General features: G+C 63.3%; 107 protein-coding genes (1 of these 107 only partly in view). 52 read left to right on the forward strand and 55 right to left on the reverse strand.

From position 1 onward, the window contains the following. Positions 1–564 (forward strand): SDR family NAD(P)-dependent oxidoreductase (locus tag K9B33_RS11860; protein ID WP_224548994.1); only part of this gene is annotated, 564 nt, incomplete at its 5' end. Positions 565–643: 79 nt separating this feature from the next. Here K9B33_RS11860 and K9B33_RS11865 read toward each other — a convergent pair. Next, positions 644–1,324: a TetR/AcrR family transcriptional regulator gene (locus K9B33_RS11865; RefSeq protein WP_224548995.1), complete on the reverse strand. Its 681-nt coding sequence runs from the start codon at positions 1,322–1,324 to the stop codon at positions 644–646. 308 nt (positions 1,325–1,632) lie between these two features. Here K9B33_RS11865 and K9B33_RS11870 point away from each other — a divergent pair, with 308 nt between their 5' ends. After that, a complete protein-coding gene (locus tag K9B33_RS11870; protein WP_224548996.1) occupies positions 1,633–2,778 on the forward strand; it encodes an LLM class flavin-dependent oxidoreductase in 1,146 nt (381 codons plus the stop codon). 56 nt (positions 2,779–2,834) lie between these two features. On the opposite strand, the gene K9B33_RS11875 is transcribed toward K9B33_RS11870, so the two are convergent. Genes K9B33_RS11875 through K9B33_RS11890 form a run of 4 tightly spaced genes read right to left on the reverse strand, consistent with a single transcriptional unit; the run spans position 2,835 to position 6,468 of the window. Beyond that, positions 2,835–3,437 carry a TetR/AcrR family transcriptional regulator gene (locus K9B33_RS11875; RefSeq protein WP_224548997.1) on the reverse strand — a complete coding sequence of 201 codons (603 nt, stop codon included), beginning with the start codon at positions 3,435–3,437 and terminating at the stop codon, positions 2,835–2,837. Between the two features lie 56 nt (positions 3,438–3,493). After that, a complete protein-coding gene (locus tag K9B33_RS11880) occupies positions 3,494–4,429 on the reverse strand; it encodes an SMP-30/gluconolactonase/LRE family protein (RefSeq protein WP_224548998.1) in 936 nt (311 codons plus the stop codon). Positions 4,430–4,448: 19 nt separating this feature from the next. After that, positions 4,449–5,306, reverse strand: coding sequence for a crotonase/enoyl-CoA hydratase family protein (locus tag K9B33_RS11885; RefSeq protein WP_224548999.1), 858 nt, complete (start codon positions 5,304–5,306; stop codon positions 4,449–4,451). A 52-nt stretch (positions 5,307–5,358) separates the two neighbouring features. Then, positions 5,359–6,468: an LLM class flavin-dependent oxidoreductase gene (locus K9B33_RS11890; RefSeq protein WP_224549000.1), complete on the reverse strand. Its 1,110-nt coding sequence runs from the start codon at positions 6,466–6,468 to the stop codon at positions 5,359–5,361. A gap of 289 nt (positions 6,469–6,757) precedes the next feature. Between K9B33_RS11890 and K9B33_RS11895 the strand changes: the two genes are divergently transcribed. Continuing rightward, positions 6,758–8,443 carry a class I adenylate-forming enzyme family protein gene (locus K9B33_RS11895; RefSeq protein ID WP_224549001.1) on the forward strand — a complete coding sequence of 562 codons (1,686 nt, stop codon included), beginning with the start codon at positions 6,758–6,760 and terminating at the stop codon, positions 8,441–8,443. Between the two features lie 31 nt (positions 8,444–8,474). Continuing rightward, positions 8,475–9,611 (forward strand): 3,4-dihydroxy-2-butanone-4-phosphate synthase, encoded by a 1,137-nt coding sequence (gene ribB, locus K9B33_RS11900; protein WP_224549002.1) that lies wholly within the window; start codon positions 8,475–8,477, stop codon positions 9,609–9,611. A 36-nt stretch (positions 9,612–9,647) separates the two neighbouring features. Here the strand turns inward: ribB and K9B33_RS11905 are convergent, their stop codons facing one another. The 3 genes from K9B33_RS11905 to K9B33_RS11915 are packed head-to-tail and all read right to left on the reverse strand — an operon-like array spanning position 9,648 to position 12,496. Further along, entirely contained in the window at positions 9,648–10,139 is a 492-nt protein-coding gene (locus K9B33_RS11905) for a flavin reductase family protein (protein WP_224549003.1), read from the reverse strand. 8 nt (positions 10,140–10,147) lie between these two features. Next, on the reverse strand, positions 10,148–11,401 hold the full coding sequence (locus K9B33_RS11910; protein WP_224549004.1) for a cytochrome P450: 1,254 nt from the start codon (positions 11,399–11,401) through the stop codon (positions 10,148–10,150). 12 nt (positions 11,402–11,413) lie between these two features. Then, the gene (locus tag K9B33_RS11915; RefSeq protein WP_224549006.1) at positions 11,414–12,496 is read right to left on the reverse strand and encodes a zinc-binding dehydrogenase; all 1,083 of its coding nucleotides are present in this window, start codon (positions 12,494–12,496) and stop codon (positions 11,414–11,416) included. A 341-nt stretch (positions 12,497–12,837) separates the two neighbouring features. Here K9B33_RS11915 and K9B33_RS11920 point away from each other — a divergent pair, with 341 nt between their 5' ends. From K9B33_RS11920 to K9B33_RS11930, 3 genes are all read left to right on the forward strand, one after another. Further along, entirely contained in the window at positions 12,838–13,584 is a 747-nt protein-coding gene (locus K9B33_RS11920) for an SDR family NAD(P)-dependent oxidoreductase (protein WP_224549008.1), read from the forward strand. Between the two features lie 22 nt (positions 13,585–13,606). Continuing rightward, positions 13,607–14,377: an enoyl-CoA hydratase-related protein gene (locus tag K9B33_RS11925; RefSeq protein ID WP_224549009.1), complete on the forward strand. Its 771-nt coding sequence runs from the start codon at positions 13,607–13,609 to the stop codon at positions 14,375–14,377. Between the two features lie 100 nt (positions 14,378–14,477). Then, the gene (locus K9B33_RS11930) at positions 14,478–15,248 is read left to right on the forward strand and encodes an SDR family NAD(P)-dependent oxidoreductase (RefSeq protein WP_224549011.1); all 771 of its coding nucleotides are present in this window, start codon (positions 14,478–14,480) and stop codon (positions 15,246–15,248) included. Between the two features lie 25 nt (positions 15,249–15,273). On the opposite strand, the gene bktB is transcribed toward K9B33_RS11930, so the two are convergent. From bktB to K9B33_RS11950, 4 genes are all read right to left on the reverse strand, one after another. Then, on the reverse strand, positions 15,274–16,455 hold the full coding sequence (gene bktB / locus K9B33_RS11935; protein WP_224549012.1) for a beta-ketothiolase BktB: 1,182 nt from the start codon (positions 16,453–16,455) through the stop codon (positions 15,274–15,276). A gap of 121 nt (positions 16,456–16,576) precedes the next feature. Continuing rightward, complete coding sequence (locus K9B33_RS11940) at positions 16,577–18,064, reverse strand: TonB-dependent receptor (protein WP_318011121.1); 1,488 nt, start codon at positions 18,062–18,064, stop codon at positions 16,577–16,579. Positions 18,065–18,873: 809 nt separating this feature from the next. Continuing rightward, positions 18,874–19,737 (reverse strand): SDR family NAD(P)-dependent oxidoreductase, encoded by an 864-nt coding sequence (locus K9B33_RS11945; protein WP_411974011.1) that lies wholly within the window; start codon positions 19,735–19,737, stop codon positions 18,874–18,876. An 11-nt stretch (positions 19,738–19,748) separates the two neighbouring features. After that, a complete protein-coding gene (locus tag K9B33_RS11950; RefSeq protein ID WP_224549015.1) occupies positions 19,749–20,828 on the reverse strand; it encodes a Rieske 2Fe-2S domain-containing protein in 1,080 nt (359 codons plus the stop codon). Positions 20,829–21,067: 239 nt separating this feature from the next. On the opposite strand from K9B33_RS11950, the gene K9B33_RS11955 reads away from it, so the two are divergent. Genes K9B33_RS11955 through K9B33_RS11965 form a run of 3 tightly spaced genes read left to right on the forward strand, consistent with a single transcriptional unit; the run spans position 21,068 to position 23,809 of the window. Then, entirely contained in the window at positions 21,068–21,856 is a 789-nt protein-coding gene (locus K9B33_RS11955; protein ID WP_224549016.1) for an SDR family oxidoreductase, read from the forward strand. Further along, on the forward strand, positions 21,853–22,605 hold the full coding sequence (locus K9B33_RS11960; RefSeq protein WP_224549017.1) for an SDR family NAD(P)-dependent oxidoreductase: 753 nt from the start codon (positions 21,853–21,855) through the stop codon (positions 22,603–22,605). The genes K9B33_RS11955 and K9B33_RS11960 overlap by 4 nt, the downstream gene beginning before the upstream one ends. 28 nt (positions 22,606–22,633) lie before the next feature. Then, positions 22,634–23,809, forward strand: a complete 1,176-nt coding sequence (locus tag K9B33_RS11965; RefSeq protein ID WP_224549018.1) for a sulfotransferase family protein — start codon at positions 22,634–22,636, stop codon at positions 23,807–23,809. Here K9B33_RS11965 and K9B33_RS11970 read toward each other — a convergent pair. The 14 genes from K9B33_RS11970 to K9B33_RS12035 all read right to left on the reverse strand — a co-directional run bounded on the left by K9B33_RS11970 (position 23,797) and on the right by K9B33_RS12035 (position 37,077). Beyond that, the gene (locus tag K9B33_RS11970) at positions 23,797–24,630 is read right to left on the reverse strand and encodes an SDR family NAD(P)-dependent oxidoreductase (protein WP_224549019.1); all 834 of its coding nucleotides are present in this window, start codon (positions 24,628–24,630) and stop codon (positions 23,797–23,799) included. The genes K9B33_RS11965 and K9B33_RS11970 overlap by 13 nt on opposite strands. Then, positions 24,627–25,019 (reverse strand): PaaI family thioesterase, encoded by a 393-nt coding sequence (locus tag K9B33_RS11975; protein ID WP_224549020.1) that lies wholly within the window; start codon positions 25,017–25,019, stop codon positions 24,627–24,629. Before K9B33_RS11975 ends, K9B33_RS11970 begins: the two co-directional genes overlap by 4 nt. Next, the gene (locus K9B33_RS11980) at positions 25,016–25,441 is read right to left on the reverse strand and encodes a PaaI family thioesterase (protein WP_224549021.1); all 426 of its coding nucleotides are present in this window, start codon (positions 25,439–25,441) and stop codon (positions 25,016–25,018) included. Before K9B33_RS11980 ends, K9B33_RS11975 begins: the two co-directional genes overlap by 4 nt. 3 nt (positions 25,442–25,444) lie before the next feature. Then, positions 25,445–26,623 (reverse strand): acyl-CoA dehydrogenase family protein, encoded by a 1,179-nt coding sequence (locus K9B33_RS11985; protein ID WP_224549022.1) that lies wholly within the window; start codon positions 26,621–26,623, stop codon positions 25,445–25,447. Continuing rightward, positions 26,620–27,678 (reverse strand): acyl-CoA dehydrogenase family protein, encoded by a 1,059-nt coding sequence (locus tag K9B33_RS11990; RefSeq protein WP_224549023.1) that lies wholly within the window; start codon positions 27,676–27,678, stop codon positions 26,620–26,622. The genes K9B33_RS11985 and K9B33_RS11990 overlap by 4 nt, the downstream gene beginning before the upstream one ends. Positions 27,679–27,925: 247 nt before the next feature. Then, entirely contained in the window at positions 27,926–28,411 is a 486-nt protein-coding gene (locus tag K9B33_RS11995) for an Lrp/AsnC family transcriptional regulator (protein WP_224549024.1), read from the reverse strand. Continuing rightward, positions 28,408–28,887, reverse strand: a complete 480-nt coding sequence (locus K9B33_RS12000; protein WP_224549026.1) for an Lrp/AsnC family transcriptional regulator — start codon at positions 28,885–28,887, stop codon at positions 28,408–28,410. Before K9B33_RS12000 ends, K9B33_RS11995 begins: the two co-directional genes overlap by 4 nt. Before the next feature lie 9 nt (positions 28,888–28,896). Beyond that, positions 28,897–30,219 carry a spinster family MFS transporter gene (locus K9B33_RS12005; protein ID WP_224549028.1) on the reverse strand — a complete coding sequence of 441 codons (1,323 nt, stop codon included), beginning with the start codon at positions 30,217–30,219 and terminating at the stop codon, positions 28,897–28,899. Then, complete coding sequence (locus K9B33_RS12010; RefSeq protein ID WP_224549030.1) at positions 30,212–30,973, reverse strand: SDR family NAD(P)-dependent oxidoreductase; 762 nt, start codon at positions 30,971–30,973, stop codon at positions 30,212–30,214. Before K9B33_RS12010 ends, K9B33_RS12005 begins: the two co-directional genes overlap by 8 nt. A 14-nt stretch (positions 30,974–30,987) precedes the next feature. Beyond that, positions 30,988–32,493: an amidase gene (locus K9B33_RS12015; RefSeq protein WP_224549032.1), complete on the reverse strand. Its 1,506-nt coding sequence runs from the start codon at positions 32,491–32,493 to the stop codon at positions 30,988–30,990. Between the two features lie 44 nt (positions 32,494–32,537). After that, positions 32,538–33,644, reverse strand: a complete 1,107-nt coding sequence (locus tag K9B33_RS12020; protein WP_224549034.1) for a Rieske 2Fe-2S domain-containing protein — start codon at positions 33,642–33,644, stop codon at positions 32,538–32,540. A gap of 14 nt (positions 33,645–33,658) precedes the next feature. After that, the gene (locus K9B33_RS12025; RefSeq protein ID WP_224549036.1) at positions 33,659–34,528 is read right to left on the reverse strand and encodes an amidohydrolase family protein; all 870 of its coding nucleotides are present in this window, start codon (positions 34,526–34,528) and stop codon (positions 33,659–33,661) included. A 14-nt stretch (positions 34,529–34,542) separates the two neighbouring features. After that, entirely contained in the window at positions 34,543–36,192 is a 1,650-nt protein-coding gene (locus K9B33_RS12030) for a class I adenylate-forming enzyme family protein (RefSeq protein WP_224549039.1), read from the reverse strand. Positions 36,193–36,204: 12 nt separating this feature from the next. Then, positions 36,205–37,077, reverse strand: a complete 873-nt coding sequence (locus tag K9B33_RS12035) for an SDR family NAD(P)-dependent oxidoreductase (protein WP_224549041.1) — start codon at positions 37,075–37,077, stop codon at positions 36,205–36,207. A 300-nt stretch (positions 37,078–37,377) separates the two neighbouring features. Here K9B33_RS12035 and K9B33_RS12040 point away from each other — a divergent pair, with 300 nt between their 5' ends. Next, positions 37,378–38,151: an SDR family NAD(P)-dependent oxidoreductase gene (locus K9B33_RS12040; protein WP_224549043.1), complete on the forward strand. Its 774-nt coding sequence runs from the start codon at positions 37,378–37,380 to the stop codon at positions 38,149–38,151. Positions 38,152–38,311: 160 nt separating this feature from the next. Next, positions 38,312–40,855 carry a TonB-dependent receptor gene (locus tag K9B33_RS12045; RefSeq protein ID WP_224549045.1) on the forward strand — a complete coding sequence of 848 codons (2,544 nt, stop codon included), beginning with the start codon at positions 38,312–38,314 and terminating at the stop codon, positions 40,853–40,855. A 117-nt stretch (positions 40,856–40,972) separates the two neighbouring features. Here the strand turns inward: K9B33_RS12045 and K9B33_RS12050 are convergent, their stop codons facing one another. Beyond that, positions 40,973–42,661, reverse strand: coding sequence for an FAD-binding protein (locus tag K9B33_RS12050; protein WP_224549047.1), 1,689 nt, complete (start codon positions 42,659–42,661; stop codon positions 40,973–40,975). Positions 42,662–42,833: 172 nt separating this feature from the next. Here K9B33_RS12050 and K9B33_RS12055 point away from each other — a divergent pair, with 172 nt between their 5' ends. After that, positions 42,834–43,589: an SDR family NAD(P)-dependent oxidoreductase gene (locus K9B33_RS12055; protein ID WP_224549050.1), complete on the forward strand. Its 756-nt coding sequence runs from the start codon at positions 42,834–42,836 to the stop codon at positions 43,587–43,589. 11 nt (positions 43,590–43,600) lie between these two features. After that, on the forward strand, positions 43,601–44,314 hold the full coding sequence (locus K9B33_RS12060; protein WP_224549052.1) for an EthD domain-containing protein: 714 nt from the start codon (positions 43,601–43,603) through the stop codon (positions 44,312–44,314). Between the two features lie 36 nt (positions 44,315–44,350). On the opposite strand, the gene K9B33_RS12065 is transcribed toward K9B33_RS12060, so the two are convergent. From K9B33_RS12065 to K9B33_RS12075, 3 genes are read right to left on the reverse strand one after another with little or no spacing between them, the layout of a single operon-like run. Then, positions 44,351–45,106 (reverse strand): glucose 1-dehydrogenase, encoded by a 756-nt coding sequence (locus K9B33_RS12065; RefSeq protein ID WP_224549054.1) that lies wholly within the window; start codon positions 45,104–45,106, stop codon positions 44,351–44,353. A gap of 23 nt (positions 45,107–45,129) precedes the next feature. After that, positions 45,130–45,651, reverse strand: coding sequence for a nuclear transport factor 2 family protein (locus tag K9B33_RS12070; protein ID WP_224549056.1), 522 nt, complete (start codon positions 45,649–45,651; stop codon positions 45,130–45,132). 17 nt (positions 45,652–45,668) lie between these two features. Beyond that, complete coding sequence (locus K9B33_RS12075; RefSeq protein WP_224549058.1) at positions 45,669–46,433, reverse strand: SDR family oxidoreductase; 765 nt, start codon at positions 46,431–46,433, stop codon at positions 45,669–45,671. 132 nt (positions 46,434–46,565) lie between these two features. On the opposite strand from K9B33_RS12075, the gene K9B33_RS12080 reads away from it, so the two are divergent. The 3 genes from K9B33_RS12080 (at position 46,566) to K9B33_RS12090 (ending at position 50,579) form a co-directional block, all read left to right on the forward strand. Next, positions 46,566–47,099 carry a nuclear transport factor 2 family protein gene (locus tag K9B33_RS12080; protein WP_224549060.1) on the forward strand — a complete coding sequence of 178 codons (534 nt, stop codon included), beginning with the start codon at positions 46,566–46,568 and terminating at the stop codon, positions 47,097–47,099. A gap of 83 nt (positions 47,100–47,182) precedes the next feature. After that, positions 47,183–49,438, forward strand: a complete 2,256-nt coding sequence (locus K9B33_RS12085) for a TonB-dependent receptor (RefSeq protein WP_224549062.1) — start codon at positions 47,183–47,185, stop codon at positions 49,436–49,438. A 67-nt stretch (positions 49,439–49,505) separates the two neighbouring features. Continuing rightward, on the forward strand, positions 49,506–50,579 hold the full coding sequence (locus tag K9B33_RS12090) for a helix-turn-helix transcriptional regulator (RefSeq protein WP_224549063.1): 1,074 nt from the start codon (positions 49,506–49,508) through the stop codon (positions 50,577–50,579). 5 nt (positions 50,580–50,584) lie between these two features. Here the strand turns inward: K9B33_RS12090 and K9B33_RS12095 are convergent, their stop codons facing one another. From K9B33_RS12095 to K9B33_RS12140, 10 genes are all read right to left on the reverse strand, one after another. After that, the gene (locus K9B33_RS12095; protein ID WP_224549064.1) at positions 50,585–51,076 is read right to left on the reverse strand and encodes an Lrp/AsnC family transcriptional regulator; all 492 of its coding nucleotides are present in this window, start codon (positions 51,074–51,076) and stop codon (positions 50,585–50,587) included. After that, entirely contained in the window at positions 51,073–51,555 is a 483-nt protein-coding gene (locus K9B33_RS12100) for an Lrp/AsnC family transcriptional regulator (protein ID WP_224549065.1), read from the reverse strand. Before K9B33_RS12100 ends, K9B33_RS12095 begins: the two co-directional genes overlap by 4 nt. A 355-nt stretch (positions 51,556–51,910) precedes the next feature. Then, positions 51,911–52,852, reverse strand: coding sequence for an alpha/beta hydrolase (locus tag K9B33_RS12105; RefSeq protein ID WP_224549066.1), 942 nt, complete (start codon positions 52,850–52,852; stop codon positions 51,911–51,913). A 3-nt stretch (positions 52,853–52,855) separates the two neighbouring features. Next, positions 52,856–53,674, reverse strand: coding sequence for a sugar phosphate isomerase/epimerase family protein (locus K9B33_RS12110; RefSeq protein ID WP_224549067.1), 819 nt, complete (start codon positions 53,672–53,674; stop codon positions 52,856–52,858). Between the two features lie 10 nt (positions 53,675–53,684). Beyond that, a complete protein-coding gene (gene dmpG, locus K9B33_RS12115) occupies positions 53,685–54,734 on the reverse strand; it encodes a 4-hydroxy-2-oxovalerate aldolase (RefSeq protein WP_224549068.1) in 1,050 nt (349 codons plus the stop codon). Next, on the reverse strand, positions 54,731–55,678 hold the full coding sequence (locus tag K9B33_RS12120) for an acetaldehyde dehydrogenase (acetylating) (RefSeq protein WP_224549069.1): 948 nt from the start codon (positions 55,676–55,678) through the stop codon (positions 54,731–54,733). Before K9B33_RS12120 ends, dmpG begins: the two co-directional genes overlap by 4 nt. A 12-nt stretch (positions 55,679–55,690) precedes the next feature. Beyond that, complete coding sequence (locus K9B33_RS12125) at positions 55,691–56,395, reverse strand: fumarylacetoacetate hydrolase family protein (protein ID WP_224549169.1); 705 nt, start codon at positions 56,393–56,395, stop codon at positions 55,691–55,693. 77 nt (positions 56,396–56,472) lie between these two features. Further along, a complete protein-coding gene (locus tag K9B33_RS12130; RefSeq protein WP_224549070.1) occupies positions 56,473–56,958 on the reverse strand; it encodes a flavin reductase family protein in 486 nt (161 codons plus the stop codon). Positions 56,959–56,965: 7 nt separating this feature from the next. Further along, on the reverse strand, positions 56,966–57,781 hold the full coding sequence (locus K9B33_RS12135) for an alpha/beta fold hydrolase (protein WP_224549071.1): 816 nt from the start codon (positions 57,779–57,781) through the stop codon (positions 56,966–56,968). 10 nt (positions 57,782–57,791) lie between these two features. Further along, positions 57,792–59,012 (reverse strand): acyl-CoA dehydrogenase family protein, encoded by a 1,221-nt coding sequence (locus K9B33_RS12140; protein WP_224549073.1) that lies wholly within the window; start codon positions 59,010–59,012, stop codon positions 57,792–57,794. A gap of 275 nt (positions 59,013–59,287) precedes the next feature. Between K9B33_RS12140 and K9B33_RS12145 the strand changes: the two genes are divergently transcribed. The 19 genes from K9B33_RS12145 to K9B33_RS12235 are packed head-to-tail and all read left to right on the forward strand — an operon-like array spanning position 59,288 to position 76,586. Further along, positions 59,288–60,205: a VOC family protein gene (locus K9B33_RS12145; RefSeq protein WP_224549074.1), complete on the forward strand. Its 918-nt coding sequence runs from the start codon at positions 59,288–59,290 to the stop codon at positions 60,203–60,205. A 2-nt stretch (positions 60,206–60,207) separates the two neighbouring features. Further along, positions 60,208–61,086, forward strand: a complete 879-nt coding sequence (locus K9B33_RS12150) for a CoA transferase subunit A (RefSeq protein ID WP_224549075.1) — start codon at positions 60,208–60,210, stop codon at positions 61,084–61,086. Between the two features lie 14 nt (positions 61,087–61,100). After that, entirely contained in the window at positions 61,101–61,889 is a 789-nt protein-coding gene (locus K9B33_RS12155) for a CoA-transferase subunit beta (protein ID WP_224549076.1), read from the forward strand. Continuing rightward, on the forward strand, positions 61,889–62,794 hold the full coding sequence (locus tag K9B33_RS12160) for an enoyl-CoA hydratase (protein ID WP_224549077.1): 906 nt from the start codon (positions 61,889–61,891) through the stop codon (positions 62,792–62,794). The genes K9B33_RS12155 and K9B33_RS12160 overlap by 1 nt, the downstream gene beginning before the upstream one ends. Then, on the forward strand, positions 62,794–63,882 hold the full coding sequence (locus tag K9B33_RS12165) for an NAD(P)H-dependent flavin oxidoreductase (RefSeq protein WP_224549078.1): 1,089 nt from the start codon (positions 62,794–62,796) through the stop codon (positions 63,880–63,882). Before K9B33_RS12160 ends, K9B33_RS12165 begins: the two co-directional genes overlap by 1 nt. Before the next feature lie 11 nt (positions 63,883–63,893). After that, positions 63,894–64,643 (forward strand): enoyl-CoA hydratase family protein, encoded by a 750-nt coding sequence (locus K9B33_RS12170; RefSeq protein WP_224549079.1) that lies wholly within the window; start codon positions 63,894–63,896, stop codon positions 64,641–64,643. Next, positions 64,643–65,797 carry an acyl-CoA dehydrogenase gene (locus K9B33_RS12175; RefSeq protein ID WP_224549080.1) on the forward strand — a complete coding sequence of 385 codons (1,155 nt, stop codon included), beginning with the start codon at positions 64,643–64,645 and terminating at the stop codon, positions 65,795–65,797. The genes K9B33_RS12170 and K9B33_RS12175 overlap by 1 nt, the downstream gene beginning before the upstream one ends. 11 nt (positions 65,798–65,808) lie before the next feature. Then, entirely contained in the window at positions 65,809–66,840 is a 1,032-nt protein-coding gene (locus K9B33_RS12180) for an acyl-CoA dehydrogenase family protein (RefSeq protein WP_224549081.1), read from the forward strand. Further along, a complete protein-coding gene (locus K9B33_RS12185) occupies positions 66,833–67,984 on the forward strand; it encodes an acetyl-CoA C-acetyltransferase (protein WP_224549082.1) in 1,152 nt (383 codons plus the stop codon). Before K9B33_RS12180 ends, K9B33_RS12185 begins: the two co-directional genes overlap by 8 nt. Before the next feature lies 1 nt (position 67,985). Further along, a complete protein-coding gene (locus K9B33_RS12190) occupies positions 67,986–68,609 on the forward strand; it encodes a phenylacetic acid degradation protein PaaY (RefSeq protein WP_224549083.1) in 624 nt (207 codons plus the stop codon). Then, positions 68,606–69,049, forward strand: a complete 444-nt coding sequence (locus tag K9B33_RS12195; protein ID WP_224549084.1) for a nuclear transport factor 2 family protein — start codon at positions 68,606–68,608, stop codon at positions 69,047–69,049. The genes K9B33_RS12190 and K9B33_RS12195 overlap by 4 nt, the downstream gene beginning before the upstream one ends. Positions 69,050–69,051: 2 nt before the next feature. Then, positions 69,052–69,957, forward strand: a complete 906-nt coding sequence (locus tag K9B33_RS12200) for an SDR family oxidoreductase (protein ID WP_224549085.1) — start codon at positions 69,052–69,054, stop codon at positions 69,955–69,957. After that, positions 69,957–71,081, forward strand: a complete 1,125-nt coding sequence (locus K9B33_RS12205; protein WP_224549086.1) for an acyl-CoA dehydrogenase family protein — start codon at positions 69,957–69,959, stop codon at positions 71,079–71,081. The genes K9B33_RS12200 and K9B33_RS12205 overlap by 1 nt, the downstream gene beginning before the upstream one ends. Beyond that, positions 71,030–71,821, forward strand: a complete 792-nt coding sequence (locus K9B33_RS12210) for an SDR family oxidoreductase (protein WP_224549087.1) — start codon at positions 71,030–71,032, stop codon at positions 71,819–71,821. Before K9B33_RS12205 ends, K9B33_RS12210 begins: the two co-directional genes overlap by 52 nt. Before the next feature lie 3 nt (positions 71,822–71,824). After that, positions 71,825–72,283, forward strand: coding sequence for a MaoC family dehydratase (locus tag K9B33_RS12215; protein ID WP_224549088.1), 459 nt, complete (start codon positions 71,825–71,827; stop codon positions 72,281–72,283). Between the two features lie 3 nt (positions 72,284–72,286). Continuing rightward, positions 72,287–72,661, forward strand: coding sequence for a steroid Delta-isomerase (locus K9B33_RS12220; RefSeq protein ID WP_224549089.1), 375 nt, complete (start codon positions 72,287–72,289; stop codon positions 72,659–72,661). 3 nt (positions 72,662–72,664) lie between these two features. Further along, positions 72,665–73,867, forward strand: coding sequence for an acetyl-CoA C-acyltransferase (locus K9B33_RS12225; RefSeq protein ID WP_224549090.1), 1,203 nt, complete (start codon positions 72,665–72,667; stop codon positions 73,865–73,867). After that, positions 73,867–75,033 (forward strand): acyl-CoA dehydrogenase family protein, encoded by a 1,167-nt coding sequence (locus tag K9B33_RS12230; protein WP_224549091.1) that lies wholly within the window; start codon positions 73,867–73,869, stop codon positions 75,031–75,033. Before K9B33_RS12225 ends, K9B33_RS12230 begins: the two co-directional genes overlap by 1 nt. Next, positions 75,030–76,586: a FadD3 family acyl-CoA ligase gene (locus tag K9B33_RS12235; protein ID WP_224549092.1), complete on the forward strand. Its 1,557-nt coding sequence runs from the start codon at positions 75,030–75,032 to the stop codon at positions 76,584–76,586. The genes K9B33_RS12230 and K9B33_RS12235 overlap by 4 nt, the downstream gene beginning before the upstream one ends. A 33-nt stretch (positions 76,587–76,619) precedes the next feature. On the opposite strand, the gene K9B33_RS12240 is transcribed toward K9B33_RS12235, so the two are convergent. From K9B33_RS12240 to K9B33_RS12255, 4 genes are all read right to left on the reverse strand, one after another. After that, positions 76,620–77,693 carry a DUF1214 domain-containing protein gene (locus tag K9B33_RS12240; protein WP_224549093.1) on the reverse strand — a complete coding sequence of 358 codons (1,074 nt, stop codon included), beginning with the start codon at positions 77,691–77,693 and terminating at the stop codon, positions 76,620–76,622. A 10-nt stretch (positions 77,694–77,703) separates the two neighbouring features. Beyond that, entirely contained in the window at positions 77,704–80,022 is a 2,319-nt protein-coding gene (locus K9B33_RS12245; RefSeq protein WP_224549094.1) for a TonB-dependent receptor, read from the reverse strand. Positions 80,023–80,184: 162 nt separating this feature from the next. Beyond that, on the reverse strand, positions 80,185–81,258 hold the full coding sequence (locus K9B33_RS12250; protein ID WP_224549095.1) for an alcohol dehydrogenase catalytic domain-containing protein: 1,074 nt from the start codon (positions 81,256–81,258) through the stop codon (positions 80,185–80,187). Next, positions 81,255–81,770, reverse strand: coding sequence for a nuclear transport factor 2 family protein (locus K9B33_RS12255; RefSeq protein ID WP_224549096.1), 516 nt, complete (start codon positions 81,768–81,770; stop codon positions 81,255–81,257). The genes K9B33_RS12250 and K9B33_RS12255 overlap by 4 nt, the downstream gene beginning before the upstream one ends. Positions 81,771–81,895: 125 nt before the next feature. On the opposite strand from K9B33_RS12255, the gene K9B33_RS12260 reads away from it, so the two are divergent. Continuing rightward, on the forward strand, positions 81,896–84,031 hold the full coding sequence (locus K9B33_RS12260) for an FAD-dependent oxidoreductase (protein ID WP_224549097.1): 2,136 nt from the start codon (positions 81,896–81,898) through the stop codon (positions 84,029–84,031). Positions 84,032–84,063: 32 nt separating this feature from the next. Beyond that, a complete protein-coding gene (locus K9B33_RS12265) occupies positions 84,064–84,834 on the forward strand; it encodes an SDR family NAD(P)-dependent oxidoreductase (RefSeq protein ID WP_224549098.1) in 771 nt (256 codons plus the stop codon). Between the two features lie 37 nt (positions 84,835–84,871). Here K9B33_RS12265 and K9B33_RS12270 read toward each other — a convergent pair whose 3' ends face one another. The 6 genes from K9B33_RS12270 to K9B33_RS12295 form a co-directional block, all read right to left on the reverse strand. After that, positions 84,872–86,365, reverse strand: a complete 1,494-nt coding sequence (locus tag K9B33_RS12270) for a flavin-containing monooxygenase (RefSeq protein ID WP_224549099.1) — start codon at positions 86,363–86,365, stop codon at positions 84,872–84,874. Between the two features lie 74 nt (positions 86,366–86,439). After that, a complete protein-coding gene (locus K9B33_RS12275) occupies positions 86,440–87,906 on the reverse strand; it encodes an FAD-dependent oxidoreductase (RefSeq protein WP_224549100.1) in 1,467 nt (488 codons plus the stop codon). Next, on the reverse strand, positions 87,903–88,718 hold the full coding sequence (locus K9B33_RS12280; RefSeq protein WP_224549101.1) for an SDR family NAD(P)-dependent oxidoreductase: 816 nt from the start codon (positions 88,716–88,718) through the stop codon (positions 87,903–87,905). The genes K9B33_RS12275 and K9B33_RS12280 overlap by 4 nt, the downstream gene beginning before the upstream one ends. A 5-nt stretch (positions 88,719–88,723) precedes the next feature. Continuing rightward, positions 88,724–89,515, reverse strand: a complete 792-nt coding sequence (locus K9B33_RS12285) for an SDR family NAD(P)-dependent oxidoreductase (RefSeq protein ID WP_224549102.1) — start codon at positions 89,513–89,515, stop codon at positions 88,724–88,726. Position 89,516: 1 nt separating this feature from the next. Then, the gene (locus tag K9B33_RS12290; protein ID WP_224549103.1) at positions 89,517–90,590 is read right to left on the reverse strand and encodes an alkene reductase; all 1,074 of its coding nucleotides are present in this window, start codon (positions 90,588–90,590) and stop codon (positions 89,517–89,519) included. 5 nt (positions 90,591–90,595) lie between these two features. Next, a complete protein-coding gene (locus tag K9B33_RS12295; protein WP_224549104.1) occupies positions 90,596–91,228 on the reverse strand; it encodes a nuclear transport factor 2 family protein in 633 nt (210 codons plus the stop codon). Positions 91,229–91,309: 81 nt separating this feature from the next. On the opposite strand from K9B33_RS12295, the gene K9B33_RS12300 reads away from it, so the two are divergent. Then, the gene (locus K9B33_RS12300; protein WP_224549105.1) at positions 91,310–92,407 is read left to right on the forward strand and encodes an AraC family transcriptional regulator; all 1,098 of its coding nucleotides are present in this window, start codon (positions 91,310–91,312) and stop codon (positions 92,405–92,407) included. Here the strand turns inward: K9B33_RS12300 and K9B33_RS12305 are convergent. Continuing rightward, entirely contained in the window at positions 92,393–93,025 is a 633-nt protein-coding gene (locus K9B33_RS12305; RefSeq protein ID WP_224549106.1) for a TetR/AcrR family transcriptional regulator, read from the reverse strand. The genes K9B33_RS12300 and K9B33_RS12305 overlap by 15 nt on opposite strands. 172 nt (positions 93,026–93,197) lie before the next feature. Here K9B33_RS12305 and K9B33_RS12310 point away from each other — a divergent pair, with 172 nt between their 5' ends. The 9 genes from K9B33_RS12310 (at position 93,198) to K9B33_RS12350 (ending at position 103,956) form a co-directional block, all read left to right on the forward strand. Then, positions 93,198–95,354 (forward strand): TonB-dependent receptor, encoded by a 2,157-nt coding sequence (locus K9B33_RS12310; RefSeq protein WP_224549107.1) that lies wholly within the window; start codon positions 93,198–93,200, stop codon positions 95,352–95,354. 56 nt (positions 95,355–95,410) lie between these two features. Further along, positions 95,411–96,178 carry an SDR family NAD(P)-dependent oxidoreductase gene (locus tag K9B33_RS12315; RefSeq protein ID WP_224549108.1) on the forward strand — a complete coding sequence of 256 codons (768 nt, stop codon included), beginning with the start codon at positions 95,411–95,413 and terminating at the stop codon, positions 96,176–96,178. A gap of 7 nt (positions 96,179–96,185) precedes the next feature. After that, positions 96,186–97,307: a tyrosine-protein phosphatase gene (locus tag K9B33_RS12320; protein WP_224549109.1), complete on the forward strand. Its 1,122-nt coding sequence runs from the start codon at positions 96,186–96,188 to the stop codon at positions 97,305–97,307. A gap of 128 nt (positions 97,308–97,435) precedes the next feature. Beyond that, complete coding sequence (locus K9B33_RS12325) at positions 97,436–98,269, forward strand: SDR family NAD(P)-dependent oxidoreductase (protein WP_224549111.1); 834 nt, start codon at positions 97,436–97,438, stop codon at positions 98,267–98,269. Positions 98,270–98,294: 25 nt separating this feature from the next. Next, a complete protein-coding gene (locus K9B33_RS12330) occupies positions 98,295–99,440 on the forward strand; it encodes an LLM class flavin-dependent oxidoreductase (protein ID WP_224549113.1) in 1,146 nt (381 codons plus the stop codon). Then, positions 99,437–100,216, forward strand: coding sequence for an SDR family NAD(P)-dependent oxidoreductase (locus K9B33_RS12335; RefSeq protein WP_224549115.1), 780 nt, complete (start codon positions 99,437–99,439; stop codon positions 100,214–100,216). Before K9B33_RS12330 ends, K9B33_RS12335 begins: the two co-directional genes overlap by 4 nt. A 3-nt stretch (positions 100,217–100,219) precedes the next feature. After that, complete coding sequence (locus tag K9B33_RS12340; protein WP_224549116.1) at positions 100,220–100,681, forward strand: nuclear transport factor 2 family protein; 462 nt, start codon at positions 100,220–100,222, stop codon at positions 100,679–100,681. After that, positions 100,678–101,589: an NAD-dependent epimerase/dehydratase family protein gene (locus K9B33_RS12345; protein WP_224549118.1), complete on the forward strand. Its 912-nt coding sequence runs from the start codon at positions 100,678–100,680 to the stop codon at positions 101,587–101,589. The genes K9B33_RS12340 and K9B33_RS12345 overlap by 4 nt, the downstream gene beginning before the upstream one ends. Before the next feature lie 51 nt (positions 101,590–101,640). After that, on the forward strand, positions 101,641–103,956 hold the full coding sequence (locus K9B33_RS12350) for a TonB-dependent receptor (RefSeq protein ID WP_224549171.1): 2,316 nt from the start codon (positions 101,641–101,643) through the stop codon (positions 103,954–103,956). Positions 103,957–104,059: 103 nt separating this feature from the next. Here K9B33_RS12350 and K9B33_RS12355 read toward each other — a convergent pair whose 3' ends face one another. The 3 genes from K9B33_RS12355 to K9B33_RS12365 form a co-directional block, all read right to left on the reverse strand. Then, positions 104,060–105,793 carry an acyl-CoA dehydrogenase family protein gene (locus tag K9B33_RS12355; protein WP_224549119.1) on the reverse strand — a complete coding sequence of 578 codons (1,734 nt, stop codon included), beginning with the start codon at positions 105,791–105,793 and terminating at the stop codon, positions 104,060–104,062. A 98-nt stretch (positions 105,794–105,891) separates the two neighbouring features. After that, on the reverse strand, positions 105,892–106,476 hold the full coding sequence (locus K9B33_RS12360) for a TetR/AcrR family transcriptional regulator (RefSeq protein WP_224549120.1): 585 nt from the start codon (positions 106,474–106,476) through the stop codon (positions 105,892–105,894). 60 nt (positions 106,477–106,536) lie between these two features. Next, positions 106,537–106,776, reverse strand: a complete 240-nt coding sequence (locus K9B33_RS12365; protein ID WP_224549122.1) for a hypothetical protein — start codon at positions 106,774–106,776, stop codon at positions 106,537–106,539. A 530-nt stretch (positions 106,777–107,306) separates the two neighbouring features. On the opposite strand from K9B33_RS12365, the gene K9B33_RS12370 reads away from it, so the two are divergent. The 4 genes from K9B33_RS12370 (at position 107,307) to K9B33_RS12385 (ending at position 112,863) form a co-directional block, all read left to right on the forward strand. Then, on the forward strand, positions 107,307–109,751 hold the full coding sequence (locus K9B33_RS12370) for a TonB-dependent receptor (protein WP_224549124.1): 2,445 nt from the start codon (positions 107,307–107,309) through the stop codon (positions 109,749–109,751). A gap of 40 nt (positions 109,752–109,791) precedes the next feature. Further along, positions 109,792–110,127 (forward strand): hypothetical protein, encoded by a 336-nt coding sequence (locus K9B33_RS12375; RefSeq protein WP_224549126.1) that lies wholly within the window; start codon positions 109,792–109,794, stop codon positions 110,125–110,127. Between the two features lie 157 nt (positions 110,128–110,284). After that, a complete protein-coding gene (locus K9B33_RS12380) occupies positions 110,285–112,126 on the forward strand; it encodes a hypothetical protein (RefSeq protein WP_224549128.1) in 1,842 nt (613 codons plus the stop codon). A 23-nt stretch (positions 112,127–112,149) separates the two neighbouring features. Continuing rightward, a complete protein-coding gene (locus K9B33_RS12385; protein ID WP_224549129.1) occupies positions 112,150–112,863 on the forward strand; it encodes a DUF3142 domain-containing protein in 714 nt (237 codons plus the stop codon). A 99-nt stretch (positions 112,864–112,962) separates the two neighbouring features. Here K9B33_RS12385 and K9B33_RS12390 read toward each other — a convergent pair whose 3' ends face one another. Next, positions 112,963–114,036, reverse strand: partial view of an FAD-dependent oxidoreductase gene (locus K9B33_RS12390; protein WP_224549130.1) — the 3' portion only. It continues 540 nt past the right edge of the window; the window shows 1,074 of its 1,614 coding nt (coding positions 541–1,614); its start codon lies off the right edge, out of view; the stop codon is at positions 112,963–112,965.

The raw sequence follows: 114,036 nt of genomic DNA on the forward strand, positions 1-114,036 counted from the left end.
GCGCGCCATGGCCGGGTCGATGCGCTGGTCAACAATGCCGGGGTCGCCGCCTTCGCGCCGCTGGAAGCGCTGGAGGTCGCGGATATCGACCGGGTGCTGGCGGTCAATGTGAAGGGACCAATGCTGGGCCTGAAACATGTCGGTCGGGCGATGCGGGAGGCCGGGCGCGGCGCGATCGTCAACATCGCATCGGTGGACGGCTTTCGCGGGGTCAATTCGCTGGGCCTCTACAGCAGCTCAAAATGGGCGGTGCGCGGCCTTACCAAGACGGCGGCGCTGGAATTCGGCCCGCATGGCGTGCGCGTCAATTCGGTCCATCCCGGCGGCGTGGATACGGTCATGGGGAATCCGCAGGGCCAGCAGGGCGCCGAACGCAACGAAAGCTATGGCCGCGTACCGTTGCAGCGTATCGGCGAACCGGAAGAAATCGCCGCAGCCAGCCTGTTCCTCTGTTCCGACGAGGCCAGCTATATCAGCGGGGCGGAACTGGCGGTCGATGGCGGCTGGGCCGCTGGCTATTATCACCATTTCCTGCCCGGCGCGCCGGCCGGCCTTTCGGCCTGACCCACCGCGCCCGACCATATCCTTGAGCGGCAGCTTTTCAACGCGGCCATTTGGAAGCCAGGTCAGATGGCGCTTTGGCTCATGCCGATGCGGTGCCCACCGAAGCCAATCGAAGCGGCATACACATGCTGCCGACGATCTGCTCCATCGTATCCTCCAATGCATCCGGGAAGGATTCGCCGAACGCGGCCTCATCGGTGCCATGATGGCGCATGAGAATGTTGAGGAACATGAGACTGACGCTGATCAATCGCCGTTGCGCCACATAGGGCGGCAGATAATCGACCCGCTGCCGCATCAGCCGCAATGCCGCCGTCAGATTGGGCGGCTCCGACCCGCCAAAGTCGCCAAAGTCCGGCGATCGGCTCTGCAGCAGATATTGGCTCAGAAAACTCGCATAAGAATGGTTGCCGTCCGCATCCTGCAGGTCGAGCTGGGGCAGGAGAATGATTTCGAGGATGGTCCGTGCGTCCTTCAGCGCACCCGTCATCCGGGCCCGGTCGAGCATCGCACCGCGCTCCGGCTCCATCTGCTCCATGCGATAGTCGAAGATGGCGCGAACCAGCCCCTCGCGCGAACCGAAATGATATTGCACGGCCGCATGATTGCCCTGCCCCGCCTTGGTTGCAATCTCCCGCATCGAGGCGCCGTTGATGCCATTTTGTGCAAAAAGCTGCTCTCCCGCCAGGATTAGCCGCGTTTTGCCGTCAATCGCTTCGCTCACCGGCAGGACTTGCATTTCAATTTCCCGCTTCGCCACTGCAATATCCTAAAACAAGTGTAATATTTCTGCATCGCGATGGATCGGCGCAACGCGCCACGAATCTGCCGGACAATTGGCATGAGAGCCAGAAAATATCAAGATCATCGCGGTTTTCGAGGAAAGACGGATTTAACACGCCGTTATTACCCGGCCGAAAATCGCGCTGCCCGTTCCGTCAATTTACACTTGACTTAAATCTGCCTTAGCGACTATTCCCTAATCGTCATTAGACAGCCTGTGCCGGACCCGCGCCAAGACGGTCGAAAAATCGGCACGAAGCAATAGACGCTCAAGGAGAGACTCGCATGGCGATGGAAACCGGCCTCATCTTTCACCCCTATATGCGCCCCGGACGCACGGCCAGGCAGACGTTCGAATGGGGGGTGCAAAATAGCGTAGCTTGCGACAAGGCAGGCTTCACCTCGATGATGATCTCCGAACATGCGTCGCAGATCTGGGAAAATATTCCCAATCCGGAACTGATCATGGCCGCAGCCGCGCTGCAGACCAGCCAGATCCGGTTCGCGCCGATGGCGCACATCCTGCCTCACCAGCATCCCACCAAGCTCGCCGTGATGATCGGCTGGCTGTCGCAAATCCTGGAGGGACGCTATTTTCTGGGAATCGGCGCAGGCGCCTACCCGCAGGCGTCCTACATGCACGGCATCAAGGATGCGGAACCGCAGATGCTCAACGAGATGGTCCGCGAGTCCTTGACCATCATGGAGAAGATCTGGAAGCGCGAGCCCTTCTTCTATGAGGGCAAATTCTGGGACGCGGGTTTCCCCGAGGAAGCGCCGGCCGAAACCGAAGATGACGAGCAGCATATGCTTGCGAATTTCGCGCCCTATAACGGCGCATTGCCGGAAATCGCGGTGACCGGATTCAGCGCCAACTCCCCGTCGATGAAGCTGGCCGGCGAGCGCAATTTCAAGCCCGTCTCGATCTTTTCGGGCCTGGACGCCCTCAAACGTCACTGGGAAATCTATTCCGAAGCCAATATCAAGGCCGGATTTACCCCCGATCGCCAGCGCCACGCGGTATCGCAGACCGTGTTCTGCGCCGATACGGACGCGGAAGCCAAGCGGCTCGTCATGGAAGGCCCGATCGGCTACTGCTTCAACAAATATCTGATCCCGATCTGGCATCGCTTCGGCATGATGGATGGTTTCGCCAAGGATGCGGGGATTGATCCGGCCGATGCCGACCTCGAATTCCTGGTCGACAATGTGTTCGTCGTCGGTTCACCCGATACCGTGGTCGACAAGTTGAACACATTGTTCGAAGGATGCGGCGGCTGGGGCACGCTGCAGGTCGAATCCCATGATTATTATGATGACCCAGCCCCATGGTGGAACTCGCTGGAACTGATCTCCAAGGAAGTCGCGCCGCGGGTCAAGCTGCCCGGCGCCGCAGCCGCAGCCGCAGCCGAGCGCACGGTAGCGGCCTGAAAGGCGGTAGTCATGGGGGCTGGGGGAGTGGAATACCCCCAGCCCCCATGCGCAGCTTACAAGGCGCCGGGCCGGCTGCCGGCAAACCCGTGCAGCAACAGGTCCGCCGCCTGTTCCGCGATCTGGGCCGGTGCCAATTTCCCCGGCCGATACCAGGACGAGCAGGAATCCAGCATGGCGATCAGGAATTTCCTGACGACGGTGGCATCCAGCGCTGCGCTGGCGCTGCCGTCCGCCTGCGCGGCGACGATGAGATCGCGCCAATAATTGTCGAAGCTGGAATAGGCCGCCAGCACGCGCCGCCGCATCTCGTCCGGCAGATCTTCGAACACGCGGGCGACGGCGGAGGAATAATCGTCGCCTGACAACAGAAAGTCGATATGCGCCACGATGGCGGCCCTGAGCCGGACCATCGGCGCGGCATCCGGCCCCAATACCTCGACCCTGGCCACGATATGGCGGCTATTGCGGTAAATACCTTCCATCATCACCTGTTCGACCAGATGATCCTTGGAGGGGAAATGATGATAGATACTGGGCGCCAACATGCCGGCGCCCTTCGCTATTTCACTGAGCTTCGCGCCTGCCAGTCCCTTTTGCCGGAGCGCTGTCGCGGCGGAATCGAGAATGCGCGTTCGGCCATTATCTACGTGTGCCATAATCTCCCTTAGCAAAAATATAAGGGAATGACAGCCTTATGGGGAGCGGCCGCCCCCTAGCCGGCATAAGGCACGTTAGGGACGCCCGGTGCGGGCGGGGCCATTATCTCGAACAGCCCGCCTGCAAGCGGTTGCCGGGCGAAAGTCTCCGCGGAAAACCCTTGCGACCCGGTGATAAGAAACAGGCGGCCATGGTCGCTGCCGCCAAAGGCCGGACGCAGGCCGCGGCGCACCGGCAGACGGCGCTCCTCAAGCAATGTCGCGTCCGGGGCGAAGCGCCGCAGCATCCAGCTTTCATAGAAGGCCATCCAGATACAGCCTTCGACATCCACCGCCATGCCGTCTGGATAGCCGTCTTCCGGCTTGAAGTTCAGGAAGTCGCGGCGGTTCGACAGGGTACCGTCGTCCGACACGTCATAGGCCCAACTGACCAGCGGCATGGAATCGTTCACATAGGCGGTCCGTCCGTCCGGGCTGAAGGCGGGACCGTTAGCCGTCACGATATTGCGTTCCTGCGTGCTGACGGCGCCATCGGCGTCCAGCCGATAGAGCTCGCCAGTATTGCGGACATCGAGCTTGCCGAGCGTGCTTTCCTTGTCGTCCACGGTCGTGCTTTCATCCCATTGGCTGGAATCGCACGAGCCTGACCAGTAGCGTCCCATGCGATCGGTGACGCCGTCGTTCAGCCGGGCAATCGCGGGATTGGGAATCGGATGGATGAACGGCGCGTAGATCTGCCTGTGGGGATCGACATGGGCAAAGCCGTCGGCGCAGGAGGCGACGAAGCCTCCACTGGCCCGAGGCGCGATCGCACTGATCCAGGCCGGCGCATCCCAACGCCCCGTCCGGCCGCTGTCGAGATGAAACCAGTTGATGCTGGGCGCTTCGATATCGACCCAGTAGATGCAGCCGTCCCGATCGTCCCAGACCGTGCTTTCGCCTAATATCGCCTTGGCGTCCCACAGGCACCGCCAGCCTTCGCCTTCCATCATCGCCCGTTCCTATCCGTTGTCACAGTTTGATTATCGGATCGCCAAAGGGTTCGTCGCGCTGGCGCACTGCTTCCTTCAGTCCTTCGCTGCGTACCGTCTCGTTGAACCGCGTGCGGCTGGCGGCCAGATGCCCGCGCGCGTCCATCTCGGCCGACATGCGCTGCAATGTCCGGGCGCCCATCAATTCCAGGCCGATGTTGACGATCCGCTTGTTGGCGCTCAGCAGGTCGGCGTCGATCAGGGCGAGGCGGGCTGCGAGCGCCGCCACCTCCGCGTCGAGCTGGTCGGCAGGGACTGCTTTCAGCACCAGCCCGATTTGCGCCGCATCCACGCCCCGGATCGAATCTCCGGTCAGCAGCAGCCGCTTGGCCCATTGCGGACCCACCAGATACAGCCACATATGGCTGGGAAGGGAGCCCTGGGAGCGGGCCGGCGGAAAGCCGAACAAGGCGTCATCGGCACAAATCACCATGTCGCATAACAGCGCAAGATCGGTCCCGCCCGCCAGGCAACGGCCATGGATTTGCGCGATGACCGGCTTGTGCATGTCGAAAAGCGCCATCCGCAGCCGCTGCGCCTTTTCCTGGTGCCAGCTATCATCGTCGAATTTCGCACGCCCGCGCCTGTGATCGACCTGTCCCGGTATCGGCTGATCATATTTCTGAAGGTCGTAGCCGGAACAGAAATCCGGCCCCGCCGCCTTCAGGACGACGGCGTGCACGCGATTATCTTCGTCGGCCTCCCACAACAGAGCGCTGAGCCGCTCCTGCAACGGCTCGCTCAGGGCATTGCGCTTTTCCGGCCGATTGAGCGTGATCCACGCCGTTCCATCCCGGATTTCGTAAAGCAGTTGCTGCGCTACATCTTCCATGTGCATCCTCTCTCATTCCCGCAGCGGCGTCTTGCGCGCCGTGGCGGACAGTAGCAGTTCAGGCCACCGTTTGCAGCGGGGTGGGCGACACGGCCGGGGCGGAAACATCTATGTCCTTGAGGTGCGGCAGCACTTTACGGGCGAAAAGCTCGTAATTGTCCCGGCCGACGTCGAACGGCATGTCCCCGAACTGGGTGTAGATGATGAAGCTGCCGACATCGAAGCGCTCGACCATAGCCTTCAGTTTTTCCACGACTTCTTCTGGGCGCCCCCATATCTGGAGATCAGCCAGAAAGTTGTTGAACTTGTCGATGCCATGTTTCTCGACGCTGTTGGCCAGGGCGCCGTAATATTCATAGCCTTCGATCTTCTCGAACTCCTTGTTCCCGAACTGATAGAAGGACGACGTCGATCGGGCGTATTCGACCAGATATTTGTCGCGCATTTCCTGCGCCTTGGCGGCATCCTCGTTCACCGCGACGAACGCCACGACCACGGGCTTGGGCGCCGGACGCCCCTGCATGGCGAAGAAGCGATCGCGATAGCTGGTCACATCTTCGGCGACGCGGTCCCAGGGCTTCTGGGCAATGATCATCAGACCGACATCCAGATTGGCCATCAGCTTGACCGATTCCGGCGACACCGCCGATGCGAATACCCGGCCGCGATAGCTGGCATAAGGACGCGGCCGCAGTTCGACGCGCGGCTGTTGCAGATATTTGCCGTCATATTCCATGATCCCGGTTTCCAGCGCGTCCAGCAGCGCCTCGGCATATTCGCGGAACCGGTGGCGCGCTTCGCCCATCGGCACCTGGAACCCGTCAAACTCGCCCTTGCCCAGCCCCCGGCCGATCCCCAGGATGGCGCGACCTTCGGATAACTGGTCCAGCAGAAGGAAGCTTTCGGCGATGCGGACCGGATTCTGCCAGGGCAGCACGGTCACCGTCGTGCCCAGCTTGATCCGACTGGTCTTGGCGGCCACCCAGGACAGGAACTGGGGCACGTTGGGCGTCATCATATAGCCGGTGAAATGATGCTCCGGCGTCCAAACGGAGTCAAAGCCGCGGTCTTCGGCTCCGGCGGCAAGCGCAAGCTCGTGCCTGAACACCTCGATATCGCTGACCTGATCCTTCAGATTTTGGAACGTCAGCCCCAGACCCACATCCATATATGCCTCCAAAATATTCCATCGAAGTTAAACTAATCAAAATTAGGTTGCTTTGGCAAGCCCTCGATCGAAACTTTAGCCTGGAACCGACCATACGGTCCGACATCAGGCCCTATGATCAAATTCTTTCAAAAGATTTATATCATTTGATATCAGTTATTTATAATAATTAACGCCGATTTTCGACGGATGGATTCCTGCGCGCGTGCGCAATTGAAATGGGAACCATGCTTGACGCAAACCGACGCAGACGGCATATTAATTGATATTAGGTAGAGGAGATGCCCCGGTGATCGAGGCCATAGCAGAACGGCGACGGGCGATGTCCGATCGGCACCCCGTGTGGGAAGAGACGACGCTGGACGCCTATCTGGCGCACGCGCAGCGCCATTTCGCTGCGAAGCCCCTCGTCATCACCGATGCCGAAACGCTCGATTATGCCACGGTCCACATGCAGGCGGAACGGTTCGCCGCAGCACTGTCCGCGCTTGGCATCTGCCGGGGCGACCGGGTCGGGCTGCTGCTGGCCAATTATCCGATTACGGTATCGCTGATGTTCGCGATCTGGCGGACAGGCGGAGTCGCTGTGGCGATCAATACCCTCTATGCCCCCAGGGATCTGGAATATGCCGTTCGGGAAGCCGGCTGCAATTTCCTCATCAGCATGGCGCGCTTCGGGTCGCGCCGCTACGATCTGGAGCTCGACGCCCAGGCGCCGGGCTGGCGGAGTGGCGCGTGCGCCGCCTTACCGGAATTGCGCGGCGGGCTGGTCTATGACGCAGAAGCCCCACAGGAGTTTCTCGCCGCCCTGCCCGTTGGCGCTTTGCCGGCAAAGGGCGCCGAACCACATGATCCGGCCGTCATCATGTTCACGTCAGGCACCACCGGATCACCGAAAGGGGTCATGCAGACCCATGACAATCTGTTGCGGGCGGCCTATGCCGGCGCTTATCATCAGGCCTTCGAAGAGGGGCGGCGCGCCGTATTCTCGCTGCCGCTCTATCATGGCTTCGGCCTGGTCGTCGGCCTGCTGTCGGGCATGATCGTCGGGGGATCGATCGTCCCCCTGCTCCGTTTCGATGCCGATGCGCTGCTGACGGCGACGGAACGCCATCGCGCCACCTATCTGATGGGCGTGCCCACCATGACGATCGCGATGATGGAGCAGGCGAAAGTCAAATCCTACGACCTCGGCTCGCTCACCGCCGTCCACAGCGCGGCGGCGCCGACCCCAAGCTGGGTGTGGCGGGACATACAGGAGACATTGGGATGCCGCGAAATTTTCACCAGCTACGGCCAGACCGAAGCGACGGCGACGATCGTCTGCACCCAGCCGGGTGATCCGATCGACATCGTTGCCGAGACGCAGGGCTGCATCGTGCAGGCGGGCGTCGCCGGTATCGCGGAGCAGGACGGCCGTATCTGCGAGTTCAAGACCATCGATCCCGTCACCGGAGCCGATCTGCCACCGGGCGTCGCGGGCGAGCTCTGCACGCGCGGTCCGATGAACAGCCTGGGCTATTTTCGCCGACCGGAAGACACGGCAAAGCTGTTTCTGCCCGGCGGCTGGCTGCGCACGGGCGATCTGGGACAGTTCCGGCCGGACGGCAACCTGTTCCTGACCGGACGATCGAAGGAATTGTACAAGAGCCGCGGCGAGCTGGTGTCGCCAAAGGAACTGGAGCAGCTCGTCACCACCCATCCCGCGATCGGCCAGGCCTTCTTCATCGGGATGCCGGACGATCGCTGGGGCGAGTGTGGCTGCGCGTGGATCGTCCGCATCGAAGGCCAGGCCGTGTCAAAGGACGACATCCTGGCCTGGCTGAAGCCGCAGGTCGCCGGATACAAGCTACCGCGCGACATCTGGTTCATCGCGGAGGGGGACTTGCCAAAAACCGGCACGGGCAAGGTCCAGAAGAATGTTTTGAAAGAGATGGCGCTGGCCCATCTCGCCGCACAACGGGGCGCGGCCTGAACGCGCCGCCAGAATATGGAAAGACGGATCGATGAGTAGCGAAGGCATTTCGTCCATAGAGGACATCATTCAGGACGCGATAAACGGGCTGCCCTATATTCTGGTCGATGCCGACGATCGCGAGAATGAAGGCGACGTCATCATCCCCGCCCAGTTCGCGACACCGCGCCAGATCAACTTCATGGCCAAACATGCGCGTGGCCTGATCTGCCTGGCGATGACCAAATCACGGGCCGACCAGCTCAAATTGCCGCCCATGGCCGTCAACAACCAGTCCGGGCACGGCACCGCCTTCACCATATCGATCGAGGCGCGCGAAGGCGTCACCACCGGCATTTCCGCGCAGGACCGCGCGCACACCATCGCCGTGGCGGTCGATCCGACCAAAACCTCGTCGGACATCGTGTCGCCGGGGCATGTCTTCCCGCTGACCGCGCGCGACGGCGGCGTGCTGGTGCGGGCCGGCCATACCGAGGCAGCCGTGGACATCTCCCGCCTTGCCGGGCTGACCCCGGCCGGGGTCATCTGCGAAGTCATGAATGACGATGGCAGCATGGCGCGCCTGCCCGAACTGCTCGTCTTCGCCCAGGAACATGGGTTGAAGGTGGGCACGATCGCCGACCTGATCGCCTACCGGCGACGGTTCGAAAAGCTGGTCGAACGGGTCGCGAGCGCGCCTTTCCACAGTTTTTACGGTGGCGACCTGACCATCCATGTCTATCGCAATCTGGTGGATGGCGGCGAGCATGTCGCCTTGGTCAAGGGCGAGGTCCGGCCTGACCGCGATACGCTGGTCCGCGTGCATCAGGTCGATATCGCGACGGACATGCTCGGATGGTCCCAGGCCCATCCCGACTATGTGCCGCAAGCGCTCAAGGCGATTGCCGCGCACGAGGGTCAGGCAGTCGCGGTGTTCGTGCGCGATCCCAGCCCGGACTCCATCTCGAAGCGGATCGAGGGCGGGCGCAAAAGCTATCATGAGACCCATGCCACGCGCGATTATGGCATAGGCGCGCAGATATTGCTGGACCTGGGCGTACGGCAGATGACCTTGCTGACATCGAGCAAGGCGAAGCTGGCTGCGCTCGAAGGGTTTGGCCTGACGGTGGTCGATCGAATGCCTTTGCGCGATACCGACGACGCGACCGCGCACATAGTGGCCGATTGATATGGAGGGCGGCTTTCGTCGCCCTCGCCCGCAGCGTCACAACAGAGGCGAAACTTTCCCATATCGGCCCTTGTGGAACAACAAGGGCGCGCCGGGATGGTGGATATCGAGGGCATGGACTTCGCCGACGGCGATATAATGATCGCCGGCCTCGTGGATCGCATGGAAGGAACAGTCTATCCAGGCCAGAGCGCCGTCCAATATCGGTGCGCCACGCGCCGACAGATGATGCGGCACCCCGTCAAATTTGGCCGGGTCTTTGGACGCCAGCGTCCGGCAAAGGCCCTCCTGATCGTCGGCCAGCACATTCACGCAAAATCCGCCGCAGGCTTCTATCTTGGGCCAACTGGATGACGCCTTGTCCGGGAAGAAGGCGACCAAAGGCGGATCGAGCGACACGGACGTGAACGACCCGACGATCATCGCGGCAGGCGTCCCGTCCCGCTGCGTCGCGGTAATGGCGCACACGCCAGTCGGATAATGGCCCAATATCTGCCGGAAAGTGGCGGCGTCGGCGACTATGGACATGCTCTTCTTCAAACCTTCCAGACCAGCGGGATATTTTCGACGGCCGATACGATCCCGGCATGATAGACGGGCGCCGCGCCTTCCTCCAGAGCAAAATGGGGAATGCGGGCCAGCCATTCCTGCAACATGACCAGCACTTCCATGCGCGCCAGATGCATACCCGCACAACGATGCGGCCCCTGCGCGAACGTCGAATGCGCGACGTTGCGGCGGGACAGATCGACCTTCATGGGGTCGTCATGCTGGCTATCGTCCAGGCCGTGCAACGCCGTGGGCAGCAGGATCAGATCGCCCGCCCTGAGCTGCGTACCGTAATATTCCATATCCTCCACCACATAGCGCGCATCGGATACGACGGCGAAGCGACGGAACATCTCTTCCACGCCGCGCTGAAGTTTCATCGGATCGGCGATCATCTCCTCGACCGTCTCGGGATGGCGGGCGAGGTAGATCATCATGAAGCTGAGGAAGTTGACGACGGTATCGAGCCCGCCCAGCAACAGCAGCGAGACGAGGCCGAGCATCTTGTCCTCGGGCATCGGCGCACCGTTGATTTCGCTGTTCACCATCTGCGTGATGAGGTCGGTGCCCGTGCCGCCGCGCCGCTGCGCGATGATGGGCGCCACATAGGCGAAGAAGCCCGCATTCGCCTCTCGCAAGGATCGCCCCTGTTCTTCGGGCGTATTCCCGGACGGACGGGTCATTTCCTTGGCCAGCGCATTAAGACCTGCGGCATCCTCCATCGGCAGGCCAGCAAGCGCCAGGAAGACCTTGACCGGGAAGATGTTGGCGAAATCCCTGGCGAAGTCGCAATGGCCCTGTGCTGCAAACCCCTCGATCAGGTCGATCGCGACGGCCCGCACATCGCTTTCGACCTTGCGAATCTGGGCCAGGTTCAGCCCCTTGTCGATCGCCTTGCGATAGGGCGTATGTTCGGGCGGGTCCATCTTGGTGGGCACCATGTCATAGGCCTCGCCGGCTTCGCGCGGCACCCAGATGACCCGGCTCGAAAAACGGTCGGGACTGCGATAGATTTCATCGATCAGCGTGCCGCGCGTCGCGATCCAGTGACCACCGGTAAAAGGCGTCCAGACCAGCGGTGGGGTGTCGGGCTGCTGCACCTTCTTCCAGGCTTCATGCACGCCCTCCTCGATGCCATCCAGATCGTAGATGTCGATATCGCGCACCAGTGGCGCGGGCACATAATCGGGAATTGGCATCCGGTGCTTGGCGGATGGCGGGGCGATCGTATCGACGGTCATGCCGGCGTCCTTTCAGCTGATGGTGGGATCGATGACGGCCTTGGTGGCGACGCCATTTTTTGTGACGGTAAGGGCCTCAGCCGCCTGGCCGATGCCGAAGCGATGGCTGACCAGTGCGGCGAGCGGCACCTGGTTCTGCACCCGCGCCGCAAACTGCATCCCTTGATAATAGTTTTTGGGGGCCGGGAAGGAGGCGCCGCCGATGGTCAGGTTTTTCAGCGTCAGGTCGCGCGGGGAGATGGGTTGCGTGCCGATCGCACCCCACAGGCCCAATATGATGTAGCGGCTATGGATGCCGCTGATGTCCACGCCCTCCGGGAAGGCGGGCAGCGCACCCGCCGCCTCTATGACGATGTCCGGCCCCTGTTTGCCGATCCGGTCGTAGATCATGCGCTTGCGCTCGTCGGGCGCCAGGCTGAGCGATACGGTCGCAGTCGCGCCCAATGTCATGGCCGCGTCCAGACGGGCTTGTGCGCCGTCGATGACGATGATCTCGCGCGCGCCGGCCTGCGCCGCGACGAGGACGGCGGACAGGCCGACCGGCCCCGCGCCCTGGACGACCACCGAATCGCCGAAGCGAACCGGGCCGCAACGGTCGAACCCCCGCAGGACGGTTGGCAGCGCACAGCCGAGCGCCGCGATCGCTTCAGGCTGCGCGCCGTCGGGCAGGCGATAGAAGGGCATGTTGTTGGGCAGCCATGCATAGTCGGCATAGCTGCCCCAGTTGGGCTTGGCGGCATCCTCGAAATATTGGCTGTTCTCGCATGGCGTCTGCTCCAGCACGGTGCAGGAATAGCAGCGATGGCACAGCGCGATCGGCGACCAGATGACCAGATCGCCGGCCTTGACGGGGACGCCCGCATAATCGGTGGAGACGCCGGCGCCCAACTGGGTGATCTCACCGACGCCTTCATGTCCCAGAATGATCGGGAAGGGCATCTCGCCAGCTTCGCCGGTCAGGATATGAACGTCGCTGCCGCATACGCCACCCAATATCGTACGAACGAGCGCGCCGCCCGGTTCGGGCGCATGGACTTCGACATCCCATGTTTCGAGTCGGTTCTTTTCAACGAGCACTGCGGCTTTGCCGTACATGGCCTATCCTCTCGATAACGACCCGATTTTGTCCCCGCCATCTCGCTATGACGGCGTCCGCCCGGCTTGCTCAAGCCTGCGATATATAAAACTAATCAAAATTAGATAAACTATGCAACAGCAAATTCTTTCGACACATCCCGGCTTGGGCATATCCAGAATGTAGTGGCAGGCATAATAAATTTATGTCTCTGTTTTTATTGATTTAAATATATGATCTTGTCCAGCATCATGCGCGGAGAAAGGGAGCGACATGCAGGTGGTCCTTGACTTTCCGGTCACGTGGAGTTTTGTATAACGAAAATTAGGTTAGCGCCAAACGGCTGGGCATAGGAGAGAATATGGGTCGCCTCACGGGAAAAACCGCCATCATCACGGGCGCGGCGCGCGGCATGGGGGCGTCACACGCCCGCCTGTTCGTGCAGGAGGGCGCCAACGTCATCCTGACCGATCGCAATGTCGAAGGCGGCGAAGCGCTGGCCGCCGAGCTTGGCGAAGCGGCGACGTTCGTCGTCCATGACGTCACCCAGCCGGAATCATGGAACGATGTCATCGCGGCCGCCGTGAACAGCCGTGGCACGATCGACATTCTGGTCAACAATGCCGGCATATTGGGGCCGATGGCGACCACCGTCGACCTGACCGAAGACGGCTATGATCAGGTGTGCGCGATCAACCAGCATTCCGTCTTCTACGGCATGAAGGCGGTGCTGCCGGTGATGGTCAAAGCCGGACGCGGGTCCATCGTCAACATATCCTCGATCGCGGGAATGGCCGCGAACTACGGCTTCCCCAGCCTGGCCTATGTCGCGAGCAAATTCGCGGTGCGCGGCATGACCAAGGCGACGGCGATGGAATATGGGAAACATAATATCCGGGTGAATTCCGTCCATCCCGGCTTTATCCAGACGCCGATGATGGTCGAGGCGACCGATGAGGTCGGCGGTGAAGCGCTTGCCCAGATTCCGCTGGGTCGCATCGCCGAGCCGATCGAGGTTTCGAACCTCGTCCTGTTCCTGGCCTCCGATGAATCCTCTTACATCACCGGGTCCGAACATCTCGTCGATGCCGGCATGTTGGCGCATTGAGCGCCGGACGGAGCCAAAGCTCATGGCATCGATCGTATTTGAGGTCCGGGGAAAGCTGGCCGAGGTTCGCCTCAATCGGCCTGCGGCCCTCAACGCGATCGATGCGGAGATGGACGCAGCGTTGGCCCGTGCATGGGCGCGGATCGACAGCGATCCTGATATTCAGCTCGCGGTTCTTACAGGTGCAGGCGACCGGGCCTTTTGCGCAGGCGCCGATATCTCGAACCCGCCCGCGGGAGAAGACGGGCGTTCTTTCGGCGGCGGGCTGACTGGCATCGGCGGCCGGCTGATACCGTTGCAGAAACCATTGATTGCAGCGGTCCACGGCCATGTCCTTGGCCTTGGCTTCGAACTGGCGATGTGCGCCGATATCCTGATTGCAGCGGACGATACCCAATTTCGCTTGCCAGAAGCGCGGGCGGGATTCATCGACCATTGCGGGGTCGTGCATCGCGCCATCCGTCAACTGCCCCACCATGTCGCGTTGGCGATGATCATGGCGAGTGAACCGCTCGATGCCGCCCGCGCCCTGCAATTCGGCCTGGTCAATGAGACCGCGCCGATGGCCGATCTTGCGGCCGCGACCGAACGGTGGAGCGAGAAGCTCCTCGCCTGCGCACCCCTGGTATCCCAGGGCGGCAAGCAAGCCGCCATGTTGGGTCTGGAATATGGGCTGAGGGACGCGCTCGAACGACGCTATCCGCTCATTGATGCCTATGCCGCGACGGAAGATTGCGTCGAAGCCGCTTCGGCCTGGAAGGAAAAGCGCGTGCCGAGGTGGCGGGGCCGGTGACGCGCGCGAGTCGATGCGCGGTGCCCCTCCCCTGGTCGCGGACATAGCCCCGATGGAAAATCCGTTGCAGCGCTGCTGCTTGAAGAAAGGTGCTACTCATATGGAACTGCACGGCAAGAAAGTCATCGTGACCGGCGCGGCGCAGGGCATCGGGGCATCCGCCCTTCGCGCCTATGTCGCAGCCGGCGCGCAGGTCGTCGCGATGGACATCGACGTGACGCAGGGGGAGGCGATCGCCGCCAGCGCAACCGCCAAAGGGCCAGGCGCCGCTTGCTTCATCAGATGTGACGTAGGCGATCGCGCAGAAGTCGACGCCGCTTTCGATGCGGCCGCAGCGCGACTGGGGGGCCTTGATGTGCTGGCCCATATTGCGGGCGTCCATCGCCATGCCCCCACGCATGACGTCCCTGACGAGACGCTGGCCTGGCTTTTCAACGTCAATGTGAACGGCACCATCTATACCAATGGCGCCGCCTATCGGCACATGCCGCAAGGTGGCTCGATCATCAATTTCGGGTCGGAATCCGGCCTGACCGCCGAAATCAACAATGCCGTCTATGGCGCATCCAAGGCGGCGGTCCACGCCTGGACCCGCGGCGTCGCGCGCGAATGGGGCAAAAGGAACATTCGCATGAATGCGGTGCTGCCCTACATAGTGACGCCGATGTACGCGCGCTTTCGCGACGCCTTGTCCCCGGAAGAGCTGGCCGCCCATGACAAGGCGACCGCCGAACAAATCCCGCTGGGCGGGAAATTCGGTGATGCCGACACGGATCTGGCCCCGGTGCTGCTGTTCCTGGCCAGCGATGGCGCCCGCTTCATCACCGGGCAACTCATCCCGGTCGATGGCGGACTGATATCCGTTCGGTAATCCCGGCGGGGATCGACCGGACGGGCTATGCCATGCGCTCTACCACCATGGCGATGCCCTGTCCGCCGCCGATACACATGGTGATCAAGCCGTAGCGGCCCTTGATGCGCTCCAGTTCGTAGATCGCCTTGACGGTCAATATCGCGCCGGTCGCACCGACCGGATGACCCAGAGCCACGCCGGACCCGTTCGGATTGACCTTCGCCGGATCGAATTTCAGGACTTTGGCGACGGCGCAGGCCTGGGCCGCGAAGGCTTCGTTCGATTCGATCACATCCATCTGGTCGAGGGTAAGACCCGCCCGCTCAAGCGCGATGGGAACGGCCTTGACCGGGCCGATGCCCATGCGGTCCGGTTGCACGCCGGCATGACCCCATGCGACGATCCGGGCCAGCGGTTTCAGATTGCCCGCGTCCACGGCCGCCTGGGACGCGAGAACCAGGGCAGCAGCACCGTCGTTGATCCCCGAAGCATTGCCGGCGGTTACGGTACCGTCCGCCTTGAAGGCGGGCTTCAGACCGGCAAGCTGTTCTGCGCTGGCATCCGCGCGAACATGCTCGTCGGTGTCGAACAGCCTCGTCCCTTTCCGATCCTTGACCGTGATCGGCAGGATTTGCGACGAAAAGCGTCCTTCGCGCTGGGCACGAGTCGCCCGGTAGTGGCTTTCGACGGCCAGGCGATCCTGATCCTCGCGCGAGATGGCATGATCTGCGGCCACATTTTCAGCAGTCACGCCCATATGCATGCCTTCGAACGGGTCGCTCAACACCGCGATCAGGGCATCGACCATCTTGACGTCGCCCATCTTCTGCCCGAACCGGGCCGCGGCGACATGGTGCGGGGACCGGGTCATCGATTCCGCGCCACCGGCGACAGCGAAATCGCATTCACCCAGGGCCAGCATCTGCGCGGCGGAGATGATTGCCTGAACGCCCGAACCGCATAGCCGGTTCAGCGTGAGGGCGGGCGCCTCGATCGGAATGCCGGCTTCGACCGCAGCCACCCGCGCCAGATAGGCGTCCTTGGGTTCGCTGGGGATGACGTTGCCCATGACGACATGGCCGATCTGATCGGCCGCGACACCGGACCGTGCGATCGCTTCGGCTATGACCGCGGCGCCCAGTTTCGCCGGCGGATAATCCTTCAGGCTACCGCCAAAGTCGCCTATCGCAGTACGAACGCCCGCCAGAATATATACAGGTGTCATAAGCGCTCCTTAAACTGGGTAACGAGATACAGGCGGCGAACATCATGTGATCGGTGGTGTCCGCTATGGCCGCGTGGATAGCCGTCGATGCCGCATATGCGCAAGCCGCAACAGGCCCGCATCATGCAAGTTCGAAACCCTCATAGTCGCCATAGGCGACCTCCTCGCAACGCTTGCGATATTCCGGGCCACCACCGACATAGACGAGGGTGCGACGCACGGTGGTGCCATCCGGCTTGTGCGTCACCTTCACCCACCAGGCATTGGTGTCGGCCATCAGCGTCCTGGCAAAATCCGCATAGACCGCGTCGGTCCACTGTTTTTCGGCTGCCTGCGAGGGCTGCGAACGGCTATAGTTGCCAGCCTTCATATAGCATAGCATCTGCGTGACCCATTCGGCCTGCAGCGCGCCGCACACCCCGACATTGCAAAAGGCCGAACCATTGTGCGGGCCGACCAGCGTCAATGAACCGAAGGGCGAACCTGTCAGAATGCCCGGCGTGCGCGCGAAGGCATCTGCATAGTTGAAGATGTTCTTGAGCACGACGTCGTCGCCGATTTCCGCCTCGACGGTGTTGGTGATGAACGCGGTGTGCGCCTTGTGGGGCAGGTCGTAGCTGAGCCAGACCTTATAGGGGTTGGCCTGCTGCCATGCCAGATAGCCCGCCACCGCGCCTGGCCATGTGCCGTCGCCCCGCGGCCCATCGCCGATCAGCGGCGCGAAGGGACTGTTCGTCCCATACAGCGTGTCGAGCGTGCTGTTGAGGACATAGCCATTATTGACCTCGCCCACCTTATGATAGGAATAGAGGCCGCCCGCGCCTTCCGAGCCGCCGAAATCGCTATATTGCGCGACGGTCGTCATCTTGAAACCATCCCGCGGCTCGAGCACGACCGTGATACGACCGGACAGAGAATCGGTATCGCCCAGCGTATTGCCGGTCTTGATATTGCGAATATAACCGTCCTGCTTGTTATAGTCGCCGGCGACACGGACCTTGATGATATCGGAAACAGGAATGTCCACAGCGCCCTGAACCTGGATATAGTTGCGCTGCCCTCCCTTGACGGTCAGGAAGCCGCCGAAGTCATCACCAGGCTTGGTGGTTTCGTACAATATTGCGCCTCCGGTCGCATTGCGACCAAACAGCGTTCCTTGCGGCCCCTTGAGCACCTGCACGGAACTAAAGTCGAAAAAGGCCGTCGACGTGTTGCCTTCGGTTGCCGGCGCTTCGTTGATATAAGTGAGAACGGCGGGGCTTGAGCCGGAAAATGGGTCGAGCGTCTGGCCACGCAGCGTGAAGTTGAGCTGGTTGGAATTCTGGCCGCTCTTGACCACCAGGCCGGGGACCAGAGCCGCAAGGTCCTGCTCGCTGGCCACGTTGCGCGACTGAAGCGTATCGGCATTGAACGCCGAGACCGCGACCGGAACCTTGGACAGGGATTGTTCCCGCCGTTGCGCGGTGACGACGATGTCGGCCGGGGACGCGATTTTTTCGTTGCTCTGACCTTCGTCCCCTGCCCCCGGGGCATCCTGGCCAAATGCAGGCACCGCAGCCAACAGCCCTATAGTGGCAATGCCGCAAGCCAATTGTCGCTTACCATTCATGACGCTCTCCCATTTTGCCGTGCCCGTCCAGGCATCTTTGAGAACCTCAAACTAACTTTGATTAGGCAAATGTCAACCAGCAAGCGTGGCCAGTGGCGGTTTATGCACGCAAATGGGAGGGTATCGGCTGTCCGCTACACTGATATTTATTTTTTATTGTTTTTTCACAGATACTTATATAATTATCATTTCCAGCAAATCCTTCTTTGATTTTCGGACGAGCGAGGATTTCCGCATAACCACATGCCTTAGAAAACAAATATAAATTAGGTTGCATGGAGAGGAGTCGTCGGGGGCTGCGCCGGCTTCACGGCGGAGTGCAAGGGCAAAAGCATCAGATGCCTGTCCAGCGAGATGGCGTTGCGACGGATCCGATAGCCGCTTCCGCTCGACCGCGTCCGCGGCCAGACCCTGCTGCGGATCGAACATAGCTTAACGATTCTCGCCCGATGGTCCGGCCCCACCTGACGACAGGCCCAAGGCAGCGCAAGCGGGCGCGCGTCGGCGATGCCCCAATGGGGCGAGGCCACTCATCACCCCATCCTCACCTTTCGAGCGGAAGGACTGGCCATGGCGCCGCGGCGCTATTTGCTGCTGGAATTTATGTCGCCCGCATCTGCAGGCGTCGGATCGATGTAAACCGCCCCATACCATTGCCCATCGGGATCAAGCGCCTAGCCCGCTGCAAGCCTCTGGAGCAGGATCATCAAAAACACGCCAGTGGCGCAGGCAAGCAGGAAACTGGGCGAGTCACGCATGGTGAAGCGGATGACGCGCGGGCCGGGTCGCGATCTCCATGACCGCGCCGGTCAGGCGACGATCGCGGGATGGGCTATGCGCGGATCGCCCAGCATCGCCCGATAGGATGGCGGGGCACGCCCGCCGCTTTCGGTGATACCGTAGCGCGCGGCGATTTCGGCGGTAATGAAGGTCTGGCCGTTGAGTGCATCGCGGTCCGGATCATCATGGATCGCCGCAATCACCCGCCCGTTAAACTCGGGCGTTTCAGCGTCCGCCATGAATTTTGCATATTGGTCTGGATGATCGGACAGGGTCTGGGCGCTGCGCTCGGTCAGCAGCGGTCCCATCCATAGCGCGACCGCGGTGACGCCGGTGTCGCGGAAATCCACGCCCATGTCGGCGGCGAATTTGTCCACACCCGCCTTCTGCGCGCCATAGGCCGCGCCATGCATATAGCAGACCGAGCCGAAGGAGGAGGTGAAGGCGATCAGTCCGCTGTTCGCCGGCACCATCATCCGCGCCGCGTGCCAGCTCGCCAGATAATGGGAACGCAGCCCGACATCGAGAATGCCGACCAGATCGGTCGATTTCTCCCAGAAAGGGCCAGGCTTTACGAGGTCGTCGTGCAGCGCCGCGACGTTGTTGACGAGGATGTCGAGGCGGCCGCTTTCCTGCGCGACGCGATCGAAAAGCGCGGCGATCGCGGCGGCATCGCCATGATCGACCTGCACCGCCCTGCCCTCGCCCCCGGCCGCATCCACCTGCGCAGCCGTCGCGCCGATCGTGCCGGGCAAGGGCGCCTGCCCGTCGCGCACGGTGCGGCCGGTCACATACACGCGATAGCCCGCTCCCCCCAATGCCACTGCGATCCCGCGGCCCGCGCCCCGGCTGGCGCCGGTGACGATCGCCACCGGACGTTCACTCCGTCTCATCATGCTCTCCTTCAGGCCGCGGCGCTGGACTTGCGCTTGTCGAGCGTCACATAGAGGCCGTTGGTACGCTTATGCGCGTCCGGCGCCTGGTCGCGCGGGTTGTAGAATTGCTTGTACCAGAGACGGACCTTGCCATAAGGGCCGTCATTGGGAACCACCAACGGGTTGAGGCAGGCGCGCTTGTTCTGCCAGATTTCGACATCCTGCGCGAAGGCCAGGCGGCTGCCCTCCTGATATTCCAGCGCGGCGGCGCGCAGATCGTCGGTGATCGGCGTGGAGCCGTCATTCACCTGCACCATCAGCCCGTGCCAGACGCGGATCCTGCCATCCTCGATCGGGGTATGGGTGATCATGATGAAGCTGTTGAACGCGCCCTCCATCTCCGACTGCAGGATCGACGGACCGGCATACCAGGTATCGAGGGTCAGCACGTCCTCGGGATTGAGTGTCAATGTCCGATGTCCGGCGGCATAATATTGATGAACGACATGGTCCTTGAACTCATTGGCGAAGTAGACGAAGTCCTTGGCGCCATGGATCGGGACGAAATGGCCATAGTCGGCCATATTGTCGACCACTTCGATCGGGTGGATGTCGAGGTCGCCCATATAGTCGACCTTCCAATGGACCCAGCCGGGCTGGTCCCAATGGCCGCCAAAGTCAGGCAGATCGAAATCGGGCTCCAGCCCTTCGGGATCATGCCATAGCCACAATATGCCCGCGCGCTCGATCACCGGAAAGCTTTTAAGCTTCGCCGCCTTGGGCACGAAGTCGGAATAGGGGATATGGTTGCACTGGCCATCGGGGCCGTAGCGCCAGCCGTGGAAAGGGCAGCGGATCGATTCGCCCTCCACCTGCTCGCCGTCGCGCACGATATAGCTGGTCGTGTTCTTCGCCAGATGCGCGCCCATATGCGGGCAATAGGCCTCCACCACATAGGGCTGGCCGCTTTGCCCGCGATACAGGACCAGATCCTGCCCGAAATAGCGGATCGCGCTGGGCGTCGATGACGCCTCCGCGCTTTCGCCGATCATGAACCAGCCGCGTGGGAAGTCATATTCACCCAGACGATAATCCGACGACGTAGCCATATATATATCCTCTCGCTCCGCATCCTGTAGCACGGATGGTCCCCGCGCGCCATAGCGAATGGCGCGTCATCGTCGCCATATCCGCAATCATTCTACGCAAAGTACAATTATAAATTCAATATAGTTATTGATTGCGGATATAATTGCCGGATATGTCCTGCGTCAACCCGACAGGGGAATGCCCTGCGACAACCGAACGGGCGAGAACCCCGCGGACCCGGCAGGAAAAGGAGAGAGAGATGCTGCTGCAAGACAAGGTGGTGATCGTCAGTGGCGTAGGCCCTGGCATGGGGCAGGCGCTCGCACGGATCGCAGCGGCCGAAGGCGCCAGCGTCATACTTGCGGCCCGCAACGCGGCGTTCCTGGAGCAGGTTCGCGCCGACATCGTGGCTGACGGTGGCCAGGCCATCGCCGTCGCCTGCGACGTCGCCGACGCGGCCCAGTGCACCGCGCTGGCCGAACGCGCCGCAGCGGCCTTTGGCGGCCGTGTCGATGGGCTGGTAAACAGCGCTTATTATCATGGCGACTGGAGCTTCATCGCCAATGCCGATCCCGCCGACATGGCCAAGGCGTTCGACGTCAATTGTCTCGGCGCGCTGCGGCTGACGCAGGCCTGCACCCCCTATTTGCGCGACGGCGGCGCGGTGGTGAACGTGTCCACCATGGCGACGGTGCGCCCCTTTGGCGGCGAGCATGGCATGGAGATGGGTTATGCGGTGGCGAAGGGCGCGCTCAATACGCTGACCAAATATATGGCGAGCGACCTTGGCCGCGTCGGCATCCGGGTCAATACCTGCCGCATGGGCTGGATCCATGGCGCACCGGTGGAGCAGCATATCCAGACGCAGGTCGATGCGGGGCAAGCGCGCGACGCAGTGGTCGCGGGGATCACGCGCGACATCCCGATCGGCATCATTCCGCCGGAGGACGATTGCGCGCGCGCGGTGCTGATGATGATTTCCGACTATGCGCGGGTCGTCAGCGGCGCGACGCTCGACGTCAATGGCGGCCACTGGATGGCGCCGTGACCCCGCGCTTTGCCGGCAAGTCCGCGATCGTGACCGGGGCGGCGTCCGGGATCGGCCTGGCGGTCGCCAAGCGGCTGGCGGCGGAGGGCGCGCAGGTGGTGATCGGCGACCGCAATGTCGAGGGATTGGAAGCGGCCGCGCATGACATCGGCAACGCGGCTACTGCTGTCGCACTCGATGTCGCGGATGCAGCGTCCTGCCGGGCGATGGTCGACCGGGCGGTGGCGCTGAACGGCGGGCTGGACGTGCTGTGCAATATCGCCGGCATATTGGATTTCGGCCGGCTGGCGGACGTGGACGAAGGCCGCTGGGACCGGGTGATCGCGATCAATTTGAGCGGCGTCTATCATATGGCGCGCGCGGCGATGCCGCATCTGGTCGAGCGGCGCGGGACGATCGTCAACATGGCGTCGGCGGCGGGCCTGGTCGGCGTGCCGTTCAACGCGGCCTATAGCGCGTCGAAACATGGCGTTATCGGCCTGACCAAGGCGCTGGCGCTGGAATTTTCGAAGGAAGGCGTGCGGGTCAACGCCGTCTGCCCCACCGGGGTCAAGACGCCGATGGTCGCGCAGGCGTCCCGTGCGGACATCGACTGGTCGATGGTGATGCGCGCCGCGCCCTGGCTGGACGACGGCGCGCTGTGCGACCCGGAGGATATTGCCGATGCCGTCGCCTTCCTTGCGTCGCACGAGGCGAAACGAATCACCGGCACGGCGCTGGCCGTCGATGGCGGCCAGACCGCCGGCTAAACCCAAGATGAGTCAGGAGAAGACGGAAATGGCCACGCAACCCGAAGATATTGCTACGCCGCCTCTCGACCGCGAGACGCTGTTGCAGCGGGCGCGCGACCGGGCACAGCTGGCGGACTTTGGCGACCTGTGGTTCCTGGAGCCGATGGACCAGTTGATCGCCGCGTCCAACCGCGAAGGGCGCCTGACCGCCGACGGCCATGCCGCGCAAACCGAATCGATCGTCAAGGGCCTGACCAGCCGGCTACGTATGGTGGAGGACATCAGGCGCCATCCCGAAATATTGGACGAACAAGTCGAGGTCGCGGGCATCATATTGGGCCTGCCGCGCACCGGCAGCACCATTTTCCAGCGCCTGCTCGCCAGCGCGCCGGGAATGACCGGCATCCGCTGGTATGAAGCGCAGAATTTCGCGCCCTTCCCCGGCGAGGAACGCGGCCATCCGGTCGAGCGGCGCGCCTATGCGCAGGCGATGATCGACGGCTGGCTGCAAGTCGCGCCGGAACTGGCGTCGATCCATCCGCTCGATCCCGACGCGCCGGACGAGGAGATACTGATCCTGGGCCAGATGTTCGTCAGCACCATGGTGGAGGCGATGAACTTCGTGCCGGACTTCGCGGGGTGGCTGAACGGTTATGACCAGTCAAAGGGCCATGCGGACCTCAAGACGATCCTGCAATATCTGCAATGGCAGGACCCCGCCCGGCGCAGCCGGAAATGGATACTCAAAAGCCCGTCCAACCTGCCCTATGCGGAGATCGCGGCGGCGGCCTTTCCCGACGCCCTGCTCATCATGACGCATCGCGATCCGGTGCAGACCGTGCCATCCTATGTCTCGATGCAGGCCGCGCTCTACAAGTTGAGTGCGACCGTCAGCGACCATGAGGTCGGCGCCTTCTGGTTCCCGCGGCTGGTCGACTGGATGCAGCGGTTCGAGGCCGCGCGGGCGCGGATCGGCGAGCATCGCTTCATCGACATCGACTACCGGCAGGTCGCGCGCGAACCGCTGGCGCAGGCCGAGCGGGTGTTGTCACGCATGGGCATCGCCGTCGATGCCGGCATGGAAACGGTGCTGAACGAGTTTCTCGCGGGGAACAAGCGCGAGCAACGGCCGACGCACGATTATGCGCCGGAGCGTTTCGGCCTGGACGAAGAGGCGATCAAGCGCGCCTTCGCCGCCTATCGGACGCGCTATATCGGCTGAAGCCCGTCCAGTCCGCGCACCGGCACCTGCAACCGTTCCAGCAGGGGCAGGCTACGCACGATATGCCCGGTCCATTCGGCAGCGGGGCGATGGCAGAGCTGCAGTGCGGCTTCCGCCATCGCCTCGACCGGCTCGATATGGTCGCGCGCATCCCAGCCGCCCATCGCCATCGCCCCTTCGCTGGCGACCGCACCGACAGGAGCCAGCGCATTGACCGCGATCTTCTCACGCGACAATTCCACCGCCCAGCCGGCGGTCAGCCGGTCGAGCGCCGACTTGGTCGTGCCATAGAGCGTCGCATGGCCATCGCGGTTGAAACGGACATAGCGATCGTCGGGGTCGTAGGGCGCAGGCGGTGGCCGGTCAGCGGTGGCGCTGGAGATGTTGCAGATCCAGCCTTCGCCCTGCGTCCGGAAATGCGGCAGGGCCTGCTGCGACAAGGCTTGCGGGGCATGGACATTCATCTGGAAGGCGAGATCGACATGGCGGGATTGCGCTTCCCAGATCGGCAGGAAGCGCGACCAGGCGGCGTTGTTGACCAGAATGTCGAGCCTGCCGAAATGCGCAACCGTTGCCGGCACGATGCGGGCGCGGTCGACAGGGTCGGCCAGATTGGCGGCGATCATCAGGCATTGGTCGCCGGCAGACCGGATACGCTCCGCCGTTTCCGTCAGCGATCCCGCGAGGAGGCCGCCTGGCTCTACGGTGCGCGCGACGATTGCGACCGCGGCTCCTTCGGCCGCGAATCTGCGCGCGATGGCGGCGCCGATGCCGCGACTGGCGCCGGTCACGATGGCGACGCGACCTTCCAGCAATTTCATCGACCTCTCCCCTGATCCAGCAACAAATGCATCCGGCCGGTGGCGATCGGCCTGTCCCGGTCCGCCTGCCAGCAGATCGCATCGGCATTCACGACATGCCGCCCCACCCGGCTGAGCCGCGCCTGCGCAAATGTCTCGACCATCAATCCGCCGCGCAGGAAGTCGAAGCTGATGTTGATCGGCTTGGGCCGGGGACCATCGCTGTCCCGTTCCTGCGTGATCGCCTCCAGACAGGCCAGTTCCAGCAGACTGGCGATGACGCCGCCATAAAGGAAGCCCTGCCGCCCTTCCAGTTGCGTCGTAGCGGGCATCATCAGGCCGACCGTGCCCGGTTCCGAGGCGATGCTGGCGATGCCCAGCATCCGCGCATAAGGCGTGTCGGCGATCATGGCGCATCCGTGAAGAAGAAGCTGGCGGTGGCGAAGGCGATCGGGCTGGCGGGATCGCCGTCATGCACGTCGCAGCGGGTGAAGGCGACCTTGCGCGTCACATGATGGCAGGTGGCACGCGCATACAGGGTCTGCCCGGCCTTGGCGGGACGCAGATAGTCGATGTGCAGGTCCAGCGTCGCCATGCCGCGCCATTGCCGGGTCCGTGCGATGATCGCCGCGCCCGCCGTCGCATCGACCAGCGATATGACCGGCCCCGACGCCACCAACCCGGCATCGGGATCGATCAGGAAGCCGGGGGCGAAGGGGCAGGCCAGCTCGGCCCAGTCCGGCCCATTATCGACGGTGTAGATGCCCAGCAGGGCGTGATGCCCGCGCGGCGGCAGGTTTTTCAGCCGCTCGAACGGGTCATCCTCCTCCACCGCTCAGGCCGCTCCGCGGGGTTCGCGGGGCAGGCCCAGACCGCGTTCCGCGATCAGGTTGCGCTGAATCTGGTTGGTGCCGCCATAGATGGTGTCGGATCGCGAGAAGAGGAACAGATTGGGCAGCGTATCCCACTCATAATCCGCCTGATCGCCGATCTCGCCGCCCTGGCCCAGAACGTCCATCGCCAGTTCACCAAGGTTGCGCCGCCAACTCGCCCACTGGATCTTGTAGGTCAGCGCCGCGCCGTCGATCTTGCTATGGTCGGTCTGCGACAGCATCCGCAACGCGCCATAGCGCATCAGACGCAGGCCGATTTCCGCTTTGGCGATCCGCTGGCGGATGAGCGGGTCATTGGCGGCGCCATTGGCCTTGGCGGCCGCGATGATCTCGTCCAATTCGTTGCGGAAGCCCATTTGCTGGCCCAGCGTCGAAACGCCACGCTCGAACGCGAGCAGCCCCATGGCAATGCGCCATCCGTCGCCCTCCGCGCCGATCAGGCTGTCCGCCGGACAGCGTGCATCGGTGAAGAAGGTCTCGTTAAACTCGGCATCGCCGTTGATCTGGCGGATGCCGCGTATGTCGATGCCGGGCTGGTCGATCGGCATCATCAGGAAGGTCAGGCCTTTCGGTCCCTGCGATCCCTCCCGGGTGCGGGTGATGACGAAAATCCAGTCGGAAATATGCGCCAGGCTGGTCCAGATTTTCTGGCCGTTGACCACCCATTCGTCGCCCTCCAGCCGCGCCTTGGTGCGCACGCTGGCGAGGTCCGACCCCGCATTGGGTTCGGAAAAGCCCTGGCAAAAAATGGTCCTGCCTGCCGCGATGTCGGGCAGGAAGCGTTGCTTTTGTTCCTGCGTGCCGAAGGTCAGGATCGTCGGCCCGGCCAGTTCGATGCCGATATGGTTGACCCGGCCCGGCACGCCGGCGCGGGCATATTCTTCTGCGAAGATCACCTGTTGCGCCAGCGTCGCGTCGCGCCCGCCCCATTCGACCGGCCATCCGATGCAGGACCAGCGATGGGCGGCCAGTTGCCGTTCCCATTCCTTGCGCCGTTCGGGGCTGCCGGTCAGCTTCGTGACGCCCTTGATGTCGCGAAATTCGCCAGCCATCTGGCCGTTCAGCCAATCGGCGCATTCCTGCCGGAACAACTCGTCAGCGGGAGAAAAACCGAGTTTCATGCTGCTTCTCCCAGGATCATCGTGGCGATTTTCTCGCGGTGCCCATTGCCATTGCCCAGCATCGTCTGGAGCGACCGGGCGCGCTTGAAGAAGAGATGCGCGTCATGTTCCCAGGTGAAGCCGATGCCGCCATGGAGCTGGATCATGTCCCCGGCGCAGCGGAAATAGGTGTCGGCGGCGAAGCTCTTGGCCGCATGGATCGCGAGGCGCGCGTCGTCCGCGCCCTCGTCGACCGCGCAGGCCGCCCAGTAGACGGCCGATCGGGCCTGCTCGATCTCGATCATCATGTCGGCGAGGCGATGCTTATAGGCCTGGAAGGAACCGATCTGGCGGCCGAACTGCACCCGCTCTTGCGCATAGGCGACGGTCCGGTCAAGGCACGCCTGCGCGCCGCCCAAGGCTTCGGCGGCAATGGCGATGCAGGCGGCGCGATGCGCGGCGATAAGCGCCGCAGCCGGATCGGGGAGCGGTTCGCCCGGCGCGTCGGTCAGCACGATATGGGCCATCGGGCGGGTCTGGTCCATGCTGGTCTGGGCCGTGACGGCGACGCCCGGCGCATCGGCACGCACGATCCAAGCCCGTTGCCCGTCCGTGACCAGAAACAGGTCAGCGCTGGCGCCATGGGTGACGAAGCGCGAACCGCCGGTCAACCGGTCACCAGCGGCATTGAGTGTCCCGTCAGCAAGATGCCCCGCTATCTGATCCCCCGACAGCAGGGCGGGAAGCCATGTCGTGCGCTGGGCATCGCTGCCGCCGGCGGCGATCGCCTGCCCCGCCTGCACCAGGCTGCCCAGCATGGGTAGCGCCGCGACCTGCGCACCGGCCGCTTCCGCGACGATCGCCAGTTCGACCATTCCCAGCCCTGCACCGCCCGCGCTTTCCGGCAGCCCGATGCCCGACAATCCCAGTTCCTGGCAGAAGGCCCGCCACAGCGCGCGATCGATGCCGTCGCCCGCCATCGCCTGGCGCGTGCGCGCGCTGGTCGCATGTTCCGTGAAGAAGGCGCGCGCCGTCTCCGCGATCATCTGCTGTTCGTCGGTAAATGCGAATTCCATTGCAGGCCGCCCTCAAAATCCCGTGGGGGAGCATGGCGGCACACGCCGCATTGCTTGCAGCGCATGACCGGACATGATGATGAGCCGCCTCTGGGGCCGGACGCATCCGCTCCTATCGCTGGCGGGCCTTGGCAATATTCGCCAAAACTTCCGCCCTACATTCTGCTATATCATGCATATTCCGGTTTCAAGCGGCTATTTGCGGAATTTTATAAATAATTATTTCCGAATATCGATGTGGCCAGCTTTAGTCGGCGTTTGCGCCCGCAACATCGGTGATCCGCACGACACGGTTGCTGAACTTTACCGTCCTGACCGCGAGCGAGGTTTCGATATGATAGACGCCGTCCATCGCAAGGATCTGCCCCGACGTTACGGTATGGAACCTGTCCAGATCGTCGTATAGACAGGTCGCCATGATGTTGAACGGCCCCAGCATGATCATGACCGACTGAACCATCGGGATATGCGCGATGTCGCGCGCGATCTGGCGGACATGGCCGGCTTCGGCCTGGACCGCTACGAAACCGATGTTGGTGGCCTTTTCCAGCTTGAGACTGGTGAGCGCGGTAAAAGCGATCAGGCGATCCTGCTGCAACCGCTTGATCCGGCCCCGGATCGTGCCTTCATTGACGCCCAGGTCGCTCGCGATCTTGCGGTTGGAGACGCGCGCGTCCTGCGCCAATATGTCGATCAACTGATGATCGAGATCGTCGAGATCGGGCCGGTTCATGCGAGCCTCCGGCTGTCGATCGGGGCGGTGTCGAGGCCATATTTGACGATGTCGAGGCCGATCGCAGGGGTCATGGCGCGCACGCCGGGCACCTTGGCCAGCTTGTCGGTGATGAGCGGCGACAGTTCGTCCATGTCCCGCAGGGTCAGGAGCAGACTGATCTCATAGCGGCCGGTGACCAGATGGGCGGCGAAAACTTCACGAAAGGACGCCAGTTCCTCGGCGACGTCGAGCGCGGGACGGCCGCTGACCTCCACCGCCAGATGGATGAGGACATGATAGCCATGGACCGCGAAATCGGAGACGGCGACGACGCGGAGCATCCCGGCATCCTCCATCCGCCGGATGCGGGTGGATACGGTGGACGCAATCAGACTGAGGGTCTCGGCGATCTGCTGGTTGGTCGCCCGGCCGTTATGTCGCAGATATTCGACAATCTTGCGGTCCGTTTCGTCAAACGCGAAAACCTCACTCATAGGATTGCTCTATCCCCTTTCCTGCTCCGGTCTTGCCAGCAAAGGGTCGGCAGGTCGAATCGAAACCGCGTGGTGCAGCATCGTCCGATCCCGCTCTACGCGGGCGCCCGCGGCCCAGCCTAGCAGCGCGGAGAGGAAGCCGAAGGGGATGATGAACGACAGCGCCATGCGCAGCGCCGCGGCGTCATGCCCCAGCATCTGGCTGAGCGCCCCCGTCGCCCAAGGGCCGACGAAGAAGCCGAGCAGGGTCGTGACGGCGAGGAACAGCGCGGTCGATGCAGCGCGGATGCGCGGCGGCAGCATATATTGCAGGGTCGCCATGAAGCCCACAGACCAACCACCCCCCAAAAGTCCGGCCGGGATGGCGGCAAGGCGCGCCATGTCGAAGCTGCCCGCCCAAGTCGCCGCCATGATAGCGCAGGTCGCCGCCCCCAGCGCCAAGGCGGACAGGCGCGAGGGCCAGACCATGCTGCGCCGCGCCAGGCGATCGGACAGCGCGCCGAAGAGCAGCATGCCGACCAGCCCGGACAGGCCGAAATTGAGCGCGAAGGTCATCTTCACCGCCACCGGATCAAGCGCGAAGCCGCGGGTGAACAGTTCCGGGCCCCAATAGCCGAAGGACACGCCCGACAGCACACCGAAGCCGAAAGCGAACATCATGCACAGATAGGCCGGGCTGCGGATCAGGCTGCGGATCAACTGGCCGAACGGCACGGCGTCAATCGGTGCAGCGCCGCCGGCCGGACCGCGGCGCGGCTCGCGGATCACGGCGAGCGCGGCAAAGCCTAGCAGCACGCCCACAGCGCCGATGCTGTAGAAGGCCATGCGCCAGTCATGATGCGCGGCGATCGCCGGACCGCCCGCCTGCCCGCCGATCTGGCCGATATAGGCGGCAAGGCCGAGGATCGCGAACGCCAGGCCACGCCGTTCGGGCCGGAAATAATCCGACAGCAGCGAATAGGCGGGTGCGACGAACGCCGCCTCTCCCACGCCCACCGCGATCCGCGCCAGCGTCAGGCCGACCGGGCCGGCAGCAAGGCCGGTGCCGATGGTGGCGATGCTCCACAGCACGCAGCCCGCCGCGATGATCTGGACGCGGGAAGTGCGGTCCGCCAGCCGCGCGAACGGGACGCCGAGGACGACATAGAGAAAGACGAAGGCCGGCCCCATCAACATGCCGACCATGGCGTCGCCGATGCCGAACTCCGCCTTGATCGGCCCGATCAGCCCGGTGATCAGATAGCGGTCGGCATAGTTGACGATATAGATGAGCAGCAGCGTTACGAGGACGAGCCACGGATTGGATGTTCTCTGGACGGGGGCGTCAGTCACGCAGCAGCGACCCGCCATTGACGTGCCAGAGCTGGCCATTGACCCATTCGCCGTCGTCGGACGCGAGGAAGGCGACCGCGCCGGCAATATCGTCCGGCTGGCCCAGCCGCCGGTGCGGCAGGTTGTCCAGCATCGATGCGACATAATCGTCGGTCAGATGCTGGGCCACCGCTTCGGTCAGGACGACGCCGGGGCAGATGCCGTTGGCGCGGATGCCCTGCTTGCCATATTTGCGCGCGACATGACGTACCAGCGCGTGCAGCGCATTCTTGGTCATGGGATAGGCGACCTGCAACGGGTTGCCGGAAATCGCCGCGCCCGAAGAGGTGTAGATCATGGTGCCGCCGCCGCGTTCGATCAGTATCGGCAGGGCGGCCTGCGTCGCCAGGAAATGGCTCTTGGCGTTGATGGCGAAGGAACGGTCAAGCACCGCTTCGCTGCAATTAAGTATGTCGATATCGCCTTCTGTCCCACCCGCAAGATTACTGTGGTAGAAATCGAGGCGGCCAAATTCGGCCAGCGCTGCTTGAACGATAGCGGCCTGCGATGTCGCTTTGGTCCCGTCGAGCGCCACGCCGATCGCCTTGCCGCCGTCCGCGCAGATGGCGCGGGCCGTTTCCGCCGCCCAGTCGCTCTCTATGTCACCGATCACCACCGACGCGCCTTCGGCCGCCAGCCGCCGCGCCGTCGCAGCGCCGATGCCACGTCCGCCGCCCGCAACAATTCCTGTTTTCCCCGCCAATCCGCGCATCATTATCTCCAGATATCTTATGGTGCCGGACGCCGGTCTTTCCACGGCGCGGCCTTTTCCAGTTGCCCCGCCAGACGGAACAGGGTTGCCTCGTCGCCATAGCGCCCCATGAACATGACGCCGACCGGCAAGCCATTCTTCGCCATTCCCAGCGGCACCGACATGGCTGGCTGACCGGTCATGTTGGCAATCTGGGTGAAGGGCGAGAAGGCCGCGGTCCGCTGTCCCCAGGCCATGAAATCGACGTCCGGGGTCAGGTTGATCCGGCCCAGCTCCAGCGGCGGCGCCGCCAGCGTGGGGGACAGGATCACGTCATACTGCGCCATGAACTGCGCCATTATGATGGCGGCGGTTTGCAGCGTATTGTTCGCCCGCGCGAAGTCCATGCCGGTCGTCTTCTGGCCATAGCCGACAAAGCCCAGCGTGATCGGCTCCAGAACGTCCGGGCCGATCGCGATCCCGGTTGCCTTGGCGCGGTCCAGCATATCGGCGGCCACGGACGCGCCGACCAAAACGAAGCTCGCCGCGCCGATCGCCGCGACATCCAGTTTCGGCGCTGCTTCCTCCACATGATGGCCGAGCGTTTCGCACAGGCGCGCGGCCCGGCGGGTGGCTTCGATACAGTCCGGATCGACCGGCGCGCCCGACGGGGCATTGAGCATCAGCGCGATACGCAGGCGACCGGGCGCCTTGCCGACCTGCGACAGGAAGCTCTCGGCCGGGGTCGGCGCTGCATAGCGCCCCCCCGGTTCCGGACCTTGGGTCGCGTCGAGGATCGCGGCGGAATCGCGCACGCTGCGGGTGATGGCGTGATGCACCGACAGCCCGCCCCAGCCTTCGGTGCGGGGCGGCCCCATAGGCACCCGGCCGCGACTGGGCTTAAGGCCGAACAGGCCACAACAGGAAGCCGGGATGCGGATCGACCCGCCGCCGTCGGTCGCATGGACCGCGGGCAGCACGCCCGCCGCCACCGCCGCCGCCGCGCCGCCCGACGATCCGCCGGTGATATGGGCGGGGTTCCACGGATTGCGCGTGTCGCCGGTCAGTTTGTTTTCGGTCGTACCGGTAAGCCCGAGTTCGGGCACGGTCGTCTTGCCGAAGATGACGAAGCCCGCCGCCTCGATCCGGCGCACCAGTTCGGACGTGACGTCGGGCTTGTAGCCTCTGAAAAAGCGGCTGCCATTTTCGGTCGCCAGGCCGGCGATATAAGTGTTGAGATCCTTGAGCAGCCAGGGCACGCCGCTGAACGGTCCCTGCGGCAATCCCTTGGCGATCGCCGCGTGGCCATAGTCATAATGTCTCTGCGCCAGGAAGTTGAAGCGCGGATTGAGCGCCTCCGCGCGGCCGATCGCCGCGTCCAGCAATTCGGTCGCCGAAACCTGCTTACGGCGGACGAGGTCGGCCAGCCCCATCGCGTCATGGGTGTCGAGCGGGCCGGAGGACAAAGCGGCCGCCCGGGCCGTCCCCGCCAGACCGGCTAGCGCCGTGGCGCCCGCCATGGCTTCGCGCCGTGTCATATCCATGCGAACCTCTCCTGCCCTTATCATTGTAATTGGCTTGATGGATGTCAGTCAGCGCTCTGATCGACATAATAGCGCTGATAATATTTGCGGAATTGCGGGATCGGGCCGTCACCGTCGCAGATGATCGGATTGGGTTCGAACTTCTGCCGGTCCCACACCACCTTGTCCTGATCGAACTGCTTGCAGATGTCGCGGATGATCGCCTTGGCGACGCCGGCCCGCTCGCCCTCCGCCTGCGCCTTGGGCTGGGTGAAGCAGAAGCGGACATGGACATGGTCCAGTTCGACCGGGGCCAGGCAGGCCATCAGCAGCGTCTCCGAAATGCCGGTGAAGCGCGTCCAGCTTTGCCCCGGCCCCATCGTGTCGTAACTGATAAGGCCATCGACCTCGCCCCAGGGCGTGCCCATCTTCGCCTTCACGTCCGCGCCCCGGCCCCATTCGCCCCAGCGCAATTCGCCCAGTGGCACATTGGCAGTGCCATGGATGAAGCGGAAATGCGCAACGTCGACGCCATTTTCGGCCATGTTCTGGATCGATCCCCAGACATTCCATTCATACACGTCGAAATCGGTCCATTCGGGGTCGGTCGCTTCGGGCAGGATCGCGACGTCGAACAGGGGCGCGACGTCCTGCGGATGATACCAGGCCCAGATCCAGCGGTTCGCTTCGGTGATGTGCCAGTTGCGGGTGCATTTGCGCTTCACCTGGGGCGGGATATTGCGGGCATAGGGTACGTCCTTCACCACCGCCTCGTCCCCGTCATAACGCCAGGCGTGGAAAGGACATTCGAGGAGATTGCCATGCACCTTGCCGCCATGGCCCATATGCGCGCCCAGATGCTTGCAATAGGCGTCGAGCATACGAACCTGGCCGTCTTCGCCGCGCCAGATCGCCAGATCCTGCGAGAAGTAGCGCAGCGGCTTGACTTCGCCCGCCGCCAGTTCGGACGACAGCAGCAGCGGATACCAGCCGAAGGGGATGCCGATATCGAGATTGCGCTCCGCAATCGAAGCGCGACCCTCCACTTCCGCCAGGCGCCAGTCGCTCAGATCCTGGCCGCGCAGCTTTTCGAGGACTTGCCAGACGGCAACAGGCGGGGTGCGCGCATCGGTGGCCTTGGTGGCGGCGGTGTCGGTATTGGCTTGGGACATGGGAACCTCGCGGATCATTGCAGGTCGAAGACCTTGCGCGCGTTTTCACGCAGGAATTTGGGCCAGACATCGTCCTTGAACGGGACATTTTCCATATCGCTGAAGATACGGTCCAGGCTGAGACCCATCGGAAAATAGCCGGCATAGATGATCTTGTCGGCGCCGCGCGTATTGGCGTAGTCGATGATCGCCTTGGGATAATGTTTGGGTGCGAAGGCGCTGGTCGAATAATAAAGGTTGGGCCATTTCAGCATCAACTTGACCGCCAGCGCCTCCCACGGCTCAGCGCCGTGGCGCATGACAACTTTAAGGTCGGGGAAGAACCAGCAGACTTCGTCCAGATGCTCCACCTTCTGCGTTTCCATCGGGATGCGCGGACCGGGGATGCCGGCATTGAGCAGAACAGGCAGGCCCAGTTCCGCAGCACAAGCGTAGAGCGGGAACATATATTTATGGTTGATCGCCACCTGCGGCAACGTGCCGGCCGGGAAGATACTGATCGCGGACAGACCGACCTCGCCATGAATGCGCTTGATGCGGCGTATTTCCTCCATCCCGTTATTGGGGTCGCAGGGCAGGTCGAAGAAGAAGCGGTCGCCGAACATCTCCTTGGCGCGATAGGACGTCGCATTGTCGTTCCAGCCGACCAGCGCCTTGTCGATATTGTGCCGGTCCATCTGCTCGACGGTCCAGGAGACAAAATCGTCAGTCTTGCCGGTCTGCGGAATGTCCTTGAACATATATTGCGCTGGCATGGCGAATTGCTGGAGCGTCTGCTGGTCCTTGATCAGCGGGCGGAAGGGGGCGAACCATGCGGAACGGTCCTCGGCCTCCGGTATGCCCAACATGCAGTCAATGATCTTGATATCCTTGGGAAACCCCATGGAAACTCTCCTGTTCAATAGTTCGCGACCAGTTGCGGCCACAGCGCCCGAAGCGCGATCTTGTCGATTTTTTCGGCATGGTTGCGCGGCAGGGGTGCGCGCGAAAAGGCGACATGGGCGGGCGCTTTGTAGGGCGCGAGCCGCCCGGCGACCCAATCGATGATGGCGCGTTCGTCCAGGCCATCGGCCTGCACGACGGCGACCAGCGCCTCGCCCAGGCGATCATCCGCAATGCCGAAGGTCGCGCATTCGGTGATTTGCGGCATTTCGCTCAGCACCCGCTCGACTTCGGCGCAGTAGATATTTTCGCCGCCGGAGATGACCATATCCTTCGCCCGGTCAACGATGAAGATATAGCCATCCTCATCCTGATAGCCGATGTCGCCGGTGCGCAACCAGCCGTCGGGCGTAAAGCTCTTGGCGGTATCGTCCGGCCGGTTCCAGTAGCCGCGCATGACCATGGCGCTGCGCACCACGATCTCGCCGGTTGCATGGGGACCGCAGATTGCGCCGTCCGCCCCTTCGATCCGCAGATCGACCAGCGGCAGCACCCGGCCAGCCGAAGCGCGCGCGCGCAGGAAATCCGCGCCCACCGCCTGGGCGATCGCGCCCGACGTTTCGGTCATGCCATAGCCCACGCCCATCAGCGCATGGGGGCAGAGCGCCCGCACCTCCTCCAGCAGGTTGAGGGGCAGCGCCTGCCCGCCCGACCCGATATTGCGCACAGAGCTGAGATCCGCATCCGTCAGCCGCGCGCGATTGACCATGTCCCACAACATGGTCGGCACGGTGGCCAGTTGCGTCACCCGTTCGCGGGCGATCAGGGCGACGGCTTCCTCCGCATTCCAGCGGCGCATGATGACGATCTTGCCGCCCGACAGGAAGGGCGCGAGGAAGCCGGCGCCCAGCCCGGAAATATGGAAGAGCGGCGAGACGAGCAGGCTCGCCTGCGGCGGCATCTGCGCCGTCAGCGCCTCCACCGACAGGCCATGGTCGCGCGCCATATTGTGCAGCACCATCGTGCCGGTAAGCTGGGTGCCCAGCAGGCCCGTGATCAGGCTGCGATGCGATAGCACCGCGCCCTTGACACGCCCGGTGGTGCCGGAGGTGAAGAGAATGGCGCAGGGATCGTCATGGTCAGCGGTCATGCCGTCTACGAAGGGGACGTCCGCAGCCGCGAGCGGCGCGATCAGGTCCAGCAGACGGCCCTGATAGCCCGCGTCACGCAGCGCGGCGGCGCGTTCGCTATCGGCCAGCACGAGGGCCGGCGTCACTTCGTCCACCATCGCGCGCGCTTCCGCCGCCGAGCCGCGGCTGTTGAGCAGAACCGCAACCCCGCCCAGCCGGATGACGGCAAGAAACGCCACGATCCATTCCGCCCGGTTGCGCATGGCAATGGCGACGCGGTCGCCGCGCCGGATGTCCAGATGCCCCGCCAGCCGGTCGCGCCAGGCGAAGATGTCCGCGAAACTCAGCCGGCGTTCCCTGCCCGCCTCGTCAAAGTCGACGATACAGGGCCGGTCGCCAAAGCCGCGCGCCTTTTCGATGAGCTGGTTGAGATCGGACGGCGCGTGGGCAAAAAAGCGCAGTCCGTCCTGTTCGGCGATCTCGAACGGGGTGCCGGATGCGGTGACTGCCGCGAAAATGGGGTCGATCTTGCTCATGGCGTTCCCGGATCAGTAAACGGCTGCAGGGTTTTTGGGCCGGGGACTGCCCAGCATCTCGCGATAGGAAGGGCGGTCGTTGCCGCGATCCTGCACGCCCAGTTGGCGCCCGATTTCCGCGCCGATCAATGTCTGGCCGGACAAGGCCTCCCGATCCGGCGCGCAGTCGATCGCGTCGATGATATGCGCGGTGAATTGCGGATTTTCCGCGCTTTCGATGAAGTCGGCATATTGTTCGGGATTGGTGTCGCGCGCGATCAGCGACCGTTCGGTAACCAGTGGCCCCATCCAGATCGACACCGCGATCACGCCGGTTCCGCGCAGATCATGCTCCATGTCATGGGCGAATTTGTCCACGCCCGCCTTTTGCGCGCCATAGGCTGGGCCGTGCATGTAGCAACTGCCGCCAAAGGACGAACCAAAGGCGATCACGCCGCGCCCCTGCGGCACCATCAGCCGCGCCGCGTGCCAGCTTGCCACATAGGCGGAGCGAAGACCGACATCGAGGATGCGAACTGCGTCCAGATCCTTTTCCCAAAAGGGCTTCTTCTCGATCAGTTGGTCGTGGATGAAGGTCGCGTTGTTCACCAATATGTCGAGCCGCCCCGCTTCCGCCGCAATCCGGTCGAACAGCCCTGCGACCTGGGCATCGTCGCCATGGTCGCAGACCAGCGGAATGCCCCGGCCGCCGGCCGCATCGACCGCCGCCGCAGTTTCCGCCACGGTGCCAGGCAGCACGGATCCGTCCCAGCCCCGCGCATTCCCGACATGCATCGTGCGGCCGGTCACATAGACGGTATAGCCCAATTCGCCGAAACCGACCGCGATGCCACGGCCTGCTCCCCGACTGGCTCCGGTGACCAGGGCCACCTTGCTGTCCGGCATCCCACTTCCCTCGATTCGTCGTTTTTGTCCTGACCCAACTCTATCCCTCTATTCGCGTAATTCAACAATTATATTTTTACGCATATCCAGATTTGACAGATTGCCCGCGCGATCGCCGAATTTCCGCATATACATACGATTTTCTGGGCGTATTGATAGTTATTCGACACGCACTCAGGCGCTATATTCGTATTTTTATGATTTACAAATTCCGCATTATGCTCACATATCGTCGTTGAGACGTCGTCCTGAAACGCAAATGCGCAAGGCGACCTTCGACACATGGAGAGGTGATGGCGAATGACCGATGATTTTAAAGGGCGAATTGCCGTCATCACCGGCGGCAGCGATGGCATCGGCCTGGCGACGGCCGCACTGTTGGCGCGGCGCGGCGCACAGGTAGTGATTTGCGGGCGACGGCAAGAGTTACTTGATCGCGCGCGTAGCCAGATCGACGCGGAGGGGGGGCAGATCGAAGCGATTCGGCTCGACGTCACCGATGATGTCGCCCTCACCGCGATGATCGAGACGGTAGCCGCGCGCCATGGCCGGCTCGACATGCTGGTGAATAACGCGATGTCGACCCATTATGCGCCTATCAGCCGATTGACGCTGGACCATTGGCGCAAGGACTTCGCGGTCAACGCCGATGCCGTCTTCGTCAGCACCAAGGCAGCGATGCAGGTGATGGCGACGACGGGCAAGGGCGCGATCGTCAACATCGCCTCCACCTGCGGCATCCGCGCCACCGTCAACATGGCGAGCTATTCGGCGTCCAAAGCGGCGCTGATCCATTTCACGGCCGTTGCCGCGATGGAAGGCGCGCCGTTGGGAATCCGCGTCAACGCCATCATTCCCGGTCAGGTGCAGACCGCAGGCACCGAGGCGTTCACCGCGCGCGCGCCCGAAGTCGCGACGCGAACGACCGAGGCCATTCCGATGCGGCGCGGCGGCCAGCCCGAGGAATTGGCGCAGGCGATCGCGTTCATGCTGTCCGATGCGGCGAGCTATATCACCGGCACCGCGCTGCCGGTGGACGGCGGCAAGGCGGCCCAACTTTACATGCCGGCCTAAGGCATCGAGATAAGGGCAGAAAGCGGAATTTTTGGCCTCATATTATGCTGATACGCGCGATCCAGCGTCGCTCAATATCATTTTTGCGTAATTTATATTGACATCAATTACGCATATGTTCATTTCTAGGCTAAGAAAACAAGTGATGGGGAGATATGGGATGCCCAAAGGCTACGCACATGCGGCGCTTCAACTGTTGCTCGGCGCGAGCAGCCTGGCGATCGCGGGTCAGGCGATCGCACAGAGTGCCGCCGAACCATCAGCGCCCGGTCTCGACGAGATCGTGGTGACGGCACAGAAGCGCGCGCAGAATCTGCAAGATGTGCCGATCGCGATCAGCGCCATCGGCGCGGAGAAGATCGAGCAACTGGGCATCAAGGATTCGCGCGACCTGAGCGGCCTTGCCCCGAACGTCGTCATCACCCAGGGCACGGTCAGCAACAGCGCCGCGGTCTTTTCCATGCGCGGCATCTCCAACGGCGGCAGCGAGAGCTTCGGCGTGGATGCGGCCAACGGCCTTTATGTCGATGGCGTCTATATTGCACGCGGCGGCGCCATGGGCCTGTCCGTCATGGATGTCGAGCGGGTGGAAGTGCTGCGCGGTCCGCAGGGCACGCTGTTCGGCCGCAACACCACCGGCGGCGCGATCCATTTCATCTCCCGCGCGCCGTCCTCGACCTTCCGGCTGAAGGCGGAAGCGGGCTATGGCAATTTCAATGCGTGGAACGGCAAGATCGTAGTCGATCCGGGTGCAATCGCCGGCATCTCGACCAGCTTCGCCTACAGCCATAGCGAGCGCGACGGGCTGGTCGACAATATCCTGCAGCCCAGCGATTCCAAAGATCCCGGCGCCCGCAAGTCGGACGCGATCCGGGCCGCGGCTCGCATCGACCTGGGCGGCACCGGCAGCATCCAATATATGTTCGACTGGAGCCGGATCAGCGGCACACCCCTCCCCTTCATCCTGACCAATGTGTCGAACGGCGCGGCTCGCCCGCCAGTCATCGTCAACGGTCAGCCGGTGGTGCAGACGCAGCAGGCGCCAGTCGCCCAATATCTGGCGGGCGCGACATTCGCCAATCCGGCCTGCGCAGCGCTGGCAGCGCCTTCGCGCACTTACCGGCATGAAGTGTGCAACAACGTCCTCAGCCATGCGCTCGACAAGAGTTGGGGCCATAATCTGCAGGTCCAGAACGATTTCGATGCCTTCAAGGTCAAATCGACCACCGGCTATCGCTTCTGGAACAGTGACACGCTGACCGATCTGGACGGCATCGGCGCGTTCAGCGGTCCGGCCTTCTCCAACGCAACTCTGTTCAACGGGATGCCTGCGTCGCTGCTGCAGTTCATCCCGTCGATCCCGGCCGCAGCCCGGCCTTTCATCGCCGCCGCCGCCGTGCCGAGCATTACGCAAGACCTGTTCGACATCGACAATCATCGCCGGCACAAGCAGTTCAGCCAGGAAATCGAGATTTCCGGCGACACAAACACGCTCGACTGGGTCGTGGGCGGTTTCTACTTCTGGGAGAAGGGGTCAGAAGACGGTTTCCAGAATAGCGGCTTCATCCTCGACACAAACAGCATCTTCCTTGCCAATTTCGGGCCATTGGGGCCGGCCTTCGCCGCCGCCAACCCGGCGCGCTACCGCATGGTGCAGACCCGCGCGCGCCTTGCCTATAGCACATCGGCGGAAAGCACGGCCGTCTATGGTCAGTTCACTTTCTATCCGGGTGGACGGGACAGCGGCCTGCGCCTGACCGCCGGCGGCCGCTACACCTGGGATGCCAAGCGCATGTTGCGCGTCCAGAATGGCGCAGCGCCGCTGGCGGTGCCGGAAGCGGGCGATGCCAAATTCAGCAAGTTCACCTGGAACCTGATGGCGGGCTATGACGTGGCCGACGGTATCAATCTCTACGCCCGCGCCGCCACCGGCTATCGTTCGGGCGGCTTCAATTCGCAGGACCCTGCGATCACCGGCACCAACCAGCTTGGCAGCTTCAAGCCGGAAAAGGTGACATCCTACGAAATCGGATTGAAGAGCGAATTGTTCGACCGCCGCCTTCGCTTCAACGTCGCTGCCTATCATAATATCTATGACGATCTGGCCGTCCTAGGCCCGGTGACCAATGCACCGGTGGGCACCTTCGCCACCCGGATCATCAATGCCGGCAAGGTCGTCTATAATGGCGTCGAGGTCGAAACCCAGGCGATATTGAGCGATAATTTCTCGCTCGACGGCAGCATCGGCTATATCGACATCAAATATAAGGAATTCCTGGCCGGTCAGTCGCCGACACCCGGCGCACCGCCGGTCAATATCGCATCGGTCGTGACCCCCGGCTTTACATCGCCGCTAACCGCAAACGCGGCGCTGAATGCCCAATTTCCGCTCAACTGGGGCAGTGCCACGCTCCGCGGGCGCATCGGCTATACCCACGAAGACGGCAAATATAATTTCAGCAGCTCGATCGGGTCGCCCTTCAATGAACAGATCAAGGGCGATGCCATCGACTTGGTCGATGTCCAGATTGGCATCGACGGCATTCCGCTGGGCAATGCGGCCGGCGAGGTCAAGCTCTGGGTCAAGAACCTGACCAATGCCAAGGATTTCGTGCGCAGCATCGATTATGGGCAGCTGGGCTTTGCCGGCGGCTATTATGCCGAACCGCGCACCTATGGCGTCACCATCGGCGCCAAATTCTGATCGCCTGATCTACGCCACCCTCCCGGCGTAAAATGCCCCGCTTCCGACAGGAAGCGGGGCTTTCTTTGCTTTGGATCCCCTGATGGCCGGGAGAGATCTTCCCCCCGGCCTTCCTCGTCAGTTGTTGCCGCCCGTCATATGCCGGGCCGCGATGTAACCGAAGGTCATGGCCGGGCCGATGGTCACGCCTGCCCCCGGATAGCTTTCGCCCATGGCAGAGGCCGCGTTGTTGCCAACCGCATAGAGGCCCGCAATCGGTGCGCCGGCCTCATCCAGAACCTGCGCCGTCGCATTGGTGCGCAGGCCGCCGTTGGTGCCGATGTCACCCGGATAGATCGGGATGGCATAGAAGGGGCCCTGATCGATCGGTCGCAGGCAGGGGTTGGGCACCTGGCGCGGATCGCCATACATTTTGTCATAGGCGGCCTCACCGCGATGGAAATCGGGATCTTCGCCGCGGCCGGCATTGTCGTTGAAGCGCGTGACCGTCGACGCGAGGGCCGCGGGATCGACGCCCATCTGCCCCGCCAGCGCCGCGATCGTCGCGCCTTTCTTCAGGATGCTGCGCACCGCGCCGCGATGCAGCCAGTCGGGAATCAGCGGATAGAGCGGCCCCATCGGGAATTGATGGCGATAGCGATGGTCGAAGACCATCCAGCTCGGCCCGGCGTCGCCATGCGCCGCCTGTCGCCGCGCCATCTGCTGACCCACAATATGATAGGAAGCCGCTTCGTTTAGATAGCGATCGCCCTTCTGGTTTACCATGATGCAGCCCGGCAGCGCCCGTTCGATCGTGCAAAGCCGCCCTCTATCCTCGCCGGGCACGTAGAAGACCGGCGCGGCCCAGGCCGACTGCATATTCATCGTGTCCGCGCCGATCGCCTGGCCGGCGACGATGCTGTCGCCGGTGTTGCTGGTGACGCCGCCCGAATATTGCGCAATGGAATAGAGCGGCGCATTGGCCTCCCGCATCGCCTGATTCTTGTCGAAGCCGCCGGCGGCCAGCACCACCCCCTTGCGCACGGCGATGCGATAGGGCTTGCCGTCGCGCTGGATGACCGCCCCAACGATCCGATCGCCGTCGCGCACCAGTTCCTTGAGCGGCGCGTCGAGCCAGAGCGGCACGCCCCGCCGGTCGAGCGCCATGCGCAGGCCGCCGGTCAGGGCGTTGCCGAGCGTCAGCCGCCGGTCCTTGCGCGACGTGAACCGGAAGGGCCAGTCGAGCCAGTAGCGCGCCATGCTGAAAGTCAGATTCTGCATCCAGCCCTTGGCGCGATAGAGCAATTGGTAGGTTTCGGTGAAATGCCAGTTGAGATAGCCGAACAGGCTGGCGGCCGGCGACGGAAAGCGCTGGGTGCGAATCGCCGCGCCCAGGGGCTTGCCGTCCAGCGGCATGGGCAGATGGGTGCGATAGCCTGTCGGCGATCCGCCCGGATTTTCGGCATGATAGTCGGGATAGGGGAAAGCCATATATTGGACCGGCGTGTTCGCCATCAACCAGCGCAGCATCGGCGCGGCATTGTCCACATAGGCGCGGATATTGGCATCGGGCACATTGTCGGCGGACAGGCCGCGGACATAGGTGAAGGCGTCGTCCAGATCATCCTCAAAACCCGCCGCCTTCGCCACGTCGCTGCCCGGAATCCAGATGCCCGCGCCCGATGTGGCGGAAGTGCCGCCCCACAGCGCCGCTTTTTCCACGATCAGTACGTCCGCCCGGTCGGCAGCGGCGACGAGCGCGGAGAGCATTCCGCCAGCCCCTGAACCCACCACGAGGATATCGACTTGCTTGTCCCAATTGCTCATGCCTGTCCGTCTCACATCAGGGCGTGGAATCGGAAGCCGCAGACATTCAGCCCACAAACCACCCTCTCCACAAAATTAGCGCATATAGCGACTTATATTGCCATAAAGTCAATATTTGCGTATCATATGACCATATAAACTACGATGAATCCAAGAGAGGCGAGGCGCACGCATGTTGCAAGGCAAGGTTGCACTGATTACCGGAGCGGGGCAAGGGATCGGTCAAGGGATCGCCCTTGCCCTGGCGAGCGAGGGCGTCGATATCATCCTGGCCGGGCGGACGCTGGAGAAGCTGGCGCAAACGGCGCAGCTTGTGGCGGAACGCGGCGCCCGCGCGCTGCCGATCGCCTGCAACGTCAAATCCGCCGACGATCTCGCCGCGGCGGTGGATCTGGCGGCACGCGATCTTGGCGGCATCGACATCCTCGTCAACAATGCGCAGGAGGTGCCGCTCGGCCCACTGGTGGATGTTTCGGACGACGCTTTCATGGCGGGATTTGAATCCGGACCGCTGGCCTCCTTCCGGCTGATGAAGCTGGCGCGTCCCCATATGGTGGCGCGCGGCGGCGGCACCATTTTCAACTTCACCTCGTCGGCCGGCATCCGCTGGGACATGGCGACCTACGGCGCCTATGGCGCGGTCAAGCAGGCGACACGCGCGCTGACCCGCGCGGCGGCATCGGAATGGGGGCGCGACAATATCCGCGTCCTCACTATCGCCCCCCATGCTGAATCCCCCGGCCTCAAAGGGTGGATGGAACATAACCCGGAGGAGGCCGAAGCCTTTTTCCGCACCATACCGCTGGGTCGGGTCGGGCGGCTGGAGCAGGATATCGGTCGGGCCATCGTGGCGCTCTGCAGCGCCGACCTCGCCTATCTGACCGGCGCCACCATCCCGCTGGATGGCGGCCAGGCGAATTTCGGCTGAGGAGCGATGCGATGGAAAAATTGATCTGCGCCCTCTGGGCCCCCGAGGGCGAAACGCGCGCGGCCTATGGCGCCTATCTGGTGGAGCATCTGCCCGGCGCGCTCGCGGCGGCAGGCGGCCTTGGCATCCGGCTCAATATCCGGGATGCGCGGGTCGAACCGGCGACCGCGCTCGTCCAGCAATGGCAGGCCCCGCAACAGGATGCGATCGTGCAATTCTGGCTACCCTCCGCCAATGCGCGGTTTCGCGGCGCGATCGACGCCGTGCTGGCCACACATAGCGGGCGTTTCGCAGCATGGCTGGTCGCGGAATCGACCATCATCACCAACAGCGCGTATCCACCGGAAGCAGGTCGGGCCTGTGCGGGCTGGAGCCAGGCGAGCTTCATCAGCTTCCGCGCAGACATGGCCCGGGTGGAAGCGATCGCCCATTGGCACGGCCATCATACGCGGGTGGCGATCGAAACGCAGGCGAATTTCGAATATGTCCAGAACATCATCGTCCGGCCGCTGCCTCCCGACGCGCCTGCCTATGACGCCTTTGTCGAGGAATGTTTTTCGGACGCGGCGATGACAGATCCCCATGCTTTCTTCGATGCGGTCGGCAACGAAGCCAAATTCGCGCAAAATCTCAGCGCGATGATGGAAAGCTGCGCTGGCTTCATCGATTTCAGCCGGATCGACGTCATCCCCACCAGCCAGTTCGACTTCGCCGGACGGGACTGAATGGAGGAGGCGGGCGTTGCAGCCCGCCTCGCCCCGTCAGACCGCGGTCGCGCCGCCGTCCACGACCATCGGATGCCCGGTCACGAAGCTGGCAGCGCCCGAACAGAGCCAGACGACCGCCTCGGCCACTTCCTCCGCCTGCCCCATCCGCCCCATGGGCGTCATGGAATCCAGCAACTGGCGCATATCCTCCTTGGCGACCAGCGGCGCGGTCATCGGCGTGACGATCACGCCGGGACATACGGCATTGACGCGAATGCCGGCCTTCGCCCAGCGCAGCGCGCCATGGCGGGTCAGGCCGACGACACCATGTTTGGACGCGACATAGGCGGGCTGGCTGGGATTGCCGACAAGGCCGTTGATCGAAGCCGTATTGACGATCGCGCCGCCGCCCTGCGTCAGCATGACCTCCGCCTCTTCGCGCATACATAGCATGACGCCGGTCAGGTTGATGCCGATCGCCCGGCCCCACACGGCTTCGTCATATTCGTCCGCCGCGATATTGGTGATGCCGGCGTTGTTGAAGGCGCAATCGAGGCGACCGAAATGGTGGACCGCGGCGGCGACCATCGCCTTCACCTGCGCGCTGTCGCTCACATCGCAATGCTGGAAGGCGGCCTTGCCACCCTGCGCCTCAATGAGGGCCACCGTTGCACGGCCGCCTTCGTCATTCACGTCGCTGACCAGCACTGACGCGCCCGACCGCGCGAAGGCCAGCGCGGCGGCGCGGCCAATGCCGCCGCCCGCACCCGTGACCAGTGCCACCTTGCCCTGAAGGCCATAATCGATCATTCGTCTCTCCTTGTCTTTACAGATCAGGCGGCGGCATCGGCCGGCTGGGCCGGAACTTCGCCCCATAGGGTGTAGCGCGATGCGCCATCGGCCCCGATTTCCTCCGAAAGGCAGGACGTGACGCGGCTGACCGATTCCGCGATCCACCAGCGCCCGTCCCGCTTGCGATAGACATCCTCATATTCCACCGCGAGGCGCGTGATCGACCGGGTCGACAACAGGATGGTGCGAAAGTTCAACGACCATAGCCCGCGCGCTTCGCTATCGCTTATCAGGCTGATGTCCGCATTGGTGGCGTGATGGATGTCATAGACGCCGCCCTGACAGGCCATCTGCTCGAAGATACGTACGAAATCCTCGCGATCGGTGAAGACCGGGAAATTCTGATAGTCAATGCGCACCTTGCCGGGCAGAAAGGCGTCGCGCACCCCATCCACCAGCTTGAGATCGCACGCCCGCAGATAGCGCGCCTTCAACTGGCGGATGGCGTCCATGTCTTCCAGCGCGGCGACCCGCGCGCAAAGTTGTTCCAGATCGACCGACATCTCTCTCTCCATTGCTGTCAGCCCTGCCGGGCTTCCTGCTTCACGATTTCCAGGAATAGCGGCCGCTCGCCGCCGCCATGCACCTCCAGCCGCGCGCCGCTGATATAAGCGGCCGCGGGTGAGGCAAGAAAGACGACGGCGTCGGCCACATCCTGCCCCCGCCCCATGCGGCCGAGCGGCAGCGAGGCGGCGATCCGTTGCTGCGCGGCGTCGCTGCCATAGGTCATAGCCGACTGTTCGGTTTCAATGAGGCCGACGATGATCGCGTTGACGCGCACGTCCGGCCCCCATTCCTGCGCCAGGCTGGTCGTCAGGCTGACCAGCCCCGCCTTCGCTGCGCCATAGATGGCCGTGTCGGGAGATGGCCGCACCGCCGACACACTGGCAATATTGACGATCGATCCCCGCGCCGCGCGCAAATGCGGATAGGCGGCCTGCGACACATGCAGCGGCGCCAGCAGGTTGAGTTGCAGAATGCGTTCGGAAAAGCGCGCGCTCGCGTTCGCCGCCTCCGCCTGCGGCGAACCGCCGGCATTGTTGACGACCAGGTCCAGCCGACCATGACGGGCCGCCACGGCATCGACCCAAGCCTGGACGGCTGGCTGATCGCGAATGTCACAGGCATCGAACTCTGCCTCTCGCCCATCGACCGCGATCGGCGCGTCGGGCGGGGTGCGTCCGCAGGTCGCGACCCGATAGCCGTCCGCCAGCAACCGCCGCACGATCGCCGCACCGATGCCGCGCGTCCCGCCCGTCACGATCGCAACCCTTGCCTGTCCCACGCCTAGCCTCTCCCATGCCCCCGCCCGATCCAACCCGATCAAGGCGCATCATATTTCCGTGACATAATACGCATATATGGTATATTTGGAAGATATATAATAGATTTGCGTTTTATAATCGGCGAGGAACCCATGGCATACACGCTTCAGCAGCTCAGCGATATGGAGGATATCCGAACGCTCAAACATCGTTATTTCCGGGGTATCGACACCGCCGATATGGGCTTGCTGGCGTCGCTGTTCACCGACGATATCAGCGTGGATTATCGCGGCGGCACCTATCGCGCGCGGCTGTCCGGCCGGTACAATATGCTCGCCTTCCTGGCCAACAGTTTCCATTCGGGCGTGATGGCGATGCATCATGGCCATATGCCCGAAATCACCCTGACCGGCGACGATGAGGCCGAGGGCATATGGTATCTGGAAGACATCTTCATCGATGTCGAAAACGCGCTGCATACGGTGGGCACCGCCATCTATCGCGATCGGTATAAGCGCGAAGCCGGAAGCTGGCATATCGCAAGCACGGAATATGACCGGGTGATCGAGATAGTGTCGCCGCTCGATCCCCAGTTGCAGATCACAGCGCATCATCTGGCGCACGCCGGCCGGAAACCGGCGGAGCGCCAGGATATCGGCCATTTGATCGAATGGGAAACCGCCTGATTGCATGGCCGGCGCATGGCAGCGATTTCGGTCGCCCGCCCGCGCCGCATTTTACAATGACAAAATTATAAGGGGGGAGGATTATGAAGAAGATCGCGTTGCCCATGGCAACCATGGTGTCTCTGCTGGCCCAGTCCGCGCTGGCGACGGCTGCGCTGGCCCAGTCCGGCGGGCCTGCCGGCGAAGACGTACAGGCCAGTGAAGATATTGTCGTGACGGCGCGTCGCCGCGAGGAACGGCTGCAAGACGTGCCGATCGCGGTCAGCGCCGTCGATGCCGCCGCGCTGAACAGCCGCGGCCTCGACAATGTGACACAGGTCAGCCAGATCGCGCCCAATATCCAGTTCACGCCGGGCCAGGGCGGCAATAGCGGCGGCATCGCTCCCTTCATCCGGGGCGTGGGCGAAAACGACTTCATCATCACCTCCGACCCGGCGGTCGGCGTCTATATCGACGGCGTCTATGTTGCCCGCACCTTTGGCGCGATGACGGAATTGCTGGGGATCGACCGGATCGAGGTGCTGCGCGGGCCGCAAGGCACGCTGTTCGGCAAGAATACGGTCGGCGGGGCGATCAACATCGTCTCGTCGGTTCCCGGCCAGGAGCAGCGGGTCGAAACGGACCTGCGCTATGGCTCCTTCAATACGGTGCGGGCGCGGGCCTATGTCGAAACGCCCCTGTCCGACAGCTGGTCGCTGGGCGTGGCGGCGCTCGGCGAATTTGGCGAGGGCTGGCAGAATATCCCCTCGGGCGACAATCTGGGCAACCGCAATGTCGTCGGCGGCAAGCTGGCGCTGCATTATAAGGGCGCGACGATCGATGCGCTGCTGCAGGCCGACGGATTGCGCCGCCGCCAGCATAGCGCGCCCCACAGCATGGTCGCCTTCACCCCCACCTTCCTGTCCGGGCTGCAATCCGCTTTCATCGCGCCCTGCTGCACCGTGCCCGGCGATATCGACCGGACGGACAGCACCGCCGCGCTCAACAAGGATGAAACCGACGCCTTCAACAGCTCGCTGACCCTGACCGCCGATGTGGGTCCCGCGACCCTGAAGTCGATCACCGCCTATCGCCATGTCGACGCCCTGTTCGGGCGCGACGGCGACGCATCGTCCACGGTCAATTATGCAGGCGACATTCATGACGAACAGGCCCGCCAGATCAGCCAGGAACTCCAATTGTCGCTCGACCTGGGCGGCCGTGGCGCACTGCTCCTGGGTGCCTTCGCCTATCGGGAGAAAACGCGCGACAATACCCGGCTGGTCGTGGCGGACGGGCTCTATCCCCGGCTGATCGCCGCCGGCTTCGACCCGGCGCTCGCGACCGCGCTGGATTTCAATATCGATTTCCGCAACCGGCAGCGGACCGACAATCTGGCGCTGTTCGCCAACGGCAATTATGAGATATTGGACAATCTCTCGCTGGAACTGGGCGCGCGCTACACCTGGGAGAAGAAACGCTTCACCCAGTCGGCCACGCGCATCTACGCCAACCAGCCATTATTGGCGGGCACACCCAGCTACACGCTGGAAAAGAGCTGGGACGCCTTCACGCCGCGCGCGTCGCTATCCTACAAGGTGCGACCGAACCTGCTGACCTATGCTTCCTTCTCGAAGGGTTTCCGGTCCGGCGGCTTCAACGGGCGGCCCACTTCGCTGGAGGAGATCGGTTCCTATGATCCGGAACATCTGACCGCTTATGAAGCGGGGGTAAAGGCCGGGTTCGGCCGCATCGCGACTATCAATCTGGCGGTGTTCCGCAACGCCTATCGCGACCAGCAGATACTGGTATCGACGGTCAGCCCGGCCACCGGCCTGATCGTGGTGCGCAACGAAAATGCCGGCCGCTCGCGCATCCAGGGGATCGAACTGGAGGGCAATTTCCGGGTATCGCGCCACTTCACGCTGACAAGCGCGCTCGGTCTGCTCGACGCCAAATATCTCAGCTATATGTCCGTCATCAATGGCGTGCCGACCGACGTCAGCAACCGTAGCCTCAAACAGGCACCGGACATCACCGCCAATGCCAGCGCCGTCTACCAGGCCGCACTCACCGAAGCGCTGGAAGGCCTCGTCCGCGTGGATGTCGCCTATAAGAGCGCCGTGTTCGTGGACGCGGAAAACACGCCGCTGCTGCGCCAGCCCGATCATGCCATCGTCAATGCCAGCGCCGAATTGCGGCTGACCGATTGCGGCCTGTCGCTGCGGGCGGGGGTCGACAATCTCACCAACCGGCGAATCATCACGGCGGGCTATGACGCCAGCACCAGCTTCGGCTTTACCGAAGCCTATTATTCGCCGCCGCGCCGCTACAGCCTCACCCTTGCCTGGCGGCGCTGATCGCGCTTGCGCTCCGGGGCGCTTGGTTCGATATCGGAAGGAGAATGTACAAGAGGATCAGCCAAGAGTGGCCGACACAGATGCCTCCGCTCTCCCGAATTTGCTCCTGGGGTTGTATGGCGGGCTGACCCGCGATCCGCCCTGGGAGGGCTTTCTGGAGGATCTGGCCGCCGCCGCGCAAGCGAGCTTCGCCACGCTGATCATCGCCACCGGCCGAACCGGAATCGACGCCCTGGTGACGCCGGGGGTCGATCCGGTCCGCGCCGGCGAATATGAAAGCCTGTCCGACGCCGACCCCTTCGTCGATCTGCCAGAGGGACAGGTCATGTCCTATCAGGATTTCGTCAGCCATGTGCCGTCCCGCTTCAAGGACTGGATGGATAGCACCGGGTCCGCCCAAATATTGGGTGTAGACCTGCAAGCACCGTCCGGCGCGTCCTTCCGCCTGCGCACCACACGCTATCAGAATCTGCCGGATTTCAGTGAGCGGGAAAGTGCGCTGATCGCCAGCCTGGTGCCGCATCTGCGGGTCGCACTGGAATTGCATGCCCGGCTGACGACGACGCAGGCCGAACGGCAAATCTTCAGCAGCGCGATGGCCGGGCTGGCCGTCGCGACATTGGTGCTGGGTCGCGATGGCCGGATCATGCGCCGCAACGCCACGGCGGAGCGCCTGCTGCGCGAGGGGATAGTCATCATGGAACGACAGGGGCGACTGGAGCCGCAAGCCGGCGCCGGCGTGACGATGCTCGCCCGCCTCCTGGCATCCCCGCCGCCGCCGGGCGAAGAAACCGCTTTCGACATGGCCGCGCCGGATGGATCATCGCTGCGCGGGCGCGCCCTGTCCTTGCCCATATCCGCTTATGGCGACGGCGCCTTCATCGCCCTGTTCCTGAGCGATCCGAACCGCTCCGACAGGCTCGATCCCGCGACGCTGCGTCATCGCTTCCAGCTGACACCCGCCGAAGCCGCGCTTGCAGTCCAACTGGCCAGAGGTATATCACTGATAGACGCCTCACAACGGCTCGACATCGCCCACAATACGGCGCGGGCGCATTTGCGGGCGATCTTCGCCAAGACCGGTACGCATCGTCAGGCCGAACTGGTGCATATGATACGAACGGCCGCCGCCGGCGCCTGACCGGATCAGTCGTCCGCCGTCATGCGCGTAATCTTGGCGATGCCTGCCTCATATTTGAGGTTGTGGACGGAGATGGAGGTTTCGACCCGCTGCACGCCCGGCATCGGCCGGATACGATCGATGATGAGGTCGTTGAGCTGTTCGATATTGGTGAACAGGCCCATCGCCAGCAGGCTGTAACGGCCGAGCAGCACCACGACGCACGTGATTTCGGGAATATCAGACAGAGCGCGAGCGAGGTCGGACACATGCGAGGGGTCGGCGTCGATCCCCATCATGCAGAGATTGGGCGACCCGGCCATGCGGAAGTCGGTGACCACGGTGAACTGGATCAGCCCTTCATTCTGCAACCGCTTGATCCGGGTGCGGATCGTGCCTTCGGTCACGCCCAGTTCGGCGGCGATGGCGCGATTGGAGATGCGGGCGTCCTGTGCCAGCTTGTCGACGATACCCTGATCGAGCTTGTCCAGGCGTTCCCAGGTCGGGCGTTCGGTCATAGCGGCACCACGTTGAATTCGAATTTCACAATATCTACGGCGATGCCGGACGTGATGTGCACGACCCCGTCGATACCGGCGATATGATCGAACAGAAGCTGCTGCACCTCCGAAAAATCGTGCAACGCCACCAGCAGTTCGAGATCATGATCGCCATTCATGATGTTGACGCTGAGCACCTCCGGGAATTTGGCGAGATCGCGACCGACATCCGGGATGCTGCGCCCCTGCACCTTCACGCCCAGCGCGATGATGACATTATAGCCATGGGCGGCGAAGTCTGTGACCGCCACGACGCGCATGACCCGCGCCTCTTCCATCTTCTGCAAGCGGGCGGACACGGTGGCGGCGGTAACGGACAGGCGCTCGGCGATTTCCTGGTTCGTCGCCCGACCATTGGTCCGCAATATGTCGATGATATTGGTGTCCAGACCGTCCAACGTCGGCGGCGTACCGTTTCGCCCGCTTCTGATCTGCATTCTCACCCGCCTCCCACTATGCCGTAGCGTTCCATAGCGCGTGGATTTGCGGAGGGCCAGTCACTATGGACCAGCCGAAAATCGCTACCCGAACCATTGTCGCAGCGCATCGCCACCTGCTGCCCCGAAGGCATGGAAAACCCTGAAATCTGCGTATCGCGCAACAATAAACCATTCCTGAAACCCATTATTTGCGTAATAAATGCACCTAATCAAAACGAGAATCAAGGCACCGATTCAAGCAAATATCGACCATTCGATCCGGTCCCCGACATGCAGGGTCGACTGACACTGGCCGCCGAAAAATTGTCGGAATGGCGCGCGACACTGAGCCTTGCGCCATTCGGCGGGACGGTCAGGCGGTTTCGCTCGAATACAAGGCCTTACGCAACGCAGCGCAGGCGTCGCGCTTCATCTGCCGGGCCAGAGCGGTATCGGGCATCACGTCGAATCCATGATAGGCGCCCGGATAGACGTGCATTTCCGTGGCTACGCCCGCCTCGATCAGGCGACGGGCATAATCCATGTCCTCGACCAGAAACAGATCGAGCGCGCCGACCGCGATGAAGGCGGGCGGCAGGCCGGTCAGGTCCTGCGCGCGAGCGGGCGCGGCATAGGGAGAGACGTCGGCCGATCCCGGCTCCTGCCCCAGCAACGAACGCCAGCCGAAGGCGTTGGCCTGCGGCGTCCAGACGAAGGCGCCGAGATGATCGGGGAGCCGCGTGATGCAGGTACGGTCGTCCAGCATGGGATAAATGAGATTCTGGTGCGCGATGGCCGGGCCGCCCCGATCGCGGGCCAGGAGCGCAAGCGCCGCGGCAAGCCCCCCGCCCGCGCTTTCGCCGCGAATGGCGATGCGCGCGGGATCGACGCCCAGACCGGTTGCGCTTTCATGCAGCCAGCGGAGCGCAGCATAGCAATCCTCGACCGCGCCCGGCGCGACGGTTTCAGGCGCAAGACGATAGTCGACCGAGACGATGATCGCCGCGACCGACGCCGCCATTTCTATATTCGCCAGATGATTGGTACGGACCGACCCCACCACATAGCCGCCACCATGCACATGCAGGATCGCCGGAAGCGGTCCGGTCGCACCATCCGGCGTATAGATCCTGACCGACGGACCATCCGCCAGACGCTCTTCACGCCAGATGACGCCGCTATTGTCCGGCTCCGGTGCCATCGCCGACATCTGATCCATACCTGCGCGGATCGCAGGAAGGCTGTCATTCGTCAGATCCAGCGGCGGCATGAAGTCCAGCCCCGGCAGCAGCGATGGGTCGATCAGGTCACGCATGTCTCATACTCTCCGATTATCTTTTATCATCATGGCCTTGGTTGCCGCCACAGCACCACGCGCGCGCTCCAGCGCGGGGACGCCGGCCGCCATCGCCGCCTGCTGCGGCGCTTCCACGCTGATCGGAATATCGCGGTGGAGCGCAGTTAGGAAGGCCGGAATATCGAAATGCCCTTCGCCAGGCAGTTGCCGTTGCAGGCCCGCTTCCCATTCGATGCGGTCGGCCGACATGGCCGCCGGCCCGTCGCTGATCTGCGCCATGCGGATGTGCGGCACCGCCAGCGAGGCCATGCTGCTGCCGACCTCCCCACCCCGCATGATATGGAGCAGATCGACCGTGACGCCGACATCGTCGCGGCCCAGTCGCTCGACCGTGGCGAGCGCGTCAGCGAGAGTTCGTATCTGTGAAGGAGGATAGAATTCGATAGCAAGATCAATGCTATATTGTTCGGCTAGGTCGGCCAGTTCGCTCAAACGATCGATCTGGCGCGCGAGATCGCGGTCGTAGCAAAGGACATTAGCCAACCGCCCGCCCAGTTCGGCGGCCACCGCCAGCGCAGGCTCGAAATCCGCGACCACGGTGCGGCGCGCCAAGGTGAAGGGGTAGACGAGATCGACCGTCAATCCGCCCGCGGCCAGCGCCGCGCGGGTGGCGCGACGCTCGGCCGCGTCGGTGACGAGGTCGTAGTCGGGCATGGCGGGCAATACCGCCATCGAACGCAGGAACGGGCAAATGCCCGAACAACCCGTCGCGGCGGCAATGTCTGCCAGCCGCGACGGGGTCGTGTCGGTTACGCTGATATGGTCGAGCGACAGCTGCATGGCCGATCGATCAGCCGACTGCTTCGCGCGCCTTCACCATGTCAAGCGCGACGTCGACGATCATGTCCTCCTGTCCGCCGACCATCTTGCGCCGGCCCAATTCGACCAAAATGGTGCGGGTGTCGAGACCATAGGTTTCGGCTACCTTTTCCGCGTGACGCAGGAAACTGGAATAGACCCCCGCATAGCCAAGCGCCAGGGTTTCGCGATCGACCCGCACCGGGCGGTCCTGCAACGGGCGGACGAGATCTTCGGCCGCGTCCATCAGCATCATGACGTCGCAGCCATGGTTCCAGCCCTTGCGATCGGCGGCGGCGACGAACACTTCGAGCGGCGCATTCCCCGCGCCCGCACCCATGCCGGTCAGCGATGCGTCGATGCGCACCGCGCCGCCCTGCGCCGCGACGATCGAGTTGGCGACGCCCAGCGCAAGATTGTGATGGGCGTGCATGCCGCGCTGGGTTTCGGGCTTGAGGACGCGATCATAGGCTTCGAGCCGGGCCTTCACCCCGTCCATGTCGAGCGCACCGCCGCTGTCGGTCACATAGACGCATTGCGCGCCATAGCTTTCCATCAACGCCGCCTGCTGCGCGAGCTTTTCAGGCTCGATCATATGGCTCATCATCAGGAAGCCGGCGACGTCCATGCCCAGGTCGCGGGCGATGCCGATATGCTGCTTGGACACATCGGCTTCGGTGCAATGGGTCGCCACGCGGACCGATCGCACGCCGATATCATAGGCGCGGCGCAGCTCATCGACCGTGCCAACGCCCGGCAGAATAAGGGTGGTCAGGACCGATCGGGTCAGCACAGAGGCGACTGCCTCCAGCCATTCCCAGTCGGTATGCGCGCCGAAACCATAGTTGAAGCTGGCGCCGCTGAGGCCATCGCCATGGGCGACCTCGATCGCGTCCACGCCCGCCTCGTCCAGCGCCTTGGCGATCGCCATCACATGGTCGATGCCATACATGTGACGGATGGCGTGCATCCCGTCGCGCAGGGTGACGTCCTGAATGTAGAGTTTGTCGCCGGCTTCGACGTTGAACTTGGTGCTGCTCATGCCGCCACCTTCTTGCCTTCGAGGATACGCTGCGCGAGCAGCTCGCCGGTCGCCTTTGCGGCCGCGGTCATGATGTCGAGATTGCCCGAATAGCTGGGCAAATAGTCCCCCGCACCTTCGACTTCGAGCAGGATCATCGTCTTGATGCCGGTGAACTCGCCGCGACCGGGAATTTTGAGCTTGTTGTTGTCGCCGAAGCGTTCGAACTGCACTTCCTGCTTCAGACGATAGCCCGGCACATAGGCCTGCACCTTCTTCACCATCGCCTCGACCGACGCACGGATGGCGTCTTCGTCGGCGCCTTCGGACAGGGTGAAGACCGTATCGCGCATGATCATCGGCGGTTCGGCGGGGTTGAGGATGATGATCGCCTTGCCCTGCGCCGCGCCGCCGACCTTTTCGATCGCGCCGGCGGTGGTGCGGGTGAACTCGTCGATATTGGCCCGTGTGCCGGGCCCGGCGGAGCGCGAAGACACCGACGCGACGATCTCGGCATAATGGACGGTTGCGACCTGGCTGACGGCGGCGACCATCGGGATCGTCGCCTGACCGCCGCAGGTCACCATGTTGACGTTGGGCTGATCCAGATTGGCGTCGCCATTGACCGTGGGGATCGTATAGGGGCCGATCGCCGCAGGGGTAAGGTCCACCACCTGCTTGCCGTCGGCACGCAGGGCGGCGTCATGGACCTTATGCGCATAGGCGCTGGTCGCGTCGAACACGATCCCTATGTCGGAATAGGCTGCCATCTTCTGGAGGCCGTCCAGCCCTTCATGGGTGGTCGCCACGCCGCGTTCGCGGGCCATGGCCAGACCTTCGGACGCCTCGTCGATGCCGACGACCGCCACCAACTCCATATTTTGCGGATATTTGACCATCTTGATCATCAGGTCGGTGCCTATATTGCCCGACCCGATGATCGCTGCCTTGACCTTGTCCGTCATGAAACCTCCACTTTAAACGAAGCGCGCAGTGCAGGCGCCCACGCCATGCAACTGCATTTCAAATATGTCGCCGGCCTTCGCCGGTTCCAGCGGCACCAGGCTGCCCGACAGGATCACGTCGCCAGCCTCCAGCGTCACGCCATAGGCACCCAATGTATTGGCCAGCCACGCAACGGCCTCGGCGGGCGAGCCCTGCACCGCATGGCCATAGCCTTCAGAGAGCGGCTGGCCGTTCTTGGTCACGGTGACGTGGAGGTTGGGCAGGTCGTGGTCACGCGGATCGGCGCGCGCGTCACCCAGCACATAGACGCCGCAGGACGCATTGTCGGCGATGGTATCGACGATGCCGATCTTCCAGTTTTCGATCCGGCTGTCGACGATTTCGAAACAGGGAATGATCGCTTCGGTTGCCGCAATGACCTGCGTCGCGGTGACGCCCGGCCCTTTGAGACTGTCCTTCAGGATAAAGCCGATCTCTGCCTCGGCGCGTGGCTGGATAAGACCATTCGCCTTGACGTCGATATCACCTTCCACATGCATTCTGTCGGTCAGGAAACCGAAGTCGGGCTGATGCACCCCCAGCATGTCTTGTACCGCCTTCGACGTCACGCCGATCTTCTTGCCAACGACCCGTTCGCCATCAGCCTTGCGCTTTTCCAGCGCGCCCAGCGAGATGGCATAGGCATCGTCGATCGTCAGGTCCGGAAACCGGCTCATCAACGGCGGGACGGCGCGTTCTTCCCGCAAGGCGCGATAGAGTTCATGGGCAAGGCCGTCGTTCAGGCTAGTGTCGCTCACAGATAGGCTCCGTCCTGATAGATGAGGGGATCGACGGTTTCGCCGAGACGCACAGCGTCCACGCGCGCCACCACGATGCTATGGGTGCCAAAGGGCGTCATGCTGAAGATCGTGCAGGCGAGATTCGCCTGCGCTTCGTCCAGCATCGGCAGGTCGTGGTGATCCGGCACCCAGCGGCCGACGGCAAAGCGCGCCTCTTGCGCCATAGCGCCGCCGAACGCGACCGACACCGCGCGCTGATGGCGCGAGAGGATGTTGATGCTGATGGGGCAGCCTGGGGCGAGGCAGGGATGAATGCCCGTCGACTGGCCGACGCAGACCAGTATCGCCGGCGGATCGACGGTCAGCGAAGTGATGGAGGTCGCCGCCATGCCGACGGGACCGTGCGCGCCCTTCGCCGCGACGATCGCCACGCCGGACGCCAGACGTCGCATCGCGCCGCGAAAATCCTGCGCGACATCCACCGGACGGCGCACAGTCATGGCGGCACTAGCCATGGAGGAATTCGAGCGCATAGCGATTAAACTCTGCGGCCCGCTCCACCTGCACCCAATGACCGACCTTGTTGAACGTCACGCAGCGCACGTCGGGGCACGCCTCGAAAAAGAGTGTGATGCCCTCCAGCGGCATGAAGCGCTCATTATAGCCCCAGAAGAGCAGGATCGGCATGGTGAGTTCGCCCAGGCGCGGCGCCAGATTGGGCGTACGCATCCGCATGATCACATCCTTGGGCTGGGTGCGAGCGACGGCGAAGCGTTCTTTAACCAGGTCATCCGTGACATGGACGGGATCATGAACCAGATTGGTTATCAATCGACGCTGTTCATCTTCGTTGAAATCGGGACCGCCAAAGGAACTGACCATGCCGGCGATACCCGGCATCTTGAAATAGTCCTCGCGCTCATGAATGCAGCCCGGCGCCATCAGGATCAGGCGGTCGACAAAGGCCGGATGGTCGAGCGCCATCTGGATCGCGATACCGCCGCCCAGGGAGTTGCCGACCAATATCGCCTTGTCCACGCCATGGGCGACAAGCGCTTCATAGAGGGTGTCGGTGAAAAGTTGCAGCGTATAGTCGATATCTTCGGGCTTGGACGACGCGCCATAGCCGATCAGGTCAGGCAGGATGACGCGAAATCCGGCGTCTGCGAAGGCCTGCACATTCTGCCGGAAATTGGACTGGCCCGATGCACCCGGTCCGCTGCCATGGATGAAGACCAGCGCGGGGCCGGCACCCACTTCGGCCAGCATAATGTCATGGCCGCCCGCCACGCGATGCGTGCGGCGGCTGATGTCATGCGTCATATGATGCTCCTCAGACGAAGGTGAAGGCCGGCGCTTCGCCGAGCATGGTGCCGACCACGTCGCCGATGCGGTTGGCGGGATCGTTGGCGACATGCGCGCGGGCGGCATGAAGGTCGAGCCAGGGCTGGAGGATCGGACTGGACATGTAGACGGCCCGGCCGCCGAGCAGTTTCACCATGTCGTCGGCCAGGTCCGCCAGACGGCGCACGACGCTGGCCGACTGATAGGCGAACAGCGCGCGGCGCTGCATCGGAATGGCCTCGTCGCGTTCGGCATAGCCGATAAGCTCGTCGAAGGTCGCGCGATGGGTCAGCTCCATCTCGTCGGTTTCGGCGATGGCGCGGGCGATGGCAGCGTGCAGGTTCGGATCGGCCTTGGACGCCTTGCCGGTGTTGGTGGATATCCGGCTCTGCATGATCTCGATCGCCGCCTGGATGGCGGCGCGCATACCACCGAAAGCAGCGGTGGAAACGGAGCGCGTGAACAATTGCGCCCAGGGCATACGATAGAGCGGGCCGTCATTGGCCTCCTGTCCCGGATTCTTGCAGGCGAAGCCATCGGCAGCACGATGGGTACGATATTCGGGGACGAACACCCGCTCCACGAGGATGTCGAAACTGCCTGTACCCTGCAGCCCGAACGTATCCCATGTCCCTTCGATCACCTGATAGTCCGAGCGCGGCAACAGGAAGGTGCGCATGTCAGGCGGGCCGCCATCGGTGTCGAAATTGATCGCGCCCAGAAGCACCCAGCCGCAATGGCTCGAGCCCGAGGAAAAGCCCCAGCGCCCCGACAGGTAGAAACCGCCTTCCGCTTTCTCCACCTTGCCCACCGGCTGATAGGTGGAGGACACCAGCATGTCAGGATCGTCGCCCCAGACATCTTGCTGCGCCCGGTCGTCGAACAACGCCAGTTCATAAGGATGACAGCCCAGCACGCCGTAGATCCAGCCAGTCGACATGCAGCCTTCGGCCAGCGCCTTCTGCACGTCGAAGAAGACATTGGGATGCATCTCGTAACCCCCATGACGGCGCGGCTGGAGGATACGGAAGAATCCCGCCTCGGTCATTTCCGCCACCGTTTCGCGCGGTACGTCATTGGCCGCCGTGCAGCCGCGCGCGCGGCTTTTCAGCAGGGGAATCATGGCTCGCGCCCTTTCGACCAGCGCCTCGGCGGACGGCGCAAGCGCTTCGCCATTTCCCGTCGATCGACTTGCTGCTGCCGCGGTCATCCTCGTCTCCATCCAAAGTCTCCTGGACCATTTTGGCTATATGCGTAGTTTATATAAATTTAAAATACGCAAAATGTCAAGTACAGGAGGGGTTGCACATTCTGCGCGATGCATATAGGCAGATTTGCAACGAATTGCCATTGTTTCGTTGCAAATCGCGGAAAATGACATGCATCACAAGCATGTTCGTGGTCCAAAATATGGAATTGCGTATTATAACGCGATTCATGCGGCGACATTGGAATGATGCAGGATGATAGGATGAGGCGGCAGGAATGGCTGTAATTTCGCTGGGCTATGTGATGATCGAGGCGCGTGACCTGAACGACTGGCGCGCCTTCGCCTGCGATATTGCGGGCCTGATGCCGACAACGGCGTCGCGGGACGATGTCGCCCTGTTCCGCATGGACGATCGCCCATTCCGTCTCTGGGTACAGAAGAGCGCGCGCAACGCGTTTATCGCACCAGGATGGGAGTGTGCGAGTCGCGAGGATTTCGATGCACTTCTGGCCAGACTGGAAGCGGCAGGGCGGCCGGTCGAACGCGCCGACGTCATGGAAGCGCGCGCGCGGCAGGTCTATGAACTGGCGCGGTCGTCGGACCCTGCCGGCAACGCGATGGAAATCTTCTACGGCCGGTTCGTGGATTACGCTCCCTTCGTCTCGCCCGCGGGCGTCAGCGGCTTCGTGACCGGCGACAATGGCGACATGGGCCTTGGCCATGTCGTGCTCACCGCCCCCAATTTCGCGGAAACGCACAATTTCTACAAAGATGTGATGGGCTTTGGCGATACCGACCTCGGCCGTTTCTTCCTGATGGGCGGCGGGCCGGACGATCCCGGCGTCGGCTTCGCCTTCCTTCACTGCAATGGTCGCCACCACAGCCTGGCGCTCGGCCAGATGCCGGAAAGCCCGAACGGCGCCGTCCATATGATGCTGGAAGCCGCGACTCTGGAAGATGTCGGCCGCGCCTATGACCGCGTACTCAAGAGCAAGGGGAAAGTACCGCTGTCCGCAACGCTGGGCCGTCACGTCAACGACAAGATGACGAGCTTCTACATGCAGACGCCCGGCGGCTTCGACATTGAATATGGCTGGAACGGCCTGGTCATCGACCCGGCCACCTGGGTTCCGACCACCAGCATGACGGTAAGCGATTGGGGCCACAAATGGGCTCATGAGAAGGACGACTGAAGATGCTCGATAAACGGATGACGGCGCAGGACGTCGTCGGGCAATTGTCCGATGGCATGACGATCGGCATTGGCGGCTGGGGGCCGCGCCGCAAGCCCATGGCGCTGGTCCGCGCGATCATGCGATCCGACCTGAAAGATCTGACCATCGTCGCCTATGGCGGCGCCGACGTCGGGATGCTGTGCGCGGCGGGCAAGGTCAGGAAGCTGATCTTCGCCTTCGTGTCGCTCGACGCCATTCCGCTCGAACCCTGGTTCCGCAAGGCGCGCGAAGCGGGGCAGATCGAGGTGCTGGAATTGGACGAGGGGATGTTCCAATGGGGGCTGAAGGCCGCCGCTTTCGGCCTGCCCTTCCTGCCGACGCGCGTCGGGCTGGGCACCGATCTGGCCGAGCTGGGCGGTCTCAAGACCGTGCAGTCGCCCTATGCCGACGCGGAAACATTGATCGCCATGCCTGCGCTGAAGCTGGACGCGGCGCTGCTCCACGTCAATCGCAGCGACTGGCGGGGCAATGTCCACCTCTTCGGCCCCGACCCCTATTATGACGAATGGTTCGCCAAGGCCGCGACCAAAACCTATGCGTCGACAGAGGAACTGGTCGACCGGATGGAAGATCATTATCCGCAGGACGCGCACTATAATGTGTTCGAACGCTGCTTCGTCAGCGGCATCATCCATGCACCCTGCGGCGCGCACCCCAGTTCCATGCCGCCCGCCTATGGCTGGGACATGAAAGCGTTCAAATCCTATGCCGACGCGGCAAGGGAGCCGGGCGACTGGGCGACGGTGGCCGACCGCTTCGTCGGCGCGACCGAAGCGGCCTATCTGGATAGCATTGGCGGAAAGGAGGCGGTAGCGGCTCTCCCGCTCCCGATATTCTGATGACTGAAGTAATAATGACTGAAGCGACTCTGGCAGAACTCTGCATTTTCGCCTGTTCGGAGGCTTTCCGGGGCAATGGCGAGATCATCGCTACCGGCGTCGGCCCCGTGCCACGCCTGGGCGCCAGCCTCGCCAAGCTGACCCACAGCCCCGAACTGATGATGACCGATGGCGAAGCCTATCTGGTCGAACAGCCGGTGCCGATCGGCCCGCGCGGCTATGACGACCGCAAGGCTGCGGGCCACCTGCCCTTCTCGCGCTTCTTCGACAGCGCGGTGTGGACGGGACGCCGCCATGCGATGGTGACGCCGACGCAACTCGACCGTTTCGGCCAGATCAATTTGAGCTATCTGGGTGGCACCTATGACAAGCCCAAGACGCAGATGCTGGGCGTGCGCGGCTTTCCGGGCAATACCATCTACCACGCCAACAGCTTCTTCTTCCCGATGCATTCGGCGCGCACCTTCGTCGCGGGCGACGTCGATATGGTGTCGGGCGTGGGCTATAATCCGGCCAAGCGGGTCGCAGGCGGCAATTATGCGGGTGTCGACCTGCGCCGGATCGTCACCAACCTGTGCGTCATGGATTTCGGTGGCACGAACAACGCTATCCGGGTCGTATCCCTGCATCCGGGCGTGACCTTCGAGGAGGTGCAGGACGCGACCGGCTTCCCGCTGGAAAAGGGCGAGATCGTCGAAACACCGATACCGAACGGCGAGGCGCTGACGATCATCGCCAGCCTCGACCCCCACAATATCCGCGCATCCGTCATCAAGGACAATCCGCCTGCAAGGAGGGCATGATGAGCGACAGTGATCGTCTGGTCGAACCGCAAGAGGTCGACATCGTCTATGAGACCGACGAGCCGGTCACCTATGAAATGATCGACCATGTCGCATGGATCATGTTGAACCGTCCGGGCTTCAACAACGCCCAGAACGGCCAGATGACCTATGCGCTGGACGACGCCTTCAAGACTGCGACGAACGACGATGACGTCCGGGCGATCGTGCTGGGCGGCAACGGCAAGCATTTTTCCGCCGGGCACGACATCGGCACGCCGGGACGCGACCTGCACAAACATTTCGACAACCGGTTGATGGTGCCGGGCCACGTTAACAAGCCCGCGGCCGAGCTGCTCTACACCCGCGAGAAAGAGCAATATGTCGGGATGTGCCGGCGCTGGCGCGACGTCGCCAAACCGACCATCGCGATGGTGCAGGGAGCCTGCGTCGCGGGCGGATTGATGCTGGCCTGGGTCTGCGACCTGATCGTGGCGAGCGAGGACGCCTTCTTTCAGGATCCGGTCAACCGCATGGGCATTCCGGGCGTCGAATATTTCGCCCATGCCTATGAGCTGCCGCCGCGTATTGCCAAGGAGTTCCTGTTGCTGGGCGAGCGCATGACCGCGCAGCGCGCCGAACAGTTCGGCATGGTGAACAAGGTCGTGTCCCGCGAGGCGCTGCGCGAGACGGTGGCGGCGATGGCGGCAAAGCTGGTCGCGCAGCCACGCCTGGGCAACTGGCTGACCAAGCAGGCGGTCAACCATGTCGAGGAACTGATGGGCAAGCGCAATGCCATCGAGGCGCAATATCATATGCACCATTTCGCCCATGCCCAGAATGACCTGACGATGGGCAATTCGATCGGCGGCCTCGACGGCAAGGCGATGGCTGCCGCGAACAAGAAAGACGCGGGCGAAGGCTGATGGGCGATCCGCTGCATACAATCATGACCGAGCGGCTGGGGTGTCGCTGGCCGATTATCCAGACCGCGATGGGTTGGGTGGCCGAACCCTCGCTCGTCATCGGCTCCACCAAGGCCGGCGCGTTCGGTTTTCTGGGCGCGGCGGTGATGACGCCGGACGAAGCGCGCGCGAAGCTATTGGCGGTGCGGCGCGGCACCGATCGACCCTTCGGCGTCAATTTCCACATGTTCCAGCCGGGTGCCGACCAGATTGTCGAGCTGATCCTGGCCAACAGGGATCAGGTGCGCGCGGTGAGCTTCGGGCGCGGCCCCAATGCCAAGATGATCGCGCGGTTCAAGGATGCGGGCATCCTCTGCGTGCCGACTGTGGGCGCGGTCAAACATGCGCAGAAGATGGTCGAACTGGGTGTCGACATGGTCAATGTGCAGGGCGGCGAAGGCGGCGGCCATACCGGATCGGTGCCGACCACCGTGCTGCTGCCACAGGTGTTGGACGCGGTGCAGGTACCGGTGATCGCCAGCGGCGGCTTTGCTGACGGGCGCGGGTTGGCGGCGGCGCTGGCCTATGGCGCGGTGGGCATCGCCATGGGTACGCGTTTCCTGCTGACGCAGGAAAGCCCGGTGCCGGACAGCGCCAAGGCGGAATATCTCAAGGCCGGCACCGACCGCATCATCGTTACCACCAGGCTGGACGGGATTCCGCAGCGGATGATCGCCACGAAACTGATGGACCAGATCGAAAAGTCGGGGACACTGGGCATGTGGCTGCGCGCCATCGAGGCCAGCATGGCGATGAAGAAACAGACCGGTGCGAGCTGGATGGGTCTCATCAAGTCCGCGCGGGGCATGACCGCCCATGGCGCCATGCCACTCAAACAGGCGATGATGGCCGCGACCGCCCCGATGCTGATCCAGAAGGCGGTGGTCGACGGCGATATCGAACATGGCGTGATGGCGACCGGCGTGGTCGGCGGACGCATCAACGAAATTCCAAGCTGCCAGCAACTCGTCGATCGCATTGTCGAAGAAGCCAATGGGCGGCTTAACGCGCTGGCCTCAATGGGTCGAGAGACCGCTCCGGCGCTCTGAGGGAGGATAAGATGCCGATCACATGCACCATCGAAAACCGGATCGCGGAAATTGTCTTCGATCATGCGCCGGTCAACGCCTTCGACAGCGCGACATGGAACAGCCTGCCCAGGATCATCACCGATGCGGCGCGCAACGAGGACGTTCATTGCATCCTGATCCGCGCGGAGGGGCGCGGCTTTTGCGGCGGCGTCGATATCAAGGAGATGCAGGCCCACCCCGAGCGCATCCCGCACCTCAATCGCGGCAATTACCTGACCTTCAAGGCGATCCACGAAGCCGAAATTCCGGTCGTGGTCGCAGTCCACAAATTCGTGATCGGTGGCGGCATCGGCATTTGCGGCGCGTCCGACACGATCATCGCGGCGGAGGACGCCTATTTCTCGCTGCCGGAGATCGATCGCGGCGCGATGGGTGGGGCCAGCCACATGTCGCGCATGTTGCCGCTGCACAAGGTGCGCGCGGCCTTCTTCACCGGCGGCACTATCCCCGCGCAGGAAGCCTATCGCCTGGGCGCGGTAGAGAAGGTCGTGCCACGCGCCGATCTGGAAAGCGAAGCCCGCGCCTTCGCCGCGCTGATCGCGTCCAAGTCGCGCAAGGCGCTCGTGATCGCCAAGGAAGCATTGAACGGTCTGGAAGCCCGCGACGTCGACCGGGGCTATCGCTGGGAACAGGGCTTCACCTTGGAAATGTACATGCACGAGGACAGCCAGAAGGCGCGCGACGCCTTTGTCGACACGGGCAAGGCGGCCCGGTTCTGATGGACCTGACCTATACTCCCGAACAACAGGCGTTCCGGGCCGAGGCGCGCGCATGGCTGGAAGCCCATGTGCCCACCGCGACGCTGGAACATTATGACGCAACGCGCGAAGGCTTTGAGGCCCATCGCGCATGGGAAAAGACGCTCAAGTCCGGCGACTGGGGCATGGTGACATGGCCGGTCGAATATGGCGGGCGCGGCCTCGACCTCATCCAATGGCTGATCTTCGAGGAGGAATATTATCGCGCCGGAGCGCCGGGTCGGGTCAACCAGAACGGCATCTTCCTCCTCGGCCCGACGCTGATCGAATATGGCACCCATGCGCAGAAACAGCGTTTCCTTCCCTCCATGGCGAGCGGCAAGGAAATCTGGGCGCAGGCCTGGTCCGAACCGCAGGCCGGGTCCGATCTGGCCGGCGTGCGGGCGACCTGCGTGGCCGACGGTGAGGATTATATCCTCAACGGCCACAAAATCTGGTCGAGCCGCGCTGTGTTCGCCGACTGGGCGTTCGGCCTGTTCCGCACGCCGGGGACGGAGCGGCACAAGGGGATGAGCCTCATCTTCTTCCCGCTCGACGCGCCGGGCGTGACCGTCAACGCGATCAAGAAGATCAACGGCCATGTCGGCTTTGCGGAAATCTTCCTAGAGAATGTGCGCGTCCCCGCCTTCAACCGTCTGGGTGACGAAGGCCAGGGCTGGCATATCTGCATGGCGACAGCGGGCTTCGAGCGCGGGCTGATGCTGCGCTCTCCTGCCCGCTATCAGGTCGCTGCGGCGAAGCTGGCCGCGCTGTGGCAAGCACATAAGGAAACGGCCGATCCCGCGCTGGAAGCCGATGTGGTGCGCGCGCACATGAACGCAGAGGCCTATGCGCTCAACATCTACCAGACCGCCTCGCGGCTGATGGCGGGCGCGAAGATCGGGCCGGAAGCCTCCACCAACAAGATTTTCTGGTCGGAACTCGACATCCACCTGACCCAGACCGCGCTGTCCATCCTCGGCCCTGTCGCCGAACTGACGCAGGACGCGCCGGACGCCAATCCGGTCGACTGGATCGACGACCATATCTTCGCGCTTGCGGGCCCCATCTATGCCGGGTCGAACGAGATCCAGCGCAACATCATCGCCGAGCGGATGCTCGGCTTGCCGCGCTGAGGAGGGCGGACATGGATTTCACCCTCAGCGACGAACAGATGATGTTCGCGGAGACGGCGCGGACGCTCTTCGCCGATAGCTGCACGCCCGATCACTGGCGCAAGATGATGGAAGGGGGCGCCGCACGCGACGATGCCCGTTGGGCGTCTATCGTCGAAACCGGCCTGAGTCTGGTGCTGCTGCCCGAAAGCGCAGGCGGCATCGACCTGTCCGAAATCGACTTCACCCTGATCGCCCAGGAAGCGGGCTATGTCGCGCTCCCTGAGCCGCTGGTCGAAAGCGCGGGCGTCGCCGCGCCGATGCTGGCTGCGCTGGCACCCGGTCATGCGGCGCTTGCTGATCCGCTCGCTACCATCGCCATCGCGCATCCGATCAATCCTTTCGTCGCCAATGCCGACAGCGCGGCGGCGATCCTGCTGGAGAAGGAGGGCGAAGCTTATCTCGTCACGCCCGATCAGGTGACGCTGACCGCGCAGGCAAGCATCGATCCCCTTCGCCGCCTGTTCCGCGTGGAATGGGACGCGGCCAACGCCACGCCGCTGGGCAAGGCAGACTGGGACTTGGCCCTCGACCGGGCGGCGCTGTTCAACGCCGCCATGGGCCTCGGTCTCGCACAGCGCGCGGTCGATCTGGCGGTCGACTATGCCAAGGAACGGCAGCAGTTCGGCAAACCCATCGGCAGCTATCAGGCGGTTAAGCATCATCTGGCTTCCGCACAGGTCGCGATCGAATTCGCCCGGCCTGTCGTCATGGCGGCGGCCGCGGAAATCGGCCATCGCGACATGCAGGCGCGCGCGCGCGTCAGCCATGCAAAGATCGTCGCGCTGGAAGCCGCCGACAAGGCCGCCCGCGCTTCGATCCAGGTGCATGGCGCCATGGGCTATAGCTGGGAGGTCGACGCCCACCTCTTCCTCAAACGCGCGCTGGCGCTGAGCCGGAATTGGGGCACGCCCGCCTTCCACCGCGCCCGCATCGCGCAGCGGCTGTTTACCCAGCCCAACGGCCCCGACCAGACCTTCGCCAGAGAGAGCAAAAATGCCTGAAGCCTATATCATCGACGCCGTCCGCTCGCCCATTGGGCGTAAAAAGGGTAGCCTCGCGGGCGTCCACCCGGCCGACCTTGGCGCACATCCGATCCGGGAGCTGGTGAAGCGCACAGGCATCGATCCGGTTCTGGTCGATGATGTCGTCTGGGGCTGCTGCGACACGATCGGTCCGCAGGCAGGCGATATCGGCCGGACTGCATGGCTGGTGGCGGGTTTGCCGGAGGAAGTGCCAGGCGTTACCGTCGACCGCCAGTGCGGTTCCAGCCAGCAGGCCGTGCATTTCGCGGCGCAGGGCGTGATGAGCGGCACGCAGGATTTCGTTATCGCGGGCGGCAGTCAGGCGATGAACGCCATTCCGATCTCCGCCGCCATGTTCGCGGGGCAGGCCTATGGCTTCGACAGCCCTTTTCAGGGCGCGAAGGGCTGGGACGCCCGCTATGGCGGTGAGGAAGTGAACCAGATTCGCTCCGCCGAGATGATCGCGGAAAAATGGGGCATCAGCCGTGCGGCGATGGAAGCGTTCGCGCTTGCCTCCCACCAGCGCGCGCAGGCGGCCTGGGACAAGGGCTGGTTCGACAAGGAAATCGTGGCCCTGAACGGCTTGTCGAAGGACGAAACCATCCGCCCTGCCACCACATTGGAAGGACTGGCCGGTCTCAACCCGGTGCGCGATGGCGGCATCGTCACCGCCGGCGTCGCCAGCCAGAATTGCGACGCCGCGGCCGCACTGCTGATCGCCAGCGAACAGGCGGTGAAGGCGCATGGCCTCAAGCCCCGCGCCCGTATCCATCATCTCTCGGTGCGCGCCGCCAATCCGGTGTGGATGCTGACCGGCCCGATCCCGGCGACCCAATATGCGCTGAAGAAAGCGGGCATGTCGGTCAGCGACATCGACCTGTTCGAATGCAACGAAGCCTTCGCCAGCGTGCCCATGGCATGGATGAAGGAACTCGACATTCCCCATGAGAAGGTGAACGTACAGGGTGGCGCGATCGCACTCGGCCATCCGATCGGCGCAACCGGCGCCCGACTGATGACCACTCTGCTCAATGCCCTGGAGCGCACCGGCGGCCGCTATGGCCTTCAGACCATGTGCGAAGGCGGCGGACAGGCCAACGTCACCATCATCGAGCGGCTGTAATATGCCCTGCTACGCCTATCAGGGGATCGTTCCCGTGGTCGACCCGACCAGCTATGTCCATCCGCTGGCATCGCTGATCGGGGACGTGATCGTAGGTCCGGGCTGCTTCATTGCGCCCGGCGCGTCACTGCGCGGCGATTTCGGCCGGATTGTCGTGGAAGGCGACAGTAGCATTCAGGACAGCGTGACCGTCCATGCCAATCAGCTGCGTGACACGATCATCAGGCGTGGCGCGACCATTGCGCACGGATCGATCATCCATGGCTGCGAGATCGGCGAAAATGCACTGATCGGTATGAATGCGGTGATCCTCGACAATGCGGTGATCGGGCCGGAAAATCTGGTTGCGGCCCTGAGCCTCGTAAAGTCCGACACGCACACACCGCCGCGCAGTCTGGTCGCGGGCAATCCGGCGAGAATCATCAAGAGCTTCGAACCGCATCAGGTCACATGGAAGAATGATGGCGAGGGCGAATATCAGAAACTCGCCCGCGCCGCGCTGACCGACCTCATCGAGGCGCAGCCGCTGGCCGCGCCCGAAGCGGGCCGGCGGCGCATCCGGTCGAACGCCATTGCCGTGCGCCTGACCGGGCCGACAGCCGCCTTGCGGGAGAAACAGGCATGAACGACGCCGCCATCGCCATTCCCAACCTGCTCTATCTTTATGCCGAACTGATCGACGCGGCGGATTTCATCGGCGCGGCGCGGTTGTTTCGGCATGGCGCGGTGATCACCGGCGGCCAGCGGGTCGAAGGAGAGAAAGCCATCGCCGACATGTGGCGCAGCTGGATGCGCCTCTATGACGGCAAGCCGCGCACCCGGCATATCATCACCAACCCGATCATCCTGCTGAGCGATGATGGGGAAAGCGCCACTAGCCGCTCGCAATGGACGGTGCTGCAGGCGACCGAGGACTATCCGCTACAGCCGGTGGCGACGGGCCGCTATCACGACAGCTTTCAGCGGATCGACGGCCAATGGTGCTTTGCCGAACGCAATTATGCGCAGGTCGACCTCGCCGGCGACCTCAGCGCGCATCTTTTGAAATCTCTGAAGGACGCTTGACGATGGGTATCTGCGAAGGACGCGTGGCGATTGTGACGGGCGCTGGAAACGGGCTGGGCAAGGCCTATGCGCTGGGGCTGGCGGCGGAAGGCTGCAAGCTCGTCATCAATGACCTGGGCGTCGGCACCCATGGCGAGGCCGGCCTCACCAAAGGCGCCGCCGAACAGGTGGTGGATGAAATACGCGCCATGGGCGGCGAGGCGGTCGCCAATAGCGACGACGTGGCCGACTGGGACGCGGGCAAGCGCATGGTGGATGCTGCGCTCGACAATTTCGGACGGCTGGACGCGATCGTGAACAATGCAGGCTTCGTGCGCGACCGCATGTTCTTCACCTGCTCGCCCGAGGAGTGGGATGCGGTGATCCGCGTGCATTTGCGTGGCCATTTCTGCACCACGCGCCACGCAACGGAATATTGGCGGGCGCAGGCCAAGGCGGGCCATCCCGTCGATGCGCGTATCATCAACACGACCAGTGGCGCGGGCTTGCAGGGATCGGTGGGCCAATCGGCCTATTCGGCCGCCAAGGGGGGCATCGCCGCTTTGACTCTGGTGCAGGCGGCGGAACTGGCGCGTCTGGGCGTCACCGCCAATGCGCTCGCGCCCAACGCCCGCACCCGCATGACCGATACCGGCGCCTTTGACATGGCGGTCGAGGATGGCGGCTTCGACGTCTTCGCCCCGGAGAACATGGCCCCGCTGGTCGCCTATCTGGTGTCGGAACAGTCGCAGGGCGTGACGGGACAGGTCTTTGAACTGAAGGGCGGCACGATCTTCCTGTCGCAAGGCTGGACCGACAGCCCCGCCCATGACAAGGGCGCGCGCTTCGACGCGCGCGAACTGGACCCCATCGTCCGCAAACTGGTCGCGACCCGCGAACCCGCCAAACCGGTGTACGGAGCCGCCTGATGGACTTCGCACTCAGCGACGACCAGCGCGCCATCCAGGAGGCCGCCCGCGACTTCCTGAACGACGCCGCCAATACCGACGCTGTTCGGGCCGCTGCGGAAAGCGCGACCGGCTTTGACGAAATGCTTTGGCGGGGCCTTGGCGAAATGGGTTTTGCCGGGCTGATGGTGCCGGAAAGCCATGGCGGGCTGGGGCTGGGCGCGGTGGAAATGGCGCTGGTTCTGGAAGAAATGGGCCGGTGCCTCGCGCCCGTTCCCTTTTTCGAAACAGCGGTTCTGGCGGTGCAGGCGGTGGTTGGCGCAGGCAAGGCGGGGCAGCTTGCGACGCTTCTTCCTCGTCTCGCGTCGGGCACGCGCGCCTGTTTCGCGGGAACAGCCGACCGCCCGACCCTTTCGGACAACCGGCTCACCGGCACCGCCCATTTCGTCACCTTCGCGCATGTGGCTGAGCTGATCGTCATCGCCACGGCGGATGACAGTCTGGTCGTGCTGGAAGCGGATATGCCGGGCCTGACCATCGAGCCCCTGCCCAGCCTGGACCGTACGCGCCGTTTTGCTACGCTGACTTTCGACTGCGCGATCACGCCGGACCAACTGCTGGGCGCGCCCGGCAGCGCCAAGGCCGCCATCGATCGCGTCCTGACCATCGGTGCAGGCCTGCTCGCCGCCGAGCAGGCGGGCGTGGCGCAATATAGCCTCGACGCCACGGTCGACTATGCCCAGCAGCGGGTGCAGTTCGGGCGGGCCATCGGCTCCTTCCAGGCTTATAAGCATATGCTGGCCGACATGATGCTTCTGATCGAAGCCTCTCGCTCCGCCGCTTATTATGCCGCCGCCGCCATCGACGAAGATGGCGCGGAACTGGCCGAAGCCTGCCATATTGCGCGCGAATATGCTTCCGATGCCTGCCGATCCGTCACCGGCGACGCGATCCAGTTACATGGCGGGATCGGCTTTACCTGGGAACATCACGCCCACCTTTATTTCAAGCGCGCCCGTGCCACCGCGAACTGGCTGGGATCGCCCGACCAGCATCGCGAAGCGCTGGCCACCCTCCTCTTCAAGGACGTAGCATGCCCCCGACTTCCCCCGTTCCGCCCTATCCCACGCCGCGCGGCCTGCTGACCGGCAAGACGGTGGTCGTCACCGCCGCAGCGGGCACCGGCATCGGTTTCGCCGTCGCCAAGCGCGCCGCCGAGGAGGGAGGCAAGCTGCTCATCAGCGATTTCCACGAACGCCGCCTGGGCGAAGCCGCCGACCGGATCGCCGATGAAGCGGGCGTGGAACGGCCAGCGACGTTCGTCTGCGACGTCACCGACGAACAGGCCGTGCAGGGCCTGCGCGACGCGTCGCTGGCCGCCTTGGGCCGGGTCGATGTGCTTATCAACAATGCGGGGCTGGGCGGCGAAGTCGATGTCGTCGATATGACCGACGACCAGTGGAACCGTGTGCTGGATGTGACGCTGACCAGCCTGTTCCGCATGACCCGCGCCTTCCTGCCATCCATGTATGCCGCAAAAACGGGCGTGATGGTCAATAATGCGTCGGTTCTGGGCTGGCGCGCGCAGAAGGGCCAGGCCCATTATGCCGCCGCCAAGGCGGGCGTCATGGCCTTCACCCGCTGCTCGGCGATCGAGGCGGCGGAACATGGCGTGCGCATCAACGCGGTGGCGCCCAGCCTCGCCATGCACCCCTTCCTCGCCAAGGTGACGACGCAGGAGGCGCTGGACCGGCTGGTCGAAAAGGAAGCCTTCAAACGCCCCGCCGAAGTGTGGGAGGTCGCCAATGTGATGATCTTCCTCGCCAGCGAACTTTCCTCCTACATGACTGGCGAAATCCTGCCCGTGTCGAGCCAGAAGGCCTGAGCCATGGCGGTCGTCTTCGAAACCCCGCGCGACCTGATCGGCAAGGACGGTACGATACTCGATGCCAGTGACTGGCTGACCGTCGATCAGGCCCGCATCGACGCTTTCGCGGCTTGCACCGGCGATCATCAGTGGATTCATGTCGATCCGGTTCGCGCCAAGGACGGCCCGTTCGGCGCGACCATCGCCCATGGCTATCTGACACTCAGCCTGGTCAACCTCTTCCTGCCGCAGATGATCGAGGTTCGGCGCTTCTCCGCCGGGGTCAATGTCGGAATGGACAAGACCCGCTTCCTTAGCCCTGTGCTGGTCGGATCGCGCATCCGTGGCACGGGCACGATCGTAGCGGTCGAGGAGGTCAAGGGCGCGATCCAGTCCACCGTCCGCGTCACCATAGAGATTGAAGGCAGCGACAAGCCCGCCTGCGTCATCGACACCATCAGCCGCTATTTTCCGGAGTAAGAGATGCCCGATCCCGCCAAAATGGAAGCCGCCGTCCACGCCTATGTCGCTGCGTTCGACGCGGGGAGCGCCGACCAGGCGGCCGCCCTGTTCGCGCAGGACGCAACGGTCGAAGATCCCGTCGGCAGCCCGCCGCACAAGGGCCGCGAAGCCATCCGCGCCTTTTACGCCGCCTCGATGCAGACCGGCGCAAAGCTGACGCTTGAAGGGCCGATCCGCATCACCGCCGACCATGCGGCCTTCGCCTTTTGCGTCAATCTCGCCTGGGAGGGGAAACAGCAGCGCGTCGACGTGATCGACACCTTCCGCTTCGACGAGGCGAATGAAGTCACCGAAATGCGCGCCTTTTTCGGCCCCAGCAACATGCACGGATTTTAAGACATGCGCGAAGCAGCCATCATTTCTACCGCCCGCACCGGCGTGGGCAAAGCCTATCGCGGTGCCTTCAACGATACCGAGGCGCCGCGCATGGCGGCCCATGTCGTCGATGCCGCCATCGCCCGCGCCGGGATCGACCCCGCCCGTGTGGACGATGTCTATATGGGCTGCGCCAATCAGTGGAACACCCAGAGCTACAATATCGGCCGCCTTGCCGTGCATGGATCGGTCCTGCCCGACACGGTGGCTGGCTTTGCAATGGACCGCAAATGCTCGTCGGGCCTCAATGCGCTGGCGTTCGCGGCGCGCGGCATCATCGCCGACGAAATCGATGTGGCACTCGCCGGGGGCACGGAGAATGTCTCGCTGACCATCGACAAACATTATCCCAATTTCCGCAACCGGTCTGAATGGGTGAAGGCGCACGATCCCTATGCCTATATGGCGATGATCGAGACGGCGGAGATTGTCGCCGACCGTTATGGCGTCAGCCGCGAGGATCAGGATCACTTTGCCGCCCTGTCGCAGCAGCGTGCCGCCGCGGCGCAGCAAGCGGGCAGGTTCGACGCCGAAATCGTGCCGATTGCCCTGACCAAGGCGCTGTTCGACAAGGCAGGCCAGGAGACCGGCAAGGAAGAGCTGGTGCTGTCGGCCGACGAAGGCATCCGCGCGGGCACGACCTATGAGAAGCTGTCCGAACTCAAGCCCGTCTTCAAAAATGGCGATGTCGTCAAGGAAGGCCGTCACATCACGGCCGGCAATGCCAGCCAGTTGTCCGACGGCGCCTCGGCCCAGGTCGTCATGGACCTAGCCGCCGCGCAGAAGGAAGCCCTGCCGGTTCTGGGCATCTATCGCGGTTTCCAGGTCGCGGGTTGCGGCGCGGATGAAATGGGCATCGGCCCGGTCTTCGCCATCCCCAAGCTGCTGGACCGTGCAGGCCTGAAGATCGACGATATCGGCCTGTGGGAAATCAACGAAGCCTTTGCGAGCCAGGCGATTTACTGCCAGCGCAAACTGGGCATCGATCCCGAAAAGCTGAACGTCAATGGCGGCGGCATCGCCATCGGCCATCCCTTCGGCATGACCGGATCGCGACTGGTCGGTCATGCGCTGATCGAGGGCAAGCGACGCGGCCTGCGCTATGTCGTCGTGTCGATGTGCGTCGCGGGCGGCATGGGCGCGGCCGGACTGTTCGAGGTCGCCTGATGCAACTGGCCTTCGCCCCGGAACTCAAGGCTTTTCGCGCAGAAGCAGCCGACTGGCTGGACGATCAGCTTTCTGGCCCCTTCAAGGCCCTGCGCGGCCGGACCAGCCAGATGGATATGGTCGAGGAACGTCGCGCCTGGGAAGCGGCGCTGGGTGCGGCGCGCTGGAGCGTCGTCGGCTGGCCCGAACAATGGGGCGGACGCGGCGCCTCCATCGCGCAGCAGGTCATCTTCGCGGAGGAATATGCCCGCGCCAAGGCGCCGCCTCGGGTCGGCCATCTGGGCGTCGAACTGCTGGGACCGACATTATTGGCGCTGGGCAGCGAGGAGCAGAAGGCGCGCTTCCTGCCGGACATCGCTCATGGCCGGGCGATCTGGTGTCAGGGCTATTCGGAACCGGGTGCGGGGTCCGACCTTGCCAACGTCAAGACGAAGGCGCGGCTGGAGGGTGACCGCTACATCATCGACGGCCAGAAGATCTGGACGTCGATGGGCATGATCGCCGACTGGTGTTTCGTGGTCGCCCGCACCGAGCCGGGCAGCGTCGGCAACAAGGGCCTGTCCTTCCTGCTGGTGCCGATGGACCAGCCCGGCGTAACGCCCCGCCCGATCCGCCAGATGACCGGCGAAGCGGAATTTGCCGAAGTCTTTTTCGACGGGGCGGAGGCGCTGGCGATCGACCGCATCGGCGCGGAAGGCGACGGCTGGAAGGTGGCGATGGCGCTGCTGGGGTTCGAACGCGGCGTATCGACGCTGGCGCAGCAGATGCATTTCCGCAACGAACTGGACGAGGTCATCGCGGTGGCGAAGGCGAATGGCAAGGCCGCCGATCCCCTGATCCGCCAGCGGATCGCCCATGCCCATGCGGGCCTCAAGATCATGCGCTACAGTAGCCTGCGCATGTTGTCCGACACGGCCGGGCTGTCGGGCGCGGCCTACAGCTACAAGCTCTACTGGTCGCAATGGCACAAGGCGCTGGGCGAACTCGCCATGGACGTGTTGGGTCAGTCGGGCGAAATCGGCATCAGCGAAGAGCGTTTCGATGCCCTCACCAGCATGTATCTGATGAGCCGGTCCGACACCATCTATGCGGGTACGGACCAGATCCAGCGCAACATCATTTCCGAGCGCGGCCTCGGTTTGCCCAGGGAGCCGCGCGGCCAATGACCGAAATGATGGGCGCATGGCCCCACACCATCCCGCACGCGGCCAAGGCGGCGGCAGAGCGCTGGCCCGACCAGGCCGGCATCATCGAGGGCGACCGGCAGTGGAGCTTCGCCGAGGTCTGGGCCGATGCGCGGGCCGCGGCCTCCGCCTTCCTGGCCAGCGGACTGCGCCATGGGGACCGCATCGCCCTCTGGGCGCCCAATGGCCGGACATGGATATTGGCGACACTGGGGGCGCAGAGCATCGGCGCGACCATCGTGCCGCTCAACACCCGCTTCAAGGGGCAGGAAGCCGCCGATATCCTGCGCCGGTCGAAAGCGAAACTGCTGTTCGTGCCGGAATTTTTTCTGGACACCGACTATCGCGCGCTGATCGCGGACGAGGATTTGCCTGATCTTGCGGAAGTGCTGCTGATCGACAGCGAATGGGACGCCTTCGTCGCGCGCGGCTGCGGTCCGGACGACGCGACGGTGGACGAAGCCCTATCCCACATCAGCGGCGATGACATCAGCGACATCATCTTCACCTCCGGCACCACCGGACGCCCCAAGGGCGTGCTGACGTCCCACGCCCAGGCGGTGCAGATTTTCGGCGACTGGGCCGTGCGCGTCGATCTGCGCGCAGGCGACCGCTATCTGGTGGTCAATCCCTTCTTCCACACCTTCGGCTACAAGGCGGGCTGGGTCGTCTGCTTCACCCGCGGTGCGACGATCGTGCCGATGGCGATGTTCGACGGCGCCGAAATGATCCGCCAGATCGAACGGAACCGCATCAGCTTCCTGCCCGGACCGCCCACCATCTACGTTACGCTGTTGCAGGAACTGGCCGGGGACAAGCCCCGCGACTTTTCCTCGCTGCGCGTCGCGGTGACGGGGGCGGCCCCGGTCGCACCCGCACTGGTGGAGCGGATGCGGCGCGAACTGGGCATGTCCAACATCGTCAACGGATATGGCATGACCGAATGCGGCGCCATCGCCATGACCCGGCAGGGCGACGATGCGGAGACGGTCGCGCACACCTGCGGCTATCCGCTGCCAGGAACGGAGGTGCGCTGCGTCGATGAGGCGGGCCGCGACCTGCCGTCGGGCCAAGCGGGCGAGTTGTGGATACGCGGACCATCGGTGATGCAGGGGTATCTCGACGATCCCGCCGCTACCGCCGAAGCGATCGACGCGGACGGCTGGCTGCATACCGGCGACATCGGCACGATCGACGCGCGCGGCTATCTCGCCATCACCGATCGCAAGAAGGACATGTATATTTCCGGCGGCTTCAATTGCTATCCGGCCGAGATCGAAAGTCTGCTCGCCGCCCATCCGGCGATCGAGACGGCGGCGGTTATCGGCGTGCCGGACGAGCGGCTGGGCGAAGTGGGCAAGGCCTTCGTCATACTGCGCCCCGGCCACAGTGCAGAGGCCCGCGACATTATCGCTTGGGCGCGCGCCAGCATGGCCAATTACAAAGTACCTCGCCAGATCAGCTTCGTGGCGGCCCTGCCTCGCAATGCCGGCGGCAAGGTGCTGCGTATGGCGTTACGGGATTGGGACGGCTGAAACCATCCCCGCGCGGGGCGGAAAGTCAGGACGTCAGAGCCGCACGACCCGGCATTGCGGCACCGGGAAATCCTCTGCCTCGATCCAGCGCCACAGCGCCGTGCCGCTGCGATGCCCCGACAGGTCGATCCAGTTGCCATAGCCCGGATCGCTGTCGGCGCAGACCACGACCACCCGGCCGTCATCCTCATATTGCGCCTGCGATCCATTGACCCAGACCTTGCGATGCACATGGTCGAGCGATTCCATCCACCAATTGTCGAGCTGGAAATTCCAGAAGCGACAGGGCGGCGGCGTGGCTTCGATCACCAGCGCTTCGCCGGGCGCCAGGTTGTAATAGAGATGGCCGTACCAGATTTTCGGGTCGCCGCCCGCGCGATAGAAGACCTGCTGGTCGCCATCGTAAATCCGGTTGGGCTGGCCCATGAACCATTGCGACCAGTCGGCGAAGGTGTTGGCGGTGCCGCGCACCCATTGCGCCGCGCCGCTCAGTTGCGCATCGATCGTTGCGGGGGTCAGCAACGCCGGCAGCGCAGGCCCATCACTGATCCGTTCGATCTGAATGTCAGCAGGCGTTTCCGCCTTCTTGTCGTTGAAGGTCTGGCGCACGATCAGCAGCGTGGTATCCTGCGTCATAGGCAACCAGTTGCCCGGCTTGGGCGTGGCGCTGGCGATGATCTCGAAACTGCCGTCCGGTTCCAGCACGACGTCGGCAAATTCGATCTCCCCGGTCGACGCCATCGTGCCGTCGATCGCGTAGCGGTTCGCCTTGGCGCCGATGCTGAGATAGGGGACGGTGCCGCGTTGGCCGCGGATGCGATAGTCACGATCCCCCCGCACCACCGCCTGTTGGTAGAGATTGTCGGGATTGTCCGCACCGATCTTGATGGCATCGTCGCACAGCAGGAACAGGCGCGGAAAGTCCGGGTCGCTGGAATCGACCAGCATGTTCAGTGCGGTGCGGGTGAGGCGGCTGAGATAACGCAGCCCCTCCGCCTGATCAAGCGGGGAGGCCGGCGCATCCGGGCGATCGAGTATCTCCCCCGCCTGCGCCAGTTGCGCGCAAAAGCTGCGCCAGCGATCCGCCAGCCTCACATTATCCGCCATATACCGCTCCTTAGAAGCTGACTTTCGCATCGACGCCGAAGGTGCGCGGCTTCTTGAACGATCCGGCTGCAAAACCGAGCGAGCCGAAGTCGATCGCGAAATCGAGATTCTTCTGGTTGGTCAGATTGTCGCCCCAGACGCCCAGTTCCAGCGTTCCGCTGCCCATAGCAATGTCCCCGAGTGACAGGCGCGCGCGCAGATTATGGTCGGGGCGCGACCGGGTTTCGACATTATACGGGTTCACCCGGTCCAGATTGTGGAAATAGACGGTGCTGCGATAGGCATAATCGACCCGCGCTGTCAGCTCGCCGATACCGACCGGCACCATATATTGGCCGCCGACATGGGCGTTGAACTTGGCGGTCTGGGGCATCCGCGCCTCGTCGGCGACATCGATGATCTGGTTGGTCGCCGGATCGCGGAACAGATAGCTCTTATATTTGGGATCGGTATAACCCAGCGATCCGTCGAAGGTCAGCCCCTCGGTCGGCGCCACGGTCAGTTCCGCCTCGACACCGCGGAAGCGGACCTGGCCCGCATTGACGATCAACGATGTTACGCCGCCGCTACCGGCCGCGAACTGGTTGATCTGCTGATTGCTATAGTCGGTCTGGAATATCGCCAGATTGAGCCGCACGCGCCGGTCGAACAATTCGGACTTCAGGCCCGCTTCATAGGATTTCACATCTTCCGGCGCGAAGATATTGATGACCGCAGCCCGGGGATTGATGCCGCCCGAACGATAGCCCGACGATATCCGGACATAGGCCATGATCGCGGGCGTGAAACGGTAATTGATTGAACCCAACCACGACACATTGGTATAATCCACATGCCCCTTGAGGTTAGGCACGATGTCGCCCGCCAGCGTCAGCGTCTTACGGTCGCCTGTGAAGCGCGCACCGCCGGTAATCTCCATCCGGCCATCCAGCGCCGCCGGCTTCCAGCTCATTTGCCCGAAGGCGGCCATGGATTCCGCCGTCCCGCCAAAAGCCTGCACCGGCGCCAGGTTGAGCCCCGCCTGCCCGCCTGGCAGTACGAAGGTCAAATTCTGCCGATTATATTCGGACGACTTTTCGTAGAAATAATAGAGGCCGGCGACATAGGACAGGTCGCCCATGCTGCCCAGCGCCTGAAATTCCTGACTGAACTGCCATTGCCGTTGCGGCGCGTTGTTGCCGTTGATCGGCGTCACGGCGCCGATCGAGGGCGCGAAGGTGACGGGATCGAGCACCACGCCATTTAGATAGCCGTTACCGCCCAGCGTCAGGATCGTGTCCTGGCTGAACTTGCGATAGGCGGTGATCGATTTGAGCGTCAGTTCGTCAATCGGTTCATATTGGATCGTCACGCCGTGGCCCTGAATCTTGGCCCGCGCGTCGTAGCGCAGCTTGCCATCGCGATCGACGAAGCCGGCCTGGCGCACGTCGGTCTGCCGATCAGGTGAAACGAGGAAGGGATCACCGCCCAACGCCGCCGACTGGCCAAAATAATTTTTCACGTCATCGGTGGCATAGAGCATCTGGAAATAGGGTGCGGTGGCGCGCCGGTCGTTATAGTCGAAACTGTAATTGATTGTGACCTTGCCCAGATCGGCCTGCACGCCCAGCATCAGCGCATCGGCATTGGTGGCGCCGGGGTCGCGACTGTCGCTCGTATAGACATTGTCGATATAACCATTGCGCTGGCGGTGCATCAACGACAGCGACGCCTTGATCGGCGACCCGCCGATATAGCCGGTGTCGATCCGCGCCTTCGCGAACCATTCGCTGAAGCTGCCATAGCCCCGCTTGACGTCGATCTTCATCTCGTCGGCCGGTTTTTTCGACACGAGCTGGATCGCGCCGCCCACGGTATTGCGGCCGAACAAAGTTCCCTGCGGCCCGCGCAGCACCTCGATCCGCTCCAGATCCACCAGATCGAACAACGCGCCCGCCGACCGGGCGACATAGACCCCATCCAGATAGATGCCGACCCCCTGTTCCGCGACCGAGGACGGTTCCTGATTGCCGATGCCGCGAATATAGACCGACGCGGCCGTGGGACTGGTCGATTGCTGCATGATCGACAGATTGGGCGTGAATTGCGGGATCGACGTCACATCCACGATATTCTGCTTTTCCAGAAACTCGCCCGCCAACGCCGTGACGGCAACCGGCACGGTCTGCATCGATTCCGACGTCCGCCGCGCCGTAACGATGATGTCGCTCAGACCGCCACCCTCGGCCTCCTGTCCTTGCGGCGCCACGACCTGCGCCTGCGCCTGCGGCAATGCGGCGAGCATCCCGCCCAAAAGTGCGATCCTGCTGCATGATCCGAATATCGTCATTATCTCTCTCCCGGCATGAATGCGTCTAACGCGCACCGCATATGCGTCATCATTATTTATATGATCTACGCATATAGAGCATATAAAACGATATTATCAATATAATTCGCTCCATATTTCTCCTTGATGTGCGAGCAATCCCATAACAGGTGGCCGCCGCCATCAGCGCATATGGTCAAGCACCGCGCGCGTGACGGCGCCGGCCTTCAGCGCGGCAATGGCGTCCTCGACCTGCTCCAGCGGCCAGACATGACTGATCTGGTCGCGCAGGTTCAGGCGGCCCGTCCGCGCCTCCTCGATCAGCGTGGGATAATCGCGGCCGGGCCGCGCGCCGCCGTTCATGGTCGAGATGATCTCCCGCCCGCCCAACACGGCGTCGAGCGAAAGCCGCGCCTGCGTACCCGGCGCCGACAGGCCGATCAGCACCGTCCGCCCGCCACGCTTGGGACAATGAAGCGCCGCTTCGACCGCGCCGATCGCACCGCTACATTCGATCGCAACATCGATCGGACCATGCTGCACGGCCAGCGCTTGCGCCAACGCCATGCCATCCTGTCCCGGCTCTGCCACATGGAAATGGGCGGCGCCGAATTGTCGCGCGACGGCTTCCTTGGACGGGTTGCGATCGATCGCCAGCACCTCCGCCCCGGCGAGCCGCGCGCCCTGCACCGCATTGACGCCGATGCCGCCGATGCCGAACACCGCCACCCGGTCGCCCGCCTTGACCCTGCCGAGCACCCGCGCCGCGCAGGCCCCGGTAGACACAGCGCAGCCGATCAATGCCCCTTGTTCGGGCGGCAGATCGTGAATGGCGAACAATTGCCCCGCCTTGACCAGGATTTCGCCGGCGAAGGAGGAGACATTGGCGAAGGAAACCACCGGCCGCCCCTCCCACAGAAAGGGCCAGTCGGGCACATAGCCCCAGGTCGTATCGCAATTATGCGGTTCGTCCCGGCCGCATTCGCGGCACTGGCCGCAGGGCGTCTGCGTCCCCACCGCGACCCTGTCGCCCACCGACCAGCCTTCGACATCGGGTCCGACCTCCATCACCTCGCCCGCCGCCTCATGCCCCAAGACCATCGGCGTGGCCGCCTGCGGGATCGCCATCATGCCGATGTCGCTATGGCAGATGCCCGATCGCAACACGCGCACGCGCACCTCGCCCGGCCGGATCGGCCGCAGCGACAGGGCTTTGGTGATATGCAACTGCGCGCCATCCCAGACCACGCCCCTCATCGCGCCGCCCCCGCCAGCAGCGCATAGGCCCAGGACGGATCCTCGCGATCGGCCCGGCCGTGCGGCGCATCCGCGCCCAATTGATCCATCGCCGCCTGATCCGCATCCCGGATCAGGCCATGGTCGAAAACCAGGCTGCGATGGCTGAATTTCCACACGCTATCACGCCGTTCGTAGCGATCGAGATAACGGCCATAAACGATATAGTCGCGCGGTTCGGGGCCATGGCTGCGATGCCAAGCCTCGACATGATGCTCACCCTCGGCTCGGTCGCCATCAACGACAAACAGGCTGTTGGCGATGCTGTGGCGCGTCGCCTGCCATGGCGCCATCGCCTGGGGCAGCCAAGCGACGAAATCGTCCGGGCCACCCCGGAACATAGCCCCATGGTCGTCGATGGCATCGTCATGATAGAGGGACCGCACCAATATGAAATCACGGCGGTCGCACCCCCGGCAATAGCGCATCAGCAGATCGCGCAGCGCCAATTGATCGAGCAGGGACTGGGACATCAAATCCTCCTTCCATCGCGGCGCATGATACGCGATCAATTATATTTTATGTGAGACTACCGTATATAATCGTGATATATCGGCGTCAATAATACGCATATAATGGATTTCAGGAGAGTCGATATATGGCCGCAGCCCCTGCCCTTTCCCGCCGTCCGGCCACGCTGCTGACGCCGGGCCGGATCGGTACGCTGAGCCTGCCCAACCGAATCATCGTCACCGCAATGGGGGTGAGTCTGGCCGAGCCGGACGGCACCGTCGGCCGGCGGCTTATCGACTATCATGTGGCGCAGGCGAAGGGCGGCGCGGGCCTGATCGTCACCGGGGTCGCTGGCGTCGCCTGGCCGGTCGGCGCGGTACAGCCCAGGCAGACCGCCATTTCCGACGACCGTTTCCTGCCCGGCCTCAAGCGACTGGTCGATGCGGTCCATGCCGCGGGCAGCCGCATCGCCACCCAATTGCATCATGGTGGCCTGGTCGCAACCCATAGCGCGGGCGAGGGTCATCCGCTGTGGGCGCCGGCCTATCCGCCGCCCTTCAAGGGCGACTTCCCCGATTATTTCCTGCCCGAGGAAATGGCCGCCTTCGCCGGCGGCAGCGTGCCGCAGATCAAGATACTAACGCCAGAAGATGTCGCGCTCGTTGTCCGCCAATTCGTACAAGGCGGCGCCCGCGCCAGAAAAGCGGGCTTCGACGGCGTCGAAATTCACGGCGCACATGGCTATCTCCTCTCCTCCTTCGTGTCGCCCTCGACCAACAATCGCGACGATGAATATGGCGGCAACCTGGCCGGGCGGGCGCGCCTGCTGCTGGAGGTAGTGCGCGCCGTCCGGACGGAGGTCGGCCCCGACTTTCCAATGTGGGTCAAGATCGATTCGCGCGAACTGGGCAAGGCGAACGGCATCACCCTGGACCTCGCCGTCGCGCTCGCGCCGATGGTGGAGGCCGCGGGCGCGGACGCCATCACCGTGTCCGCCTATCATGATGTGGGCCAGGGCAAGCTCCATTCCGCCTCGAACATCCCGCACGAGCCTGCTGCGCATCTGGAAGCGGCGGCGGCGATCCGCGCAGCCGTCGCCATTCCCGTCATCGCGTCGGGCCGGGTCGAAATCGACCGAGGCGACCGGGGGCTGGCGCAGGGCGAATTCGACTTCCTGGCGATGGGGCGCAAGCTGCTGGCCGACCCCGATCTGCCCGCCAAGCTGGCCGCCGGGCGCATCGCCGACATCCGGCCCTGCATCTACTGCTATACCTGCGTCAGCACCGCCTATCTGCGCGAGCAGGTGCGTTGCGCCGTACGTTCCGAAACGGGATACGAAGATCTCGACTGGACGCCCGCCAAGGCGCCGGGCCATGTCGTGATCATCGGTGGCGGGCCAGCAGGGATGGAGGCCGCGCGCCGGCTGGACCTGGCCGGCGCGAAGGTGACGCTGATCGAGAAATCCGACAGGTTGGGCGGCACGTTGCGGTTCGCCGCGCTGGCCTATGAACCCAATGAACGCTTGCTGGACTGGCTGCGACATCAGATCGGCCAGTCGCGGGTCGACGTCAGGCTGAAAACCGAAGCGACGGCGGCGCTGATCGCGGGCCTGACGCCCGACAAGGTCATCGTCGCGACCGGCGCGGTGCGCGACATGCCGCCAATCCCCGGCCATGATCAGGATTTCGTCCTGTCGGGCGACGATCTGCGCGGCATGATGCTGGGCGAGGACAGCGCCGCGATACGCCGCAAGACCAGCTGGTCCGCGCGGATGGCGACCAAGCTGGGCGCCGCCACGGGTGCCACCGCCAATCTGGAGCTGGTGCGCAAGGCGACCCATGCCTGGATGCCGCTCGGCAAACGGGTGGTGATTGTCGGCGGCGAGCTGGTCGGGCTGGAACTGGCCGAATTTCTGATGGAGCGGGGCCGCGCAGTGACGATCGTGGGCGAAGCCCCGAAATTCGGTGGCGGCCTGCTGCTGGTGCGGCGGATGCGGCTGATCGCGGAACTGCGCGAACATGGCGTGGCGATGTTCCCCGGCGCACGCGACATCCGCATCGGCCAGAAGGACGTTGCCTTTACCGCGTCGGATGGCACGATACAGGCCGTCGCCGCCGACCATGTCGTCGTGGCCATGGGCGCCCATGGCGACTCCACCCTGGCCGATGCGCTACGCGCGCACGGGCATGACGTGGTGGAAATCGGCGACGGCACCGGCGTCACCTATATCGAAGGCGCGATGCGAGGCGCGGCGGAAGCCGTGGCCGCCATGGGCCGCTGAACTTTTTCAACGACAGGTACGGGAGATACGGGATGGGACAGATGTTCCCGCAAGGGGCCGCCATGATCTTCGGCGGCAGCGGCGGCATCGGCAAGGGCGTCGCGATCGAATTCGCCAAGGCGGGGACAGACGTCGCCATCTGCTATCGATCCAAGGAGGCGGTGGCGCAGGAGACGGCGCAGGCGATCGAGGCGCTTGGCGTCAAGGCGACCATCCACCAGACCGACGTGCGCGACGCCGCATCCGTCGAAGCTGTCGTCGCCGCAGCCGCCGCCGCGCACGGCCGCATCCACAGCGTTGTCTGGGGCGCAGGACCGCTGGTGCCGCAAACCGCCCTCGCCGACTGGTCCCAGGACCAGTTCCGGCAAGCGATGGAGGTAGAAGTATTCGGCTTCTATCATGCGGCCCGCGCGCTCATCCCGCATATGCGCGAACAGGGGGGCGGCGCCTTCGTCCATCTGGGGTCGGCCGGCCATGACTGGTGGCCCAAGCTCGACGGCCTGTCGGTCGCGCCCAAGGCCGCCAACGAAGCGCTGATCAAGGGCATCGCCAAAGAAGAGGGCAAATATGAGATCCGCGCCAATTCGGTACTGGTCGGCGTGATCGACGCGGGCATGTTCCACGAACTGAGTGCCCAGGGCGTGTTCGACGCGGCCTGGGTCACGGAGACGCAGAAGTTGCTGTGTCTCAAGCGCTGGGGACAGGCGGAAGATATCGGTCAGGCCGCCGTCTTCTTCGCCTCCGACCGTGCGCGCTATGTGACCGGGCAGACCATCTCCGTATCCGGCGGCTTCGGCGTCTGAACTAGCGGGGACGGTTGCGCCCGCCCCCGCCGCTTCCTCATTCCGCTGCTTCCGTCGAAGCGCCCAGCACATAGTCTGCCATCACTGGCGCCGCCATCGCTTCCGCAAAGGCCTGATAGCTCCACGGCCAGCTCGCGGGCACGCCGGTCTTGTCCAGATACCAGCTGCTGCACCCCGATCCGAAGATGGTGGTCTGCGCGGCGGCGATCCGCCGGGCCTCATAGGCGGCATGGGCCTGCGCGCTTGGCTCGACCGTCTCCGCGTCGCCGCGACGCAGCAGGTCGAGCAACTGGTCGATATAGGCCCATTGCCGTTCGGCAATGTCGATCAGCGAGAAATTGCCGACCGGCCCGGTTGGGCCGTTAAGCATGAAGAAATTGGGAAAGCCAGGGATCGTCACCGCATAATAAGCGGTGGGCCGTACCGACCAGGCATCGTCCAGCGACAGCCCGTTCCGGCCCGTCACCGTCGTCGGGCGGATGAAGCGATCGGCATGGAAGCCGGTGGCCAGGATCAGCGTATCGAGCGGTTGCAACCGGCCGTCGGCGAGCCTGACCCCTTCGGGTTCGACGCGCACGATCCGTTCGCGCTCCACCGCCACATTGGACTGCTGCACGGCGTCATAATAGCACCAGCTATAGATCAGCCGCTTGCACGCGGCGCGGTAATCCGGCCGCAATTTTTCCCGCAATGCGGGATCGCGCACGCTATTTTCCAAATTGTCGAGGCATAGTTGCTCGATCGCCGCAATCTCCGGCCCATGGGTGTCGGTGATCGCCTGCGTAAAGCGATAGATGGAGTCCCAATAATCCTGGTTGTTTCGGATTGCGTCGATCAGCGCCGGATCACGGCGGAAGGCCTCCCGTTCCTCCTCGCTATAGTCGAATTGCGGCACCGGCATGATCCATTGCGGCGAGCGCTGGAAATGCACCAGCCTGGCCGCGCGCGACTGGAGCGCGGTGATGATCTGGACCCCGGTCGATCCATTGCCGACCACGCCGACGCGGGCATCGTCCAGCGGCACATCGTCGCGCCAGCGCGCGCTGTGCAATATCGTGCCCGCAAAATCGTCCAGCCCTTCGATATCCGGCATTTTGGGATGGTGCAGCACGCCCGACGCGGCGATGACCACGTCCGCGCTCGCCGACTCCCCACTCGAAAGGCCCAGATGCCAGCAGGCCTCGCTCTCATTCCAGACGCACGACACGACCTCCGCACCGAATCGGACATGCGGCATGATCCCGTATTTCTCGGCTGTGCGCTCGAAATAGGTCTGTATCTCCGCCCCCTTGGCATAGAAGGCCCGCCATTCGGCATAGGGTTCGAAACTATAGGTATAGGCATGGGCCGGCACGTCGCAGGTCAGGCCCGGATAGCGATTTTCGCGCCAGGTGCCGCCCAGCCCGTCCGCCTTTTCATAGAGGGTGAAGCGCTCGCCTGCCTGATTCAGACGGATCGCGGCCAATATGCCGGCCATGCCGGCCCCGATGACAGCAAAGCGAAGACCGTTGCGGGCCTGATCGATGGACAAGTCATTCTCCTGTCGGTTGTATCACTGACAGGGATGATGGCCCAGCAGCCGGCGCGCGACATCGGCCAAACGGACTAGGCGCGTTCCAAAGCCGCCTTCCGCCCCGCCCGCCGCCCGAAATAGGTGCAATCGGCGAGGCTGAGGCCCGAACTATAGCCATGTCCCCAGGCGGGCAGGCCCGATGTGCAGCGCCCGGCCGCGAACAGGCCAGGAATGGCCATGCCGGCGCGATCGAGCACTTCGCCGTCGGTGGATGTCCGCAGACCGCCCAGGGTGAAGAAGCTGAAATAGCTGTTCTGGAAATGCAGCTCCAGCGCGATGAACGGCCCCTGGTCGAGCGGCGTCAGGATCGGCGGCCGCTTGTGGAATACAGGATCGCGCCCCTCCCGCGCATGGGCGTTGTAGAAGGCCATGGTCGCGCTCAGCGTATCGGGCGCCATCTCCAATTCGGCCTCGACCTCCTCCCAACTGTCGCCCGTCCCGGCAATGCCGATCCCCGCCATGTCGAGCGGCTGGGAAAAATGCGCATTGTCGAGCAGCAGATAGACCCGGTCGCCCAGTTGATCGACCGCCTGGCGGCTGACCCGGCCATGATAGCAATCCTCGTTGATGAACCGTTGCCCGGCTTGGTTGACGAAAACGCCAAAGGCATGGGATTCGGGCATCGTCCAGGGGCAGGTGGTGAAGAACTGCTCCATATGGATCGCATCGCCGCCCGCGCCCACGCCCAGTTCGATGCCGGAACCGTCATCCTGATCGCCGATCGGACTGTTGATGCGGAAGGTTTCTGGGCAATAGCGCCGCCGCATCGCCTCGTTCATCACGAAACCGCCGGTACACAGGATGACGCCGCGGGCCACCTTCACGAAGCGGATCGCATTGTCGATCCGCAGCACAGCGCCGACGATCCGATCCTCGTCCTGCACCAGCGCCACGGCGCGGGCATCGGTCACGACCGACACGCCCAGCGCTCGCGCGCGGGCTTCCAGCAGGTCGACCAACGGCCAGCCGCCGCCCCAGCCATTATGCTGGATCACATGGCCGCGCGGCGCTGGTTTCGCCATGTCGCAAAAGGGGTAGGCCGCCTCGCTGCCCGACCAGATTAGTGTGGAATCGTCGGTCGGCTCGATATGCTTGCCGGGCAGGTAATTGCCGCGATAGGGAATGCCCTGCGTCTTGAGCCAGGCGAAATGCGCCAGCGCCTCCTGCGCGTAGAGATCGCATTTGGCGTTATCGGCGCACGGGCCGCCAGCCGCCTTCAGATAGGCGGCCATGTCCTCGGTCCTGTCCGCAAACCCGGCTGCACGCTGCGCATCCGTTCCGCCACTACCGCCGATATAGATTTCCCCACCCGACAGCGCGGACGCGCCGCCGCTGCCCGATCCGCGTTCGAACAGCATGACGCGCGCGCGCCCCTCCGCCGCCTCGATCGCGGCGCAGGCTCCCGCCGCACCGAAGCCGATCACCGCTACGTCCGTCTCATAGTCCCATCGCTCGACCTTGCTGGCGGGGTAAGGGCGATGCAGCGAGATGTCGGTCATGAGAAATAGGCTCCACCATTCACGGTGAGGATGCTCCCGGTCGCAAAGCTGCCATCCGCGCCTGCGAGAAAGGCGACCGCGCCCGCAATCTCGTCCGGCTGGGCCAGCCTTTTCATCAGGCTGTCGGCGGCGATCGCCTGTTTCAGTTCGGCTGGCAGACCGGCGTAGATCGGCGTTTCGGTCGCGCCCGGATTGACCGCATTGACGCGAATGCCGCGATCGGCCAGTTCGCGCGCCATCGCCCGCGTCATACCCAGCACCGCCGCCTTGGCGGCGCAATAGGGGATGGGGCCGTCGCCCTTCACGCCCGCCGTCGATCCGATATTGACGATAGCACCGCCCTGCCCCTGTTCCGCCATCAACCGGACCGCCGCGCGGCTGCATTTGAACGTACCGTCCAGCGTCACGCTCAAGACGCCGGTCCAGCCTTCATCCTCGCAATAGAGTGTCTGGTCGATGAAGATGTCCGGCGCCTCACCCCGCGCGATCTGGCCGCTGCGTTCGGCCTGGGCGGCATAGTAACGATCCATGCCGTCGCCGGCCGCGCTGCCTCGTCCGGCATTGTTCACCAGAACGTCGACGCCGCCGAATGCCGTCTTCACGGCAACGAAGGCCCGATCGACCGATGCCGTATCGGCGACATCGCAGGCGATGCCGATATGCGGCGCGGGCAGGACGGCGGCTGCCGCGCCTTCGTCCAGATCGAGCACGGCCACCCGCGCGCCCTCCGCCGCCAGCCGCTGCGCGATGGCCGCGCCGATCCCCTGCGCGCCGCCGGTGACGACCGCACGCTTGCCCTTGAGCCTCTCCATAGTCCTCAATCCTCGACTTCGGGGCGCCAGGCGACGCCGTTGATATGACCGCCGCCATCGACGAACAATGTATTGCCCGTGGTGTAGCCGCCGCCCTCGCTCGCCAGGAAGACCGCGACCGGCCCGACATCCTGCGCCGCATCGCCAAAGCGGCCTCCCGGCACCTGTTGCAGGATCGCCTGCGCCATGGCCGGATTGGCGGCGAAATAATCCTGCGCCTGCGGGCTGGATGCAGAGGGGCAGATGATGTTGCAGGTTATGCCGTGCGGCCCCCATTCGACCGCCGCCGTGCGGGTCAGCGCGCGCACCGCTTCCTTGCTGGCATTATAGGCGGCGGTGAACATATGGGCGTTCACGCCATTCAGTGAGCCCAGATTGATGACGCGGCCATAGCCCTGCGCCTTCATGATCGGAAAGGCGGCCCGCATCGCGCGGAATACGGCCCAGTAATTGAGATCGAAGGCGGCGGCCATCTCTTCATCGCTGTGCCTCTCCAGCCGTCTTGGGAAACTGCCGCCCGCATTATTGACCAGGATGTCGAGGCGCCCAAGTTGTTCGGCGGTATCCTCGACCATCTGCCTGACCTCGTCCGCACTGGTCACATCCACGGCGACGCCGAGCGCGCGCACGCCATATTGATCGCGCAGCCAGGTCGCCTCGCGCTCCGCTTCCTCGCCGCGGCGTTGAGCAATGACGATGGCTGCGCCTGCCTGCGCCAGCGCACGGGCGATACCCTGGCCCACGCCCTGCCCGCCACCTGTCACCAGCGCCGTGCGCCCTTCGAGCAATTGGCCCATCTTAATCTCCCAGCGCCGGATAGTCGGTATAGCCGCGGCGATCGTCGCCATGGCCGGTGTAGAAACTGCTGCGGTCCGCTTTCGCCAGCGGCGCGCCGGTGCGGAAGCGAGCGACCAGATCGGGATTGGCGATAAAGGCATAGCCAAAGGACATAGCGTCAGCCTTGCCCTCGGCCAGCAGGACGCGCGCCTTGTCGGGCGTCAGCGCGCCATTTTCGATGATCGGTCCGCTCCAACGGGCGCGAACCAGTTCCAGCGGATCCTGTCCATCCAGCGGGATATGGATCAGGTGCACATAGGCCAGTTCCAGACCATCTACCGCCTTCAGCAGCGTCGCATAGGTTTCATGCGGATCGGCGTCCGCCATGCCGTTGAGCGTGATGCCCGGACAGATGCGAAAGCCGACCCGCCCCGATCCGATCGCATCCGCCAAAGCAGTCAGCGTCTCCACGACGAAGCGCACGCGATTCTCGACCGATCCACCGTAGCGGTCCGCACGCTGATTGCTGTTCGAAGACAGGAACTGCATCGGCAGATAGCCGCTGGCGCAATGAAGTTCCACGCCATCCATCCCGGCCCGAATCGCATTGCGGGCGGCCGTCACATAGTCCGCGATGACGCCTGCGATCTCATGCGTATCGAGCGCGCGAGGCATGTCGGTTGCCTGCGGCACCCCGTCCGGTCCGGGAATTGGGTCCGGGCAGGAAATGGCGGATGGCGCGACCGTCTCCGCCCCTGCATCCTTGTTGGCGCGCACGCTCGCCCGGCCGCAATGCATCAATTGCATGACGATCCGTCCGCCTTCGTCATGGACCGCCTGCGCCACCGCCCGCCAACCATCGACCTGGGCTTCGCTATGGATGCCGGGTGTGCGCCAATAGCCTTTGCCCGACGGCGATGGCTGCGTCCCTTCGGTCACGATCAAGCCGGCCCCGGCGCGCTGGCGATAATAGTCCGCCATAACCGGCGTCGGCTCATCCAGCGGCCCGGCCCGATCGCGGGTCATCGGCGCCATAACGACGCGGTTCGCCAATTCCAGGTCGCCCAGCCGTACCGGCGAGAATATGTCGCTCATCCGCTTCAGCTCCGCACGCGCGGGCGGGGCAGGGGCGCGTCGCGGCGCATCGTTTCAATGAATTTTTCGAGCGGCGCAGGCGGATCGACCGGGCCGTCATGCGGCCTTGCCTCGCGCGCCCAATAGCTTTTCCAGGTCGGAAACAGGTCGTGGAAGCTGCCATGATAGGGTGCCACGCCGGGCCAGCGCATTTTGCGATCACCGATCGGCGGCTTGTTGAGATCGGTGGCATACCAGTAAAGCGGCAAGCGGCGGCGAAAATACCAGCGCCCGTCGATCCGCTCATAGCGATCGAAATACAGCATCTGCATGATGACCCATTCGGGACCACATTCATGCTCGTTTTTGGAATAAACGATGCCCTGCGCATGATCGGGATCGTCGAAATCGATGATATGCCCGCCAATATGGTGCGATGTCCCGTCGAACTGCATCGCATGCGTTTCGTCGAACCAGTCGCGCAGCGCCTTGCGCCCGGTCTGGCCGCCACCGACCTTCACATCTTCGGGAAACAGGTTCACCCAGGCGTCGGAATCGCGCATGTCGAGCGCCAGCGCATATTTCGCCGGCAACTGACGGATCGCATCAAGCGATTCCAGCCGGTCGATACGCGCCATCAGGCCTTCATTTTCGCTCATCCGCTCCCATCCCGTTTATCGTCGCTATCCGATCATCCCCTATTGGCTTGCGCGACGAAATGGCGGATTAGCTCAAAGGTCATGACAAAATGGGTCAACAAGCATCTTTCGCGCCCGGTGCCCGGCCGGGTGTCCGCCGCCATCGCGCGCGACCTGCTGCGGCTCGTCCGGCAGTTCGATTATGATCCGTCGGTGCTTCTCCGCGATGCCGGCCTGTCGCATCTGGGCAGTGCACTGCTGGCGCCGGGTGGAGGGGAACGCCCGCTATCGCATGGCGATTTCGCGCGCCTCTATGCCCATTGCACCCTGTTGCTGGACGATCATGCCGCCCATCAGGAAGGGCGCGAGGCGCTGACCAAGGCCGGGTTCGACATGATGTGCCATTGCCTCATCACCTGTCGCACCTTGCGCGACGTGATCGACCGGATGGATCGATTCTCGGTGATGCTGGGGCCAAGGCTGGGGCGATTATTGTTGAAGGTCGATGAAGGCAAGGCGCGGATCGACATGCCTACCGTCCGCAAGATCCGCAACGCCTGCGCCTATCTGTCCGACCTTACCGGCCTGTCCACCTATGCGCGCCTTTATGGCTGGCTGATCGGCGAGGATTTGCCGTTGCTGGGCGCGGCGATGCGCTATCCGCCGTTGCTGGACAAACCGACGATCCATTATCTGATGCCCTGCCCGGTCCGACATGGCGCACCGGAAAACAGCTTCCATTTTCCCGCGACCTATCTGGATCGCCCGGTGATCCGTAGCCCGCATGAACTGGAAAGCCTGCTCGAACGCTTTCCATTCGACATCGAAGAACCCCAGTCCAAGGATGCGCCCCTTTCGGAACGCATTGCCCATCTGTTCGGCGCCATGTTGGCGAGCGGCGAAACGCCATCGACGGCGGCCGAACTGGCGCGGCAGTTCAGCATCAGCGTCGCGACCCTGAAACGCCGTCTCGCGGCCGAAAGCACGTCTCTGGCGCGGATCAAGGCCAAGGCCCGGCAAACATTGGCCTATCAGTTACTGGCGGACCCGCGCCTGACCATCGGCGAAGTCGGACGCCGCGCACAGTTCAGCGACACCAGCGCCTTCCGCCGCGCCTTCCACGCATGGACCGGCCAGTCTCCCACCTACTGGCGGGAGACACAGATCATAGGTGCGAGAGACGACTCACGCCTCGAATGACACCGCTGCCTTGGCCAGACGATGGATCATTGCCCGAAACGCCGCCAGTTGTTCAGGCGCGGCCGGATCATAGGACCGGGCCGGGCCAAGCTGATGCGCGTTGCAAACATAATGGAGCGCGCCGCCCGCCACGGTATTGAGTAAAACCATCGCCGAAACCGGCTGAAACTGTCCGCTGGCGACACCGGCCGCCACGACATCCTCTATGTCCTGCAAGGCCGTCTCGGAAAAGCGCACCGGATTGTCGCCATAGGCTGCGGAGTCGGCGATCAGGCGCTGGATGATCCGCGCAGCGGTCGGCCGGCCGACGAGAAAATCGAGCCAAGCGTCGAGCAGCGCGAGCAGGCGCGCCATCGGATCGGCTACTCCCTCCGTCTGCGCCAGCACGAAGCTGTGCATCGAGGAGAAGATATCGGCCTCCACCTCGTCATAAAGCGGCTGCTTGCCGGGGAAATAATAGAGGATCGACGGTCGGCGGATACCCACCATTTCCGCCACATGATCCAGCCGCGCGGCCGCATAGCCGATGTCGGCGAAAATACGTTCCGCAGCATCCAATATCTGGCGACGGGTGGCATCGCCGCGTGCCTGGCGGGTAGGCTGTCTGGTAACGGTCATTGTCCCGTCCTTATGCGCTCACATCCATGCCATGCAACGCCGATTGCGGCCAATAAAGCCAATCTGCATCGTCACGACTTGAAAATCTACTGACTTGTAGGTAGATTTAATGTGCGCTTGGCAGAGATGAGCTGTGAAACGGCCGCCAACGCAGGATTCTGGGGAGGAAAATATGTCGAATCACATGACTGCCGTGTCCGTTGTCGCATTGCTCGCGAGCATGGCTGCCACGCCGGCCTTGGCGCAGGATCGGGCGGACGCCATCGCGGACATCGTCGTGACCGCACAGAAGCGCGCGGAATCGTTGCAGGATACGCCGATTTCGATCGCCGCATTCAGCGCGAAAGACCTAGAAGCGAAGGGTATCAACGGCCTGACCGACCTGCGCGCCACTGTGCCGAATCTTCAGCTCACGCCTTTCCCGAACAATGCCGCAACGACGCAGATCTTCATGCGTGGCGTGGGACTGGCCGACGATCAGATCACCCAGGATGGCGGCGTGGCGGTCTATATGGACGGCGTCTATGTCGCCCGCAGCCAGGGGCTGGCGATGGAAGTGGCCGACCTTGAACGGATAGAGGTGCTGCGCGGGCCGCAAGGCACGCTCTACGGCCGCAATGCGACTGGCGGCGCGATCAATTTCATCACCCGCAAGCCGGACCTTCGCGCCTTCGGCTTCAAGGGGCAGGTCACGCTCGGCAATTACGACAATCGCCGTTTCAAGGCTGCCGTCAATATCCCGGTCGGGCAGACGATCGCGCTGCGCCTGTCCTATGTGAACCAGCAGCAGGACGGTTTCATCGCCAATCCCGGCACGGGCGTCAGCCGCTGGGGCGACAAGGACCGCCAGGCCATGCGCGCCGACCTGTTGTGGCAGCCGTCGGACCGTTTCAGCCTGCGATATAATTATGATCGCACCGAAATCGGCGACACGCCCACCTATGTCGCCTTCTCCCCACTCCATCCGCGCACGATCGATCGTCCCAAGGCAGGCAGTCCGCTGGTACGCGATCTGGTGCCCAACGACATCACCTCCCAGGGCCACAGCCTGACCGGCGAATGGGAGGCGAGCGACGACCTGACCGTCCGGTCGATCACCGGCTATCGCAAGCTCGATAATTTCCAGAACCAGGATTATCTCACCGGCGCGCTCGGCCCCTTCCCGCTCCAGAAGAACAGCAGCCGCGCCAGGCAGGATCAGTGGAGCCAGGAATGGCAGTTGGTGGGCGATGCACTGGACGGCACGCTGCAATATGTCGTTGGCTTCTATTATTTCTCGGAAAGCGGCGATAATTTCAGCAATAGCTATAGCCCGCCGACGCTGACGCGCAGTTTCACCACAGCGACCATCGACAACCGGTCCTATGCACTGTTTGGCCAGGCGACCTTCACCCCGCAGGCGCTCGACCGGCGGTTGCATCTGACGGTGGGTCTGCGGCAGAGCTGGGACAAGCGCGAGGCGACGCTCGCGCGCCAGACGCAGGTAAATAGCGGCCCGATCACTATAGTGCCGGGCGCGGGAGACGGCAGTCGGCACTTCAAGGATTTCAGCCCCAGCTTCGTGGTCGCCTATGACGCATCTGACGACGTCAATCTCTACGTCAAGGCCGTGAAGGGCTATAAGAGCGGCGGCTATAATGTCCGGGCCAGTTCCATCGACAGGTTCGACGAGGGCTTCGGCCCGGAGACACTCTGGTCCTATGAAGCGGGGGTGAAGAGCGAATGGCTGGACAAAAGACTGCGCTTCAATGCGGCGGGCTTTATCTCGAAATATTCGGACATTCAGGTCAATATTCAGTCCGATCCGACCAATATCCGCCTGACCGACGTGCTGAACGCCGGCAGTGCGACCGTGAAAGGCGTGGAAATGGATTTGACGCTCGCGCCCGCCCGCGATCTTCGCCTGTCGGTGAATTACGGCTATCTGCTGGCGCGCTACAAGGAGATCATCGACGCGACCGGCGCCAATATCGCGGCCAATTATCGCTTCACCAACGCGCCCAGGCACAGCATCGCGCTGGACCTTACCTATGATCTGCCGCGCCTGCCGCTCGGGCATCTGAGCGCCAACCTCAACTACACGGCGCAGAGCGACAAATATACCAATGCCACTGTCACCAGCGGCCGCTACATCATCGGCGACTATGGACTGCTCAATGGGCGGCTGACACTCACAGACATTCCTGGCGTGCAGGGCGTGCGCGCCAGCCTGTGGGGCCGCAACCTTACCGACAAAAATTACTATGTCATGCAGTTCAACGTCGGCCGTCCCGGCGCGCTGTTCGGGGAACCGCGCACCTATGGCGTCGACCTGAGCGTCGAATTCTAAGCCGCAGTTGACGATCGTCACCCGCCCGAACCCCGTTATCTGAAAGGAAACGCTTCATGAACCCAGTTTCTTCGCCATCCTCTCCCGTCATCGTCACCGGCGGCGCTTCAGGCATCGGACTTGCGTCCGCCAAGGCCCTGGCAGCCGTCGGGCGGCCGGTCGCGCTATGGGATATCGATGGCGATGGGGCCGCCGCTGCCGCCGCCTCTATCACCCAGACACATGGCATCGCCGCCATAGGCATCGGCATCGACCTGCGCGATCTGGACGGGATCGCTCCCGCACTGGCGGCGACGCGACAGGCGATGGGCGCACCGGGCGGCCTGGTCCATGCGGCGGGTATCGTCGATACAGACTCGATCGACGGGATGACGGCGCAAAGCTGGGACAGCGGCATCGCCATCCACCTGCGCGCGCTCGCTTTCGTCACCCAGGCCATCCGAGTCGATCTGGCGAGCCAGCCCGGCTCTGCCATCGTCGCCATCGCCTCGATAAACGCCACGTTGGGGAACGGCATCAACCCGATCTATAGCGCTGCCAAGGGCGGCATACTTTCGCTGGTCCGCTCGCTGGCCGACCGGCTCGCCATGGACGGCATCCGGATCAATGCGGTATCGCCCGGTCAAATTCTGACGCCGATGATGCGCCCGGCCGTCGACGCCCTGCCGGACGGCTATTTCGAGCGGCGCATCCTGCTCGGTCGTATTGGAGAGCCAGAGGAAGTCGCGCGGGTCGTCCGCTTCCTGCTGTCGGACGAGGCGAGCTATGTCACCGCGTCGGAAATCGTCGTGGACGGCGGCAACATCTCATCGCAGCGCGGGTGATGACGGCATGACAGCCCTTCCGATAGACCGCCGTCATTTTCTCTCCGGCGCACTGCTGACATCCTTTGCCGCGCTGGCGGGTTGCACGACGCCAGTCGCACGCGGGACAAGCGCCGCCATTCCCTTCCGCGCCGCCAACGTCATGCGGATCGCCGACAGCGATGACTATCATGTTGAATGGCAGGCGGAAGAGGTGCGACGCATCGCCATATATGTCAGCGACATGCCGTCTCCCATGCTCGTTGGACAGCCGGTAGCGCAAGGAAATGGTACGGGCAGCGCGACCATCCGTGGCCTCACGCCGGGCAGCCGGTCTTATTTCACCCTAGTTCCCGATCGCGGCGCACCGTTGGTCGTTGCGGATCGGGCGCTGCACATATCCGGCATCGCCAATCTGCGCGACATTGGCGGCTATCGCACTACAGATGGTCGCTGGGTGAAGATGGGGATGCTCTATCGCTCGGATCAGCTCGACCGGGTGAGCGATGCCGATATGGCCGCGCTCGAACGGCTAGGCCTGCGCATCGTCGTCGATCTACGGACGCAAAGCGAAAGGACGCGCGAACCCGACAGACTGCCGTCGGGCAGCCGCCCACTCATCCTGGACGTCGCTGCTGACGGCGACGGTTCGCTGGGCGGCGACATGCGCAAGGCGACCGCGGCGATTGCTGCGGGCAAGGGCGTGGAACTGTTGACCGCGGCCAATCGCGATTTCGTCGCTCTGGGCAGCGCACGCCAAGCCTATGCCGCGCTATTGCGCGAACTGGCGACGCCGCAAGCAATTCCCCTGCTCTATCATTGCACCGCGGGCAAGGATCGTACCGGCTGGGCGACGGCCGTCGTGCTGACCCTGCTCGGCGTGCCGCGCGACACCGTCATGGCCGATTATATGGCGAGCAACCGCTATCTGGAACGCAAGAATGCGAAGACGGTGAGCGCCCTTGCGCAATCGGGAAGCACGATCGATCCCGCCAGCCTGATGCCAGTGCTGACCGTGCGCACCGCCTATCTGCAGGCCGCGTTCGATGAGGTGGAGAAGCGACACGGTTCTTTCGACGCCTATCTGCGAGACGCCCTCGGCATGAATGATCATATCCTCAACAATCTACGCAAAACATACTTATGCTGATTATATCTCGTTAATTTGCGTTCTATTTATACATATTAATTTTTGGCCTAGTCCAAATGGACCATGCGCCTCCCACATGAACCGCTAGAATGTCGGCAACGGCAAAAAGCCGACATCCGGGAGAGATCATGAAAGCCATCGATTTTCGCGACAAGAGCGTGTTGATCACCGGTGGAGGATCGGGCATCGGCTTGGCCTGCGCCGAGAATTTCGCCGAGGCTGGCGCCCGGATCGCGATCGCTGAGGCAGACGAGATGCGTTGCGCCGAATTCGCCGCGCGTTTGCCACAGGCGCTGGTCGTCCATTGCGACATCACCAACCGCGCCGAACTGCGCATGCTTGGCGGTCAGGTACGGGACTGGGACGGCAAGCTGGACATACTGGTCAACAATGTCGGCCATTTCCTGCACACAAAGGCGTTCGAGGCATTGGAAGATGACGAGGTCGATGCGATCGTCGACATCAATTTCGGCCAGGTCGTGCGCGTCACCCGCACTATGCTGCCGCTGTTGCGGACAGCCGGGCCGGGGTCCAGCATCGTCAACATCACGTCGATCGAGGCGTTTCGCGGCATTCCCAATTGCGCCATCTATGGCGCCGCCAAAGCGGCTGTCACCGGCCTGACCCAGAGCCTCGCGCTGGAACTGGCGCCTGCCGGCATCCGCATCAACGCCGTCGCGCCCGAAACCACCGACACGCCGCAAGTGCCACTGGAGTATATGATCCCGCCACAGAACCGCACGCATATGGACAAATGGATTCCGCTGGGCCGTTTCGGCCGGCCACAGGACAGCGCGGATGCTGCACTCTATCTGGCCAGTCCCATGGCCGCCTGGATCACCGGCACCACCCTGCATGTCGATGGCGGCGCACGCGCGGCGGCCGGCTGGATGCAGACGCCCGAGGGGCAATGGACCGTCGTGCCGATGATCAGCGGCAACGGCATCGCAATGCCCGCCTGACACGGCCCATTTTTCAGGAGCAGATATGAAATTCTCCATCATCTACGAAGCGCAAATGGCTGACCCGTCCCCGGCGTCGGAAGTGCGCTGCTTCAACGAGATCGTCGAGCAGGTCATATTGGCCGAACGGCTCGGCTTCGACACCGTGTGGTGCGTCGAACATACCGCGCTGACCCAATATGCGCATATGTCGGCGCCCGAAACGGTGCTGGCCTATCTGGCCGGCCGGACCAGCCGGATCGGCATCGGCCATGGCGTCGTGTGCCTTCCGCCCGCCATGAACCATCCGGTGAAGGTGGCCGAACGGATCGCGACGCTCGACATATTGTCGGGCGGGCGGGTGCATTTCGGCATGGGCAAGGGCGGCACCCAGCAGGAGGCCGGCACCTTCGGCTATGACCTGGCCGAACTGCAACCGATGATCGACGAGTCCATGTATCTGATCCCCAAGATCATGACGCAGGACGAGATCGAACATGACGGCACCCACATCAAAATCCCGCGCCGTCCGATCCATCCCAAGCCGCTGCAAAAGCCGCATCCGCCGCTCTATTATGCCTGCACCCGTGAAGCCACGCTGGAACTAGCCGGCAAGCGCGGCATCGGCGCGCTGGTCCTGGGCTTTTCCGGGCCGGAGGAAATCGCGCGCAAAAATGCCATCTATCGCGAGAATTTCCGCACTCGGAAGGCGGAGGATCAGGTCGGCATCGTCCCCACCGAGCATCTCGCCGCCTTCTGCGCCGCCTGCGTTCTGGACGATCGCGAGGAGGCGCGAAGGATCGGCCTGCGGGGCCAGCGCTTCTTCGCCGAAGCCATCGCCCACTGGTATCAGGGCGGTCCCAAGCCCAGCGTCGCTGACTTGTCCGCCGAAGAACAGGCCGATGCGCTGCAGCAGGGCAAGGACGCCGTCGTCGCCTATCTGTCGGAGGAACATATTCCCGTCGGCGACGAGCATGTCAGCAATTATGCCGTGGCGCAGGATGCCTATGGCAATGCCGATGATTGCATCCGCTATGTGACGCGCCTGCAGGAAGCGGGCGCAGACGAGATATTGTTCCTGTTCCAGATGGGCACGGTGCCACACGCGGCGATATTGGAGACGATCCGCAATATCGGCGCCAAGGTCATCCCGCATTTCCGTGCGCAGTCGGCACAGGAAGCCGCAGAATGAGCCGCGCACCCTTCAATGACAAGGTCGCGATCGTCACCGGCGGCGGATCGGGCATCGGCCGTGCGGCCAGCCAGCGGCTGGCGGTGGAAGGCGCGCAGGTCGTGGTGGCCGACATCGATCTGCCAGGGGCCGAGCGCACCGTGGAACTGATCGCGGCGCGCGGTGGTCAGGCCGTCGCCATCTGCGCCGACATCGCCAGCCAACAGGATAATCGGGCAATATTCGATCTGGCCGAAGAACGTTTCGGCGGCATCGACGCGGCGTTCCTGAATGCGGGTATGATACAGCCCTATGGTCCGCTGGAGGCACTGGCGCTCGAAACCTTCGACCGAATCATCGCCGTCAATCTGCGCGGCACCTATCTGGGCGTGCAGCAGGCGCGCGCGCGGTTGCGGCCGGGCGGCAGTTGCGTCGTCACAGCATCGCTATCCGGCGTCATCGGCTTTGCCGAAGGCCCCGCCTATGCCGTGTCCAAACATGGGCTGGTCGGGCTGGTGCGGTCTGCGGCCTCCGCCTTTGCCGAGCGAGGCACACGGATCAACGCCATCTGCCCCGGCATGGTGCTGACAGGCATGACCGGCACTGTCGGGCTGGAAGCGATCGATGATCCCGATGAGGTAGCCGATCCCGCCTATCGCGGCGCGCTAAGCGCGCAGCAGATCGCGGAAGTTGCGCTGCTCCTGCTGAGCCGCCGATCGGCCGGGATCAACGGGCAGGCGCAGAATATCGACGCGGCCCTGCTCTCCGCCTTTCCGCCGCTCGCGGACATGCTCTGAAGCATGGCTGACGCCCTTTCCCTGATGATCGACCAAAATCTGCTGCGGCAGGCAGCGGACCTCTATGCCATCGGGGCGGACCGGCGCGACAAGGCGCTGTGGCGGCAGGTGCTGGCGGAAGAGTGCGTGATCGAAGGGCCAGGCTTCATCACCCAGGGTCGGGACGCCTGCCTCCAGTCGATCGATGCACTCGACCATATGTATCGCGCTACCCGCCATGCCGTGCAACAGCAGGTCGTGGCCATCGACGAGGATGCCGCCGTCGGCGAAACCTATTGCGCCGCCAGCCATCTGCTGCGCGATCGCGACGCCATTCTGGTCTGGGCGATCCGCTATCAGGATGCGTGGCGGCGCGATGACGAAGGATGGCGCTTCACCCGGCGCAGCCTGTTGCTCGACTGGACCGAAACACGTCCGGTCAACGCCGGAACCTCCATAAACCTGTTCAAGGATATGACGCTATGAAGCTATTGGTGATCGGCGGTACAGGCGCGCTGGGCGGCCATGCTGCGATCCACATGGCCGCCCAGGGCCATGATGTCACGGTCGCAGGCCGCAACGCGCCGCTCGCATCGACCCCGATGGCGGCGATGCCCTTCCTGCAGGGCGACTATGTCGCGGGCGATTTCACGCCGGACCGGCTCGCAGGGTTCGACTGGGTGATTTTCGCCGCCGGGAACGACCCGCGTCATGTGCCGCAGGGCGGGGATTTCGACGCCTTCCTGCTGAAGGCCAATCATGAGGCAGTCCCCGCGCTGTTCGCCGCATGCCGGGATGCCGGGGTCACCCGTGCCATCCAGCTCGGCAGCTTCTATCCGCAAGCCGCGCCGGAACTGCTGGCGGACAATAGCTATATCCGTTCCCGTCTAGCTGCCTGCGAAGGCGCACGCGCGCAGGGGCGGCCGGGTTTCGACGTCATCAGCGTGAACGCGCCCTTCATGGTCGGCACGGTGCCCGGCCTGCCCAGCGCCATCTTCGCACCCTATATGCAATGGGCCGAGGGGCATATTCCAATCGAGCCTTATGCGCCGACCGGCGGCACCAATTTCATGTCCTATCGATCGCTGTCGCAAGCCCTGGAAGGCGCATTGCTCCGTGGCGAGCCGGGCAAAGCCTATCTGGTGGGCGACGAGACCATGTCCTTCCGTGCCTATTTCCAGCTCTTCTTCGACGCGGCAGGCCGATCCGTCCAGGTCGAAGAGCGGGACGCGGAACTGCCGCTGCTGCCCGACGTCGCTATCCCGCAAGGGCGGGGCAACTGGATCGACTATGCGCCGAACGCCGTTGAGGTCGCCTTGCTCGGCTATCGCCGCAACGACATCGCTGCCGCCGTCCGCGAGATTGCGGACCAGTTCGGTCAGGTGCGCGCCTGACGCTCGCAGGAACAAGAACACATCGGACGGGGAAGGAACTGTAAAGTGACCATGAAGTTGCGCTATTTTCTGCTGGGCGGCGTCGCCCTCATCTTCGCGGCCGGGCCGGCCATAGCGCAGAGCGAAGCGGCAGACACCAGTACGAGCGGCATCGCCGACATCGTCGTGACCGCGCAAAAGCGGGCGGAAAATCTGCAATCCACGCCGATCGCGGTGACTGCCCTCAACGCAGACATGATCCGCGACAAGGGCATCGCTTCTGCCGCCGACCTGACAGCGGTGGCGCCCAGCCTGTCGGTGACGACATCGCCCGCCTCCTCCACCAACATGCAATTGTTCATCCGCGGCGTCGGCGACATCGATCCCATCCTGACGTCGGACAGCCCGGTCGGCATCTATGTCGATGGCATCATCCTGGGCCGTGCCGCAGGCAGCGCGTTCGACATTCTCGACCTGGAACGGATCGAAGTGCTGCGCGGGCCGCAGGGTACGCTTTATGGTCGCAACACGATCGGCGGCGCCGTCAACCTCATCACCGCCAAGCCTGCCGACGACTTCCACGCCTCGATCGACGGATCGGCGGGCAATTACGGCTATTACAGCCTCAAGACCTCGGTCGACAGCGGCAATATCGCCAATAGCGGCCTCAAGGCACGGCTGACCTATCTGCACAAGGAACGCGACGGTTATGTCGACGACGTCAATGCGCCCGACAATCGCGATCCGGGCGCCTATGTACTCGACGCGGTCCGCGGCGCGGTCCAGTTCGAATCTGGCGCGCTGAAGCTCGATTATGGGTTCGACTGGTCGAAGCGCGAAAGCTATGCGCCGGCTTTCCAGCTGACCGTGATCCGGCCCGACGTCCTGGCCTATCTTCAGGCATCATCCGCTTTTGGCGGCAGCGCGCCCGTATTTTCGCCCGATCGACTGGACAGCATCCCCCTCAACCAGGGGAAGATGACCGATCGCGTGATCGGCCACACGCTGACGGCGGAACTGGATCTGGGCGGGGTGACCGTGCGATCGCTCACCGGCTTCCGACGCTGGACGAACCGGAACGCACGCGACGATCTGGACGGTAATTCGGGTCTGGTCGGCTTCACCGTCGGCCCGGAAATTCTGGCTCCGCCCTTCAGCTTCAATCCGCTGGGCGTCACCCCGATCGACCTGTTCAGCACCCAGAACCATCGGCGCCAGCATCAATTCTCGCAGGAAATCAACCTGCTCGGGGACATTGACGATCGGTTCGAATATGTGTTGGGCGGCTATTATTTCCACGAACATTCGTCCGAATATAATCCGCAAAACTTCCTGCTGATCCTCCCGTCGCCCGTGCCCATTCCACTAACGCCCACCGTGTCGCTCAACAGCTTCGGCGTGCAGCTTTCGTCGCTGACCGATTATGACCATTATAACAAGTCGGCGGCGGCCTTCGCGCAGGGCAGCTACAAGCTGACCGACACGCTGAGCGTGACGGGCGGCATTCGCTATACCCATGACAAGAAGCATCTGGTGCAGCGCGCGCCACAGGTCCGCGAACTGGATGCCAGTTTCAGCCGCTTCAACTATGCCGCAAGCATCAACTGGCAGGCGACACCCTCTATGCTGGTCTATGCCCGCACCGCATCCGGCTACAAGGCAGGTGGCTTCAACGCCCGCTCGATCAATTCCGGCTTCGACCCGGAATCGCTGACCTCCTATGAAGCGGGCATCAAGTCCGACTGGCTCGACCGGCGCCTGCGCCTGAACCTGACTGGCTTCTATGCCAGCCATTCCGACTTGCAGCTTCAGCAGTTCCAGGCCGGAACCAGCGGCGCGTCCAGCATCACCGTCAATGCGGGCAAGGCGCGCTATTGGGGGATCGAGGCAGAACTTACGGTCAAGCCCATCGATACCCTCACATTGGGCGCCAATTTGGGCTACACCAACCGCAAATATAAGCAGTTCCTGATCCTCGATCCCACGACCAACCAGATCGTGGACGTGAAGGATAGCGCACGCTTCTTGGTCGGCGCGACGACGACGGTCAGCGCCTATGCGCAATGGGATGTCGCGGAATTATCGTTCGGGCGGCTGTCAGTCCGGGGCGACTATGATTATCGGACGAAAATCTATTATCACCCAACGACCGTCGGGACGCCCTATAATGACGATATCGCCGGCGCGCCGCGCCATCTGGTCAATGGCAGAATCTCCCTGACAAACATTGATCTCAACGGTGCGAAAGCGGAGTTGGCCTTCTGGGGCAAGAATATCTTCAACGAAAAATATCGGCTCTACGGCATCGACTTCGGCAGCCTTGGCTATGCCGGCAATACCTATGGAGAGCCCACCAGCTATGGCGTGGATTTCCGCGTGAAGCTGTGACGCGGCTGGGCTGATCGGCAGATCGGCCCCGGACCGGCATGAACGTCATCGCGCAGCGGCGAACTACGCGCCGCTGCGCGATTTCACATAGAATATGCGTCGCTCAAAAACTTTCCGCGCCGAGCGCCATGATGGACGTTTCGCCCGCCGCGATGCTGGCCGCCAGGCTGTGCGCCTGGGGCAGCATCCGCTGCGCGAAGAAATCGGCGACGATACGCTTGCCGATATGGAGGGGATCGTCACCCTGTGCCGCCGCGGCCATGCGCGTCCACATCCACCCCATGGATACAAGCGCAAACAGCCGCAGATAATCGACTGCCGCCGCACCAGCCGCATCTCCATTCGCGTCCTGCAACGACGCCGTGGCGGTGCGCAGCAGGGCGAGTGCCGCCCGCGTCTTGTCCGCCACATCGATGGTGCCGGCCGCATCCAGATCAGCCGCAACACACGCGAAATAGCCCTCGACCACGGCGCCGTCCGCAAGCGCCAGCTTGCGCCCGACCAGGTCCATAGCCTGCACACCGTTAGTGCCTTCATAAATTTGGGCAATGCGCGCATCGCGGACATATTGCTCCATGCCCCATTCGCGGATGTAGCCATGACCGCCGAACACCTGCTGTGCCTGCACCGCGCTTTCAAAACCGAAGTCCGTGAAAGCGGCCTTCACCACCGGCGTCAGCAGCGCGACCAGCGCGTCGGCCTTGGTCCGCTCTGCCGCATCGGGATGATGATGCGCCCGATCGAGTTGTAGCGCGGTCCAGCCGCCCAATGCCCGCCCGGCCTCGACAAAGGCGCGGATGTTGAGCAGCATCCGCCGCACATCGGCATGGTCGATGATCGCCACCGGCCCACGCGCACCATCGGCGCTGCGTCCCTGGAGCCGCTCCTTGGCGTAACCCGCGGCCTGCTGATAGGCCGCTCCAGCGACGCCCAGTCCTTGGATGCCGACCATCAGCCGCTCCGCGTTCATCATCGTGAACATGGCGGCTAGTCCCTTGTTCGGCGCGCCAACCAGCCAGCCGGTCGCCTCGTCATAATTCATCACGCAGGTCGGCTGGGCATGGATGCCCATCTTTTTTTCCAGCGCCCCGACCGACATCCCGTTGCGTATCGTGAATTCGCCATCCGCGTCGGGCAGATATTTAGGCACCAGAAACAGGCTGATTCCCTTCACCCCAGCCGGTGCATCGGGCAGGCGCGCGAGAACGAGGTGGACGATGTTGCCGCCAAAATCATGGTCGCCCGACGAAATGAAGATTTTCTGCCCGGTCACGGCAAAGCTGCCGTCGTCCTGCGGCACGGCTTTGGTCTTGAGCAGGGCCAGGTCCGTGCCAGCCCCACTTTCGGTCAGGGCCATGGCGCCGGTCCATTCGCCGCTCACCATTCGCGGCAGATAGGCGGTTTTCAGCGCATCGCTGGCATGGGCCGCAATCGCTTCGCAGGCGCCGCGGGTGAGGCCTGGAAACAGGCCAAAGGACAGATTCACCGCAGACAGCATTTCATCCAGCCACAACTGGAGGATGAAGGGCAGGCCCTGACCGCCATGGGCCGGATCGGCAGACATGGAGGCCCAGCCTGCGGCCACGAAATCGCGCCAGGCGTCAGCAAACCCGGTCGGCGTGACCACGTTGCCGTCGATAAGGCGGCTGCCTTCTTCATCGCCATGGCGATTGAGCGGGTGCAGCCGATCGGCGCACATGCGCCCCGCTTCCTCCAGCACCGCGACGGCCAGGTCGGCGTCGACTTCCTTGCCTGTCTCCGCCATCGCCGCATCAAAGCCCAGCACCTGCGTCAGCAGGAAGCGGTAATCGTCGATCGGGGGAACATAGCTCAACATCGGGCCTCTCCTCAAAGCGCAGCGCTGCAACTATACCAAACATGTGTTACAGTCAACGGCAGAGCGTTGTTTAGAGGGTCTGGTCATCCTGGAAGGCCTTATTCGCGCCGGAAGATCGCAACGATCTGAGCAGCAATCTCGCTGGGCGACAAACGTCCGTCGCGATACCAGTCCGATGCCGAATTGAGCTGCGACAACAACAGGTTGCGGTAGATCGAACGATCGATATGAGGGGGCAGCGGCAAGGACGTGACGAGCGACCGGAAAATCTCTTCGAACCGATCACGCCGCGCGATCAGCTGTTCGCGTACCGCATCGGGCACCTCGCGAAAATCGTTCATCATCGGCATCGTCAGCGAATCAGGCGCCAGCTGGATTTCCAGCAAGGCCGCGCAGGCCGCCGCCAATCTGGCCCACGGCTCGTCCTGCGCGCGAACAGCGTGGGCGATGCTGTTTTCGGCGGCATCCAGCGCCGCATTGTGCAGTTCGACGAACAGCGCGTCTTTAGACTTTATATGGTGGTAGAGCGAACCGCCCAACACGCCGGCCTGCTCGCCGATGTCGCGCATCGACGTTCCGCGATATCCCTTTTTAGCGAACAATTGCGCCGCGATTTCCAATATCTGACGGCGGCGCCCCGATCCTTCGTCGTTGGCCCCACTCGCTAGATCATATTTCTTCATCTCGACCCGCTAGCACATCTGTCCATAACGGCGAAGCCCCGGCAAAACCGATACGCCGGATCAGGACAGGATCGCTTCGAAGCGCCTGTCCCATAAAGGAGCCGCATCGAAATGCGCCTTCGTCACGTCGAAACGACGGAACAGGTGGGCGGCGGACTGCTGGTCGGCGATCGCCTTGTCGTCGATCGGCACCAGTCGAATCCTGTTCTTCTTCAGGCGGCGCCATTCCAGATAATAGTCGCGGTCGATGCCGGTGGCCTTGGCCAATATATCGGCCCATTGGTCGTCATGGCTTTCCATCCAGTCGATCGTGGCGCGGAAGCGCAGCCGCCGCCGCGGGTCAGGTGGCGGTCGCGCGTCGCTTCGCGCGGGTCGGGCTGGCCGTTGATCCTGGGATAGATCTGCACCGTGGCGAGGCCGGGACGGAAGGCGAAATCCTGGAAGAAATAATCGGCCCCTGCCAGCCGGCAGAGCCCAGCAAGGCGATCGTCAGCGCGTGGCGAAATGGTCGTGTCATGGTGCCCCCGATAATCTTGTGTCGAGGACCGGCTAGGCTAAGCCGTGAAAACCGGCCAACGAGAAGCGCTCATCGGCTCATGCGTTATGCTCAACCCTGTTGCAATCATCTTGCCGGTGATCAGTCATCGTCTAGGGGAAACGTCCGGCCGGGCTGATGCCTTGCGGCGGCGCGCAAGAATCCGATGGCCATTTGTATCCTTGGAACACATTTTTCTGGATGCAGGGTGGCATCATGGATAAAAGGAGACGGGACTGGTTCAAGCCGGTGACACAAAACAGGGAGAGAGATGATGCCGAGACTGCGGAAGCACATGACCTTATCGGCGTCTGCCATGGCGCTCGCCATGGCGCATACGGCGGTGGCGCAAGACAATGGCTCCGCCGACAACGGCTATAATGAAATCATCGTGACGGCGCAAAAGCGCGCGCAATCATTGCAGGATGTCAGCGTCGCGGTATCCGCCATTGGCGCCGACACGCTGGCCAATGCCGGGATCAGCAACCTGCAGGATATGCAGCAGCTGGTGCCATCTGTCACCTTCGGCAACGACTTTAACCAGGCAAAGGTCTTCATCCGCGGTGTAGGCGCCAATACGTCGACCACCGGCAGCAGCACCGGCGTCGCGCTCCATGTCGATGGCGCCTATGTCGCCCGCGCGGAAGCGCAACTGACCTCCCTCTTCGACGTCGAGCGCGTCGAGGTGCTGCGCGGCCCGCAGGGTAGCCTTTACGGCCGTAACGCCGTCGGTGGCTCGATCAATATCATCACGGCCAAGCCCACAGACAGGCTGAGCGGCTATGCACGCCTCAGCTACGGCAACTATCAGGCGCTCACGACGGAGGCCGCGGTTTCCGGCCCAGTCGCCGACTGGCTGCGCTTGCGCCTCGCAGCTAAGAGCGAAGTCCGCGATGGCTATGGCAAGGATCCGTTCAACAACTGGGACGTCGACGATCTCAATCGCAAGATGGTGCGCGGCCAGGCCCAAATCCTTTTTTCCGAAAAAGCGGACCTGCTGCTCTCGGCGGAATATTTCCGTCAGGACGATAATAGCGGCGCGGTCCATTATTATGGCGACGCCTTTCCGGGAGTCGCGCGCCTCGCGCCCCTTGGCCCGGCCGGCATTGCGACCAAACCACGCGACCTGGGCAGCGATGAGCCGCCCTCGGTCAACACCAAGAGCCAGTCCTATACCGCGACCTTCAACTGGGAATTCAGCGACGCCTTCTCCATTACCAATGTCGCAAATTACCGCGATTTCAAGACCCAGCTAATTCAGGATCTCGATATTTCAGCGGTAGTCAACCGGCTGCCGACCGCTACGACCGTGCAAACGCGGACGATCAATTCGAAGCAATGGAGCAACGAATTTCAGGTCAAATATGACAGCGACATCGTCAACGGCGTCGTCGGTCTCTATTATTTCGGCGAGCATCAGCGACCGCGCGACCAGGTCGGCCTGACGTCCTCCTATGGCATGGCCAGCAATATCGGCTTTCTCGCGACGCGACCGACCATCATCGACGGCAAGGTCGCGGCACCGGGTTCGATCGGCCTCGCCTATGCCGATTATCTGTGCGGCTTTTCCGATGGCGTTGCGCCTAACCGTGTGTGCCTGCGCTCGCGGCTCAATACCGAAGCCTGGGCAGCGTTCGGTCAGCTCAATTTCGACCTGGAAAAAGCGATCGGCCTCAATAATCTGACACTGAAACTGGGCGGCCGTTTCAGTCATGAAAAGGTATCGACCGCCAATATGTCGGTCGTCATGACCGCCAACGCCAATCCGGCCGTAGGGTCGGTGCTGGCCTACACCGATGCGCCTTACACCGAAGGCGGCACCTACCGGCAGAAGACGTTCAAGGATTTCACCCCGGAAATCGGCCTTAACTGGCAACCGAACGGCAATACGCTGCTTTATTATACCTATTCCGAAGGCTTCAAGGCCGGATCGGGCGAGAACGCCGCGGGCAGCTCGACGATCGTGAAACCGGAAAAGATGAAGAACCATGAAGTCGGCGCGAAACTCGACCTGTTCGATCGCATGTTGACCCTCAATCTCGCGGGCTATTGGTACAAGCTGAAGGATCTGCAGATCAACAAGACGATCGGCGGCGGCCCTACCGGCTACACGACGATCTTCGAAAATGCCGCGAGGACCGAAGCGAAAGGTGTCGAGATCGAGTGGATGCTGCGGCCGATGCATCGGGTCCGCCTATCGGGTGGCCTGTCCTATACAGATAGTAAATATAAGGATTTTCTGACGCTCGATCCGCTGGATCCGCGCAATGTCTCACAGCCGGGGCAGCCGGCCTATAACCCCGTCACCAACCCCGACCCCACTGCTTTTGGTGCGCCCTGCGTCGACGGCAGCGCGAATGTCGGCGGGTGCCAGATACAGTTGGCGGGCAACCGCACGCGCAACTCACCGAAATGGTCCTATAATGTTCATGGTGAACTGGATCTTGTCGATCATAGCGACATGGGCACGGTCACTCTGTCGGGCGACATGTCGGGCAAGAGCACCATCTATTTCACCGAATTCAATCGTCTGAGCGAGGGCGCCAAGGCCTTCACGCTGTTCGACGCGGCGTTGCGCTGGACCTCCAACAAGGAGGACGTCACGGCGTCGTTGTGGATCAAGAATATCGCGGACACGCTTCGGGCCAGTTCCACCTTCGCGATCTCCACCGGGCGCGTCATCGGCGCCACCTGGCTGCCGCCGCGGACCTACGGATTCACGCTCGGCTACCGCTACTGAGAGTATCTGCCGCCTGGCGAACGACTTTCAAGGCGGCGCGATGATTGGCCGGATGCTTGCCGTAGCAAGTGGCGATGCCACAGAACGGCTTGATCCGGCTGAACCTCGGCTCTGGGAAGGAGGATCGGTCCGTATGGCCGATCCGTTGCCGTTCGTGATTGCGCTGAAGCGATCAATTGTTCAGTTACGAAAGGATGATGAAACCGACCCCAGCACGCCGCATCATGCGCCATGGCCTTCGATCGGCCCGCAGACATCCAGTCGCAACCCTGCTGGCGGCGCTGATATTTTCGAGTGTCGCGCTGAGCGGAGCGCTCTGGGTCTGTGCGGACTCATCCTGCTCGCCGGAATGGCAACTGGCTTTGCAGGATTATGATTGCGACGGTCGCGCTGCGATCGGCCCGGGGAATGACACACGGATCAACCTGCTGCTCCTGATGCAAAGTCTTCGGCCTGGGCAGGTCCAGCCCGCAAGCGCGGTGACGGAGATCGACAATCCACAGTTCGGGCAAATCTTCATGTCATGGCCGGGTATGCGGGCTGCGTTTTGGCCGCGACCCGCGCCAGCCAGCAACGAAAGCGCCAGCCAGGCGGCGGACGCAACGCCGGGCTGCGGCGCGTCGTCGGATGCGATCCTGGCCTTTGCCGCAGCGCTGAACGCCGAGCCGGGTCTGCCGGCTGGGGATCGCGGCGCGCTGGCTCGTCTGCGCACGAAAACGGGATGTAGTGACGCGACATGGGATACGCCAATCTCCAGCAAGCCGGGCCGCGAGTATCTTGCCTATCTCAAGGCTGCCGACGCGTTCCACCGGAACGATTGGTCCGCCGCCAGAGAAGGCTTTGCTGCCCTGACCCGCGTGCGCAGCCGATGGGTTGCCGAAACTGCTCAATATATGCCGATACGTATCGGCCTGCGGGCGGCCATATCGAGCGCGGTCACCGAATATGGGGATTTTGCCGGCCCCGACAAAGCTGATCGCATCGCCATAGGCGAAGCGCGGGACAGCATTGCAGCCTATCTGAAGGCCTATCCCAAGGGACGCTATGCAGCGTCGGCGCGAGGGCTGATGCGCCGGGTTGCATGGCTGGGCGGCGACATGGCGGCGCTGGCCCAGAGCTATGAGACACTCCTCGCCGCCACGCCCGGAAACGATGAAGCCGCTGCCGATCTGGCCGAGGAAATCGACATCAAGCTGCTGGAGCGGTCGGATGCGGGCGCGATTATCGACGGGCAGCGAAACCTGCCGCTTCTGCTCGCCGTGTCCGACCTCAAGCGGATGCGCAGGCCGGCGGATGACGCCGCCGGACTGTCCGCCGCCGACCTCGCGGCACAAAAAGACCAGTTTGCGGCGCATGGCGATCTATACGGACTGCTCCAGGCCAGCCGCAGCTATTATGCGGGAGAAGACTCAACGGCGATCCTGACCCTGCTGCCAGACGCGGCTCGCGCAAGCCGCTTCACGCCGATCACCTTCAGCCGTCAGATGCTGCGCGGCATGGCACTCGCCAAGTCGCGCGATCCCAATGAAGTGGGGTTCTGGCGCGACTTGTTAGGCGGAGCCAGTCCGCGCTATGAGCGGCCTCTGGTCGAAATGGGCCTCGCCATACGCTGGCAGCGCGACGGACGGGTAGCGCAGATTTTTGCACCCGGTTCGCCCGTCACTGACACGAGCATCCGCTCGATCCTGCTGCAAAGCCTGGCGACACCCACCATCCTGCGGGACAGCGCGCAGGACGTCGCCCGGCCCGCACGCGAACGGGACATCGCCCGCTTCACCTTGCTGTACAAGGATTTGAACAAGGGCGCTTACGCTGATTTTGCCAAGGATCTGGCGCTGCTCCCCGCCAATGCCGACAGCGCCGCGGGGCTATGGGATTTCACGCAGCAGGATAGCATTCCCGCCGGCCTGTTCCGCACGGGCAAATGGTCGGATGGCTTCCCATGCCCGGCTGTCGCCCAAACCGCAGCGACGCTCACGCGCACGCCCGCCGATGCCAAGGCGCGGCTATGCCTGGGCGACTTCTATCGGTTGAACGGCTTCGACGGCTTCAGCCTGTTCAACCCTGGCGAGAATGCCATGGCTCTGGGCAACGGGCCAGATGGCTTTCCCGGCCGCCCCGTGTCGCGATCCGATATCTATGCCGCGATTATCGCCGACAAAAAGGCAGCACCGGAGAACCGCGCCTATGCCCTGTATCGCGCAGTGATGTGCTACGCGCCGTCGGGCTACAGCAATTGTGGCGGTCCTCACCGCAATTATGACGAGATGGATGCGGCACAAGCGCCCAAAGGTGACCGCAAGGCGTGGTTCACAGAGTTGAAGCAGCGTTATCCGAACAGTCAGTGGGCCAAGGCCCTGCGCTATTATTGGTGATGATCCGGTCGGCAGGCTGGCGGATGGCGCTGCTGGTGGCCATGATGCTGGGCGGTTGCCAGCGTCAGGCGGCGAATGACGCAACCACCGTTAACCCGGCGGCCTATGACGCCTTTTACCTCTGGCCAGGCGTCCATCCCGACAAGACTTTGCAGCCGAAGACGGTCTATCTGCTCGACGGAGAAGTGCGCCGCGGTGGACTGTCCCGTCTGGAGCGGCTGCGCATGGGCGTTCCCCGCCTTTCCGGCAAGACGGTCTGGCTGGTGGTCCGGGCGGATCGGCTCGACTGGAACGAAACCACCTACGCGGCCATTTTTGACGATCTCAACCGCTGGCGAGAGGCAGGCAATCGCGTCGCGGGCCTCCAGATCGATTTCGATGCCGCCACGCGGGGCATCGACACATATGAGACTTTCCTGCGCGACCTGCGCCAGCGCCTGCCGCGTTCTTGGCGACTGTCGATTACGGGGCTGATGGACTGGAGCGCGCATGGCGATCCGCAAGCGCTGGCAGGCCTCGCCCGCATCATTGATGAAGTGGTGATACAGACCTATCAGGGACGCACGACGATTGCAGGCTACGAAGATTATTTTCGACGGATGGATGGCTTTCCCATTCCCTTCCGGGTCGCGATTGTCGAAGGTGGACAATGGGTTGCGCCATCGATGCTTGCCACACAGCCCCAATTTCGCGGCTATGTGGTGTTCCTGCTGTCGCCGGCCCGATCTGCCGAATAAGGAAGACCCGTCAGCATGCTCGTTTCCAATCCCAGAGCATGTCCGATTTGACCTTTTACGGCCATACTCACGCCCGCAAGACCTTGTGCGCTGCGCCGCCTAGCCGTTCAGAAAGTCCCAGACCTTCGAGATGACGACCGACCCCTCGCCAACCGAAGACGCCACACGCTTGACCGAGTCAGAACGGACATCGCCGACCGCAAAAATGCCCGGGCAGGAGGTGGCATAGGGCGAGCCGGCATCCACCGCGTCGCCCGTCATGACGAAGCCCTTGTCATCCAGGGTGACAAGTCCTGTCAGCCACTGCGTATTGGGGGCGGCGCCGACCATGACGAACATGGCGCAGACCGGCATGGTGCGGGGGGCGGCGCCCTCCTTCTGGATCGTCACCCCGTCGAGCGCCTGCGATCCATGCAGTGCGACAATATGGGTTTGATATTCGATGCTGATCTTGGGGTCGGCCTCCAGGCGGCTCGACAGATAATGGGACATGGATGTGGCGAGCGACGTACCCCGGACCAAGAGGCGGACATGATCGGCCGAGCGGCTGAGGTACATGGCCGCCTGCCCCGCGGAATTGCCGCCGCCTATGACGATCGCCTCAGCGCCGCTGCAATAGCGCGCTTCATTCTCGGTGGCCGCATAATAGATTCCGGCACCTTCAAACTCCGCAAAACGGGCGATGGGAAGGCGTCGATATTGTACTCCGGTCGCCACGACGACCGCCCCCGCCCGCACCTGATGCCCATTGTCGAATGTCGCGCAGAATTGGCCGCTGTCCAGCCGTTCCAAGCGTTCGACCCGGCGGGGCATGACGAATCGCGTGCCGAACTTCATCGCCTGGACTTCGCCCCGCCATAGAAGGTCGGCGCCGGAAATGCCGGTCGGAAAGCCCATATAATTTTCGATCCGGCTCGATGTACCCGCCTGGCCGCCGATCGCGATATCCTCGACGACGAGGGCATTCAGCCCTTCCGCGCCGGCATAGACACCCGCCGCGACACCTGCCGGACCGCCGCCGACGATCAGCACGTCGAACGCCTCACATTGGGCAACATCCCGATTAAGGCCCAGCAGTTCCGCCACCTTGTGCGGCGTAGGCTGTGCGATCACCCGATCGCGGCCGAAGATCACCGCGGGCTGGCCGATCGCTATGGCGCAACTCCTTGCAAC

Origin of the sequence: Sphingobium sp. 3R8, assembly GCF_020166615.1 — a bacterium.
Lineage (GTDB): Bacteria > Pseudomonadota > Alphaproteobacteria > Sphingomonadales > Sphingomonadaceae > Sphingobium > Sphingobium bisphenolicum.

Coding starts and splice junctions, on each gene's coding strand:
- K9B33_RS12365 (WP_224549122.1), bottom strand. CDS start 106,776: ATGGAAAGCCATGACGACCAATGGGCCGATATATTGGCCAAGGCCACC.
- K9B33_RS12250 (WP_224549095.1), bottom strand. CDS start 81,258: ATGAGGGGCGTGGTCTGGGATGGCGCGCAGTTGCATATCACCAAAGCC.
- K9B33_RS12350 (WP_224549171.1), top strand. CDS start 101,641: ATGAAGTTGCGCTATTTTCTGCTGGGCGGCGTCGCCCTCATCTTCGCG.
- K9B33_RS12130 (WP_224549070.1), bottom strand. CDS start 56,958: ATGACTGTGCGCCGTCCGGTGGATGTCGCGCAGGATTTTCGCGGCGCG.
- K9B33_RS12215 (WP_224549088.1), top strand. CDS start 71,825: ATGGCGGTCGTCTTCGAAACCCCGCGCGACCTGATCGGCAAGGACGGT.
- K9B33_RS12220 (WP_224549089.1), top strand. CDS start 72,287: ATGCCCGATCCCGCCAAAATGGAAGCCGCCGTCCACGCCTATGTCGCT.
- K9B33_RS12140 (WP_224549073.1), bottom strand. CDS start 59,012: ATGACCGCGGCAGCAGCAAGTCGATCGACGGGAAATGGCGAAGCGCTT.
- K9B33_RS11875 (WP_224548997.1), bottom strand. CDS start 3,437: ATGGCACACGTAGATAATGGCCGAACGCGCATTCTCGATTCCGCCGCG.
- K9B33_RS12125 (WP_224549169.1), bottom strand. CDS start 56,395: ATGAGCCGGTTTCCGGACCTGACGATCGACGATGCCTATGCCATCTCG.
- K9B33_RS12065 (WP_224549054.1), bottom strand. CDS start 45,106: ATGATCGATTATGGCCTTCAGGGCAAGGTGGCACTGGTCACGGGTGCG.
- K9B33_RS11955 (WP_224549016.1), top strand. CDS start 21,068: ATGCTGCTGCAAGACAAGGTGGTGATCGTCAGTGGCGTAGGCCCTGGC.
- K9B33_RS11965 (WP_224549018.1), top strand. CDS start 22,634: ATGGCCACGCAACCCGAAGATATTGCTACGCCGCCTCTCGACCGCGAG.
- K9B33_RS12345 (WP_224549118.1), top strand. CDS start 100,678: ATGAAGCTATTGGTGATCGGCGGTACAGGCGCGCTGGGCGGCCATGCT.
- K9B33_RS12170 (WP_224549079.1), top strand. CDS start 63,894: ATGCCGATCACATGCACCATCGAAAACCGGATCGCGGAAATTGTCTTC.
- K9B33_RS12155 (WP_224549076.1), top strand. CDS start 61,101: ATGACTGAAGCGACTCTGGCAGAACTCTGCATTTTCGCCTGTTCGGAG.
- dmpG (WP_224549068.1), bottom strand. CDS start 54,734: ATGAGCAGCACCAAGTTCAACGTCGAAGCCGGCGACAAACTCTACATT.
- K9B33_RS12330 (WP_224549113.1), top strand. CDS start 98,295: ATGAAATTCTCCATCATCTACGAAGCGCAAATGGCTGACCCGTCCCCG.
- K9B33_RS11975 (WP_224549020.1), bottom strand. CDS start 25,019: ATGATCGCCGACACGCCTTATGCGCGGATGCTGGGCATCGCCAGCATC.
- K9B33_RS12235 (WP_224549092.1), top strand. CDS start 75,030: ATGACCGAAATGATGGGCGCATGGCCCCACACCATCCCGCACGCGGCC.
- K9B33_RS12340 (WP_224549116.1), top strand. CDS start 100,220: ATGGCTGACGCCCTTTCCCTGATGATCGACCAAAATCTGCTGCGGCAG.
- K9B33_RS12050 (WP_224549047.1), bottom strand. CDS start 42,661: ATGAGCAATTGGGACAAGCAAGTCGATATCCTCGTGGTGGGTTCAGGG.
- K9B33_RS12245 (WP_224549094.1), bottom strand. CDS start 80,022: ATGACGATATTCGGATCATGCAGCAGGATCGCACTTTTGGGCGGGATG.
- K9B33_RS12015 (WP_224549032.1), bottom strand. CDS start 32,493: ATGGATATGACACGGCGCGAAGCCATGGCGGGCGCCACGGCGCTAGCC.
- K9B33_RS12145 (WP_224549074.1), top strand. CDS start 59,288: ATGGCTGTAATTTCGCTGGGCTATGTGATGATCGAGGCGCGTGACCTG.
- K9B33_RS12030 (WP_224549039.1), bottom strand. CDS start 36,192: ATGAGCAAGATCGACCCCATTTTCGCGGCAGTCACCGCATCCGGCACC.
- K9B33_RS11880 (WP_224548998.1), bottom strand. CDS start 4,429: ATGATGGAAGGCGAAGGCTGGCGGTGCCTGTGGGACGCCAAGGCGATA.
- K9B33_RS12020 (WP_224549034.1), bottom strand. CDS start 33,644: ATGTCCCAAGCCAATACCGACACCGCCGCCACCAAGGCCACCGATGCG.
- K9B33_RS12325 (WP_224549111.1), top strand. CDS start 97,436: ATGAAAGCCATCGATTTTCGCGACAAGAGCGTGTTGATCACCGGTGGA.
- K9B33_RS12255 (WP_224549096.1), bottom strand. CDS start 81,770: ATGTCCCAGTCCCTGCTCGATCAATTGGCGCTGCGCGATCTGCTGATG.
- K9B33_RS11915 (WP_224549006.1), bottom strand. CDS start 12,496: ATGTACGGCAAAGCCGCAGTGCTCGTTGAAAAGAACCGACTCGAAACA.
- K9B33_RS12070 (WP_224549056.1), bottom strand. CDS start 45,651: ATGTCGGTCGATCTGGAACAACTTTGCGCGCGGGTCGCCGCGCTGGAA.
- K9B33_RS12060 (WP_224549052.1), top strand. CDS start 43,601: ATGGAAAAATTGATCTGCGCCCTCTGGGCCCCCGAGGGCGAAACGCGC.
- K9B33_RS11905 (WP_224549003.1), bottom strand. CDS start 10,139: ATGTCCATAGTCGCCGACGCCGCCACTTTCCGGCAGATATTGGGCCAT.
- K9B33_RS12150 (WP_224549075.1), top strand. CDS start 60,208: ATGCTCGATAAACGGATGACGGCGCAGGACGTCGTCGGGCAATTGTCC.
- K9B33_RS12045 (WP_224549045.1), top strand. CDS start 38,312: ATGCCCAAAGGCTACGCACATGCGGCGCTTCAACTGTTGCTCGGCGCG.
- K9B33_RS11920 (WP_224549008.1), top strand. CDS start 12,838: ATGGGTCGCCTCACGGGAAAAACCGCCATCATCACGGGCGCGGCGCGC.
- K9B33_RS12205 (WP_224549086.1), top strand. CDS start 69,957: ATGGACTTCGCACTCAGCGACGACCAGCGCGCCATCCAGGAGGCCGCC.
- K9B33_RS12000 (WP_224549026.1), bottom strand. CDS start 28,887: ATGAGTGAGGTTTTCGCGTTTGACGAAACGGACCGCAAGATTGTCGAA.
- K9B33_RS12320 (WP_224549109.1), top strand. CDS start 96,186: ATGACAGCCCTTCCGATAGACCGCCGTCATTTTCTCTCCGGCGCACTG.
- K9B33_RS12240 (WP_224549093.1), bottom strand. CDS start 77,693: ATGGCGGATAATGTGAGGCTGGCGGATCGCTGGCGCAGCTTTTGCGCG.
- K9B33_RS12180 (WP_224549081.1), top strand. CDS start 65,809: ATGGATTTCACCCTCAGCGACGAACAGATGATGTTCGCGGAGACGGCG.
- K9B33_RS12010 (WP_224549030.1), bottom strand. CDS start 30,973: ATGATGCGCGGATTGGCGGGGAAAACAGGAATTGTTGCGGGCGGCGGA.
- K9B33_RS12275 (WP_224549100.1), bottom strand. CDS start 87,906: ATGACCGACATCTCGCTGCATCGCCCTTACCCCGCCAGCAAGGTCGAG.
- K9B33_RS12370 (WP_224549124.1), top strand. CDS start 107,307: ATGACCTTATCGGCGTCTGCCATGGCGCTCGCCATGGCGCATACGGCG.
- K9B33_RS12285 (WP_224549102.1), bottom strand. CDS start 89,515: ATGGGCCAATTGCTCGAAGGGCGCACGGCGCTGGTGACAGGTGGCGGG.
- K9B33_RS11985 (WP_224549022.1), bottom strand. CDS start 26,623: ATGAAACTCGGTTTTTCTCCCGCTGACGAGTTGTTCCGGCAGGAATGC.
- ribB (WP_224549002.1), top strand. CDS start 8,475: ATGAGTAGCGAAGGCATTTCGTCCATAGAGGACATCATTCAGGACGCG.
- K9B33_RS11930 (WP_224549011.1), top strand. CDS start 14,478: ATGGAACTGCACGGCAAGAAAGTCATCGTGACCGGCGCGGCGCAGGGC.
- K9B33_RS11890 (WP_224549000.1), bottom strand. CDS start 6,468: ATGGATGTGGGTCTGGGGCTGACGTTCCAAAATCTGAAGGATCAGGTC.
- K9B33_RS11945 (WP_411974011.1), bottom strand. CDS start 19,737: ATGAGACGGAGTGAACGTCCGGTGGCGATCGTCACCGGCGCCAGCCGG.
- K9B33_RS12300 (WP_224549105.1), top strand. CDS start 91,310: ATGACAAAATGGGTCAACAAGCATCTTTCGCGCCCGGTGCCCGGCCGG.
- K9B33_RS12290 (WP_224549103.1), bottom strand. CDS start 90,590: ATGAGCGACATATTCTCGCCGGTACGGCTGGGCGACCTGGAATTGGCG.
- K9B33_RS12305 (WP_224549106.1), bottom strand. CDS start 93,025: ATGACCGTTACCAGACAGCCTACCCGCCAGGCACGCGGCGATGCCACC.
- K9B33_RS12035 (WP_224549041.1), bottom strand. CDS start 37,077: ATGCCGGACAGCAAGGTGGCCCTGGTCACCGGAGCCAGTCGGGGAGCA.
- K9B33_RS11970 (WP_224549019.1), bottom strand. CDS start 24,630: ATGAAATTGCTGGAAGGTCGCGTCGCCATCGTGACCGGCGCCAGTCGC.
- K9B33_RS12110 (WP_224549067.1), bottom strand. CDS start 53,674: ATGCAGCTGTCGCTCGACCATATCAGCGTAACCGACACGACCCCGTCG.
- K9B33_RS12040 (WP_224549043.1), top strand. CDS start 37,378: ATGACCGATGATTTTAAAGGGCGAATTGCCGTCATCACCGGCGGCAGC.
- K9B33_RS11950 (WP_224549015.1), bottom strand. CDS start 20,828: ATGGCTACGTCGTCGGATTATCGTCTGGGTGAATATGACTTCCCACGC.
- K9B33_RS12210 (WP_224549087.1), top strand. CDS start 71,030: ATGCCCCCGACTTCCCCCGTTCCGCCCTATCCCACGCCGCGCGGCCTG.
- K9B33_RS12200 (WP_224549085.1), top strand. CDS start 69,052: ATGGGTATCTGCGAAGGACGCGTGGCGATTGTGACGGGCGCTGGAAAC.
- K9B33_RS11925 (WP_224549009.1), top strand. CDS start 13,607: ATGGCATCGATCGTATTTGAGGTCCGGGGAAAGCTGGCCGAGGTTCGC.
- K9B33_RS12185 (WP_224549082.1), top strand. CDS start 66,833: ATGCCTGAAGCCTATATCATCGACGCCGTCCGCTCGCCCATTGGGCGT.
- K9B33_RS11910 (WP_224549004.1), bottom strand. CDS start 11,401: ATGACCGTCGATACGATCGCCCCGCCATCCGCCAAGCACCGGATGCCA.
- K9B33_RS12160 (WP_224549077.1), top strand. CDS start 61,889: ATGAGCGACAGTGATCGTCTGGTCGAACCGCAAGAGGTCGACATCGTC.
- K9B33_RS12195 (WP_224549084.1), top strand. CDS start 68,606: ATGAACGACGCCGCCATCGCCATTCCCAACCTGCTCTATCTTTATGCC.
- bktB (WP_224549012.1), bottom strand. CDS start 16,455: ATGACACCTGTATATATTCTGGCGGGCGTTCGTACTGCGATAGGCGAC.
- K9B33_RS11940 (WP_318011121.1), bottom strand. CDS start 18,064: ATGAATGGTAAGCGACAATTGGCTTGCGGCATTGCCACTATAGGGCTG.
- K9B33_RS11990 (WP_224549023.1), bottom strand. CDS start 27,678: ATGGAATTCGCATTTACCGACGAACAGCAGATGATCGCGGAGACGGCG.
- K9B33_RS12100 (WP_224549065.1), bottom strand. CDS start 51,555: ATGCAGATCAGAAGCGGGCGAAACGGTACGCCGCCGACGTTGGACGGT.
- K9B33_RS12380 (WP_224549128.1), top strand. CDS start 110,285: ATGCGGGCTGCGTTTTGGCCGCGACCCGCGCCAGCCAGCAACGAAAGC.
- K9B33_RS12225 (WP_224549090.1), top strand. CDS start 72,665: ATGCGCGAAGCAGCCATCATTTCTACCGCCCGCACCGGCGTGGGCAAA.
- K9B33_RS12120 (WP_224549069.1), bottom strand. CDS start 55,678: ATGACGGACAAGGTCAAGGCAGCGATCATCGGGTCGGGCAATATAGGC.
- K9B33_RS12355 (WP_224549119.1), bottom strand. CDS start 105,793: ATGTTGAGCTATGTTCCCCCGATCGACGATTACCGCTTCCTGCTGACG.
- K9B33_RS12095 (WP_224549064.1), bottom strand. CDS start 51,076: ATGACCGAACGCCCGACCTGGGAACGCCTGGACAAGCTCGATCAGGGT.
- K9B33_RS12295 (WP_224549104.1), bottom strand. CDS start 91,228: ATGAGCGAAAATGAAGGCCTGATGGCGCGTATCGACCGGCTGGAATCG.
- K9B33_RS11995 (WP_224549024.1), bottom strand. CDS start 28,411: ATGAACCGGCCCGATCTCGACGATCTCGATCATCAGTTGATCGACATA.
- K9B33_RS12165 (WP_224549078.1), top strand. CDS start 62,794: ATGGGCGATCCGCTGCATACAATCATGACCGAGCGGCTGGGGTGTCGC.
- K9B33_RS12080 (WP_224549060.1), top strand. CDS start 46,566: ATGGCATACACGCTTCAGCAGCTCAGCGATATGGAGGATATCCGAACG.
- K9B33_RS12230 (WP_224549091.1), top strand. CDS start 73,867: ATGCAACTGGCCTTCGCCCCGGAACTCAAGGCTTTTCGCGCAGAAGCA.
- K9B33_RS12260 (WP_224549097.1), top strand. CDS start 81,896: ATGGCCGCAGCCCCTGCCCTTTCCCGCCGTCCGGCCACGCTGCTGACG.
- K9B33_RS12190 (WP_224549083.1), top strand. CDS start 67,986: ATGCCCTGCTACGCCTATCAGGGGATCGTTCCCGTGGTCGACCCGACC.
- K9B33_RS12175 (WP_224549080.1), top strand. CDS start 64,643: ATGGACCTGACCTATACTCCCGAACAACAGGCGTTCCGGGCCGAGGCG.
- K9B33_RS12265 (WP_224549098.1), top strand. CDS start 84,064: ATGGGACAGATGTTCCCGCAAGGGGCCGCCATGATCTTCGGCGGCAGC.
- K9B33_RS12025 (WP_224549036.1), bottom strand. CDS start 34,528: ATGGGGTTTCCCAAGGATATCAAGATCATTGACTGCATGTTGGGCATA.
- K9B33_RS12310 (WP_224549107.1), top strand. CDS start 93,198: ATGTCGAATCACATGACTGCCGTGTCCGTTGTCGCATTGCTCGCGAGC.
- K9B33_RS12280 (WP_224549101.1), bottom strand. CDS start 88,718: ATGGAGAGGCTCAAGGGCAAGCGTGCGGTCGTCACCGGCGGCGCGCAG.
- K9B33_RS11885 (WP_224548999.1), bottom strand. CDS start 5,306: ATGCACATGGAAGATGTAGCGCAGCAACTGCTTTACGAAATCCGGGAT.
- K9B33_RS12135 (WP_224549071.1), bottom strand. CDS start 57,781: ATGACGCATGACATCAGCCGCCGCACGCATCGCGTGGCGGGCGGCCAT.
- K9B33_RS12360 (WP_224549120.1), bottom strand. CDS start 106,476: ATGAAGAAATATGATCTAGCGAGTGGGGCCAACGACGAAGGATCGGGG.
- K9B33_RS12085 (WP_224549062.1), top strand. CDS start 47,183: ATGAAGAAGATCGCGTTGCCCATGGCAACCATGGTGTCTCTGCTGGCC.
- K9B33_RS12315 (WP_224549108.1), top strand. CDS start 95,411: ATGAACCCAGTTTCTTCGCCATCCTCTCCCGTCATCGTCACCGGCGGC.
- K9B33_RS12105 (WP_224549066.1), bottom strand. CDS start 52,852: ATGCGTGACCTGATCGACCCATCGCTGCTGCCGGGGCTGGACTTCATG.
- K9B33_RS11870 (WP_224548996.1), top strand. CDS start 1,633: ATGGCGATGGAAACCGGCCTCATCTTTCACCCCTATATGCGCCCCGGA.
- K9B33_RS12385 (WP_224549129.1), top strand. CDS start 112,150: ATGGCGCTGCTGGTGGCCATGATGCTGGGCGGTTGCCAGCGTCAGGCG.
- K9B33_RS12335 (WP_224549115.1), top strand. CDS start 99,437: ATGAGCCGCGCACCCTTCAATGACAAGGTCGCGATCGTCACCGGCGGC.
- K9B33_RS12055 (WP_224549050.1), top strand. CDS start 42,834: ATGTTGCAAGGCAAGGTTGCACTGATTACCGGAGCGGGGCAAGGGATC.
- K9B33_RS12375 (WP_224549126.1), top strand. CDS start 109,792: ATGATTGGCCGGATGCTTGCCGTAGCAAGTGGCGATGCCACAGAACGG.